The organism is Nonomuraea jabiensis (genome assembly GCF_014204795.1).
Lineage (GTDB): Bacteria > Actinomycetota > Actinomycetes > Streptosporangiales > Streptosporangiaceae > Nonomuraea > Nonomuraea jabiensis.
Map to the genome: position 1 here is coordinate 1,367,109 of NZ_JACHMB010000001.1, position 111,891 is coordinate 1,478,999.

Annotated in this window: 111 protein-coding genes and 3 pseudogenes (1 of these 114 cut by a window edge); 53 read left to right on the forward strand and 61 right to left on the reverse strand. The window is 68.7% G+C overall.

Annotated features, from left to right (window positions below; all coding sequences use genetic code 11):
* Both HD596_RS05700 and HD596_RS05705 read left to right on the forward strand, forming a co-directional pair.
* On the forward strand, positions 1-767 hold the final stretch of the coding sequence (locus HD596_RS05700) for a LamG-like jellyroll fold domain-containing protein (RefSeq protein WP_185068262.1). The gene continues 2,494 nt to the left of window position 1, outside the view; 767 of the gene's 3,261 nt are visible here — the last part of the coding sequence; its start codon lies off the left edge, out of view; the stop codon is at positions 765-767.
* Positions 768-918: 151 nt separating this feature from the next.
* On the forward strand, positions 919-1,446 hold the full coding sequence (locus HD596_RS05705; RefSeq protein WP_185068263.1) for a DinB family protein: 528 nt from the start codon (positions 919-921) through the stop codon (positions 1,444-1,446).
* A gap of 29 nt (positions 1,447-1,475) precedes the next feature.
* On the opposite strand, the gene HD596_RS05710 is transcribed toward HD596_RS05705, so the two are convergent.
* The gene (locus HD596_RS05710; RefSeq protein WP_185068264.1) at positions 1,476-1,916 is read right to left on the reverse strand and encodes a hypothetical protein; all 441 of its coding nucleotides are present in this window, start codon (positions 1,914-1,916) and stop codon (positions 1,476-1,478) included.
* Between the two features lie 110 nt (positions 1,917-2,026).
* Positions 2,027-2,701 carry a hypothetical protein gene (locus HD596_RS05715; protein ID WP_185068265.1) on the reverse strand — a complete coding sequence of 225 codons (675 nt, stop codon included), beginning with the start codon at positions 2,699-2,701 and terminating at the stop codon, positions 2,027-2,029.
* Positions 2,702-3,122: 421 nt separating this feature from the next.
* Between HD596_RS05715 and HD596_RS05720 the strand changes: the two genes are divergently transcribed.
* Entirely contained in the window at positions 3,123-3,566 is a 444-nt protein-coding gene (locus HD596_RS05720) for an Rrf2 family transcriptional regulator (RefSeq protein ID WP_221519194.1), read from the forward strand.
* 94 nt (positions 3,567-3,660) lie between these two features.
* The gene (locus HD596_RS05725; RefSeq protein WP_185068266.1) at positions 3,661-5,097 is read left to right on the forward strand and encodes an MFS transporter; all 1,437 of its coding nucleotides are present in this window, start codon (positions 3,661-3,663) and stop codon (positions 5,095-5,097) included.
* Positions 5,098-5,218: 121 nt separating this feature from the next.
* Here HD596_RS05725 and HD596_RS05730 read toward each other — a convergent pair whose 3' ends face one another.
* A complete protein-coding gene (locus HD596_RS05730; RefSeq protein WP_185068267.1) occupies positions 5,219-5,806 on the reverse strand; it encodes a hypothetical protein in 588 nt (195 codons plus the stop codon).
* A gap of 387 nt (positions 5,807-6,193) precedes the next feature.
* On the opposite strand from HD596_RS05730, the gene HD596_RS05735 reads away from it, so the two are divergent.
* Together HD596_RS05735 and HD596_RS05740 are read left to right on the forward strand one after the other, a co-directional pair.
* Positions 6,194-6,868, forward strand: coding sequence for an RNA polymerase sigma factor (locus tag HD596_RS05735; protein WP_313042903.1), 675 nt, complete (start codon positions 6,194-6,196; stop codon positions 6,866-6,868).
* Complete coding sequence (locus HD596_RS05740; RefSeq protein WP_185068268.1) at positions 6,868-7,794, forward strand: CU044_5270 family protein; 927 nt, start codon at positions 6,868-6,870, stop codon at positions 7,792-7,794. The genes HD596_RS05735 and HD596_RS05740 overlap by 1 nt, the downstream gene beginning before the upstream one ends.
* Before the next feature lie 109 nt (positions 7,795-7,903).
* On the opposite strand, the gene HD596_RS05745 is transcribed toward HD596_RS05740, so the two are convergent.
* Both HD596_RS05745 and HD596_RS05750 read right to left on the reverse strand, forming a co-directional pair.
* A complete protein-coding gene (locus HD596_RS05745; RefSeq protein ID WP_185068269.1) occupies positions 7,904-8,128 on the reverse strand; it encodes a DUF397 domain-containing protein in 225 nt (74 codons plus the stop codon).
* On the reverse strand, positions 8,110-8,946 hold the full coding sequence (locus tag HD596_RS05750) for a helix-turn-helix domain-containing protein (protein WP_185068270.1): 837 nt from the start codon (positions 8,944-8,946) through the stop codon (positions 8,110-8,112). Before HD596_RS05750 ends, HD596_RS05745 begins: the two co-directional genes overlap by 19 nt.
* 710 nt (positions 8,947-9,656) lie before the next feature.
* Between HD596_RS05750 and HD596_RS05760 the strand changes: the two are divergent.
* Positions 9,657-10,795, forward strand: a pseudogene (locus tag HD596_RS05760) (IS3 family transposase).
* 155 nt (positions 10,796-10,950) lie between these two features.
* Here HD596_RS05760 and HD596_RS05765 read toward each other — a convergent pair.
* From HD596_RS05765 to HD596_RS05775, 3 genes are all read right to left on the reverse strand, one after another.
* Positions 10,951-11,346 (reverse strand): VOC family protein, encoded by a 396-nt coding sequence (locus HD596_RS05765; protein WP_185068273.1) that lies wholly within the window; start codon positions 11,344-11,346, stop codon positions 10,951-10,953.
* A 261-nt stretch (positions 11,347-11,607) separates the two neighbouring features.
* Positions 11,608-11,919 carry a hypothetical protein gene (locus HD596_RS05770; protein WP_185068274.1) on the reverse strand — a complete coding sequence of 104 codons (312 nt, stop codon included), beginning with the start codon at positions 11,917-11,919 and terminating at the stop codon, positions 11,608-11,610.
* A gap of 466 nt (positions 11,920-12,385) precedes the next feature.
* The gene (locus tag HD596_RS05775) at positions 12,386-12,778 is read right to left on the reverse strand and encodes a hypothetical protein (protein ID WP_185068275.1); all 393 of its coding nucleotides are present in this window, start codon (positions 12,776-12,778) and stop codon (positions 12,386-12,388) included.
* 67 nt (positions 12,779-12,845) lie between these two features.
* On the opposite strand from HD596_RS05775, the gene HD596_RS05780 reads away from it, so the two are divergent.
* Positions 12,846-14,093: an NsdA family TPR-like regulatory protein gene (locus HD596_RS05780; protein ID WP_185068276.1), complete on the forward strand. Its 1,248-nt coding sequence runs from the start codon at positions 12,846-12,848 to the stop codon at positions 14,091-14,093.
* Positions 14,094-14,314: 221 nt separating this feature from the next.
* Here the strand turns inward: HD596_RS05780 and HD596_RS05785 are convergent, their stop codons facing one another.
* On the reverse strand, positions 14,315-14,887 hold the full coding sequence (locus HD596_RS05785; RefSeq protein ID WP_185068277.1) for a hypothetical protein: 573 nt from the start codon (positions 14,885-14,887) through the stop codon (positions 14,315-14,317).
* A 47-nt stretch (positions 14,888-14,934) separates the two neighbouring features.
* The gene (locus HD596_RS05790; protein ID WP_185068278.1) at positions 14,935-15,522 is read right to left on the reverse strand and encodes a hypothetical protein; all 588 of its coding nucleotides are present in this window, start codon (positions 15,520-15,522) and stop codon (positions 14,935-14,937) included.
* Between the two features lie 15 nt (positions 15,523-15,537).
* Between HD596_RS05790 and HD596_RS05795 the strand changes: the two genes are divergently transcribed.
* Complete coding sequence (locus tag HD596_RS05795) at positions 15,538-16,956, forward strand: hypothetical protein (RefSeq protein ID WP_185068279.1); 1,419 nt, start codon at positions 15,538-15,540, stop codon at positions 16,954-16,956.
* A 979-nt stretch (positions 16,957-17,935) separates the two neighbouring features.
* Here HD596_RS05795 and HD596_RS05800 read toward each other — a convergent pair.
* From HD596_RS05800 to HD596_RS05825, 6 genes are read right to left on the reverse strand one after another with little or no spacing between them, the layout of a single operon-like run.
* Entirely contained in the window at positions 17,936-19,102 is a 1,167-nt protein-coding gene (locus tag HD596_RS05800) for a lipid-transfer protein (protein WP_185068280.1), read from the reverse strand.
* Positions 19,099-19,503, reverse strand: a complete 405-nt coding sequence (locus HD596_RS05805) for a MaoC family dehydratase (RefSeq protein WP_185068281.1) — start codon at positions 19,501-19,503, stop codon at positions 19,099-19,101. The genes HD596_RS05800 and HD596_RS05805 overlap by 4 nt, the downstream gene beginning before the upstream one ends.
* Positions 19,503-20,441, reverse strand: a complete 939-nt coding sequence (locus HD596_RS05810) for a bifunctional MaoC family dehydratase N-terminal/OB-fold nucleic acid binding domain-containing protein (RefSeq protein WP_185068282.1) — start codon at positions 20,439-20,441, stop codon at positions 19,503-19,505. The genes HD596_RS05805 and HD596_RS05810 overlap by 1 nt, the downstream gene beginning before the upstream one ends.
* Positions 20,438-21,592, reverse strand: a complete 1,155-nt coding sequence (locus HD596_RS05815; RefSeq protein WP_185068283.1) for an acyl-CoA dehydrogenase family protein — start codon at positions 21,590-21,592, stop codon at positions 20,438-20,440. Before HD596_RS05815 ends, HD596_RS05810 begins: the two co-directional genes overlap by 4 nt.
* Positions 21,592-22,563 carry an acyl-CoA dehydrogenase family protein gene (locus tag HD596_RS05820; protein WP_185068284.1) on the reverse strand — a complete coding sequence of 324 codons (972 nt, stop codon included), beginning with the start codon at positions 22,561-22,563 and terminating at the stop codon, positions 21,592-21,594. Before HD596_RS05820 ends, HD596_RS05815 begins: the two co-directional genes overlap by 1 nt.
* Positions 22,564-24,168 carry an AMP-binding protein gene (locus tag HD596_RS05825; protein ID WP_185068285.1) on the reverse strand — a complete coding sequence of 535 codons (1,605 nt, stop codon included), beginning with the start codon at positions 24,166-24,168 and terminating at the stop codon, positions 22,564-22,566.
* A 235-nt stretch (positions 24,169-24,403) separates the two neighbouring features.
* Between HD596_RS05825 and HD596_RS05830 the strand changes: the two genes are divergently transcribed.
* Positions 24,404-25,000, forward strand: a complete 597-nt coding sequence (locus tag HD596_RS05830) for a TetR family transcriptional regulator (RefSeq protein ID WP_246555700.1) — start codon at positions 24,404-24,406, stop codon at positions 24,998-25,000.
* Positions 25,001-25,196: 196 nt separating this feature from the next.
* On the opposite strand, the gene HD596_RS05835 is transcribed toward HD596_RS05830, so the two are convergent.
* Positions 25,197-26,156 (reverse strand): GlxA family transcriptional regulator, encoded by a 960-nt coding sequence (locus HD596_RS05835; protein WP_185068287.1) that lies wholly within the window; start codon positions 26,154-26,156, stop codon positions 25,197-25,199.
* A gap of 78 nt (positions 26,157-26,234) precedes the next feature.
* On the opposite strand from HD596_RS05835, the gene HD596_RS05840 reads away from it, so the two are divergent.
* The 5 genes from HD596_RS05840 to HD596_RS05860 all read left to right on the forward strand — a co-directional run bounded on the left by HD596_RS05840 (position 26,235) and on the right by HD596_RS05860 (position 31,180).
* Complete coding sequence (locus HD596_RS05840; protein ID WP_185078307.1) at positions 26,235-27,176, forward strand: NADP-dependent oxidoreductase; 942 nt, start codon at positions 26,235-26,237, stop codon at positions 27,174-27,176.
* 91 nt (positions 27,177-27,267) lie between these two features.
* Entirely contained in the window at positions 27,268-28,257 is a 990-nt protein-coding gene (locus HD596_RS05845; RefSeq protein ID WP_185068288.1) for a sigma-70 family RNA polymerase sigma factor, read from the forward strand.
* A 42-nt stretch (positions 28,258-28,299) separates the two neighbouring features.
* The gene (locus HD596_RS05850) at positions 28,300-29,415 is read left to right on the forward strand and encodes a steroid 3-ketoacyl-CoA thiolase (RefSeq protein ID WP_185068289.1); all 1,116 of its coding nucleotides are present in this window, start codon (positions 28,300-28,302) and stop codon (positions 29,413-29,415) included.
* Between the two features lie 39 nt (positions 29,416-29,454).
* Entirely contained in the window at positions 29,455-30,474 is a 1,020-nt protein-coding gene (locus HD596_RS05855) for an MBL fold metallo-hydrolase (RefSeq protein ID WP_185068290.1), read from the forward strand.
* Positions 30,475-30,499: 25 nt separating this feature from the next.
* Positions 30,500-31,180, forward strand: a complete 681-nt coding sequence (locus tag HD596_RS05860) for a FadR/GntR family transcriptional regulator (RefSeq protein WP_185068291.1) — start codon at positions 30,500-30,502, stop codon at positions 31,178-31,180.
* 5 nt (positions 31,181-31,185) lie between these two features.
* Here the strand turns inward: HD596_RS05860 and HD596_RS05865 are convergent, their stop codons facing one another.
* Positions 31,186-31,908 carry an SDR family oxidoreductase gene (locus tag HD596_RS05865; protein WP_185068292.1) on the reverse strand — a complete coding sequence of 241 codons (723 nt, stop codon included), beginning with the start codon at positions 31,906-31,908 and terminating at the stop codon, positions 31,186-31,188.
* Between the two features lie 138 nt (positions 31,909-32,046).
* Positions 32,047-33,243, reverse strand: a complete 1,197-nt coding sequence (locus HD596_RS05870; protein WP_185068293.1) for an RNA-guided endonuclease InsQ/TnpB family protein — start codon at positions 33,241-33,243, stop codon at positions 32,047-32,049.
* Positions 33,244-33,419: 176 nt separating this feature from the next.
* Between HD596_RS05870 and HD596_RS05875 the strand changes: the two genes are divergently transcribed.
* A complete protein-coding gene (locus tag HD596_RS05875; protein WP_185068294.1) occupies positions 33,420-34,274 on the forward strand; it encodes a helix-turn-helix transcriptional regulator in 855 nt (284 codons plus the stop codon).
* A gap of 10 nt (positions 34,275-34,284) precedes the next feature.
* A complete protein-coding gene (locus HD596_RS05880) occupies positions 34,285-35,232 on the forward strand; it encodes a DNA polymerase ligase N-terminal domain-containing protein (RefSeq protein WP_185068295.1) in 948 nt (315 codons plus the stop codon).
* Positions 35,233-35,241: 9 nt separating this feature from the next.
* Here the strand turns inward: HD596_RS05880 and HD596_RS05885 are convergent, their stop codons facing one another.
* The 7 genes from HD596_RS05885 to HD596_RS05915 are packed head-to-tail and all read right to left on the reverse strand — an operon-like array spanning position 35,242 to position 42,625.
* Positions 35,242-36,249 (reverse strand): aldo/keto reductase, encoded by a 1,008-nt coding sequence (locus HD596_RS05885; protein ID WP_221519196.1) that lies wholly within the window; start codon positions 36,247-36,249, stop codon positions 35,242-35,244.
* Positions 36,246-37,226, reverse strand: a complete 981-nt coding sequence (locus HD596_RS05890) for an ABC transporter permease (RefSeq protein WP_185068296.1) — start codon at positions 37,224-37,226, stop codon at positions 36,246-36,248. The genes HD596_RS05885 and HD596_RS05890 overlap by 4 nt, the downstream gene beginning before the upstream one ends.
* Before the next feature lie 5 nt (positions 37,227-37,231).
* Entirely contained in the window at positions 37,232-38,713 is a 1,482-nt protein-coding gene (locus HD596_RS05895; RefSeq protein WP_185068297.1) for a sugar ABC transporter ATP-binding protein, read from the reverse strand.
* The gene (locus HD596_RS05900; protein ID WP_185068298.1) at positions 38,713-39,738 is read right to left on the reverse strand and encodes a sugar ABC transporter substrate-binding protein; all 1,026 of its coding nucleotides are present in this window, start codon (positions 39,736-39,738) and stop codon (positions 38,713-38,715) included. The genes HD596_RS05895 and HD596_RS05900 overlap by 1 nt, the downstream gene beginning before the upstream one ends.
* 15 nt (positions 39,739-39,753) lie before the next feature.
* Positions 39,754-40,488, reverse strand: a complete 735-nt coding sequence (locus HD596_RS05905; RefSeq protein WP_313042925.1) for an SDR family NAD(P)-dependent oxidoreductase — start codon at positions 40,486-40,488, stop codon at positions 39,754-39,756.
* Positions 40,485-41,783 carry an L-fuconate dehydratase gene (locus tag HD596_RS05910; protein ID WP_185068300.1) on the reverse strand — a complete coding sequence of 433 codons (1,299 nt, stop codon included), beginning with the start codon at positions 41,781-41,783 and terminating at the stop codon, positions 40,485-40,487. Before HD596_RS05910 ends, HD596_RS05905 begins: the two co-directional genes overlap by 4 nt.
* A complete protein-coding gene (locus HD596_RS05915) occupies positions 41,780-42,625 on the reverse strand; it encodes a fumarylacetoacetate hydrolase family protein (protein ID WP_185068301.1) in 846 nt (281 codons plus the stop codon). Before HD596_RS05915 ends, HD596_RS05910 begins: the two co-directional genes overlap by 4 nt.
* Positions 42,626-42,893: 268 nt before the next feature.
* On the opposite strand from HD596_RS05915, the gene HD596_RS05920 reads away from it, so the two are divergent.
* A complete protein-coding gene (locus HD596_RS05920) occupies positions 42,894-43,391 on the forward strand; it encodes a GNAT family N-acetyltransferase (RefSeq protein WP_185068302.1) in 498 nt (165 codons plus the stop codon).
* On the opposite strand, the gene HD596_RS63570 is transcribed toward HD596_RS05920, so the two are convergent.
* Entirely contained in the window at positions 43,385-44,605 is a 1,221-nt protein-coding gene (locus tag HD596_RS63570; RefSeq protein ID WP_185068303.1) for an MFS transporter, read from the reverse strand. The two genes, HD596_RS05920 and HD596_RS63570, sit on opposite strands and share 7 nt — an antisense overlap.
* 82 nt (positions 44,606-44,687) lie before the next feature.
* Between HD596_RS63570 and HD596_RS64650 the strand changes: the two genes are divergently transcribed.
* Positions 44,688-45,233 (forward strand): CGNR zinc finger domain-containing protein, encoded by a 546-nt coding sequence (locus tag HD596_RS64650; RefSeq protein WP_221519198.1) that lies wholly within the window; start codon positions 44,688-44,690, stop codon positions 45,231-45,233.
* Here the strand turns inward: HD596_RS64650 and HD596_RS05935 are convergent, their stop codons facing one another.
* Together HD596_RS05935 and HD596_RS05940 are read right to left on the reverse strand one after the other, a co-directional pair.
* Positions 45,234-45,701, reverse strand: a complete 468-nt coding sequence (locus HD596_RS05935) for an SAM-dependent methyltransferase (protein ID WP_185068305.1) — start codon at positions 45,699-45,701, stop codon at positions 45,234-45,236.
* Positions 45,701-46,345, reverse strand: coding sequence for a TetR/AcrR family transcriptional regulator (locus HD596_RS05940; protein WP_185068306.1), 645 nt, complete (start codon positions 46,343-46,345; stop codon positions 45,701-45,703). The genes HD596_RS05935 and HD596_RS05940 overlap by 1 nt, the downstream gene beginning before the upstream one ends.
* Before the next feature lie 60 nt (positions 46,346-46,405).
* Between HD596_RS05940 and HD596_RS05945 the strand changes: the two genes are divergently transcribed.
* Entirely contained in the window at positions 46,406-46,696 is a 291-nt protein-coding gene (locus HD596_RS05945) for an antibiotic biosynthesis monooxygenase (protein WP_185068307.1), read from the forward strand.
* Positions 46,697-46,906: 210 nt separating this feature from the next.
* A complete protein-coding gene (locus HD596_RS60225) occupies positions 46,907-47,104 on the forward strand; it encodes an ATP-binding cassette domain-containing protein (RefSeq protein WP_221519199.1) in 198 nt (65 codons plus the stop codon).
* A gap of 11 nt (positions 47,105-47,115) precedes the next feature.
* Here HD596_RS60225 and HD596_RS60230 read toward each other — a convergent pair whose 3' ends face one another.
* Positions 47,116-47,388, reverse strand: a complete 273-nt coding sequence (locus HD596_RS60230; RefSeq protein ID WP_221519200.1) for a hypothetical protein — start codon at positions 47,386-47,388, stop codon at positions 47,116-47,118.
* Positions 47,389-47,766: 378 nt separating this feature from the next.
* Here HD596_RS60230 and HD596_RS64655 point away from each other — a divergent pair, with 378 nt between their 5' ends.
* Positions 47,767-48,951 (forward strand): cytochrome P450, encoded by a 1,185-nt coding sequence (locus tag HD596_RS64655; RefSeq protein ID WP_185078309.1) that lies wholly within the window; start codon positions 47,767-47,769, stop codon positions 48,949-48,951.
* A gap of 671 nt (positions 48,952-49,622) precedes the next feature.
* Here HD596_RS64655 and HD596_RS65550 read toward each other — a convergent pair.
* Positions 49,623-49,748: pseudogene (locus HD596_RS65550) on the reverse strand (DUF559 domain-containing protein); the annotation flags it as partial.
* On the opposite strand from HD596_RS65550, the gene HD596_RS05960 reads away from it, so the two are divergent.
* A complete protein-coding gene (locus tag HD596_RS05960) occupies positions 49,698-49,895 on the forward strand; it encodes a hypothetical protein (RefSeq protein ID WP_185079457.1) in 198 nt (65 codons plus the stop codon). The pseudogene HD596_RS65550 and the gene HD596_RS05960 overlap by 51 nt on opposite strands.
* Before the next feature lie 648 nt (positions 49,896-50,543).
* Here the strand turns inward: HD596_RS05960 and HD596_RS05965 are convergent.
* The 4 genes from HD596_RS05965 to HD596_RS05980 form a co-directional block, all read right to left on the reverse strand.
* Positions 50,544-51,284 (reverse strand): class I SAM-dependent methyltransferase, encoded by a 741-nt coding sequence (locus tag HD596_RS05965; RefSeq protein ID WP_185068308.1) that lies wholly within the window; start codon positions 51,282-51,284, stop codon positions 50,544-50,546.
* Positions 51,285-51,408: 124 nt separating this feature from the next.
* Positions 51,409-51,819 carry a DUF2000 domain-containing protein gene (locus HD596_RS05970; RefSeq protein ID WP_185068309.1) on the reverse strand — a complete coding sequence of 137 codons (411 nt, stop codon included), beginning with the start codon at positions 51,817-51,819 and terminating at the stop codon, positions 51,409-51,411.
* 56 nt (positions 51,820-51,875) lie between these two features.
* Positions 51,876-52,709 carry an SRPBCC family protein gene (locus HD596_RS05975; RefSeq protein ID WP_185068310.1) on the reverse strand — a complete coding sequence of 278 codons (834 nt, stop codon included), beginning with the start codon at positions 52,707-52,709 and terminating at the stop codon, positions 51,876-51,878.
* A gap of 29 nt (positions 52,710-52,738) precedes the next feature.
* A complete protein-coding gene (locus HD596_RS05980; protein WP_185068311.1) occupies positions 52,739-53,329 on the reverse strand; it encodes a helix-turn-helix domain-containing protein in 591 nt (196 codons plus the stop codon).
* 61 nt (positions 53,330-53,390) lie between these two features.
* Between HD596_RS05980 and HD596_RS05985 the strand changes: the two genes are divergently transcribed.
* Positions 53,391-54,221 carry an AraC family transcriptional regulator gene (locus HD596_RS05985; protein ID WP_185068312.1) on the forward strand — a complete coding sequence of 277 codons (831 nt, stop codon included), beginning with the start codon at positions 53,391-53,393 and terminating at the stop codon, positions 54,219-54,221.
* A 3-nt stretch (positions 54,222-54,224) separates the two neighbouring features.
* Here the strand turns inward: HD596_RS05985 and HD596_RS05990 are convergent, their stop codons facing one another.
* Entirely contained in the window at positions 54,225-55,247 is a 1,023-nt protein-coding gene (locus HD596_RS05990; RefSeq protein ID WP_185068313.1) for a GDP-mannose 4,6-dehydratase, read from the reverse strand.
* A gap of 254 nt (positions 55,248-55,501) precedes the next feature.
* On the opposite strand from HD596_RS05990, the gene HD596_RS05995 reads away from it, so the two are divergent.
* From HD596_RS05995 to HD596_RS06010, 4 genes are all read left to right on the forward strand, one after another.
* Positions 55,502-56,761 (forward strand): glycosyltransferase family 4 protein, encoded by a 1,260-nt coding sequence (locus tag HD596_RS05995; RefSeq protein WP_313042935.1) that lies wholly within the window; start codon positions 55,502-55,504, stop codon positions 56,759-56,761.
* Between the two features lie 3 nt (positions 56,762-56,764).
* Positions 56,765-57,475, forward strand: coding sequence for a class I SAM-dependent methyltransferase (locus HD596_RS06000; protein ID WP_185068314.1), 711 nt, complete (start codon positions 56,765-56,767; stop codon positions 57,473-57,475).
* Positions 57,472-58,527 (forward strand): glycoside hydrolase family 15 protein, encoded by a 1,056-nt coding sequence (locus tag HD596_RS06005; protein ID WP_185068315.1) that lies wholly within the window; start codon positions 57,472-57,474, stop codon positions 58,525-58,527. Before HD596_RS06000 ends, HD596_RS06005 begins: the two co-directional genes overlap by 4 nt.
* A gap of 123 nt (positions 58,528-58,650) precedes the next feature.
* The gene (locus tag HD596_RS06010) at positions 58,651-59,646 is read left to right on the forward strand and encodes a DUF1702 family protein (protein ID WP_313042937.1); all 996 of its coding nucleotides are present in this window, start codon (positions 58,651-58,653) and stop codon (positions 59,644-59,646) included.
* 16 nt (positions 59,647-59,662) lie between these two features.
* Here the strand turns inward: HD596_RS06010 and HD596_RS06015 are convergent, their stop codons facing one another.
* Entirely contained in the window at positions 59,663-60,292 is a 630-nt protein-coding gene (locus HD596_RS06015) for a class I SAM-dependent methyltransferase (protein WP_185078311.1), read from the reverse strand.
* A gap of 85 nt (positions 60,293-60,377) precedes the next feature.
* Here HD596_RS06015 and HD596_RS06020 point away from each other — a divergent pair, with 85 nt between their 5' ends.
* From HD596_RS06020 to HD596_RS06030, 3 genes are read left to right on the forward strand one after another with little or no spacing between them, the layout of a single operon-like run.
* Positions 60,378-60,830 carry a pyridoxamine 5'-phosphate oxidase family protein gene (locus tag HD596_RS06020; protein WP_185068317.1) on the forward strand — a complete coding sequence of 151 codons (453 nt, stop codon included), beginning with the start codon at positions 60,378-60,380 and terminating at the stop codon, positions 60,828-60,830.
* Entirely contained in the window at positions 60,827-61,018 is a 192-nt protein-coding gene (locus HD596_RS06025) for a ferredoxin (protein ID WP_185068318.1), read from the forward strand. The genes HD596_RS06020 and HD596_RS06025 overlap by 4 nt, the downstream gene beginning before the upstream one ends.
* A gap of 32 nt (positions 61,019-61,050) precedes the next feature.
* Positions 61,051-62,139 carry a Zn-dependent alcohol dehydrogenase gene (locus HD596_RS06030; RefSeq protein WP_185068319.1) on the forward strand — a complete coding sequence of 363 codons (1,089 nt, stop codon included), beginning with the start codon at positions 61,051-61,053 and terminating at the stop codon, positions 62,137-62,139.
* Positions 62,140-62,254: 115 nt separating this feature from the next.
* On the opposite strand, the gene HD596_RS06035 is transcribed toward HD596_RS06030, so the two are convergent.
* The 9 genes from HD596_RS06035 to HD596_RS06075 all read right to left on the reverse strand — a co-directional run bounded on the left by HD596_RS06035 (position 62,255) and on the right by HD596_RS06075 (position 72,663).
* Positions 62,255-62,887 carry a Fic family protein gene (locus HD596_RS06035; protein WP_185068320.1) on the reverse strand — a complete coding sequence of 211 codons (633 nt, stop codon included), beginning with the start codon at positions 62,885-62,887 and terminating at the stop codon, positions 62,255-62,257.
* A gap of 746 nt (positions 62,888-63,633) precedes the next feature.
* Complete coding sequence (locus HD596_RS06040) at positions 63,634-64,635, reverse strand: sugar phosphate isomerase/epimerase family protein (RefSeq protein ID WP_185068321.1); 1,002 nt, start codon at positions 64,633-64,635, stop codon at positions 63,634-63,636.
* A gap of 3 nt (positions 64,636-64,638) precedes the next feature.
* Positions 64,639-65,796 (reverse strand): Gfo/Idh/MocA family protein, encoded by a 1,158-nt coding sequence (locus tag HD596_RS06045; RefSeq protein WP_185068322.1) that lies wholly within the window; start codon positions 65,794-65,796, stop codon positions 64,639-64,641.
* Between the two features lie 11 nt (positions 65,797-65,807).
* On the reverse strand, positions 65,808-66,854 hold the full coding sequence (locus HD596_RS06050; protein ID WP_185068323.1) for an ABC transporter substrate-binding protein: 1,047 nt from the start codon (positions 66,852-66,854) through the stop codon (positions 65,808-65,810).
* The gene (locus HD596_RS06055) at positions 66,851-67,780 is read right to left on the reverse strand and encodes an ABC transporter permease (RefSeq protein WP_246554162.1); all 930 of its coding nucleotides are present in this window, start codon (positions 67,778-67,780) and stop codon (positions 66,851-66,853) included. Before HD596_RS06055 ends, HD596_RS06050 begins: the two co-directional genes overlap by 4 nt.
* Positions 67,781-67,866: 86 nt before the next feature.
* Positions 67,867-69,351, reverse strand: a complete 1,485-nt coding sequence (locus HD596_RS06060; RefSeq protein WP_221519203.1) for a sugar ABC transporter ATP-binding protein — start codon at positions 69,349-69,351, stop codon at positions 67,867-67,869.
* A gap of 15 nt (positions 69,352-69,366) precedes the next feature.
* Positions 69,367-70,524: an ROK family transcriptional regulator gene (locus tag HD596_RS06065; RefSeq protein WP_185068325.1), complete on the reverse strand. Its 1,158-nt coding sequence runs from the start codon at positions 70,522-70,524 to the stop codon at positions 69,367-69,369.
* 154 nt (positions 70,525-70,678) lie between these two features.
* Positions 70,679-71,551 (reverse strand): SDR family oxidoreductase, encoded by an 873-nt coding sequence (locus HD596_RS06070; RefSeq protein ID WP_185068326.1) that lies wholly within the window; start codon positions 71,549-71,551, stop codon positions 70,679-70,681.
* Positions 71,552-71,604: 53 nt separating this feature from the next.
* A complete protein-coding gene (locus HD596_RS06075) occupies positions 71,605-72,663 on the reverse strand; it encodes an MBL fold metallo-hydrolase (RefSeq protein ID WP_313042947.1) in 1,059 nt (352 codons plus the stop codon).
* A 44-nt stretch (positions 72,664-72,707) separates the two neighbouring features.
* Here HD596_RS06075 and HD596_RS06080 point away from each other — a divergent pair, with 44 nt between their 5' ends.
* The gene (locus tag HD596_RS06080; RefSeq protein ID WP_185068328.1) at positions 72,708-73,553 is read left to right on the forward strand and encodes a glutathione S-transferase family protein; all 846 of its coding nucleotides are present in this window, start codon (positions 72,708-72,710) and stop codon (positions 73,551-73,553) included.
* Here HD596_RS06080 and HD596_RS06085 read toward each other — a convergent pair.
* On the reverse strand, positions 73,501-74,784 hold the full coding sequence (locus HD596_RS06085; RefSeq protein WP_185068329.1) for an MFS transporter: 1,284 nt from the start codon (positions 74,782-74,784) through the stop codon (positions 73,501-73,503). The two genes, HD596_RS06080 and HD596_RS06085, sit on opposite strands and share 53 nt — an antisense overlap.
* Positions 74,781-75,344 (reverse strand): winged helix-turn-helix domain-containing protein, encoded by a 564-nt coding sequence (locus tag HD596_RS06090; RefSeq protein WP_185068330.1) that lies wholly within the window; start codon positions 75,342-75,344, stop codon positions 74,781-74,783. Before HD596_RS06090 ends, HD596_RS06085 begins: the two co-directional genes overlap by 4 nt.
* Before the next feature lie 74 nt (positions 75,345-75,418).
* Here HD596_RS06090 and HD596_RS06095 point away from each other — a divergent pair, with 74 nt between their 5' ends.
* The 5 genes from HD596_RS06095 (at position 75,419) to HD596_RS06115 (ending at position 81,897) form a co-directional block, all read left to right on the forward strand.
* Positions 75,419-76,063: a B3/B4 domain-containing protein gene (locus tag HD596_RS06095; RefSeq protein ID WP_185068331.1), complete on the forward strand. Its 645-nt coding sequence runs from the start codon at positions 75,419-75,421 to the stop codon at positions 76,061-76,063.
* Between the two features lie 204 nt (positions 76,064-76,267).
* A complete protein-coding gene (locus HD596_RS06100) occupies positions 76,268-79,909 on the forward strand; it encodes a multifunctional oxoglutarate decarboxylase/oxoglutarate dehydrogenase thiamine pyrophosphate-binding subunit/dihydrolipoyllysine-residue succinyltransferase subunit (protein WP_185068332.1) in 3,642 nt (1,213 codons plus the stop codon).
* A gap of 68 nt (positions 79,910-79,977) precedes the next feature.
* The gene (locus tag HD596_RS06105) at positions 79,978-80,157 is read left to right on the forward strand and encodes a DUF6104 family protein (protein ID WP_185068333.1); all 180 of its coding nucleotides are present in this window, start codon (positions 79,978-79,980) and stop codon (positions 80,155-80,157) included.
* A 199-nt stretch (positions 80,158-80,356) separates the two neighbouring features.
* A complete protein-coding gene (locus tag HD596_RS06110; RefSeq protein WP_185068334.1) occupies positions 80,357-81,160 on the forward strand; it encodes a DUF4097 family beta strand repeat-containing protein in 804 nt (267 codons plus the stop codon).
* A complete protein-coding gene (locus HD596_RS06115; RefSeq protein WP_185068335.1) occupies positions 81,157-81,897 on the forward strand; it encodes a PadR family transcriptional regulator in 741 nt (246 codons plus the stop codon). Before HD596_RS06110 ends, HD596_RS06115 begins: the two co-directional genes overlap by 4 nt.
* Before the next feature lie 7 nt (positions 81,898-81,904).
* Here the strand turns inward: HD596_RS06115 and HD596_RS06120 are convergent, their stop codons facing one another.
* The 6 genes from HD596_RS06120 to HD596_RS06145 all read right to left on the reverse strand — a co-directional run bounded on the left by HD596_RS06120 (position 81,905) and on the right by HD596_RS06145 (position 86,955).
* Complete coding sequence (locus tag HD596_RS06120) at positions 81,905-82,765, reverse strand: oxygenase MpaB family protein (protein WP_246554164.1); 861 nt, start codon at positions 82,763-82,765, stop codon at positions 81,905-81,907.
* 73 nt (positions 82,766-82,838) lie between these two features.
* Positions 82,839-83,795, reverse strand: a complete 957-nt coding sequence (locus HD596_RS06125) for a zinc-binding dehydrogenase (RefSeq protein ID WP_185068336.1) — start codon at positions 83,793-83,795, stop codon at positions 82,839-82,841.
* Between the two features lie 9 nt (positions 83,796-83,804).
* On the reverse strand, positions 83,805-84,683 hold the full coding sequence (locus HD596_RS06130) for a hypothetical protein (RefSeq protein ID WP_185068337.1): 879 nt from the start codon (positions 84,681-84,683) through the stop codon (positions 83,805-83,807).
* A gap of 45 nt (positions 84,684-84,728) precedes the next feature.
* Entirely contained in the window at positions 84,729-85,157 is a 429-nt protein-coding gene (locus HD596_RS06135; RefSeq protein ID WP_185068338.1) for a type II toxin-antitoxin system VapC family toxin, read from the reverse strand.
* Positions 85,144-85,422, reverse strand: coding sequence for a hypothetical protein (locus HD596_RS06140; protein WP_185068339.1), 279 nt, complete (start codon positions 85,420-85,422; stop codon positions 85,144-85,146). The genes HD596_RS06135 and HD596_RS06140 overlap by 14 nt, the downstream gene beginning before the upstream one ends.
* A 96-nt stretch (positions 85,423-85,518) precedes the next feature.
* Positions 85,519-86,955: a TLP1 C-terminal extension domain-containing protein gene (locus HD596_RS06145; protein WP_185068340.1), complete on the reverse strand. Its 1,437-nt coding sequence runs from the start codon at positions 86,953-86,955 to the stop codon at positions 85,519-85,521.
* A 283-nt stretch (positions 86,956-87,238) separates the two neighbouring features.
* Between HD596_RS06145 and HD596_RS06150 the strand changes: the two genes are divergently transcribed.
* The 3 genes from HD596_RS06150 (at position 87,239) to HD596_RS06160 (ending at position 91,105) form a co-directional block, all read left to right on the forward strand.
* Entirely contained in the window at positions 87,239-88,360 is a 1,122-nt protein-coding gene (locus HD596_RS06150; protein WP_185068341.1) for a trypsin-like serine peptidase, read from the forward strand.
* Between the two features lie 280 nt (positions 88,361-88,640).
* A complete protein-coding gene (locus tag HD596_RS06155) occupies positions 88,641-89,744 on the forward strand; it encodes a trypsin-like serine peptidase (RefSeq protein ID WP_185068342.1) in 1,104 nt (367 codons plus the stop codon).
* 197 nt (positions 89,745-89,941) lie between these two features.
* Complete coding sequence (locus HD596_RS06160) at positions 89,942-91,105, forward strand: trypsin-like serine peptidase (protein ID WP_185068343.1); 1,164 nt, start codon at positions 89,942-89,944, stop codon at positions 91,103-91,105.
* Between the two features lie 150 nt (positions 91,106-91,255).
* Here the strand turns inward: HD596_RS06160 and HD596_RS06165 are convergent, their stop codons facing one another.
* Both HD596_RS06165 and HD596_RS65555 read right to left on the reverse strand, forming a co-directional pair.
* Positions 91,256-92,332 (reverse strand): IS4 family transposase, encoded by a 1,077-nt coding sequence (locus tag HD596_RS06165; protein WP_246554167.1) that lies wholly within the window; start codon positions 92,330-92,332, stop codon positions 91,256-91,258.
* 13 nt (positions 92,333-92,345) lie between these two features.
* Positions 92,346-92,654 (reverse strand): annotated as a pseudogene (locus HD596_RS65555) (transposase domain-containing protein); the annotation flags it as partial.
* Between the two features lie 892 nt (positions 92,655-93,546).
* Here HD596_RS65555 and HD596_RS06170 point away from each other — a divergent pair.
* The 4 genes from HD596_RS06170 to HD596_RS06185 all read left to right on the forward strand — a co-directional run bounded on the left by HD596_RS06170 (position 93,547) and on the right by HD596_RS06185 (position 99,672).
* Positions 93,547-93,951 (forward strand): transposase, encoded by a 405-nt coding sequence (locus HD596_RS06170; RefSeq protein WP_185068345.1) that lies wholly within the window; start codon positions 93,547-93,549, stop codon positions 93,949-93,951.
* Positions 93,952-94,536: 585 nt separating this feature from the next.
* Positions 94,537-96,066, forward strand: a complete 1,530-nt coding sequence (locus tag HD596_RS06175) for a trypsin-like serine peptidase (RefSeq protein ID WP_185068346.1) — start codon at positions 94,537-94,539, stop codon at positions 96,064-96,066.
* Positions 96,067-96,501: 435 nt separating this feature from the next.
* Entirely contained in the window at positions 96,502-98,010 is a 1,509-nt protein-coding gene (locus HD596_RS06180; RefSeq protein ID WP_185068347.1) for a trypsin-like serine peptidase, read from the forward strand.
* Between the two features lie 174 nt (positions 98,011-98,184).
* Complete coding sequence (locus HD596_RS06185; RefSeq protein WP_185068348.1) at positions 98,185-99,672, forward strand: trypsin-like serine peptidase; 1,488 nt, start codon at positions 98,185-98,187, stop codon at positions 99,670-99,672.
* A gap of 51 nt (positions 99,673-99,723) precedes the next feature.
* On the opposite strand, the gene HD596_RS06190 is transcribed toward HD596_RS06185, so the two are convergent.
* A complete protein-coding gene (locus tag HD596_RS06190; RefSeq protein WP_185068349.1) occupies positions 99,724-101,082 on the reverse strand; it encodes an NsdA family TPR-like regulatory protein in 1,359 nt (452 codons plus the stop codon).
* A gap of 155 nt (positions 101,083-101,237) precedes the next feature.
* Positions 101,238-102,452: an NAD(P)-dependent malic enzyme gene (locus tag HD596_RS06195; RefSeq protein WP_221519205.1), complete on the reverse strand. Its 1,215-nt coding sequence runs from the start codon at positions 102,450-102,452 to the stop codon at positions 101,238-101,240.
* Between the two features lie 261 nt (positions 102,453-102,713).
* On the opposite strand from HD596_RS06195, the gene HD596_RS06200 reads away from it, so the two are divergent.
* The 4 genes from HD596_RS06200 to HD596_RS06215 all read left to right on the forward strand — a co-directional run bounded on the left by HD596_RS06200 (position 102,714) and on the right by HD596_RS06215 (position 105,900).
* The gene (locus HD596_RS06200) at positions 102,714-103,571 is read left to right on the forward strand and encodes an ABC transporter substrate-binding protein (RefSeq protein ID WP_185068351.1); all 858 of its coding nucleotides are present in this window, start codon (positions 102,714-102,716) and stop codon (positions 103,569-103,571) included.
* 3 nt (positions 103,572-103,574) lie between these two features.
* Positions 103,575-104,402: an amino acid ABC transporter permease gene (locus HD596_RS06205; RefSeq protein ID WP_185068352.1), complete on the forward strand. Its 828-nt coding sequence runs from the start codon at positions 103,575-103,577 to the stop codon at positions 104,400-104,402.
* A complete protein-coding gene (locus tag HD596_RS06210) occupies positions 104,399-105,142 on the forward strand; it encodes an amino acid ABC transporter ATP-binding protein (protein ID WP_185068353.1) in 744 nt (247 codons plus the stop codon). Before HD596_RS06205 ends, HD596_RS06210 begins: the two co-directional genes overlap by 4 nt.
* Before the next feature lie 332 nt (positions 105,143-105,474).
* Positions 105,475-105,900 carry a CGNR zinc finger domain-containing protein gene (locus HD596_RS06215; RefSeq protein WP_185068354.1) on the forward strand — a complete coding sequence of 142 codons (426 nt, stop codon included), beginning with the start codon at positions 105,475-105,477 and terminating at the stop codon, positions 105,898-105,900.
* Here HD596_RS06215 and HD596_RS06220 read toward each other — a convergent pair.
* The gene (locus HD596_RS06220) at positions 105,897-106,193 is read right to left on the reverse strand and encodes a S24 family peptidase (RefSeq protein ID WP_185068355.1); all 297 of its coding nucleotides are present in this window, start codon (positions 106,191-106,193) and stop codon (positions 105,897-105,899) included. The genes HD596_RS06215 and HD596_RS06220 overlap by 4 nt on opposite strands.
* 90 nt (positions 106,194-106,283) lie before the next feature.
* Between HD596_RS06220 and sodN the strand changes: the two genes are divergently transcribed.
* The 3 genes from sodN (at position 106,284) to HD596_RS06235 (ending at position 108,035) form a co-directional block, all read left to right on the forward strand.
* Positions 106,284-106,685: a superoxide dismutase, Ni gene (gene sodN, locus HD596_RS06225; protein ID WP_221519206.1), complete on the forward strand. Its 402-nt coding sequence runs from the start codon at positions 106,284-106,286 to the stop codon at positions 106,683-106,685.
* Between the two features lie 127 nt (positions 106,686-106,812).
* Positions 106,813-107,238 carry an ATP-binding protein gene (locus tag HD596_RS06230; RefSeq protein ID WP_127936220.1) on the forward strand — a complete coding sequence of 142 codons (426 nt, stop codon included), beginning with the start codon at positions 106,813-106,815 and terminating at the stop codon, positions 107,236-107,238.
* A 17-nt stretch (positions 107,239-107,255) separates the two neighbouring features.
* Positions 107,256-108,035 carry an RNA polymerase sigma factor SigF gene (locus tag HD596_RS06235; protein ID WP_176573444.1) on the forward strand — a complete coding sequence of 260 codons (780 nt, stop codon included), beginning with the start codon at positions 107,256-107,258 and terminating at the stop codon, positions 108,033-108,035.
* On the opposite strand, the gene HD596_RS06240 is transcribed toward HD596_RS06235, so the two are convergent.
* Positions 108,032-108,415: a hypothetical protein gene (locus HD596_RS06240; RefSeq protein ID WP_185068356.1), complete on the reverse strand. Its 384-nt coding sequence runs from the start codon at positions 108,413-108,415 to the stop codon at positions 108,032-108,034. The genes HD596_RS06235 and HD596_RS06240 overlap by 4 nt on opposite strands.
* Positions 108,416-108,503: 88 nt before the next feature.
* Between HD596_RS06240 and HD596_RS06245 the strand changes: the two genes are divergently transcribed.
* Complete coding sequence (locus HD596_RS06245; RefSeq protein WP_185068357.1) at positions 108,504-109,460, forward strand: diacylglycerol/lipid kinase family protein; 957 nt, start codon at positions 108,504-108,506, stop codon at positions 109,458-109,460.
* Positions 109,461-109,731: 271 nt separating this feature from the next.
* On the forward strand, positions 109,732-109,986 hold the full coding sequence (locus HD596_RS06250) for a WhiB family transcriptional regulator (RefSeq protein WP_185068358.1): 255 nt from the start codon (positions 109,732-109,734) through the stop codon (positions 109,984-109,986).
* A gap of 248 nt (positions 109,987-110,234) precedes the next feature.
* Here the strand turns inward: HD596_RS06250 and HD596_RS06255 are convergent, their stop codons facing one another.
* Positions 110,235-111,704, reverse strand: coding sequence for a PAS domain-containing sensor histidine kinase (locus HD596_RS06255; RefSeq protein ID WP_185068359.1), 1,470 nt, complete (start codon positions 111,702-111,704; stop codon positions 110,235-110,237).
* Between the last annotated feature and the right edge of the window lie 187 nt (positions 111,705-111,891).

Sequence of the window (111,891 nt, forward strand, 5' to 3'; positions counted from 1 at the left end):
CCATCGGCCGCGGCAAGGTCAACGGCGCGGCGGCGGACCACTGGGCGGGCGACCTCGACGAGGTCCGCGTCTACGGCCGCGCCATGTTCGCCGACGAACTCGCCGACCTGGTCAACAGCGCTGCCACGCTGGTCGGCCACTGGACGTTGGATGAGGAGTCCGGCCTGACGGCCGCCGACTCGTCGGGCAGGGGCACGCCCGCGACCCTGTCGGGCGGGGCCTCGTGGACGGCCGGCTGGCTGGACGGCGCGCTCGCGCTCGACGGCGTCAACGGCCACGCCCAGGCCGGCGGGCCCGCGGTCAACACCAGGACGGGCTTCACCGTGACCGCCTGGACACAGCTCGACTACCTGCCCACCCGCGACACCGCCGCCGTGGCCCAGCCCGGCAACCGGGCCGCCGGCTTCCAGCTCGGCTTCGACAAGGAGCAGGGCCGCTGGACCCTGGGCATGGCCGCCGCCGACAGCGACACCGCCGCGCTCGCCCGCACCCGCTCCGACGCCATCCCGACCCCGCTGGAGTGGACGCACGTGGCCGGCGTGTACGACCCGCTCGCCGGAGAGCTGCGCATCTACGTCAACGGCCAACTCCAGGCCACGACCATCACCGACCACGTCAGCGCATGGAACGCCACCGGCCCGCTCCAGCTCGGCCGGACCAAGGCGGCGGGCGCCTTCACCGGCTACTGGCCGGGGATCGTGGACGACGTCCGCACGTACGACGGCGTGCTGAGCGCCGAGCAGATCGCTCAACTGGCCGCCCAGTAAGTCCTGCTCAACACCGCCGGCCGCCTCGATCAGGGCGGCCGGCGGTCCTCAGCCCCCTGGTCGGGCCCCATCTTCGAGCGATACGCCCGGCGGCGGGCAAGATACGCGCGTACCCCGCACAATCGCTTGCCCAGCTCGTCATGATGGTGACATGACGTGGACAGCACCCGACGTAGAGCGGGGATCTCGGACGGACATGGCCTGCGGCGAACGCGAGATGCTGGATAACTGGTTGAAGCTCCGCCGGGTCTTCCTGCTGCGCAAATGCGCCGGCCTCACCTCCGAGCAACTGAAGACCGCCTCCGCGGAGCCGTCCAACCTGACGCTGCTCGGCCTCCTGCGACACATGACGGAAGTCGAGCGCTATTGGTTCCGGGAGAAGTTCCTGCACGAAAACTTGCCTGAGCTGCACATCACGGAGGAGTACGAAGACGGCGACTTCGACCTGGTGGCCGACGCCGACGCCGAGGCGGACTACGCCGCCTTCCTCGCGGAGACGGCCGCCTGCGACGCCGCGGTTGCGGACATCGACCTCGATGAGCTGGCCGACGACCCCCGGGCGCCGACCGGCAAGGTCAGCCTCCGCTGGATCTACATCCACCTCCTGGAGGAGTACGCGCAGCACACCGGGCACGCCGACCTGATTCGGGAGCGCATCGATGGGACCACGGGAGGGTAGCGGCTCTCCCGTATCTAGGTCGTGGCACCTCACCCGACGTACCCACTGATCAGCTGAGCGGTGGCCAGCCGTAGCCCCAGCACTCCTGGTTGCCGAGTTGCGTAGACAACACCTCGGCTATCAGGATCGAATCTGCGGAGGAATGCCTGCCAGAGCAGGTCGGCTTGGTTCGTGGTCAGGCCGGTGCACGAGGACCACAGCCACACCGGCCTGGGCTCGGCACTGCCGGGCAGGCGCTCGACCTGGAGCCGGATCAGTGTCCCTTCCAGGATCGGCAGGTCACCCTGATGATCCAGCCAGGCCGCGCGGTGGGTGGGTCGGGGATGTAGCCGGTCCCAGCACGTGGCGGTGGCGATGCCGTAGCGGGTGGTCTGAGTGGTCGTGGTGAGGTGTGGCGTGGGCCAGGTGGTGGGATCGCTGAGCGCGAACGGGCCACCGTGCTTGGGCGGACGGCCGTTGGTGCCAGGCACGCTGGTGCGTCAGGGCCGTCTCGCTGTCCCGCGAACGGCCAAAGTCCCCAGCTTGACGAGCCGCTCGAAAGGCACAGACTTGGACCAAGCTCAGCCCAGACCTGCAACGACTACCCCGGGGTCGGCGAAAACCCGGCGGCGTCCAATGCCTGTTCGGCAGCGCGAAGGCTGACGTACTCGGCCGAGTCCGTCTGCCACCACAGGGTCCAGAACGCCTCGATCCTCAGCAGGATGTCGCCGTACTCCTGGCGCCAGACCAAGGCGACCGGTGGTTGCAGGCGATACCCCAAAGCGTCGATCGGCCCGACCGCCCAGCGTTCGCCGTCGAGCACGACCACTGGCACGTGGCGTGATGGCAACTGCTCGATCGTCAGGTCGGTCGCGGATACGCGCGCCGCGGTGACCGTGGCCCGGATCGTCCCAACGTCCCAGTCCGGGTACGGCGGCGTGAGCGCGCGGGCCACCACGTCGGCGGTGAGTTCGTCGACCAACTCGATCTCGGCCGGCTCCGCGTACGCCGACTGGTTGGCGACGCCTGCCGGGATGGCCGGCGTCGCGAGCCTGCGAGTCTCGGTCTCGGGGGACACAGCGAACGTCTCGGGATCGAGCGGGCCGAACGAGATCTCGAGCGCAAGCGGACGGACCACCGGAGAAAGGATTTCCAACGTACGCATCACCGCGGAACGGCGCTCAGCGACTCCGTCGAGCACCCGCGGCGGACCGTAGCGCGTGATAAGGAGCCCGCGGTCGGCGATGGCGAATGTCGACTGGTTGGTTGCTTTCATGGCTAAGGAGAGTAACCAGGGTGGATGTGAGGACTCTCGCGAATGCTCGTGTACTTCGCGGCCGTACGAGTAAGCGCAGGACCTCTCCCACCCTTACAAGTGGCCTCTGACCTGGAGATTCCTGGCCCTCTTACGGCGAGGGGTTCGCATGTCCTCAGTCGCTCTTCGCACTGGCTCCTGATCCGCCGCAACCCGGTCACCGGCGAGTTGGCCTTGTAGCGCTGTTAGGCGCCCGACCTGAAGCCGTCGATGAGCCTGGCCAAACCGATGCGGCTCGACCGGACTCAGCCATGGCCTCGCTCTTGCGGGTGCCCTTGTGTCGCAACCGCGAGATCTCGTGTTCTTATGACCCGGGATTGACGGATACCCATACCGCAACTAGCTTGGTTGCAGTACGGACGTTGACCGAAGGGTGAGAGCAGTGAGCCTCAGCAGCAGGAGTGCTGTCGCGATTCATGCGCTCACGATGTTGGGTCGCTGGGATCGCTCGCTGACCTCGACCGAGATCGCCGACAGCCTGGCAAGCAATCCAGTGCTCGTGCGACGCATCCTCGGCAGCCTGCGGGATGCGGGTCTGGTGTGGTCGACGGAAGGTCGCGGGGGCGGATGGTCGCTCGCTCGTCCCGCTCGCGAGATCACCCTCTACGACGCGCATGTCGCCGTGGAGCCAGGGCCGGTCCTGTCGCGGCACGCCCATCCACCCAGCGACGCGTGCGAGGTCGGCCGCCACATGCAGACCCTCCTTGAGACGGAGTTCCGGGAGGCCGAACGGGCCATGCAGGAGCGACTGGGCCAGACGACCATCGCCCACCTGGTCCATCAGGTGCTGACCAAAGAGCGCAAACCGGCGACACGACAGCAGTAGCCGGATAACGGCGGAGAGGACGTCTCCGCCGTTTCTCTTAACCTTAACTGTAACCAATCTGGTGGCAGTCACGGCCACGCGGAAGGGACGCTGGATGACAACCACATCGAGCAGAAGAGGACGAACCGGTTCTGCGCCGGCACTGCTGGCTGTGTTGATGCCGGCGATGCTCGCCACGGTCATCGCCAGTGACATGGTCAATCTGATGCTCCCGTCGATCGGTGAGGAGTTCGGGGCCTCAGAGGCCGAGCTCGCCTGGGTTGTCACCGGTTTCCTGCTGATGTTCTCGGTCGGCATCCCGTTCTACGGCCGCATCTCCGACCAGGTCAGTCTGCGGCGCCTGTTCTGCTTCGCTCTGGTGACTTACGCCGCGGGGAGCCTGATCTCCGCGCTCGCGCCGGGGCTCCTGGTGCTGGTGCTTGGACGGATCGTGATGGGGGTGGGCGCGGCCGGGTTGCCCGTACTGTCGATCATCGCCGTCACCAGGCTGATGCCTGAGGACAAGCGAGGGATGGGGATCGGCGTCGTGTCCGCGGCCACAGGGATCGGTACCGCAGCAGGACCGGCCCTCGGTGGTGGAATCGGCCAGCTCCTGGGCTGGCCCGCACTGTTCTGGATGATGCTCGTGGTCGCGCTGGCGCTGGTTCCCGCGGCATGGCGCGTGCTACCGGGCGAGCGCCCGGCCGGCGCGGGCCGCTTCGATCTTCCGGGTGGCATCCTGCTCGGGCTCGGCGCCGGGCTGATCTTGTTCGGGATCACCCAGGCACAGGTCGCCGGTGTCGCGGCCCCGTCGTCCTGGGTCAGCCTCGTGGTGGCCGCGGTGGCGTTCGTGCTGTTCGGGTGGCGCACGGTCCGCCTCGCGGATCCGTTCGTCCCGCCCGCACTGTTCGCCGGCCCGGTCTACCGCGCCGCGGTCGTCGTCGCGTTCCTGGCCATGGTCGTCAATCTGGGTGCCATGGTGTTCGTTCCGCTGCTCGTGGTCGACGTCAACGGCCTCGAGCCGGGGGCGGGTGCCCTGGTGATGGTCCCGGCCGGAGTTGCGGTCGCCGCCCTCTCGCCGTTGATCGGTCGCCTCGCCGACCGCATCGCCACCCGGCTGCTCGTGCTGGCGGGGCTGGCCGCCGTGGGGCTGTTCTCCCTGTTCCTCTCGACCTTCGCGGGAGGCAGTTCGGTGATCCCCGCAGGGCTCGGGATCCTCGGGCTCAGTGTCGGCTTCTTCTTCGTGTTGACCCCGATCATCAGCGCGGCTGCGAGTGCGCTTCCGCCCGACCAGGCCGGCGTCGGGCTCGGAATCCTGCAAGGAGCCCAGTTCCTCGGCGCCGGCACCGGCCCTGCTCTCCTCGGCGTGCTGGTGACCGCGCGGCAGCAAACTGGTACTGATGCCTTCAACCCCCTACACGCCGGGCAAGACGGTGCCGCCTATTCCGACGCCTTTCTGGCCATGGCCGTGATCGTCGTCCTCGCAGTAATTGCCGCGTTCAGAATGCGTCCGGCAGCCACCTCGTCCCACCCCGATTCCCCGTCAGTTTGAGGAGGATCGCGTTGAGAACGATCGTCCCGTCAGCAGGCGCCTCAGGTATCGGAGAGAGCTGACCATCCGGGCGCGAGCCGTACCACCTTCACGGCCCGCGCCCCCTCTTTGTGGAGGTTCCCTAAGGGGCTGCCAGGCGGCGGCGCGGCGTCATCTCGTCCAGCAACCCGGGGTTCCACGAGACGCTCTTGTTGCCGGAATACGTCGCCTGGGTGGTGTCGGCGACCTGGATGGTGCCGTCGGGGCACTTGTAGATCAGCTTGACCTGGTACGTCTGCACGATCTCGGAGATCAGCGCCGAACGGTTGGGGCCGGCGGGCATCCAGTACGGGCAGAGGGACTTCAGGTTCCGGGGATACCACTCCCCATGGGACTGCTCAATGACGTGGTCCCTCGCGGCGGAGTTATACTCGCCGCCCAGTCCGTTCGCCCACGGGTTGAACGCCACGCCGCTGCTGGGATAGTTGCACACCTGATAATTGCCCTTGTCGAAGTCGGGGCCCTCCCTACCGGCGGCCACCCCCCAGGTCTCCGTATTGGAGCAGGATTCGTAATAGCGCGTGGAGCCGGTGGGCGTCACCTCCACCGTGATCGACGGCTCGTCTGCCCTGGCAGCGGTGGGCGTGCAGACCAACGCCGCGGTCATCGCCGCTGCCGCGGCGCCCACGCCGGCGCGCGCCGCCGGACTGCGGCCGAAACTGAAGGCCATCTGATCGTCCTTTCCTTTGAGTGTCATCGCTGGGTGTTCGGTCCGGTGAAGGACCAGCGCTGAGTCCGGCTCCCGTGGAAGTGTTGTTCTCAGTGCCTGCGCGACAGCAAGGAATCCGACTTGGACGTGACTTGCCCCTAACTTGGCGAGAGAGTTTCTTGAAATGGCGCCCCGGTTCAAGGTCATGTGGCCACGCCTGTACCCCGTGACGCGCCACCAGAGGTGACCCAGGCGATCAGCCGGCTCGTCGTCGAGTTCCACGAGTGCCGGCGTCCCATAGCGACTGCCTACCGTGTCGTCAGGGTGTTCCGCGCCACTCTGCATGAGGACGTAGCAGGGTTGTCGGTCGTTGATGGTGTTGATCTTTGACCGATGGGTGGGTTGGGCGTGTCCGGTTTCGTGTGCGACGCCACCGTGAGCATGATCTCAATGCGGGACTCGCTGAGCGGCTGTGAAACACACATGGAAGGGTTGGCGGCGACCGGGCAGTCACTAGTGTCCGATATTCCCGGCGAGAGAGACCCATGCATGACCACGTTCCTCGACGGAGCGGTCGCCGATCCCGAGCGATTCTCTGCCGTCTTCGATGCCCACTACGAGGAGATTCGCAGCTACATCGGTCGTCGCCTCGACCTCGACGTCGCCGAGGACCTCGCCGCCGAGACCTTCCTGATCGCCTTCCGCCGGCGTGACGGCTTCGACGCCGCCAAAGGCGGCATCAGGCCTTGGCTGTACGGCGTCGCCACCAAACTCATCGGCCGGCACCGACGTGCCGAGCTGCGGCGATACCGGGCACTGGCCAGGTCGGGGCCGCCTGCCGACGAGGACAGCCATGACCAGCGGGTGGTGGATCGGGTCGCGGCGCGGGTGACCGTACGGCAACTCTCGGCCGCACTGGCCGGGCTGTCGCGCGGTGAGCGCGACGTGGTGCTGCTCATCGCCTACGGCGAGTTGACCTACGACGAGGTGGCGGCGGCGCTCGGCATCGCCTACGGCACCGTCGCCTCCCGGCTCAGCCGGGCCAGAACCAAGCTTCGTGACGCATTGGGAGTTGAGGTGTGATGAAGGAATTCCAGCTCATCGACGAGGTGATGCCGCAGGTGCCGCCCGCCGACCACGCCACGGCGGCGGCCGCACGCGCCCGGATGCTGGGCGCCGACCGGCGGCGGCACCTGCCGGTCTGGCCCAAGGTGATGCTCGCGGCGGTGGCGGTCAGCGCGGTGATGGCCGGGGGCTTCGTGGCGGTGCCTCTCCTGGGCGGGACGGGCGTCCAGACGGCCGCGGTGCCGGAGGCGGACGCGGTGCTTGCCGCAGCGGCCGACCGGCTGGCCGCCCAGCCCCCGGGAACCGGGGCGTGGTGGCGGCGGGAGATGGTGCAGGTGGCGCGGATGAAGACCGCGACCTACACCGTCGAGCAGCGGGTCAGGGACGTGCTGTGGGCGAGCCGGCAACGCGGGTATCGGACACAGCGCGGACTCGTCTCCGCCAAACCGCTCACGCCTACTGACGCACAGGCGTGGAAGGACGCGGGCTCGCCCGACCTGTGCGACGGCTGCCTGTCGGGAAAGACCTACTTCACCCCACTGAAGATGACGACCAAGCCCGTGACGGAACTGCCCACCGAACCCGAGGCGCTCAAGGCCGAGATGCTGCGGGCCAACGACAAGGAGACCCCAGAGGCCTGGCTGTGGGGGGCGAGCAAATGGCTCCTTCTCGACGTCGAGAGCACCCCTGCCACCAGAGCCGCGCTCTACCGCGTGCTCGCCGGCCTGCCGGGTGTGCGGGTGGAGAACGACGTCACCGACATCGACGGCCGCACCGGGGTCGCGCTGACCTACGGCGAAGCGCCCACCTGTCAGCAGATCATCATCGATCGGGACAGCGGGCAACTGCTCGCCATCCAGGAGGGTGACGGGTCCTCGGCTTATGTGATCAAGCGGCTGGGCTGGACCGACGACCCCGCGCCGAAGGAGTCGACCTTCTCATGACGCGTCGGGGTCCCCGTAGTAATGGCGGCAAGTGCTTGTGAGCTAGGTACGGAAATGGCGGTGACCCCTCTGGGGTGATGACGCGCGTCTCACTGCCAGGGGAACCAGACTATTCGTCGAACTCGCCGAGCTTGACGCCGCCAATGAATGCATCCCACCCGGCTTGTGTGAACCTGAGTGCAGGGCCGTTGGGGTTCTTGCTGTCGCGGACGGCGATGACTCCGGGAAGGTTGGTGGCGACCTCGACGCAGTTCCCGCCGTTGTTGCCGCTACGGGAACTCTTCTTCCACACAGCCCCGGCGAGGTCTGTAGCGGTCAGGTCTTTCGGCTCCATTGTTCTGCTGCTTCCTTGATCATTTCGAGAGATTCGCCTGGGCGGTATGCCTCTGCCCGCAGTCTGTCATACCGCCCCCAAATCAGGGCAACAAGTTCATGCTCTGCCGATACTTCACCTTTGCCTGCAGAGTCTACAGACACCGTAGTCGGGGCATCGGAGAGCTCCGCGATGACGAATCCGGACATCAAGCCGTCCGTACAGGGATTGTCTGCGGGAACGATCTGCACCGTTACGTTGTGGCGGATGGCCAAGGTGGCGAGACGAGTGAGCTGGTCGGCCATGACTTGAGCTCCGCCGATGGAACGCCGAAGGCCCCACTCGTCTATGAGCACCCATAGGGCGGGAGGATTATCTCTCGTCAAGATCAGTTGCCGCTGCATGCGAGCGGCAACCTGCTCTTCCACCTCCGACTCAGTGGAAGCGAGATGGCCTCGGAAGACTGCCCGCGCATAATCCTCAGTCTGGAGTAGGCCAGGGATCAAGAGCAGATCCCAGGTGCGAAGCGTCACCGCGTTGGGTTCAATCTCCTCCAGCCAGCGGACATACCAGCCTGGCCCGGACGGGGACTGGTGAATGCGACGATAAAGCCGGACAAAGTATTCCTTATCCGGAAGGTCGAAGAATTCGTCGCACGCCTGCGCGAAGTCGAGTTGGGGATTTCGACTACCGGTTTCGATATGGCCTACTAACGACGGTGAGCAGCGTAGGCGGTCAGCCAGTCGGCGTTGGGACAGCCCTTGCCCTTTTCGGCATCGTGCCAGCTCACGGCCAAAACGTTCGGCGGGTGACATGCGAGGATCGAGATCATTTGCCACGACGGATTTCCAGGGCCTCGGGGGTTGCCGGTGACGTGCGCTCACAATGTAACCACATCTGCGTACTCTCGGTGAGGCCTTCTGTCGTCAGACTGTCCTCCTATCTGACGTGCAATGGAGTGTGTTCACGGGCAGTCTGGTGTTGCCCGCAAACGGCCTGCCAAAACAATAACCCGACATTCCACTCACATGGCTGGGGGCAAAATGACAGTAGCGATCTTGACCGTCTACGGACCTCGGAAAAATACCACCTCAACTGCCTTGAGCAAATTGACAGGTTCCGTCCGGACTGCAAGGGGAACGATGGGTCTTCACTTGCGGCGGGGTCGTGATCGGTGGATGGACGCGCTTGACGAGTAAACGCCCGAACGAGTGTGGGAGGTTGCGCGATGAACGATCAGGCCTTGGCGAAGATAATCCTTCCGGGCATGGCGCGTTCGGTGTCGCTGGCTCGTCGCTGGGTCGTGGACGCCCTGACGACGGCGGGACACCAAGATGTGGAGAGTGCCCGGCTCGTCACGAGCGAGTTGGTGGGAAACGCCATACTGCACACCGGCTCCGGACGATCGGGTGGCCTAGTTACGGTGACCATCTACGAGGTCTGTCATTATCTGGCCAGGATCGAGGTGACTGACGAGGGAGTGGTGTGTCCCGGGTTGAGTAGAGGTGGGTTGCTGGATTCTGGTGCCACTTGATGAGAGGAAAGTGGCATGGGACGACGGGGCTATCCGCCAGAGTTCCGGCGCAAGGTGCTGGATCTGCTCGAGGCGGGGCGTAAGGTCACCGACCTGGCGCACGATCTGGAGATCAGCAGTCAGACGATCTATACCTGGCGGCGGCAAGACCGCATCGATCGCGGCCTGGAGCCCGGCTTGACCAGCAGCGAGAAGGACGAGCTAGCAGTCGCCAAGCGCCGCATCGCCGAGTTGGAGACAGAACTGCAGGCCACTCGACGGGCGATCGAACTGGTGCGAGAGGTGGTGCCCCCAAAAGGCGGTTCGAGGCCATCGCGGTGATGGCTGGCGAAGGTATCCCCGTCGAGGTGGCCTGCCGCGTGCTGCACGTCTCGGTGTCCGGCTACTACGCCTGGCGGGATCGGCCGCCCTCGCCGAGGACCATCCGGCATGTCTGGCTGACCGACCTGATCCAGCAGATCCACCAGCGTTCCCGAGGTACCTACGGCGCCCGGCGGGTGCATGCCGAGCTGCGCCTGGGCCACCAAGTCCCGGTCAGCCATGGAGCGGTGGAGTTACTCATGCAGCGAGCAGGGCTGCAAGGCCTCAGCGGCCGGCCGAAGTGGCGGCGCGCCAAGCCCGACCAGATCGCCGTCGACCTGGTAGACCGAGCCTTCGCCCGGACCGGTCCCAACCAGCTGTGGGTCACTGACATCACCGAACACCCCACCAGAGAGGGCAAGGTGTACTGCTGTGTGGTGCTGGACGCCTACTCCCGCCGGGTGGTCGGGTGGTCGATCGACTCGACCCAGACCGCCACCCTCGTCACCAGCGCCTTAGGCATGGCCATCGACAACCGTACGCCCGCGGGCACGATCATCCACTCCGACCAGGGCGTCCAGTTCGGCTCCTGGGCCTTCACCCAGCGCGCCAAGGACTCCGGCCTGCTGCCCTCGATGGGCAGCGTCGGGGACTGCTTCGACAACGCCATGATGGAGTCGTTCTGGTCGCGGATGCAGGTCGAGCTCCTCGACCGTCAGCGCTGGAACACCCGGATCGAGCTCGCGAACGCGATCTTCGAGTACCTGGAGATCTGGCACAATCGGCAACGACGGCACAGCAGTCTGGGCATGCTCACCCCGATACAGTTCGAGAACGCGTCCACCGTGGCATGACAATCCAGAAACGCGACTCCATCGAACCCAGGGCACACCACCCGCTGATCATTCTGTTAGGACTTCTTAGGGGGTATCTTCGATCCCGGGTGCAAGATCGTGATCTGGCCCGGGGGAGGTAACACCGCCGGAAAGACCCTGTTTGTAGAGGAATATCACCGAGGGCGATGGGCCCGGATATCCACAGGGCGTCCATCGGGATCGCGAGCCGTCATCGTCCATTGCGTGGGCAGTGTCTCGATCTGTCCGACCGGCCGCCCGGCATCCACAATCCGTTCGCGAAGCTCACACAGTTGTGCGTATGTGCCCACGCGCAGTCCCCACCCCGCCCGGTTCAGGGGATCAAGATCGGTGGCGGGGGCGGTGGCGGTTTCGACGATCATCAGATGGTCGGCCCCGCCGACATCGAGGACTGCGATCCGAGGATCAGTAGAGGTAGCAGCGCGCTCGAACGCGAGCGTTGCTCCGAGCAGTCCCGTGTAGTACGCCACGAGCCGGTCGAGTTCGGTCGTGGACAGTGTCAGATGGTTGATTCCGAGCAGATTGGTCATGATCAACCGACCGTAGCTCAGCCACACCACGATCTTGCACTCGGGATCGAAGACACCCTCTTAAGCCCCGGGGTCCGGCAGGACACAGGCCCCCGGCTTTCGGGCCGGGGGCCTGCTCGTCGGTACGTCACCACTGCTGGCTGGTACGGGAAGTTGGAGACGCGCAAATGGCGCTGTCTGGGCCTTGCGGCCTTAGGTATGTGTCTCGCGCCTCCAGGGTCTACGTTCATCAGGGCGGGGGCATCTGGGACGCCGTTTCGCTTACGCCTGAGGCATTGCGACGTCGCGGAGGAATTCCAGCCATATCGCGGTCGCACGCGCGTGCGCCTTGGCGCGCACCTGGGTCGTGGTAGTGCTGTCGTTCACGTCGAATCTTTCGCTGTCCATTGGGAGACCGTCACGCCCAGGGAGCCGATGATGCAGGGTGAGCTTGAACTTTTCGTCGATGATCGAGAACAGCAGCCGCTTGCCGACCCAGCCTTTCTCGCAAGTCGTCGATCCCGGTGACGGTTTCCATTGAATCTGGGGCGCTCCGGTCTTCTGCCCTTCCTTGGGTTCAACCCGGGTGCTCATTGGATCGCCTCCTGTGCGGCCAGGCTGCCCGCGCTCACGACGTTCCCCCGTCGGCCCATCCGTTGATCTGGGTGACTGCGCTCTGGGGATTCTTCACATCGGACAGGGGAACGACAGTCCCCGACTTGGGAAGCGTCATCGCGAAGTGAAGGTGTGCGCTGTCCTGCATCTTGATGATCCTGACGGCTGCCGTGCCTTGCTCCGGAACAAAAACGTCCGGCTCTGCCCCGCGATCTTCATGACCGGCCCCTCCATGTTGAGCTTGATGTGCTGGATGACGCGGGACTGGACGCCGCCGGCCCCCAGGAGATCGCACAGGATCGGCAGGACCCCGATCTGCTTGCCTGTGTTTACTCTGGCTTGCCTCACTTCATGCCCTCCGATGGGCTAGAAGCCCGTGTCCTGGCCGGACTATGGAGCATGTCCGTGATCTTGACGCGACTGCCGACAGTGCTCGCAGCCGTCGTCATGGAAGCTGTCCGGCTGGTGGGGCACCGGCGGCGGATGTCAGGTCACTGATCGTCTGGTTGGCACGTAGATCTGCACACCGGAAGGCGACGCGACGGGCGGCGCGTACGGGTTCGATGGCCGGATGCCAGACGTAGACAGCGCGCTTGTGCTCGGGGTCCCAGCCGCTGCGCCACCAGAAGCGGTAGCCGTCGCACCACACCACCAGCCCCACCCAGACCGACACCAACGCGAGCCCGTAACCAGCATGTACGTCTGCGGTGATGCCCTCCTGCGCGAGAGCCTCTCGCAGCAGCTCGGCGTGGAGGCGTTGCGTGGTGTCCTCCGCTGGATGGGTGTGCGTCGGAACTCGTGAAGGATTCATCACGTCAAGCAAAGCGACACCAGCCATTCCGGGCACGATGACAATGGGAGACAGCCGCGGACACGGTGTATCCGCGAATATCCGGAGGTGAGCGATGAACACCCCAGGAACACCGCCCCCATGGGCCGCTCGGCTCCGGGCCGAGCGCAAGGCCGAGATCGGCACCGTCGCGGACCTGGCCAGACGGCTCAAGGCGGTGGCGGACGGCCCGCTGCCCACTGTGGCGGATCTGACGCGGATGATCCGAGGGTGGGAGCGAGGAGACCACTACCCCAGCGAGCGCTACCGTCTCCTGTACGCTCGCGCGCTGAATACGACGGAGGCCGGCCTGTTCGACCTGGATGAGCGGCCCGCGGTTCCCGTTCCCGCTTTGCCTCTGGAGAGCATCGCCCCTGACCTGGATCTCTATGAGCGCATTACCCGTACGCTCCAAGATCCTCGCCGTATTGACCAGGGCACCGTGGACTGGCTCGCCACCTGCCTTGCCGAACATCGCAAGGTGGAAGACACCATCGGCTCGCATCCTCTCTTGGGCATCGTCCGGCAGCAACTCGGCATCGTGGTCGAGCTGGCTCAGAGCGCGCGAGGCGGCATCGCCGACACCGTGGTGGATCTGGCCGCGCAGTACGCCCAGTTCGTCGCGTGGATGTCACTCGACATCGACGACCAGGCCGCCGCACTTGCCTGGTACGACCGCGCCCACGACTGGGCGCTGGAGATCGGCGACGTCGACATGGCCACCACCACGCTCAGCATGAAAGCCCACCAAGCGTGGAGCGCCGGCAATGCCCGCAGGACCGTCCGACTGGCCGAAGCCGCGCGCTGGCACGACGGACGGGTGACTCCCGGTGTGCGCGGCATGGCCACCCAGATGGCCGCGCGAGGGCACGCGCTGGCAGGGGAAGCCCGTCCGGCCCGTACGCTCCTGGATCAGGCCGAAGCCCTCATTCGCCAAGCGGCAGAGCGGGCCGACGACGAGCCGGCGTGGATGTACTTCTACGACGAGACCTGGTTCCGCCTCCAACGCGGCATGACGGAGCTGCACCTCTCGAACTGGCCCAAAGCCGCCGACTTGCTGGCAGCCGGGCTGGCGAATCTCCCTGCCTCCTACAAACGCGACCGCGCGTGGTACGGCTCATGCCTGGCCAATGCGCACGCGGAGGCGGGGGACGCGCGGGCATCCCTCGATGTAGGGCTCCCGGTCGTGGAAGATGCCGTCAAACTGAACCGCCATGCCCACAAGGAACTCGTCAATGTGCAGGCCCTCCTCCGGGAGCGCCGCTCGCCGCACGCGGACACTCTGGCAGAGGCGCTCACGGCCGGGCGCCAAACGTCGGGCTGAACCGTCATCGAGTACCACGGTGGTCTCGCCGAGGCCGCCCACTGCCGCCACCTCAGGTCCCGGTTGCGAGTTCGGGGTGTCCCGTCGGTCAACGGCATGCCCCGCGGCATGCCGGTCCGGAGTGGGCGTCAGTCGGCCCACCGCTTCGCCGGTCGGCGGGCGGGCCCAAAGCGTCTCGGTCCGGGCGACCACTGCGCGTAGGTAGCGGGCCCGCGTCGCTGTCAGTCCAAGCCACCCGGCGGCAAGGGGTTCGCCACAGGTTCCCGTGGTGGGGAGAAGCACGGCAGGGAGGCCGAGCGGTAAAGCACGGCGATCAGGGCCACAATGGCTGAGAACCAGGCAATGAGCACGACAAGACCCAGGTCGGCGTAGCCGTAACCAGCCAGCGCGCTGAGCGCTCCCAGGACGGCCACCGCCCAGCGCAACACGTCGAGAAGCGCGGCCCTGGACAGGTCCCCGGAGGGACGGATCCGTCTGATGACGGCGTCGACAGAGACCCAGACGGTGATCAAGGCACCGGCCGTGTTGGCGATGCCGATCACGTTCGCAATGAAGGAGACCGCCTGGTCATCGCTCGCTCCGAACGGGATCGTGGCGACCAGCGAGATGCAGGCCATGGCGACGGCAAAGGACCCGGCCCTGCCGAAGGGGTCGTCGGCGGATCGCCGCAGTTCAAGCAGGCCGGACGCGCACAATCCCCATCCGATGGGGTTGAACAGTAGGTCGAAGCCGTTGAAACGGAGGGCGCCGAAGGCGACGACGAAACCGGTGGCGATCTTCGTGACGGGCAGCATGCGGCACTACCTTCCAGGCTTGGCATTGGCCGTGGATGAGCTGGCTGTCAGAGCCATTCCCCGCTCACCACTTCGTTGCAGACGTCGCTGGCGAGAGCTCGCTGCCAGGCGACCGGGAGGCCTCCTTCGGGTCCTTCCAGTCGCCATGAGCCCCATATCACTTCCGCCGACCCTGAACCCATCCAGGTTCTGTAGGTGAAGCGAACCGGCTGGGGCTCGCGTGGCACCGCCGCGCAGTCGGTGATGACGATGCGCCTCACCACGGTCTGCGAGCCACCACGTTCCACGGTGACCGTGGAGCGTTCGTCCTGTGCCTCGTCAGCAGGCAGCAGGCGGAGGCCCGGCATTTCGGCCGAGATACCGGTGAGAGTGAAGGCAGCCAGACCTTCGTTTTCCATTTCGATATACGCCCTGGTGGACAGGACGCCATTTTCATCCACGTCAGCGTCAAGGAAGGAACTGTGGAGCCTCCATCGGACCTGCGGAGGCGCCTCCCTCAACCACCATAAAAACCCTACAACGACAACAAGTGACACCAAAACGGACACCACTCGCCGTAATCGCACCCGCTGCGCACGCCACGTGGTGACGCCGAATTGCTGCCATATGTCATCTGAATTCACGATATAGACCATATAAGCTAGCCTCTCGTGACGACACCTCCGATGATCTGCTGGACGGTTGCCGCCGTAACCGTGCTGGCGGCAGCCGCGCCGATTACACCGGAACGGCTCACCAGGTTCGCCGCGCTAACGGGTCTTTCCGTCACAACGTCCAACGCCCGCCAGATCATCGATCACTTCGCCGGCCTTCGCCGGTGGCGACTCATCGCCGTCGCCCTCGCCGCTCCTTTGGCCTGCTTCACCAACGATCCGTTCTATTTGGTCCTGGGCTGGTGTGCCGTTTCGGTCTTCCGCGATGTACGACTGCCCATCCGGGTGTTCCAGGCTCACGACGAGGCGAAGGTCTATCACCGGGCCTGGCTGCTCGGTTCGGCGGGCGCCATCGTGGCAAGCGGCTATCTGCTGGCGAACCAAGGTGCCACGCCGACGCGTCTGGCTCATACCGTCATCGTGGTTGTCATGGCGGGAGCCGTACCGCTTGCCGCTCGGAAACTGAACACCAGACCGACACCCGAGGCGTCGGACGACAGGGCTCAGGCAGAACTGGCCATCGCCCGATGGTCCGCACGAACTCTTTACCTGGCGGGCACCGCAATCGTGCTGTCGAGCGCATTGCTCACCCCCGGCCAACCGCCACGGCGCGAACTACCCGAATACTCGATGCCCAGGTCATTCTCCGCGCAAATGGCTGAGTTCACGAAGGTGAACACCTACAAGCGGCCCACCTGCGCGTGGACCGACGAGATGGACAACCCCTGCCGGTCATGGCTCGTGAACGGGCAGCCGTTCCCGCAGGCCGCGCCATACGTCGTCAGAAAAGGCGCCGCGCCCCAGCCAGGGCCGTTCGTGCGCAGGCCCGACAAGAAGGCCCTCGTCTATCTGGACAGACGCAGTCGCCGCATGATGTATCAGGACGCCCAGGGTATCCACCCCCTCACCGGCAGCCTGGCTGACACCGCAGTGCCCACACCCACGTTCGTGGGTCAGAACAGGTATGTCGCCCTGGCCAGGGACGGCGCGCAGATCACCGACACCAGGACCTGGACCACGCTCTCGATCCCCGGCGCTCAACAGGTGCACGACCTCAACAGCAGCGGGATCGTGGCCACGACGGCTTCTCGGGTGCTCGTGCTCGACCATCAGGGAAAGATCCGCATGAGTCTCCCCTTCAAAAAGGCCGCCAAGGATGTCCCCGATGACACGTACAACCTCAAGAAGGACGGAAGTCGCCTAGTGATCATCCGAGGCAAGACACGTGTCGAAACCTTCGACGCAGGGACGGGGAAGCGTTTGGCCAGCGTCGCTCCCGTGTTGCCCGGCGATGACTTCCTCGACGTCGGCCTCGGCTGGTCGAAGGAGGGGCCCTTCCTGGTTCGCAGCGTCATAAGCGAGCGCGTCTACTACCTCGACCTGGCGACTGGCAAGCTCTGGAGACGCAAGGGCTGAACCCGGTAAGAGAGCCCACAGCGAATTTAGAGACTTGTTCGTCCGACATTCGCCTTCGAGGTGAGCTTCCGTCGGTTGGGGCGATTTCCGAAAGGGATCTACCTTGTTCCCGAACCGAGGGCCGCGTTCGTGAACCTCACACAAGAAGTTATTGCTGGCTGGCCGGAGACGCTTTGCTGCAATGGAAATCAGAAGAGATCATCTCGTGTCGCTGATCGTGTGTGATGATGGCGAGCGCTGAAGAAACCCGAACGCTTCCCTTCTCCGCGCGCTCACAACTTTCCCGATCTGCCCACTCCCAGGAGCCCTCAATTCGGCTGCGCCCAGCGCAGGGGCACAGAGCACCCTCCAGGCATGCAACGCGCGTGAAAGACCGAACACCGATGAGAGGTGACGTTCCGCACCATCCACGTCTCGGGTGGCTGCGCAGATGCCAGACGTTCCTGCCGCTTTATTCGGATGGAGATGCTGCGGGTCAGCTGCTTTTCCGAGGGCAGGGTCGGCTCAGCGCTCATGATGGCCCGGCGCTGCGGTCGACAACGAATGGTTTGGCATGCCGCAGAAGCGATATTCGCGGCCAGATCCCGCCGCTGAGTCAGGATCGTCGGCATTCGGGACGGTCATCGGTCTTGCTCTCATGTGAAACGAGGACGCCCTGGACAATCGGGCAATCGACATGCTGGACGTGCCGGTCCGGGGTGGGCGTCAGTCGGCCCACCGCTTCGCCGGTCAACGGGTGGGGGCGTTTGGCGAGCGGAGCGAGCGGGGGTTTCGGGGTGGGCTCCAGCAGGCCAGACCGGTAACCAGGTAAGGGGTGGGTGATGGCGCCGAAGGCGCGGGGGGTGCGCCGTCAGGCGCCTCAATAAGAAGCGCCTGAGCCCCGAGCGCGAAGCGCCTCCCAGCGAAGACCTTTTTGCTCGGGGCGGGGTCCAGCAGGCTGACCACCCAGATGGGCAGCGGGTGGGGGAGCCTGGCCCACCTACGCGTCGGAGGAGAGGATGAGGCCGCTGGTTGGTACGCCGGTTCCCGCCGTTACCAGGACGTTTCGGACGGCTGGGAGTTGGTTGGCGGCGGTGCCGCGGATCTGGCGGACGGCTTCCGCTATGCCGTTCATGCCGTGGATGTAGGCCTCCCCCAGCTGGCCTCCGTGGGGGTTCACGGGTAGGCGGCCGTCCAGTTCGATGGTGCCGTCACGGAGGAAGTCGGGGGCCTCGCCGCGGGCGCAGAAGCCGAGTTCTTCCAGTTGGGCCAGGACGAACGGGGTGAAGTGGTCGTACAGGATTGCGGTCTGGATGTCTTTTGGTGATAAGCCGGACATGTCCCAGAGCTGGCGGGCGACCACGGCGATCTCCGGGAGGCCGGTCATGTCGTCGCGGTAGTAGCTGGTCATCATCATCTGGCCCGAGCCCGCGCCCTGGGCGGCGGCGGTGATCAGGGCGGGGGATCTGCGGAGGTCTCGGGCGCGTTCGGCCGAGGTGACCACCAGGGCCACGCCGCCGTCGCTCTCCTGGCAGCAGTCGAGAAGGTGCAGCGGCTCGACGATCCACCTGGACGCCTGGTGCTCCTCCAGCGTGATGGGGCGCCGGTAGAACCAGGCGGCGGGGTTGGTGGCGGCGTGGCGGCGCATGGCCACCGCCACCCGGCCGAAGTCCTCCGAGGTCGCGCCGTACGTGTGCATGTACCGGCGGGCGAACATCGCCACCCACGCCGCCGGCGTCATCAGCCCGTACGGCACGTGCCAGCTCATCTCCAGCCCCTGGGAGGTGGGCTCGCCGGTCAGGCGGCTGTTCGGCTGGCCGAAGCGGCGGCCCGAGCGTTCGTTGAAGGCGCGGTAGCAGACGACCGTCCGCGCCATCCCCGTGGCCACGGCCATGGCCGCGTGCGCCACGGTCCCGCAGGCCGCGCCGCCGCCGTACTCGACCCGCGAGAAGAACGTCAGGTCCCCGATCCCCGCCTCCCTGGCGACGGCGATCTCCTGGTTGGAGTCCTGGGTGTAGGTCACCATGCCGTCCACTTCGCCGGGTGAGAGCCCGGCGTCGTCCAGCGCCGCCAGTACGGCCTCCGCGGCCAGCCGCAGCTCCGAACGCCCCGACTTCTTGCTGAACTCGGTGGCCCCGATGCCCGCGACGGCAGTACGCCCGCTCAACACGGCTTTCCCTCCTCGGCCAGGGCGAAGGTGACGGTCCCTGTGGCGTGGTCGCCCAGGCTCACCTTGCCGCGTACCTCGACCGTGAACCGGCCCTCCTCGCGCGACACGACCGTCCCGTTGAAGCACAGCCGGTCCCCCGCGTACGCCGGGACGCCCAGCTTGACGGCGACCCGCTCGATGACGGCCTCGGGCCCGGCCCAGTCGGTGACGTACCGCTCGACCAGGCCCATGGTCGTCAGGATGTTGAGGAAGATGTCCTTCGACCCCTGCGCCCGGGCCTTGTCGACGTCGTGGTGCACCGGCGTGAAGTCCATGGTGGCCAGGGCCGTCGAGACGACGAAGGTGGGGGTGAGGTCGATGGCCAGCTCCGGCAGCGCGGACCCGATCTCGGTACGCATCACGCCTCCTCCTTCGAAGGCGCCCACATCGGGAGGATGAGCTGGTCGTCCATCGGCCGGTACGTCACGCGCAACGGCATGCCGACGGCCACCTCCTCTATCGGACAGTCCACTACATTGCCGACGATCCGCACCCCCTCCGGCAGCTCCACCACGCCGACGACGAACGGGGTCTCCCGGCCCGGCACCGGCGGGTGGTGGTGCACGACGTAGCTGTAGAGGGTTCCGAGGCCGCTCGCGACCAGGTGGGAGCTGTTGGCCGAGCGGCATTGCGGGCACAGGGGGCCGGGCGGGTGGCGGTGGTGGCCGCAGTCGGCGCAGGTCTGGATGCGCAGCTCCCCTTGCCGTACGCCTTCCCAGAAGAACGCGGTGTCCTGGTTGATCACCGGTTGGAGCGGGTAGGCAGCTGCCCGCTCAACGACAGGCTTCGTGCGTGGGCGAAATTTCAGGACCCGGAAGAGCATGTCGGCGACCGGCTCGTCGTCCTCGCCGTACCAGGTGACCTTCCAGGTGGCGAAGAAGCCCACCCCCAGCGCCGTCCGCTTGGGCCCGGCCAGGTCCGCGAACCGGGTGGCCGGGGTGAGCCGCTCGCCGACCCGCGCGTACCGGTGGTAGGTCTGCTCGCAGTTCGTCGCCACCACGCCCGTGTAGCCGCTCGCGTCGAGCGCGGCGATCACGTCGTCCACCGGTGAACGGTCCTTGGCCGACCGGCGCACCCCCGGCATCGTCCACACCTGGGCCATGGCGGGCGGGGCGACCCCTTTCTCCAGGTACGCCGGGTTCTCGTCGCCCATGGCGTCCAGCCAGTGCCGGATCATGGGCCCGTTCACCGGGTCCTGCGCCGGGGTCCCGCGTACCTCCCCCAGCGCCGCCTGCTTGCCCGCGAGCTCGTGCAGCTCCTCGTCGTTCAGGGGAGGAGCCTTCGGGGGAGCGGTCATCGCGGCGGCCTCGGCAGGTTCAGGCCGAGCATGGCGATCAGCTCCCGCTGCACCTCGTTCACCCCGCCGCCGAACGTCAGCACCACCGCCCCCTTCACCCCGTGATCGGTGCGTTCGAGCAGTTCGGCCGTCTCCGGATCCGACGGGTCCCCGAACCTGGCCAGGATGTCACCGACGATCCTGCCGACCTCCTGCATGCGCTCGGAACCGTAGATCTTGGTGGCCGACGCGTCGGGGGCGCCGAGCCAGCCGAGGTCCATGTTCGCGGCGACCTGCCAGTTCAGGAGCTCGTTGGTGCGGAAGAAGCCCCACACCCTGGCCAGCGCCCGCCGTACGTCCGGATGGTCCGCCACTCCGGTGCGGCGGGCCCAGGCGAGGAAGCGGTCGTAGGTCTGGCCGAGGTTCCCGGCCGGGCCGAGGGTGACGCGTTCGTGGTTGAGCTGGTTGACGATCAGGTCCCAGCCCCGGTCCACCTCGCCGACCACCATGTCCACGGGCACGCGCACGTCGCTGTAGTAGGTCGCGTTCGTGTGGTGGCGACCGTCCATGGTGACGATCGGCGTCCAGGAGAAGCCGGGGTCGTCCGTGGAGGCGATCATCATGGTGATGCCCTTGTGCTTCTTGGCCTCGGGGTTCGTGCGGGCGGCCAGCCAGATGTACTGGGCGTAGTGCGCGCCGCTGGTGAAGACCTTCTGGCCGTTGACGACGTAGTGGTCGCCGTCGAGGACCGCCGTGGTGCGCAGGGAGGCCAGGTCGGTGCCGGCCTCGGGCTCGCTGTAGCCGATGGCGAAGTGGCACTCGCCGGCGAGGATGCGGGGCAGGAACAGGTCCTTCTGCTCCTGCGTGCCGTACTGCATGAGCGTGGGCCCCACGGTCTGCACCGTGATGATCGGGTACGGAACGCCCGCCCGGGCTATCTCGTTGGCGAAGATCTGCTGCTCCAGGGGGCCGTAGCCGCCGCCCCCGTACTCCTTGGGCCAGCCGAGGCCGAGCTTGCCGTCGCGGCCGAGGCGGCGGCAGTGCTCCATGTACGCCCCGCCGAACGGATCTTCGGCGATCTTCCTGCGGTCCTCGTCGGTCAGGCAGCCCTGGAAGTACTCGCGCAGCTCGTCGCGCAGGGCGCGCTGGGCTGGGGTCAGGTCGATCAGCATCAGAGGAGCGCTCCGATCAGGTCGAGCTGGGCGTCGGCGCCGCCGAGCAGGTGGGACAGGTGCTTGGCCTGCGCGAAATAGCGGTGCAGCGGGTAGGTGACGTCCAGCCCGAGGCCGCCGTGCAGGTGCTGGCAGGTGTAGAGGGCCTTCCACGCCTCGCCGACGTGGTACGCGGCCAGCGCCAGGTCCTGGTCGGCCGGCAGTCCCTCGGCCAGGCGCCAGACCGACGACCACATGGCCACGTCCAGGGCCCGCGCGACGATGTAGACGTCGGCGATCTGCATGGTCACGGCCTGGAACTCGGCCAGCGCCCGGCCGAACTGCTTCCTCGTCCTGATGTACTCGGTGGTCAGCTCCAGCGCGCCCGCCAGCACGCCGCTGGCCTGGGCCGCCACCGCCGCCATGAACAGCCGCCGGGCCCCGGTGACCGCGTCGGCCCCCGCGATCCGCTCGGCGGGGGTTGCGTCGAGCACGATCGTGGCGGCGGGCTCGCCGGTGGAGGTGTACTCGGGGGCCGTGGCGGGCGACTCCACCAGGAACAGGCCCTCGTCGGCGGTGACGAGCACCGCAGCGCCGGGGTACGGCACCGAGACCTTGCGCCCGGTCAGCGTCCAGCCGCCGTCCACGGCCCGGGCGGCCGTCGAGGGCGGGTCGGCCAGTGCCCTGCCGGGCTCGCGGAGCGCGAGGGTGCCGCCGTCGTGGCGGCGTTGCTGGTCAAGGGTGCCATAGCGGGCCAAGGTCAGCGTGCTCACCAGCGCGGGCAGCGCGGGCACCGGGGCCGCCCGCGCGCCCACCTCCCGCAGCACCACGGCCAGCTCCACCGGCCCGAGCCCGGCTCCCCCGGCCTCCTCCGGCACGCACACGCTCATGAGCCCGGCCTGCCGCAGCCGCTCCTCATCCCCTTCCCTGGCCAGCACCTCGGCCGCCAGCTTCCGGAGATCCTGCTGAGTTTCGTCCAGGTTGAAGTCCATTCACGCCTCCAAGAGGTGTTGCCTGCCGTGCCGTACGAACTCCTCCTCGATCCCCTTGACGTCCGAGTCGGTCAGCGGCCGGAGCCCGGAGCCGGACCGCACCCAGACGGGGTCGGCGGTGCGCCAGCCCTCGCGGGCGAGGACCCGCTTGATGACCTTGTGGGAGGGCGTCTGGGGCAAGTGATCAGAAAGGCGGATATATCGGGGTAAGGACTTTGTGCCCAGATCGCGCCGAGTCGCCAGGAACGCCGTGAACGCCGCCGGATCGAAGCCCCCCTCCAGCACCAGCGCCGCCATGACCTGGTCGCCCGCCGCCGGGTCGGGCACCGGGTAGACGGCCGCCTCGACCACCCCCGCGAACTCCCTCAGCGCCGCCTCGATGGGCGCGACCGCCAGGTTCTCGCCGTCCACGCGCAGGCGTTCGGTGCCGCGTCCCGCGAAGAACACGTAACCGTCCCCGTCCGCGTACGCCAGGTCGCCCGACCAGAACGCGCCGTCCCTGATCCGCTCGGCGTCCGCCTCGGGGTCGTTGTAGTAGCCGTCGAACAGCCCCAGCCCGCGCACGTTGACCAGCTCGCCGACGGCCTCGTCCGGGTTGAGCAGGCGGCCGTCCTCGATGCGGCCCGGCGGGCAGGGACGGCCGGTGAAGGGGTCGAGGATCAGGACGCCCTCGGGCAGCCGCCCCAGGCATCCCGGCGGCCCGGACGGGTCGGGGCTGAGCGAGATGGCCGTCTCCGTGGAGCCGAAGGCGTCGATCACCCGGCACCCGAACCGCTCCCCGAACCTCCTCGTCGCCACCGCGCTGCCCTCGTTCCCGAACGCGATCCTCAGCGGGTTGTCGGCGTCGTCGGGGCGCTCCGGGGTGGCCAGGACGTAGGAGAGCGCTTTGCCCACGTAGTGCAGGTACGTGCAGCCGTACCGTCTGATGTCGGGCAGCAGGCCAGACGCCGAGAACCGCCTCCGCAGCGCCAGCGCCGCCCCCGACACCACGGCCGGGGCGTAGGCGGCCATCAGCGCGCCGGAGTGGAACAGCGGCATCGAGCAGTACACGACGTCGGACGGGGTGAGCATCGCCCCCAGGCTCAGCCCGGGGACGGCCATCTTGCGCTGCGTGATCCGCACGGCGCGGGGGCGGCCGGAGGTGCCCGAGGTGAAGATCAGCATCACGAGCTCCTCGGGCGCGGCATCCTCGCCGGACGCGGCGTCCCCGGGCGACCACGAGGCGTCCGGCAGGGGCAGCGCCTCCACTCCCAGCGCCTCGGACAGCGGCCCGGCCAGCCCCGCGTACGGGGCGTCCGCCAGCAGCAGGTCCACGTCGGTGGCGCGGGCGTCGCGGATCAGCTCGTCGACCGACCGCGTCGGGTTCAGCGCGACGACCACGTGCCCGGACAGCGCCGCCCCGCCCACGAGGAAGACCAGCTCTGGAACGTTCTCGCTGAGCACCCCCACGTGCAGTCCGGCGCCGCGCCCGGACAGCCAGGCCCCGGCGGCACGGCAGGCCGCCACGTGCTCGCGCCACGACCACGTCGTGTCCTCGAACATCAGCCCAGGTCGATCGTCCTCGGCCCGTGCGTGGAGCAGGGCCGCCAGTGTGTTCGCCGCCATCCGGAGCCTCCACCAAGCGCTCGGTCAGCCGACTCGCAAACTAGAACAGATTCTAATATCTGTCCAGTGCCCACCTATCCCGATAAGTCGCGACATACGGCTGTAACGCCACAGACATGGGGCTATAGGGCTTCTTTGTTGACCCGCGAGTAACAAGCCGCGTCGTGAAGAAATCAGATAACGTGTTCTTATGCGTACCACGCACGCCGCGCCCTCCAGTGACACAGAGGGAACCATGGAGAGCCACCCCACGCCGGGCACGCACAGCGTCCGTACGCGTAGCCAGCACCAACGCCGCAAGCGCATCGTCCAGGCCGCCGCCGCGCTGGCCTCGCGCGGCGGGGTCGAAGCCATGCAGATGCGCACGGTGGCCGAGCGCGCGGGCGTGGCGCTTGGCACGCTCTATCGCTACTTCCCGTCCAAGATGGACCTGGTGGTGGCGGTGGTGGGCGAGGAGATCGACCTCCTGGAGAGCAGCATCGAGCGGCGTCCGCCGGGGGCCACCACCCCGTCGAGCCGCGCGGTGGACGTGCTCATGCGGGCGACCCGCGGGCTGATGCGCGAGCCGGAGCTGGCCGACGCGCTCATCCGCTCGCTGATCATGGCGGAGGTGCAGACGCCGTTCGGGGAGCGCATCACGGGGCTGCTGCTGCGGGTCTCGGCCGGCGGCCTGACCCTCGAGGACGCCACCGAGGAGCAGGCCGACCTCGCGGGGTCGCTGGCCAGCGTGTGGGTGCAGGAACTCCTCGAGATGCTCCGCGGCCGCCGCACCTATGATCAGATCCAGCGTCGTATCGAGACCGCCGCCGGCAGGTTGCTCGCCGATATATAACCCCATATTTTACGGCGGAGCACGGGCAGGCCACCCGCCGCACTCCGGCTGAGGGCCCTCCAGGAAACGGTCGCTGACCCTTCAGTGGCGCGCCGCCGTTACGGCGCGCACAGTGGGCCGCCTAAGTGGTGCCCGGTGGGCCGATCACCTCCCGCGCCCCGGTGGGCCCATCACCTCATGCGTCCCGGTGGGCCGGTCACCCCATGTGGAACGTGCGTCGATACGCGTGCGGCGAGACCCCCACCGCCGCCTGCAGGTGCTGCCTGAACGAGGCTGCCGTCCCGAAGCCGGCGCGGTCCGCGATGCGGTCCACCGGCAGGTCGGTGCTCTCCAGCAGGTGCCTGGCCAGCGCGATCCGCTGCTGCGTCAGCCACTGCCCGGGGCTCAGCCCCACCTCCTGCCGGAAATGCCGGGTGAACGTGCGCCTGCTCATCCCCGCATGATCGGCCAGGTCGTCCAGCCGGAGCGGCGTGCCCAGCCGTTCCATGGCCCAGGCCCTGGTGGGGGCGGTGCCGACGCTGGACTGCTCGGGCACCGGGTGCTCGACGTACTGCGCCTGGCCGCCGTCCCGCCACGGCGGCACCACGCACGCCCTGGCCACCTGGTTGGCGATCCGGCTGCCGTGGTCGCGGCGGACGAGGTGGAGGCAGAGGTCCACCCCGGCCGCGGCGCCGGCCGAGGTGAGCACGTCGCCGTCGTCCACGAACAGCACGTCCGCGTCCAGCCGCACCTTCGGGAACGCGGCGGCGAACCGCTCGGCGTGCCGCCAGTGCGTGGTCGCCGGGCGGCCGTCGAGCAGTCCGGCCGCCGCCAGCACGTACGTGCCGATGCAGATGGAGACGATCCGGGTGCCGGGGCGGATCCCGGCCAGCGCCGCGGCCAGCCCGGCGGGCAGCGAGTCCGGGCCCGTGAGTCCGGCGTACCACTCGGCGGCGGGCACCACCACCGTGTCGGCGCCGGCCAGCACGCTCGCGTCGTGCTCGACGGCGATGGAGTAGTCGGCGGCCGTGGCGACGGGGCGGCCGTCGACCGTGCAGGTGACCACGTCGTAGAGCGGCTCGCCACCTGGCCCCTGAGCGGCGAGGAAGATCCTGGACGGCACGCTCAGCTCGAACGGGATGACCCCGTCGGCGGCGAGTACGGCGACGCGATGCATGGCCCGATTTTTACACATCATGACCTTTGGGCCACTCGCGGGCCCGGCCCCGTAACCAGCAGGCTGGGTCTCATGAAGATGAAAGCGATCAGGCAGGACGTCCTCGGCGGCCCTGAGGTTCTGAAGTTGGTCGAGGTCGAGCGGCCGGTCCCCGGCCCGACCGAGGTGCTGGTGCGGGTGGAGGCGGCCGGGCTGAACCCGACCGACTGGAAGACCCGCGCGGGCGGCGGCTTCCTGCGTGACGAGCTGCCGTTCGTGCTCGGCTACGACGTCTCGGGAGTGGTCGAGGACTCGGGCATCGGGCAGGCGCTCTACAAGCCGGGCGACGAGGTGTTCGGCATGCTCAAGTATCCGGACGCGCACGGCGCCTTCGCCGAGTACGTCACCGCGCCGTCCCGCCACTTCGTGCGCAAGCCCGCCACCGTCGACCACGTCCAGGCGGCCGGGATCCCGCTCGCGGGGCTGACCGCGTACCAGGCTCTGGTGGACGTCGCCGGACTGAAGGGCGGCCAGCGCGTGCTCATTCACGCCGCCGCGGGAGGGGTGGGGCACCTGGCGGTGCAGATCGCCAAGGCGCGCGGCGCGTACGTGATCGGGACGGCCAGCGCGGCCAAGCACGAGTTCCTGCGCGGTCTGGGCGCCGACGAGCTGGTCGACTACCGGAGCGAGGACTTCGCCGAGGTCGTGCGGGACGTGGACGTGGTGCTCGAGACCATCGGCGGCGACTACGGGTTGCGCTCGCTGCGTACCCTGCGCAAGGGCGGCACGATCGTGTCGCTGGTGCTCAGGGATCTCAGCCCGGACCTGCACCGGCAGGCCGCCGAGCTGGGCATCCGCTCGGAGGGCATGCTGGTGGAGCCCGACCACGCCGCGATGCGCGCGCTCGCGGCCCTGGTCGAGGCGGGGAGGCTGCGCGTGGAGATCGCCGCCGCCCTGCCGCTGGCGGAGGCCGCCAAGGCGCACGAGCTCGGCGAGACGAACCGGGTCACCGGCAAGATCGTCCTTACTGTGCCCCATTGATTCATGGTCATTTCTTTGACTCCGTAAAAGGTTCGCCTTAATCGCGGCCAAAACTCGCCGTTATGTCAGTGGCGACGTCTATACAGGAGACATGACCGACAAGCCGACGAACGAGGAGTTCCTCCGACAGGCTGACCCGATGCGGCGCGAGCTGCTGGCGCACTGCTACCGGATGATGGGCTCGGTGCACGACGCCGAGGACCTCGTCCAGGAGACGTACCTGCGCGCGTGGCGGGCCTATGAGGGCTTCGAGGGGCGCTCCTCGTTGCGCACGTGGCTCTACCGCATCGCCACCAGCGCCTGCCTGACCGCGCTCGACAGCCGGAGCAGGCGGCCGCTGCCCACCGGGCTCGGTGCCCCCAGCACCGAGCCGACCGCTCCCCTGGTGTCGGACCACGAGGTGCCGTGGCTGGAGCCCGTGCCCGACGCCCTGGCGGGCGTCGGCGGCGACGACCCCGCCGCGATCGTGGCCGGCCGCGAGAGCATCAGGCTCGCCCTGATCGCCGCGCTGCAGCACCTGCCGCCGCGGCAGCGGGCGGTGCTGGTGCTGCGTGACGTGCTCAAGTGGAAGGCCGCCGAGGTGGCCGAGGCGCTGGAGACGTCCACCGCGGCCGTCAACAGCATCCTCCAGCGGGCCCGCGCCCAGCTCAACGAGGTGCAGCCGAGCCTCGACGACCCGGTCGAGCCGCTCACGGCCGAGCAGCGGGCCCAGCTCGACCGCTATGTGGCGGCGTTCGAGAACTATGACGTCGACAGCCTGGTCCACCTGTTCACCAAGGACGCGGTCTGGGAGATGCCGCCGTTCGTCGGCTGGTACCAGGGGCCCGAGGCGATCATGGAGCTCACCAGGACGCAGTGCCCGGCCGAGGGTCCCGGCGACCTCAAGCTGGTCCCGATCGCCGCCAACGGGCAGCCGGCGTTCGCGGTGTACCACCGCCAGAACGGCGTCTACGGGCAGTTCGCCATCATGGTGCTGACGTTCGCCGGGGAGCAGGTCAGGCACGTCGGCATGTTCTTCGAGGAGAGCCTGTTCGAGACGTTCGGGCTGCCGTCGACGCTGGAGGGTTCCACGACAAAGTAGAACGCGTTACAGTCTCGCCAGAGCATCGTTCTGGAGGCGACTGTGGGCACACCTGTGATCGTCGAGGCCGTACGCACTCCCATCGGCAAGCGAGCGGGCTGGCTGGCCGGGCTCAAACCGCAACAGGTTCTGGCCACCGCGCTGAACGGCCTCGTCGAGCGGTCGGGGCTCGACCCGGCGGCCGTCGAGCAGGTGTTCGCCGGCTGCGTGACGCAGGCGGGCGAGCAGGGCGGGCACGTCGGGCGCTACTCGTGGCTCTATGCCGGGCTGCCGTACCAGGCCGGGGTGACGACGGTGGACGCGCAGTGCGGGTCGTCGCAGCAGGCGGTGCACCTGGCGGCGGCGATGGTGCGCGCGGGCGTGATCGAGGCCGGCGTCGGGTGCGGCGTCGAGGTGATGAGCCGGGCGCCCCTCGGCAGCAACGTGCGGCCCGCCACCGCCAAGCCGGACGACTGGAGCATCGACCTGCCCGACCAGTTCACCGCGGCCGAGCGGATCGCGCGGCGGCGCGGGCTGACGCGGGAGCGGCTCGACTGGCTCGGGGCGCGCTCCCAGCGGCTGGCGGCCAAGGCGTGGGCCGACGGGCGGTTCGAGCGCGAGATCGTGCCGGTCGGCGACGTACGCAGGGATCAGGGCTTACGCGAGACCACGGTCGAGACCCTGGCCACCCTCAAGCCCGTCGCCGAGGGCGCCCTCCACACCGCGGGCACCTCGTCGCAGATCTCCGACGGCGCCGCGGCGGTGCTGGTGATGAGCGAGGAGGCGGCCGCCAGGCACGGGCTGCGGCCCAGGGCGCGGATCCTGGCGCAGGCGCTCGTGGGCGCGGAGCCGTACTATCACCTGGACGGGCCCGTGGAGGCGACGGCCAAGGTGCTGGCGGCGGCCGGGATGACGATCGGCGACATCGACAGGTTCGAGGTGAATGAGGCGTTCGCATCGGTGGTGCTGTCGTGGGCGGGCGTGCACGAGCCCGACTTCGACCGCGTCAACGTCAACGGCGGCGCGATCGCGCTCGGCCATCCGGTCGGCGCCACGGGCGCGCGGCTGATCACCACGGCGCTGCACGAGCTGGAGCGGTCGGACTCGGCGACCGCGCTGGTCACGATGTGCGCCGGCGGGGCGCTGGCCACGGCCACCATTCTGGAACGGGCCGGCTGAGCCGGTGATCGCGATACTCATCACCCGATCGGGGGGCGCATGAAGAGCAGACGCAGGCCGTACGCGGAGCAGCGGCCGCAGGATCTCGGCGGCGGGGTGTGGAGCGTGCCGGTGCCCATCCCGGGCAACCCGCTCGGCTACACGCTCGTCTACGCCATCGAGTCCCCCAAGGGGCCGGTGCTGGTCGACGCCGGGTGGAACCATCCGGACGCCTGGGACGCGCTCAGCGGCGGCCTCGCCGCGCTCGGGATCGACGTGAGCACGGTGAGCGGGGTGGTCGTCACCCATTTCCATCCCGACCACGCCGGGCTCGCTGGGCAGGTCAAGGAGGCGTCCGGCGGCTGGATCGCGATGCACGAGGACGACGCGGCGCTGGTCAGGCTCATGCATGACTACGCGGCCGAGGAGCACGAGAGCTTCCAGTCCGACATGCTCAGGCGGGCCGGGGCCGATCCGGGCGAGGTGCGGCAGGCGGTGAGCCGCCCGACGCCGCCGGCGCTGCCCGACCGCCGGTTACGTGACGGGGACCTGGTGGACCTGCCCGGACGCAAGCTGCGGGCCGTCCACACGCCCGGCCACACGCCGGGTCACATCTGCCTGCATCTGGAGGACGCCGACCGGCTGTTCACCGGCGACCACGTCCTCCCCGACATCACCCCCCACGTCGGGATTTATCCGTATGACCGGGACGATGTCGATCCATTGGGCGATTTCTTGGACTCCTTGGACCGGGTCGCCGAGCTGGGGCCCCTGGACGCCTTGCCCGCACACGAATGGATATTTCCTGATGTGGCCGCGCGAGCCGTCGAGATCCGCCACCATCACGATGAGAAGCTCGTACGGCTGCGCGCCCTCCTGGCCCAGCGGCCGGAACCGCTGACCATCTGGGAGGTCGCCGCGATGATGACGTGGAACAGGCCCTGGGACGACCTGTCCCCGGTGCTGAGAGGCATGGCGGCAGGGGAGGCCGCAGCGCATCTGCGCGCTCTGGAGGCCAGGGGCGAAGTTCGCCGGGTCCCCGGTGTCGATCCGGTCCGCTTCCAGGCTCTAGACTCCTAGACATCCGATGTCTAGGGAGCGAAGCGTGGCGGTCACCGACGCGGCCATCGACAAGATCAAACAGATGATCCTCTCGGGCGAGCTGGCCCCCGGCGACCGGCTGCCCAAGGAGGCCGACCTCGCCGAACGGCTCGGCCTGTCACGCAACTCGTTGCGCGAGGCCGTGCGGGCCCTGTCCCTGATCAACGTGCTCGACGTGCGCCAGGGCGACGGCACGTACGTGACCAGCCTGGAGCCGCGCCTGCTCCTGGACACCATGTCGTTCGTGCTCGACCTGCACCGCGACGACACGGTGATCCAGTTCTTCGAGGTCAGGCGCATCCTGGAGCCGGCCGCGACGGCGATGGCGACGGAGCTGATGACCGACGCCGACGTCGAGGAGCTGCGCGTGATCCTGGAGTCCCTGCCCGCCGAGCCGACGGTCGAGGAGCTGGTGGCCAACGACCTCCAGTTCCACCAGCGGATCGCGCGGGGTTCGGGGAACAGCGTGCTCTGCTCGTTCATCGAGAGCCTGTCAGGTCCGACCACTCGGGCCAGGATCTGGCGCGGGCTCACCCAGGAGGGGGCGATGCAGAAGACGCGGGAGCAGCACACCGCGATCTACGAGGCCATCGCCGCCCGCCAGGCCGACGTGGCCCGGTCCTGGGCGACCGTGCACGTGGCGGGCGTGGAGTCGTGGCTGCGCAAGGCGCTCGACCTCGACTGAGCGCGCTACCAGGGGTTGGTGCCGCCCTGCTCGCTGAGGAAGACGCCGGTCCGGGCGTCGGGCAGGGTGGCCTGGCGGGCCACGTGCTCGCCGCCCTCGCCGGCGGTCAGCGTCCCGATGAAGCCGTTGAGGTCGGTGGCGCAGAAGCCGGGCGCGACCGCGTAGACCTTGATCGGCGTGTCGCGCAGCTCCTCGGCGTAGATCAGGGTGACGGCGTTCAGCGCGGCCTTGGAGGAGTTGTAGCCGAGCAGGGTCGCGTACGGGCGCCACTCGGACTCCTGGTCGGCCAGGAACGCGAACGTGCCCAGGCCGCTGGAGACGTTCACCACGCGGCCGGCCTCCGACCTGCGCAGGAGCGGGAGCATGGCGTTGGTCACGGCGACGACGCCGATCACGTTCGTCTCGTAGACCTCGCGCAGGTCGGCGACCGGGAGCCGGCTCGGCGTGCGCTCCTGGTCGCGGCTGATCGCGGCGTTGTTGATCAGCAGGTCCAGCCGGCCGAACTCGCGCTCGACGTGAGCGGCGGCCGCCTCCACGGTGTCCTGGTCGGTGACGTCCAGGCGGACGAACCGGGCGTCGAGCCCCTCCGCCGCCAGTTCCCCGGCGGCCTTCTTGCCACGCTCGGGGTCGCGGGCACCAACAAAGACGACATATCCGGACTTGGCCAGTACGCGGGCGGTGGCGTACCCGATGCCCTTGTTGGCACCGGTGATGAGTGCGATGTTCATGCCCTCAAGGCTGAGCGGGGCCGCGCACGGACGGGAGAGACCCGCTGAGGCCCGGATCGACGGTCCCTGGTTACGGCGGCGCGGACCAGGCATCCTGAGGCCGTGACTCCTCCGCTCCCTGAAGGGAGCGGCTTCTCGCTAAGCCGCTTGCGTAGCCTCGCGAAGGGCAAGCCCTGCCCTCAAGATGTTGATCGCCGCGTTCACGTCGGCGTGTGCCTCGTGCCCGCACGCCGTACATCGGAAAACGGCCTGGGTGACACGGTTGTCCTTCGCGCAGTGCCCGCAGCGCGAGCACGTACGGGAGGTGTTGGCCGGATTCACGGCGATCAGCTGTCGACCGGCGCTTTCAGCCTTGTGCGACAGGATCGTCAAGAACGCGGACCAGCCCGCGTCGACAATGCTCTTGTTCAGCCCGGATTTAGCCGACTGGCCGTTGGGCAGGTAGCCGCCTTCGCCGTCCGGTTGCGGCGCGGCACGCCGGATCATGCCCGCGACGTTCAGCGCTTCGTGCACGATCACGTCGTAGCCGCGGACCAGCGCGAGCGCGGCCTTGTGCGCCGAGTCGAGGCGTTGCCGCCGCACCTTGGCGTGCAGGGCCGCTACCCGCGTGACGGCCTTCCGGCGCCGCTGGGATCCTCGTTTCCTACGGGCCAGCTCCCGCTGGGCCGCTGCCAGACGGCTCGCGGAGGCGGCGAGGTGGCGCTGGTTGTCGAGGTGGTCGCCGTCGCTGGTCGTGGCCAGCCAGGCGACACCCATGTCAACACCCGCGACCGCGCCGGTCGCGGGAAGGGTGGGTGCGGGCACCTCATCGCACGACAGCACGACGAACCAGCGGGCGCCTTCCCGCTTGACGCTGATCGTCTTGACGATGCCCAGCACCCGGCGGTGCTGGTGGACCCGGACATGCCCGACGCCCTGCAGGCGGACGAAACTCGCTGTCGGGTGCTCGGGCTGGGAGTGCCACCGGCAGCCGTCGCCGTCCTTGGGCCACTCAACCGTGTCGAACCAGCCCCGCCCCTTGAAACGCGGAAACCCTGGCGTGCGGCCCGCTTTGACGCGGTCGAAGAACGCCCGGTACGCCTTGTCCAGCCTGCGCAGCGTGGCCTGCTGAGAGGAGAACGACCACCGGCCCTGACCATCGGGGTCGTCGGCGCGGATGTGCTTCAGCTCCGCCGACTGCTCGCCGTAGCGCACCCTCACCCCGGCTTTGCGGTAGGCCGTACGGCGGTGTTCGAGAGCCGCGTTGTACAGCTGCCGGTGGTCTTCCAGGCACTGCGCGAGCGCGGCGGCCTGTTTGCCGGTGGGGCGCAGCAGGAACGTGAACGACCTGCGCACACCCCATCCCCCACGCTCGGTAACGAGACCACCACGATATCGCCTGGCACCGACAAACCCGGAAGGAAAGCTGTGACCCGCGCACCTGACAGGTCAAGGCACACTCGGCCCTTGGCGGCCCTCCCGCTCCCGATTCCCCCGTCGCCTGAAGACGACGGTTCCCTCGGGAGACTCTGATGGACCGGATCAACAGGGCCGGCCTGGCGGGCTTCCTGCGCAGCCGCCGCGAACTCGTGCGGCCGTCCGACGTGGGCCTGGAGGGCGGCAAGCGCCGCCGCACGCCCGGGCTGCGGCGCGAGGAGGTCGCCCGGCTGGCCGGCATGTCCGTCGACTACTACGCCCGCCTGGAGCAGGCCCGCGGACCGCGGCCGTCGCGGCAGATGCTCGGCGCGATCGCCAGGGCGCTGCGGCTGACGGACGACGAGCGCTCGCACCTGTACTACCTGGCCGGCGAACCGCCCGGACCGCCTCCCGGCCCGGCACAGGACGTCAGGGCCGGGGTCCTGCACCTGCTCGACCGGCTGGACGACACCCCGGCGCTCGTGTCGGACGCCAAGTACGACGTGCTGGCCTGGAACCCCCTCGCCGCCGCGCTGCTCACGGACTTCTCCGTGCTGCCGCCCGGCGAGCGCAACCTCATCTGGCGCTACTTCACCGACCCGCGGGCCCGGGACCGGCACGACCCCGACGGCGCGTGGCGGTTCGCCAGGGAGTCGGTGGCCGACCTGCGTGCCGCCGCCGCCCGCTACCCCGACGACCCCGGCATCCGCCGGCTCGTCGACCGGCTGCTGGCCGGCAGCGCCGAGTTCGCGGAGCTGTGGTCCGGGCACGACGTCACCGTGCGCAGGTCCGCGCGCAAGCGGATCAACCATCCGGCGGTGGGGTGGCTGGAGCTCGACTGCGAGACGCTGCACGTGCCCGAGGGCGACCAGTGGATCGTCCTCTACACCGCGGCGCCGGGGTCACCGTCGTACGAGGCGCTGCGGCTCCTCAAGGTCGTCGGCACCCAGAACCTTGCTGCGGGTGGGTAGTACCCCTGTCGTGGCCGACAAACTGGAGCGATACCGGAGCAAACGCGACGCCAGCCGCACCCCCGAACCCGTCCCCGCCGCGCCGCCCTCCGCCGAGGACGGCAACGCGTTCGTCATCCAGGAGCACCACGCCCGCTCCCTCCACTGGGACCTTCGGCTCGAACGCGACGGCGTCCTCGTGTCCTGGGCCGTCCCCAAGGGCCTGCCCGCCGACCCCGACACCAACCACCTGGCCGTGCACACCGAGGACCACCCGATGGAGTACCTCACGTTCCACGGCGAGATCCCCAAGGGCGAGTACGGCGGCGGCACGATGACCATCTGGGACACCGGCACGTACGAGACGGAGAAGTGGTCGGATCGCGAGGTCAAGTTCGTCCTGCGTGGAGAGCGGGCCTCGGGGCGGTTCGTGCTGTTCCGGACCCGGGGCCAGAACTGGATGATCCACCGCATGGACGCCCGGGCCCGCGACCCGTTCCCGCCGCCCGACCCCATGCTCCCGACCGAGCGCGCCAAACCCCCGAAGGACGTCTCGGCCTACGCCTTCGAGTTCGCGTGGGGTGGCCGCCGCCTGCTCGTCCCCATCGAGGGCGGGCGCACGACGGCCGCGCGGGAGCACCCGTGGCTGCGGGGGCTCGCGGAGTCGTTCGGCAGCCGCACGGCGATGCTGGACGGGGAGGTGGCCACGCTCGGGGGCGCGGAGATCCTGGTCTTCTACGACCTGCTGTACGACGACGGCCGCTCCCTGGTCGACGAGCCCTACAGGGAGCGGCGGGCGGCGCTGGAGGCGCTGGACCTGGCGGGAGCCCGGTGGCAGACGGCTCCGTCATGGCCCGGCGAGGCGGGCCCGGTCCGCCAGGCCGCCCGCGAGCAGGGCCTGCCCGGGATCGTGGCCAAACGCCTCGACTCGGCGTACGAGCCCGGGCCCTCGAAGTCCTGGCTGTTCATCCCCTCCTGAGCCCCGCCATCACTCCTTGGGCAGCAACCCCTCTGAGATCAGCTCGTCCCACACCGCCTCCGGGACCGGGCGGGAGAGCAGGGCGGCGTTCGCGGTGATCTCCTCGGGCGAGCGGGCGCCCAGGACGACCGAGGCGACGGCCGGGTGGCGGAGGGGGAAGGCCATGGCCGCCTGGGGCAGCGTGCTGCCGTGGCGTTCGCAGATCTCCGCGATCCGCGTCGCCCGCTCCACCACCGACGCCGAGGCGGGCTCGTAGTTGTACGTGCCGGTCGGCCGCGGCGTGGCCAGGATGCCGCTGTTGAAGACGCCCGCCGCCAGCACCCTGACCCCGCGGCGCGCGCACTCCTCCAGGAGCGGCAGGCCGGACTGGTCGAGCAGGGTGTAGCGGCCGGCGAGCATCACGACGTCGATGGAGGTCTCCTGGACGAAGCGCAGCGGCGCCTGCCACTGGTTCATCCCGACGCCGATGGCCTTGACCACGCCCTGCGCCCGCAGCTCGGCCAGCGCCGGGTACGCCTCCGCCAGCGCCTGGTCCAGGTGGTCGTCCGGGTCGTGGATGAGCGCGATGTCGACGGCCGGGAGCCCCAGCCGGTCCAGGGACTCCTCCAGGGATCTGCGTACGCCGTCGCCGGAGAAGTCCCACACCCGCTGGAGGTCGGCGGACACGTCGAAGCCCTGCTCGTCGCGGCCGCCCGACGACGCGGCGGGCACCAGCAGGCGGCCGACCTTGGTGGACAGGACGTAACCCGAGCGGTCCTTGAGCGCGGCGCCGAGGCGGCGCTCCGACAGACCGAGCCCGTAGTGGGGCGCGGTGTCGAACAGGCGCACCCCGGCGTCCCAGGCCGCGTCGACCGTGGCCCGCGCCTGCTCCTCCGACACCTCCTGGAACAGGTTGCCGATCGGCGCCCCGCCGAAGCCGTGCCGCGACACCTCGACCCCGCCGCCGTCACGCCCGACCCATGACCCGCCTCCGTCACGCCCGTCCGGTGCGGCTGGGGGTTCGTCGATCCCGTTCAATCCTGTGCCTTTCCGCCGGCGATCCGGCTGATCATCAACGCGATGAGGATGATCCCGCCGTAGATCACCGGCTGCCAGAAGCCGGAGACGCCGATGAGCGTCAAGATGTTCTGCACCAGGCCGATCACCAGCACGCCGGTGAGCGCGCCCAGGATCGTGCCCTTGCCGCCGTCCATGCTCACGCCGCCGATGACCGCCGCCGCGAACACCATGAAGATCCACCCGACGCCCTGGTTGTTGCCGATCGCCCCGAGGCGGCCGGTCTCCAGGATCCCGGCGAGGGCCGCGAGCGTCCCGCCCAGGATGAACACCCCGTACAGCACCCGATCCACCCGGATGCCGGCGGCGCGGGCGGCGTCGGTGTTGCCGCCGATCGCGTAGAGCGCGCGGCCGAGCCGCAGGTAGCCCAGGCCGAAGATGCCCGCCGCGAACAGCGCACCGGCGATCCAGATGGCCGCCGGCAGGCCGAGCCACATGGCGCTGCCCAGGTAGAGGATCGAGTCGGGGAGCTGGAAGAGTGTCTTGCCCTCGGTCGGCCCCTGCAGGAGGCCGTGCACGATGATCAGCATGGCCAGCGTCACGATGAACGCCGACAGCTGGAACCTGATGATCAGGAAACCGTTGAACGCCCCGATGGCCGCGCCGACCAGCAGGGCCAGCGGGATCACCAGCGCGCCCGGGAGCCCGATGCCGAACCCGCCCGCGGCCGCCGGGATGACCAGCATCACGGCGATGGCCGGCGCGGTGCCGACCGTCGACTCCAGCGACAGGTCGAACTTGCCCGCGATGAGGATCATCGCCTCCGCCAGCACCACGAGCGAGATCGCCGCCTGCTGCTGGAGCACGTTCGTGAGGTTGCCCGGGGTCAGGAAGGTCGGGTCGAGGAACGCGCCCACGACGAGCAGGATCACGATCACCGGCACCAGCGTCAGGTCACGGAACCTGGCCAGGCGCACCCGAGGGACCGGCACAGTCATAGTGGTCAATCTTCTATGCCCTCCATCACGGCCACGAGCTCGTGGTCGGTCCAGCCACGCGGCACGTCCTTGACGACCCTGCCGTGGAACATCACCAGCACCCTGTCGCAGATCCGCAGGTCGTCGAGCTCATCGGAGACCACGACGGCCCCCGCGCCCCGTCCGACCGCGTCCTCGACCGCGCCGAGCAGCGCCTGCTTGGCCTTGACGTCGACACCGGCCGTCGGGTTGATCACGACCAGCACCGTCGGGTCGTCCACGAGGGCCCGCGCGAACACGACCTTCTGCGCGTTACCCCCGGACAGGTCGCCGACCGGCTGATCGGGGCCCTCCGTCTTGATGTCGAGGTTCTTGATCATCTCGTTGGCCTTGGCCCGCCGCCGGACGGGCGACACGATCCCGTACCGGCCCAGCTTGCGGGCGATCGGGAACGTGGCGTTCTCCCCCACCGAGAGCAGCGGGACGAAGCCCTCGTGGTGGCGGTCCTCCGGCACGAACCCGAGGCCCGCCTTCATGGCGGCGGGCACGTCGCCCGGTTTGACCCGGGTGCCGTTGACCGTGACCGTGCCGGAGTCGGCCTTGCGGAGCCCGACGAGGGTCTCGGCCAGGCCGACCTTGCCGCTGCTCGCGGAGCCGGCCAGGCCGACGACCTCACCCGATTTAACGGAAATATCGATATCTGCGTAGCGGCCGCCGAGCGAGAGGCCCTCGCCCGACAGCACGACCCGGTCGCCGGGCGTGCGGGAGCGGGACTCGTACGCCGTCGTGGCCTCCCCCGTCATCGCGGCGACCAGCTCGTCGTGGGGCAGGTCGGCGACCGGCCTGGTCACGATGTGCCGCGCGTCGCGGAAGACCGTGACGCTCTGGCAGATCTCGTAGACCTCGTCGAGGTGGTGGGAGATGTACATCATCGTGACGCCCTGCTCGCGCAGCGAGCGCATGCGCGCGAACAGCCGCTCGATGGCCGGGCCGTCGAGCCGGGCGGTCGGCTCGTCGAGGATGATGAACCTCGTCCCGAACGACAGCGCCCGGGCGATCTCGACGAGCTGGCGCTGCTCGACGGTCAGGTCACCGGCCAGCGCCTGCGCGTCGACGTCCACCTCGTACGTGTCCAGCAGCTCGCGCGCCCTGGCCCGCAGCGCGCGCCAGTTGATCCTGGCGCCTTTGGCCGCCTGGCGGTTGAGGAAGAGGTTCTCGGCGACCGTCAGCGCGGGGATGATCGTGGACTTCTGATAGACGCAGGCGACGCGCTGCCGCCAGGCGTCGCGGTCGGCGAGGGCGGGCGCCGCCTCTCCCGAGAACAGCACCTCGCCCTCGTCGGCCGGCTGGAGCCCGGTGAGGATCGACACGAGGGTGGACTTCCCCGCGCCGTTCCTGCCGACGAGAGCGTGGGTCTCGCCCTCGGCGATCGCGATCCCCGCGCCGTTCAGCGCGACGGTGGGGCCGAAGCGCTTGACGACGTTTCGGGCTTCAACGTGATTTTTCATCACTTGATCTGATTACCCCAAAGGCTCTTGTCGTCCACGTTGTCCTTGGTCACGAGCGGCGCGGGGAGCTGGTCCTCCAGGCCGTTCGGGAGCTGGATGATGTTGCTGTCGTGGTCGGTCGCGCCGGGCTTGAACGTCTTGCCCTCCAGCGCGGCCTTGGCGTAGAAGACCGCGTACCTGGCGTACAGGTCCGCCGGCTGCGACACCGTGGCGTCGATGTCGCCCTTGCGGATCGCCTCCAGTTCCTCCGGGATGCCGTCGTTCGACACCACGAAGACGTGCTTGGGGTCGCTCGGCGGGACGAGCAGGCTCTTCTGCTTGAGCACCTGCAGCGTCGGCGCCAGGTGCACGCCGCCCGCGTGCATGTAGATCCCCTTGATGTCGGGGTTCTGCTCCAGGCGGGTCTGCAGCATGGACGCGGCCTTGGTGCCCTCCCACTCCGTGGGCTCGCTGAACACCGTGATGCCGGGGAACTTGGACTTCATGCACTCCAGGAACGCCTCCGACCTGTCACGGCCGTTGATGGAGCTGAGCGCGCCCTGGAGCTGCACGACCTTGCCCTTGCCCCCCAGCTTCTCGCCGAGGAACTCGCAGGCCTTCGTCCCGTACGCGCGGTTGTCGGCGCGTACGACCATGTAGACCTTGCCCTTGTCCGGCCGGGTGTCGACGGTCACGACGGGGATCTTCTTGTTCTCCAGCTGCTGCAGCGTGTTGGCGATGGCGCCGGTGTCCTGCGGCGCCATGATGATCGCCTTGGCACCCTGACCCACCAGCGCCTGCACGTTGTTGACCAGCTTGGAGACGTCGTTCTGCGAGTTCGTGGGTGGCATGAGGTCCACCTTGTACTCGCCGGCCATCTGCGGGACGTACTTGATGTAGGAGTTCCAGAAGTTGGAGTCGGCCCGCGGGTGGTCGATGCCGACCTTCCCGCCGCCGCCCCCTCCTCCGGTTGTTGTCGTGCCCGAGCCACACGCGGTGACGACCGCCAAGAGGGCCGCCGCCGCGACCGCCGATCCGAACTTCATTGGGGGGTACCTTCCTTAGTTGGGCGCCCTCAGCCGGAGACCTTGCATGCCGCCGTCGACCGCGAGCGCGGTCCCGGTGGTGGCGCCGGCTTCAGGACTGGCGAGATAGGCGATCGCCGCGGCGACCTCCTCCGCGCTGACCAGGCGGCCCATCGGCTGCCTGGCGTTCAGTGCGGCCCGCTCCCCCTCGGGGTCGTCGGCCCGGTCGAGCAGCCTCGCGACCCACGGGGTGTCCGCGGTGCCGGGGTTGACGCAGTTGACGCGAATGCCCTCGCGGACGTGGTCCGCGGCCATCGCGAGGGTCAGCGAGAGCACCGCGCCCTTGGTCGCGCTGTAGAGCGCGCGCTGCGGCAGGCCCGCGGTGGCCGCGATCGAGCACGTGTTGACGATGGAGGCGTGCTCCGACTGCCTGAGGTACGGCAGCGCCGCCCGCGCGACCCGGACCATGCCGAACACGTTGACGTCGAACACGCGCTGCCACTCGCTGTCCGGGTTGTCCTCGATGGTGCCCTGAGCTCCGATGCCCGCGTTGTTCACGAGCACGTCGATGCCGCCCAGCCGCTCGGCGGCCTCCGCCACCGCCGCCCGTACCTGCGCGTCGTCCGTGACATCGACCTTGATCCCGATGAACGGCTCGCCGGGCGGGTTGACGTCGAGGCAGGCGACCTTCATGCCGCGCTCGGCGAGCAGGGTGGCCGCGGCCAGCCCGATGCCGGAGCCGCCGCCGGTCACGATCGCTTTCAGGCTCACGCGTCCCTCCATACTTCGCCGCCGGGGAAGGTGTGGGCGGCGATCGACACTGCGTGCATCTCCGCGCTGAAGCCGGGCGCGGACGGTGCGGCGTAACGACCGTTGCGGATGACCACGGGGTCCACGAAGTGCTCGTGGAGGTGGTCGACGTACTCGATCACGCGGTTGTCCATGGAGCCGGTGATCGCGACGTAGTCGAACATCGACAGGTGCTGCACCAGCTCGCACAGCCCGACGCCACCCGCGTGGGGACACACCGGCACGCCGAACTTGGCCGCGAGCAGCAGGATCGCCAGGTTCTCGTTGACGCCGCCGACTCTGGCCGAGTCGATCTGCAGGTAGGAGATGGCGTTGGCCTGCAGGAGCTGCTTGAACACGATGCGGTTCTGAACGTGCTCGCCGGTGGCCACGGGGATGGGGTCGATGCCCCTGGCGATGGCGGCGTGGCCGAGCACGTCGTCGGGGCTGGTCGGCTCCTCGACCCAGTGGGGGTGGAACTCGCCCAGCGCGTTGATCCACTCGATGCCCGATCCGACGTCCCAGCGCTGGTTGGCGTCGATGGCGATCGGGAAGTCGGGGCCGCAGACCTCGCGGGCGACCCTGAACCTGCGCCGGTCGTCCTCGAGGTCGGCGCCGACCTTGAGCTTGATCTGCTTGAAGCCCTGCTCCAGGGCCTCCTTGCAGAGCCTGCGCAGCTTGTCGTCGTCGTAGCCGAGCCATCCGGGGGAGGTGGTGTAGGCGGGGTAGCCGACCTCGATGAGCCGGCTGATCCGCTCCTCCTTGCCCGCCTCCTGGCTCTTCAGGATCTGGAGGGCCTCCTGCGGCGTCAGCGCGTCGCTCAGGTAGCGGAAGTCGATGAGGCCGACGATCTCCTCGGGGGACATCTCGGACAGCAGCCGCCACAACGGCTTGCCCGCCCGCTTGGCCTTGAGGTCCCACAGGGCGTTGACCACGGCGGAGATCGCCATGTGCATGACGCCCTTCTCCGGCCCCAGCCAGCGCAGCTGCGAGTCGTTGACCATGTCCTTGTAGAGCGCGCCGAGGTCCTCGACGTCCTTGCCGATCACGTACGGCTCGAGCGCGCTGATGGCCGTGGTCTGGATGTCGTTGCCACGCCCGATCGTGAAGGCGAACCCGTGCCCCTCGAACCCGTCATCGGTGGTGAGCACGACATAGGCCGCGGAGTAGTCGGGATCCGGATTCATCGCGTCCGAGCCGTCGAGCTCGCGCGAGGTCGGGAACCGCACGTCGTGCGTCTCCATCCCGACGATCCGGTACGCGCCAGGAGTCGTCATGCCTGCCCCACCGTCTGGCGCTGCCGCCCGAGCCCTTCGATCTCCAGCTCCATCACGTCACCTTCACGCAGGTACGGCTGCCCCGGCATGCCCATCGCCACGCCGGCCGGCGTACCCGTATTGATCACGTCACCCGGCTCCAGGACCATGAACTGGCTCAGGTAGCGCACGATCTCGGCCACATCGAAGATCATGTTCTTGGTGTCGCCGTCCTGGCGCAGCTCGCCGTTCACCCAGAGGCGCAGCGGCAGGCTCTGCGGGTCGCCCACCTCGTCCGCCGTCACCAGCCACGGGCCGAGCGGGTTGAACGTCTCGCACGACTTGCCCTTGTCCCACTGCCCACCGCGTTCGAGCTGGAACTCGCGTTCCGAGACGTCGTTGGAGATCGCGTACCCGGCGATCACGCCGAGCGCCTCCTCCCGGCTGCCCAGGTAGCGGGCCTCCTGGCCGATCACGATGGCCAGCTCCACCTCCCAGTCGCTCTTCACGCTGCCCCTGGGCACGAGCACCTGGTCGTACGGGCCGACCATGGTGTTCGCGGCCTTCATGAACACGACCGGCTCGGCCGGCACATCCTGCCCGGACTCGGCGGCGTGGTCACTGTAGTTCAGGCCGATGCACACGATCTTGCCTGGTCGCGCGATCGGGGCGCCGATCCGCAGCCCCTCGGCGTCGACGACGGGCAGGGCACCACGCTCGAGCGCGTCCCGGACGCGCGCCACTCCCCCGGAAGCGAGGAAAGCCCCGTCAATCTCGGGCTCTCCGATGTCGCGCAGGTTACCGGCGTCATCCATGACCACCGGACGCTCCTGGCCGACAGGTCCTACTCGCAGCAGCTTCACACCGCATCCTTCACATATACATCGGATGTCTCGATTCATGATGCTCGTGCGATCGGGCAGAGCGTGTCAAGGGTGACAAGACGGATACATCCGATCCGTGACCTCGAAAGACATCCCCCGGGGGTGGTCGGTGCCTGTGAAGCGACTTTACCGCTCCGATGGCTGCATTCACATACACGAATTGACGCCTCCCCATACATCGGAGGTAAACCCGGCCCCAAGCCCACACCATGACCTGCCATGTCAGTCGGATGACATGCTGACGCCCATGAGTACCGCGTACGAAAGCGTGCAAATCCGACCCGTTCGCGAAGAGGACCGCCACGCCGTCATGGAGCTTGCCGCTCAGCTTGCCGAAGGGGTGGCGGAATGGCGTGACCCCGAAGCCGTTGTGGAGGCGGCCCGGCAGTGGCTCGCCGGCTTCTTCGCTCCCACGCGAGAGCAGCAGGGAGCCGTGTTCGTGGCCACGGCCGAAGGCGAGGTCGTCGGCATGGTCTCCGTCAATACTCACAGGCACTTCACCGGACCGGTCGAGGCTTACATCGGCGAGTTGGCCGTCGCCCCGCACGCCGTCCGCATGGGGTTGGGCCGGCGGCTGTTGAGCACGGCGGAGGACTGGGCGCGCCAGCAGGGCCTGCGCCACTTGACGCTGGAGACGGCGGCAGGCAACACGACCGCTCAGCGGTTCTACGCCGCGCTGGGCTATCGGGAAGAGGCGGTCCGATTCACCCGCGTGCTTGAACAACAACCAGGGACCGGCTACTGATCAGATTCACGGGAAGGACCTTCGGCCGACACCGCGGCGGGTGCCGGCAGGGTCGAGGCGATCCGGCCGGCGACAGCCGCCAGGACCGCGCCTGCCACGGCCGCGGCCGCGGCTGCGCCGAAGGCGGTGGTGCCGGGGTCGTGGGGGCCGGTGAGCCGGCCGGCGACGGCGGTGCCCAGGCCGTAGCCGGCCCACATGAAGGTGTTGAGCCAGGCGAAGACCTCGGTGCGGTAGCGGGCGGGGGTGTGGTCGGCGAGCAGGGCCGGCACGACGGCGTCGCGCGGTCCGGTCACCAGCCCGACCAGGCCGATCAGCACGGCGAGCGTCCCGAAGCCGGGCGCCCATCCTCCGCCGAGCAGGATGGCCGCCTCGGCGAGCGAGAGCAGGACGAGCAGCCGCCCACCGGTGAGGGGCCAGGCCCGCGCGCCGTACCCGAGGGTGCCGAGGAGGGCGCCGGCCGACAGCAGGCCCATCAGCACGCCGGCGGAGGAGGCGGAGCCGAAGGTGGTGGCCGAGGCGACCGTGGCGATGCGCAGGCAGCCGAAGGTGAAAGTGCCGAAGGCGGCGATGGTCAGCAGCAGGAGGGTAGCCCGGTGGGTGAGCGGCCCGGCCAGGCGCAGCCTGCCCGGTGGGGCGGGCGCTGCTCGCCGTACCACGGAGGAGGCCAGGAGAAGCGCGGTGCCGAGCAGGACGGCGGCGCCGGCGACGGTCACCACGCCGTGGGCCGGAACGGCCAGGGTCAGGACCGGCACGAGCAGGGGGCCGGCGATGAACGTCAGCTCGTTGACGGCATTGTCCACCGCGTAGGCGGCGGGCAGGGAGGCGACGGGGACGAGGCGTGGCCAGGCGCCTCTGATGACCGAGCCGGCCGGCGGGGTGGTGGCGCCGAGCAGTACCGCGGCGCCGATCATCAGGGCGGGTGGGGCCAGGAGGAGGAGAGCGTAGGCCAGGGCGTGGGCGGCCAGGTAGCCGGTCAGGGCCGGGCGGGGGCCGTACCGGTCGGCGACGCGCCCGCCGAGCGGCGCGCACAGGGCCAGGGCCAGCGCGTGGCCGGTGAGCACGAGGCCGGCGGTGGCGTAGGAGCCGAGCCGGTCGACGGCGGCCAGCAGCAGGGCGAGGCTGAGCACGGGTGTCCCCAGCTTGACGAGGAGCCCCGTGACGAGCAGGCGAGGGACGCCCGGCTGGGCGAGCAGGCGTCGGTAGGGCGCGAACATGGCGGCTCCGTTACTATCTAACTGGATTACGCCTATGACACAGTAGAGGGGTGTTACCGGTCAAGTGGAAATAGCCTGTAACGTGACCCGGCAGGCTCCCCTGATCGCCGAGCTGGTCAACCTGGCCACGGCGCACTGGCGGGGCGGCGCCTCAGTGCAACCACTGGCAGGCGAGGACCTGGCGGCGACGTTCGCCGCCCAGCTCCGCGACCCCACAAGCGCGGCCCTGCGCGCCGCCCCGGACACGGGGCGGCACCTGACCGAGCTGGCCGCCGAGCTGCGGCAGGCGCTCCTGGCCGAGCATCCGGCGGACCAGGCCGCCCGCATCAACGCCATGATCCGCAGGTACGGCGCGCAACCGTACCTCGTCGAGGACGTCGGCCAGCCGTTCCACCTGCACTTCCACGGTTCGGGCGGCACCCCGGTGGAGGCCCTGGGCGGCGAGTTCGCCACGGCGCTGGCCCTCATCGTGGACGGCTACGGCCCCGACCGCTTCGGACAGTGCGCGGCGCACCAGTGCGAGGCGGTCTACATCGACCTGACCCGCAACGCGTCGCGCCGCTACTGCAGCGCGGCATGTACGGCTCGCGCCAAGACCGCCGCCTACCGCAGCCGCCGCCAACCCTGATCAAGCCCTGTAGTACCCGCGCATGAGCCGGGACGCCCAGGCCGGTTGCCGGACCGGGTCGGTGGGCGCGAATTCGACCAGGTACGGCTTGATGTCCAGCACGGGGGTGCCGTCCAGCGCGTCCAGGTCGGCCACCTGCAGGTCGCGGCCGTTGACGGCCAGCAGCCGGCACACCGACACGCCGAGCCGGTTCGGCCGGTACGGCCCGCGGTGCGCGAACACGCCGACGAGCGGGCCGTCGGGATTCTTGCGCGGCGGACGCGGCCGGATCCGCACGTCCGCCTCGTCGATCCGGTCGAACTGGAAGACGATCTCCAGGTGGGAGAACTCCTGCAGGCCCTGCAGGGCCGACGCGTCGAGGTGGTCGTCCAGCCGGAGGACGGCCTTGGTGTCGTACCAGCCGTCCTCGTACATCTCAGGCCGTCCACCAAGGACGCGGGCGACGGGGGTCAGGATGACGCCGTCCATCACGAACCTCCCCCGGGGGAGCAGAGCTGGGCGCGAAGGGTCTCGCCGACCCACCGCTCCCAGCGCTCGCGCGTCCATCCTCGCTCCTTCACGAACAGGAGGTACAGCTCGGGGCTGAGCAGGCCGTAGAGCACGTCGGCGGCTTCCTCCACCGACACCTCGGCGCGCGCCCCGGGTTTGCCGACAAGAGCCTTGGCGGCACCCTGCTGGACGACATATCGGGGATCGACCTCGTGTGACCACAGCGCGGCCACCTCGGGGTCGCTCGCGACCGCCGCCTCCAGCACCCTGCCGATCGGTGCGACGCGCTCCAGGATCGAGGTCGCGCCCTCGACGTAGGCGCGCAGCATGTCCTGGGCGGTTCCGGCGGCCAGCGCGGCGACGTACCACGGCCGGTCCATCGTGGCCACCGGCTCGTCGTCGCCCGCGATCGTGACGTCGACCAGCTCCTTGAGCAGGGCGCGCTTGTTGCCGAAGACGAAGTAGATCGTCTGCACTGCGACGCCCGCCTTGTCGGCGACGTCCTGCAGATTCGTCGCGCCATATCCGTCCTGCACAAACAGCTCCAGCGCCGCCCCGAGGATACGCCGGCGCGTCTCCTTGGCCTTCTGCGCTCGCTTGTTCGTCCTCTTGACATCGCTCATGGCTAGAGTCTATTTCTAGATTCGTTAACTATAAGTCAACTCTAGAGAGTAGGTCCAGCCATGGCGGTCATCAGCGTCACCCGTTTCCAGGCCGATCCCGCTGATGCCGAGCAGGTTCAGGCTCGGCACGCCGCTCTGGTCACCGCGATCAGAGCCACTCAGCCCGGCCTCACCGAGGCGCGCCTCGGCCGGCTGGACGACGAGACGTGGGTCGGCGTCTGGCGCTGGGATTCGGCCGCCAGCCTGCAGGCGGCCCGCGAGGCAGCGCCCGCCACCCCCGCGGCCGCCGCGGCGTTCGCCCTGGTCCGCGACGTCACGGCCCAGGACATCGAGGTCTTGGCCGAACTCTGACGCCCCGCCGCGGCCCCCCGAACCGGAAGCCGGGGTACCTCCACACGCCACGACCCTGCCCCGGCCCCCGAACCGGAAGCCGGGGCACCTCCACACGCCACGACCCTGCCCCGGCCCCCGAACCGGAAGCCGGGGCACCTCCACACACCACGACCCCACCCCCGCCCCCGAACCGGAAGCTGCGGCACCTCCTCGCATCAAGGAGATGACATGATCGAAATCGACGCGTTGACCAAGGTCTACGGATCGGCGCAGGTGCGGGCGGTCGACGAGGTGTCCTTGCACGTCCCCGCCGGCTCGGTCTTCGGCTTCCTGGGACCCAACGGCGCCGGCAAGACCACCACCATCAAGATGCTGGCCTGCTCACCCCCACCTCCGGCCAGGTCCGGCTGGGCGGATTCGACGTGACGCGGCAGCGCTCAGCCGCGATGGCGCAGTTCGGCGCCGTGCTGGAAGGCTCGCGCAACGTCTAATGGAGCCTGTCGGCCTGGCAGAACTTGATGTACTTCGGCCGGCTCAAGGGCATGCGCAAGGCCCAGGTCTCGGAGCGCGCCCAGGGCGCCGTCGCGGGCGAAAAGGCGCTTACGGAACTTCCGATTGCGGGCGGCGAAGTCGAGCGGCCGGCCCACGGTCGCGTCCGGCGGGAACATCGGCACGCCGCCGTCGCTGACCGCCTCGGCCAGAAAGCCCACAGCACGCATGCAGACAGCCGACGGCTCGCACAGAGGACCCACAGCACGCATACAGACGGCTGATGGCTCGGACAGAGGGCGCACAGCACGCATGCAGACGGCTGATGGCTCGCACAGAGGACCCACAGCAGGCCATGCAGACGACCCGACAGCTCGGCACTTCTCGCCAGGGCACGCGGCGGGGGGCCGAGCGAGGTCGGCGTCGTCGGTGACCCGGGGACCTGGCACAAGCCGCATCACCCGATGAATTTCCGACCTCGGCGGACCCCTTGTGGAGCCGTTTCGCCACTACATTGCCCCTTGACGGTCGTACAGGGACGTAATAGAACACGTTTCAAGTAGTAGTAAACCAAGCGCTTGATCAAGAGGGTGAATGTGGTGCACATCGACCTCGTCGACAGGGACATTTACGCGACCACCGGACCACCACACGAGCAGCTCGCCTGGCTCCGCGCGAACTCCCCCGTCCACTGGCACGAGGGCGAGCCCGGATTCTGGGCCGTCACCCGATACGAGGACGTCGTCCATGTATCGCGGCACTCCGACCGATTCTCCTCGTACAAGAAGCTCGCCCTGTTCGAAGAGCTGACCCAGGACCAGATCGACCTCCAGCGCCACATGATGCTCAACCAGGACCCGCCCGAGCACACGAGACGGCGTTCCCTGGTCAACCGCGGCTTCACTCCGCGCACGATCGGCGCCCTCGAAGACCACATCCGCGACATCTGCGACGACCTCCTGGACAAGTGCACCGGTGAGGTCGACTTCGTCACCGAAGTCGCCGCGCCGCTCCCCCTGTACGTGATCTGTGAATTGATCGGCGCGCCCGTGGCCGACCGCGACAAGCTCTTCACCTGGTCCAACCGCATGATCGGCAGTCAGGACCCCGACTACTCGGAAACTCCCGAGGTGGGCTCGGCCGCCGCCATGGAGGTCTACGCCTACGCCAACGAACTCGCGACACGGCGCAGGGGCACCCCGAAGAACGACATCGTCACCAAGCTCCTCCAGCCCAATGAGCACGGCGAAACGCTCGATCAGGACGAGTTCAACCTGTTCATCCTCCTGCTGGCGGTCGCCGGCAACGAGACGACCCGCAACGCGGCCTCCGGCGGCATGCTCACCCTCTTCGAGCACCCGGACCAGTGGGGCCGCCTGGTCGCCGACCCCACCCTCGCCAAGACCGCAGCCGACGAGATCGTCCGCTGGGTCTCCCCGGTCAACCTCTTCCGCCGCACCTCCACCACCGACCAGGTGCTGGGCGGACAGGAGATCAAGGCCGACGACAAGGTCGTGGTCTTCTACGCCTCCGCCAACCGCGACCCCGCGGTCTTCTCCGACCCCGAAGTCTTCGACATCACCCGCGACCCGAACCCGCACATCGGCTTCGGCGGCGGCGGAGCTCACTTCTGCCTGGGCAACCACCTGGCCAAGCTCGAACTCCGGATCCTCTTCGAACAACTGGCCCGTCGACGCCCCAAACTCCGCCAAACGGGCCCTGCGCGCCGGCTTCGCTCGAACTTCATCAACGGCATCAAGGAACTTCCTGTCACGGTCGGCTGACCGCCTCCACGGCCGCGTCCCGCTCCAGGAACATCCGCAGCGGCTGGGGGCTGCCACCGCAGGCAATCAGCTCCGCCCCTTATCACCACCACTCGCCCCACAACGGCCCGGTGGTGGTCAGCGCAGCACATCACGGCACAGCCCACACGGACGTTCCCCCACGAACGCCCGACCAAGGCTCCAACGTGACGCACGGCCGAGGCCACGGCGCGACACCCCACCCGACGCTGTGGAGTGACGCCCAGCTGGCACTGCAGCGTGACGTGACGCCCAACTGGGGGGCACTGCAGCGTGACGTGACGCCCAGCCGACCCTGCGGTGTGACGCCTGGCCGGCACTGCAGCGTGACAGCCGGCTGGCACTGCGGTGTGCGGCTGATGGTACGGCGTGGCGCCTGGCTGGCATTTTGGTACGGCGTCAGCCGTCAGTCCGGTGCGGGCGTCCGGCTGGCGTTCGGGCATGGACGTCCCGGCAAGGGCGTCCGGCGTGGTGGATTGGAGCGGCGGGTGGCTGATTAATCGGAAGCGGGAGCGGCGGCGGGCGGCTCGGATGCGGCGGAGGATGTGGTTGGTGCGCTCGGGGCCGGGCTGCCAGCCGCATTCGATCAAGGCATTGGCCACGTGATGGAGGAGGTCGGCGATCTGGCCGGGGATGACGTCTCGGCGGACGGCGATCACGCGCCAGCCGCGGCGGCGAAGCTCCTCGCGGCGGTCCGTGTCGCGTTGCTGGTCGGTGGGTGAGGTGTGATGCTCCTGGCCGTCGTACTCGACTGCGACCTTGAACTCCTCCCAGCCCAGGTCGAGGTACGCGAACCGGTCGTCGTCCAGTTCGACCCGGATCTGGGTGGTGGGTCTGGGGAGGCCGCCTTCCACGAGGATGACCCGGAGCCAGCTCTCCCTGGGGGAGGCGGCGCCCCGGTCGGCGAGGCCGAGGGTGTCGCGTAGGCGCCAGGAGTTGAGCGGGCGGTGCCACAGAGCTTCGAGATCCACGCCCCGGCGTGCGAACTGGTCGAGGATCGCCACCGCCTCCGTACGGGGCAGCCAGCGGGCGCAGTCGAGGGCTGTGCGTTCCATGGTGGTAAGGCGGACGCCCTTGTGCATGGTGATGTCTTCGGGTGGGAGCGGTGCCGGGTAGGTGACGCAGCCGGGGAGGGCCAGGTGGGAGGGGGCGGTCAGCTCTATGGGCCAGTCGGCTTCTGGGGTGTGCAGGGCGTTCAGGCCCCAGATGTGGGCGGCTGTCTGGCGGCAGACGACGGCCTGTGGGATCGCTCGGGTGATTCGGGCGGTCCGCTCGGCGAGCGATGGCGAGGTGGGTGGCGTCTCCGTCTTTGGAAGCCCGCGATCGGTTTTTCCTGGATGGGAGATGCGTCTTTCGGGGGCTGCAGCTTCGGGAGGGGGTGCCGGAGGGTCGCTGGGCGTGGCGAGGGGGGTGGGGTCGGCTGCGTGGTGCATGGCGCCCAGGGTGCTACGGCGGGGATGGGTGATGCGTGGCCGAATGGGGTTCTGTGGACGACATCGCGTTTTCCACAATCAGGGGGCTGACCATGGCCGATCGCCAGGATCCTCATAGCAAGCTTTCCGGTCGCGTCGGCGTCACCCTCTGAAACCGGCGGCTTGCAGCTGGAACTGCAGGTCGGAGGCACCCGGCGCCTCCATGCCCGACACCGGGATCAGACCGGCGGCTGCGGCAAGGCTCTCGAATCCTGAGCGGGTATACCAGTGCAGTACCCAGGGGCGCTCCACGATGGTGCGCTCGCCGTCGTGGTACCGCTCGTAACGCAACACCGTCGTCTGCGTCCGCGCGGAATCGCTACGCTCCTCGGACACCACCGAGACACGCAACTCAGCACCGTCTTCCGCCGTGGCGGTGCGCACTCGGCCGATCCGTTCGGCAGGTGTGGGTGACGGGACGAACAGCGGCACCAGGGCGGTGCCGCCCACGGCGAGATGGTTGCGGATGCGGTCGAGGGCAGCCAGAGCGACGGAGTCGTCGGGGAGCAGGTTGAAAGTCGGCCCGGCAAGGAAGATCGCACGGTAGCGGCGTGGCAGATCGAGCGCCTCCATGCGCTGGTGGTGGACGACGACATCGACGCCCTGCTCCCGCGCCCGGCGACGGCACCGCTGCAGCATGTCCGCCGAGGAGTCGACCCCCTCGACGTCCAGGCCGCGCCGACGCAGGTCGAGCAGTGGGTCGCCGTCCCCACACCCCAGCTCCAGAGCCGGGGAACCAGCCTCTTGGACGAACGCCGCGTAGGGCTCTGGATCTTGGGCGACGGACTTCAGCGGCCCATATAACTCGGCGACGATTCCTGTGTAGAAATCAGCAGCATGCACGCCCGCACCTTACGCATTCAGCCGAATGCCGGGCGACATAATTTCCGGCGCCTCGCCACCGGCTCACCGATGGCACCGGATCGTCGAATGAAAGTGCCGTGGGAGTCGCGGTGGAGGTTGCGGATCAGGGGTGCAGGGGGAGGCCCTTCAGGACCTTGTCCACGCCGTTCTTCGGCCCATGGACCACCACCCCCACCAGCCCCAGTTCATCGGCCTCCACCGCCCGCACAGCCGCCCGGTTGTCCGCGTCGTGTCCCGTCTTGAACATCTCCTCGATGTAGACGGCCACGTCCATCTCCCGGCCCACCGCCTTCTCCCGGACGCTCCGGAGGCCCTCCAAGTCGGCCGTGTAGACGAGCACGGGCTGGCGGAGCATCGGCAGGTACGCATTGCCGGACCCGTCCTCGTACGGCTCCCCCATGAGCCCCGGCACCCCGCCCGCCACCGCGCTGGACAGGAAGGCGGTGACGTTGAGCTTCTGCCATGCGGCCAGATCCGCGCGGACCACGATGCCGATCTTGGTGTCAAAACGCATGGTCACGAGTCTCCACGTCCCGCCCCCGCCGTGTCTTGAACGCTGGTGCGGAAACGTCAGGCCACCATGACCGGCTGCCAGTCCGGCACCTCGTGGTAGCGCCGCAGCTCCGCGACGCCCGACAGGATCCCGCCCCACGCCGCGTACGGCGGGCGCTCCGCGTCGAACCCGCTCTGCACCAGCGTCAGCCGCGTCTTCCCGCCGGAGCCCTCCAGCTCCCACGTGCCGACTCCCGGGGCGCCCCAGTCCAGGGAGAACCTGCTGCCGGGCTCAAGCTCCAGCACCTTGGCCGGGCTGGGGTCGTTGGCCAGGCCGCCCATCGCGAAGCGGCCGCCCACGTACGGCTCGATCTCGATCGGGTACCCGAACCACCTCGTCACCACCTCCGAGTCGATCAGCGACTCGAACACCGTGGCCGGCGAGGCGTCGATGGTGACCTGGGCGCGCAGGTCCGCGGAGGTGAAGTCGATCTTGGGGGTGAGCTCGCGCCCCTCGAGGTGCTCGGCCAGGTTGGCGACGGCCAGGGCCCAGTACGTCTGCAGCACGCCCCGGATGCTCTTGCCCGTGATGACGTCCTGGAAGTCGAAGTGCGTCTGCGACAACGTCAGGATCGTCGCGTCCCCGTCCTCCTCCAGCCTGAACTCGGTGGTCGTCTCCTCGCCGTCCAGCACCCACGCGAAGCGCACCGTGCGCTCGTCCGCGTGCAGCAGCCGCTGGTGCGGCGCGTCCCCCTCAGGCGTGGTACGCCCCCAGAACCCGAACCGGTCCGGCAGCTCCACCTCGGCGTGCTCGGCCAGCCAGATCCGCAGGGCGGCCGGGTCGGTGAGCGCGTGGCGCACCTCCTTGAGGGGCGCCTGGATGCGGGCACGAAACGTCATGGGCTCGGTCATCGTCATCTTCTCCTTTGGCGAATCCGGGATCAGTCGGTTGAAGGCTGGTCCGTCCGGGGCTCGGGGGGTTCGGTGGTGACATTCGGGTAGCAGGCGACGGCGAGTTTGAAGGCGTCCCCTTCCGCCCCGCCGTACCGCGTGAACAGCCCCTGCAGCATCGTCTGCAGGTCGTTCAGGAACTCCTGACGCTGTTCGGGACGCACGCGGATCTCCCCCGACAACCCGATCGACGGCAGCTCGGGCGCGCTCCTGTCGAGCGCCGCGATGTCCGACTGGACCTCCTCCATGAGATCCAGCAGGTAACCGAGGCTCAGCTCGTCACGCGCCTTGCGCAGCCCGATCCGGCCCACCAGCCGGGGCGACAGCCAGTACGAGCGCGCACCGGCCTGGTAGATGCCCTCGTGGATCCCGCGCACCTTGCGCTCGGACACGAGGTCCACGAGGCCCGCCTCGACCAGCCGTTTGACGTGGTAGTAGACCCGCTGCGGCGTCTGGCCGAGCCGTTCGGCGACCTCCGAGCACGTACGCGGCTCGGCCAGCTGCCGCAGCACCTCCACGCGCTGCGGCTTGAGCAGGGCCTCGGCCTGCTCGATCTCTTCCAAGTACAGGACGTCTCTCATCGCAAAAACAATCCTTTACGTAAAAATTTGGTTTGTCAATGGTCGTCCGGACAATGGAGGGATGGCACATGACTGGTCCCGATACTGGCGGTCGCCCGACCGGCCGCTGGAGGCCATGCATGCCCACTTCGAGCGGCACGTCTACCACCGACACAGCCACGAGACCTACTCGTTCGGCGTCACCGAGACCGGCGCGCAGTCGTTCACCTGCCGCGGCTCGGCCCACACGAGCTCGGCGGGCATGGTCATGGCGTTCAACCCGGAGGACCCCCACGACGGCCATGCCACGAACGCGCGCGGCTTCACGTACCGGATCGTCCACATCGGCCCCGAGCTCGTGTCGGACGCCCTGGCCGACACGACGGGCCGCCGCCTGGGCCTGCCCCTGTTCACCACGCCCGTGGTGGAGGACCCCGTCCTGGCGGGGGCGCTGCGCTCCCTGCACGCGGAGCTCCTGGGCTCCGGCTCGACGGCCCTGTGGCGCGACGAGCTGCTCACCGCCACGGTCGCGGCGATCGTACGGCGGGCCGCCACGTCCCCGATCCATCCAGAGGGCAGATCCGGACGGTCGGCGAGGGTCGCGCGGCAGGCCAGGCAGCTCCTCCACGACCGCCTCCGGGACGATCTCACGAGCGACGACCTGGCGCTGGCCACGGGCACCAGCCGCTACGCGGTCTACCGGGCCTTCCACGCGGAGTACGGGCTGTCCCCCAGCGACTACCAGCGGCAGCTACGGCTCAGAGAGGCCAGTACGCTGATCACCGGCGGCACGGCCATCAGCGAGGCGGCCACCGCGACGGGCTTCGCCGACCAGAGCCACCTGACCCGCTGGTTCACCCGCTACTTCGGCCTGACCCCGGGCGCCTACCGCCAGGCCATCACCCGGGCATAGGCGTCACGGCCAGGAACTGTCCTGGTCGGGGTCGCCTCCGTCCGAGAGCAACCGCAGGTCCGACTCGACCATCATCGCCACCAGCTCGTCGAACGACACGCTCGGCTCCCACCCCAGCTGCGTCCGCGCCTTCTTCGGGTCCGCGCACAGCAGGTCCACCTCGGCCGGCCGGTGCAGCGTCTGGTCCGTCACCACGTACCGCTCCCAGTCCAGCCCCGCGGCCGTGAACGCCGCCTCCACCAGCTCCCTGACCGACTTCATCCGCCCCGTCCCGATCACGTAGTCCTCGGGATTGGCGGCCTGCAGCATCAGGTGCATGGCCTTGACGTAGTCGCCGGCGAACCCCCAGTCCCGGCGCGCCTCCAGGTTCCCCAGCCGCAGCTCGCCGGCCAGCCCCAGCTTGATCCGGGCCACCCCCAGGGACACCTTCCTGGTGACGAACTCGGCCCCCCGGCGCGGCGACTCGTGGTTGAACAGGATCCCGGACACGGCGAACATCCCGTACGACTCGCGGTAGTTCTGCGTCAGGAAGTGCCCGTACGCCTTGGCCACCCCGTACGGCGAGCGCGGGTGGAAGGCGGTCCGCTCGTTCTGCGGCGTCTCGCTGACCTGCCCGAACATCTCAGAGGATGAAGCCTGATAAAAGCGGATCTGTCGGGAGGCGCCCGAGCCCCGGGACGCCCCCGAGCACACCCGGATCGCCTCCAGCATGCGCAGCACGCCCATCCCGGTCACCTCGGCCGTGAGCTCCGCCTGCTCCCACGACATCGGCACGAACGAGATCGCCCCGAGGTTGTACACCTCGTCAGGCTGAACGCGTTCCACCGCCGAGATCAGGGACCCCTGGTCCAGCAGATCCCCCCGCACCACCTGCACGTCCGACAGCAGCTTGCGCATCCTCGACACGCGCGGGTTCGCCTGCCCCCGGGCCAGGCCCCACACCTCGTACCCCTGCTCGAGCAGGTGCTCCGCCAAGTAAGAACCGTCCTGGCCGGTGATGCCGGTGATCAGAGCTCGCCTGGCCAAGGGTCCTCCAGCTATCGCGTATAGCAATCTGTTTGGGACGGAATGTACAGCTAAGCGCCCAGATAGGGCACCAAGCCACCTAGAACCCGTTCCACCGAACCACGCTCGGTCACGGCAACGTCGCAGTTCGCACGACGTTTAACCGTAATTGTGAACAATTCCACCCGACCTACCGAATGGTAGCCTTCTCGGACTAAGGTCATCTTCACGGTACACGCCCGCCCAAGGGCCCTACCGGCGGAGAAAGGGGTGTCGTGGAAGAGCCAGCCCGGCGGGAGCGAAAGCTGCGAGTCGCGTTGTTGTCCTACCGCAGCAAGCCCACCTGTGGCGGTCAGGGCGTCTACCTTCGCCACCTCAGCCGAGAGCTGGTCGCCTTAGGGCACCACGTCGAGGTGTTCTCCGGCCAGCCCTATCCCGAGCTCGACGAGGGCGTCATCCTGCGCGAGGTGCCCAGCCTCGACCTCTACCGCGACGAGGACCCGTTCAGAACGCCCAAGCTGCACGAATACCGCGACTGGATCGACTTGCTCGAGGTCGGGACGATGTGGACGGCGGGGTTCCCCGAGCCGCTGACGTTCACGCTGCGGGCCTACCGCGAGCTGAAGAAGCGCATCGGCGACTTCGACGTCGTGCAGGACAACCAGACCCTCGGATACGGCCTGCTGGGCATCCAGCGGATGTTCCCCGTGGTCGGCACCATCCACCACCCGATCAGCGTCGACCGCCGCATCGAGCTCGAGGCCGCCACCGGCGGCAAGAGGCTGAGCCTGCGCCGCTGGTACGGGTTCGTGAAGATGCAGTCGCGCGTCGCGCCCCGGCTGAGCCCGATCCTGACCGTCAGCGAGTCGTCGCTGGCCGACATCCACCGCGACTTCAACGTCCCCCAGGCGAACATGCGCCTGATCCCCCTCGGCGTCGACACCCGCTACTTCCACCCGCGCCCGGACAAGCCCCGGCGCAAGGGCTCGATCGTGGCCGTGGCCAGCGCGGACTCGCCCATGAAGGGCGTCGCGACGCTGCTGCGGGCGGTCGCGAAGCTGGCCACCGAGCGCGACGTGCACCTCACCGTCGTCAGCCGCCCCACCCCCGGCGGCCCGACCGAGCAGCTCGTCCAGGAGCTGTCGCTGCAGGACCGGGTGCGTTTCGTCCACGGCATCTCCGACGACGAGCTGGGCGAGCTGATCGCCACCTCGGAGATCTCCGTCGTCCCCTCCCTCTACGAAGGCTTCTCGCTGCCCGCCGTCGAGCACATGGCCTGCGGCACGCCCCTGGTGGCCAGCCGTACGGGCGCGCTGCCCGAGGTCGTGGGCGACGCGGCCATCCAGGTGCCCCCGGGCGACCCCGAGGAGCTGGCCGCGGTGCTGCGCCGCCTGCACGACTCCCCCGAGGAGCGCGAACGCGTGGGCCAGGCCGGATACGACCGCGTCATGGAGCGCTACACCTGGCACGTCGTGGCCAAGAGGACCGTCGAGGCGTACCTCGAGGCCATCGAGAACCACAAGAGGAGAGGCTGACCAGTGCTGACCGTCGACTTCGCCCGGCTTCCCGTCGGCCCCGGCGTGCGCCTGCTCGACCTGGGCTGCGGCGGCGGCAGGCACGCCTTCGAGGCGCTGCGCCGGGGAGCGGACGTGATCGCGTTCGACATGGACCAGGCGGAGCTGGACGGCGTGGCGGCCATGTTCGCGGCGATGGACAAGGCGGGCGAGGTGCCGCCGGGGGCGAGCGGGCAGATTGTCCAGGGTACGGCGCTGGACATGCCGTTCGAGGACGGCAGCTTCGACCGGGTCATCGCGGCCGAGGTGCTGGAGCACATCCCGGACGACATGGCGGCCATGCGCGAGCTCTTCCGCGTGCTCAAGCCGGGCGGCACGGCGGCCGTCACCGTGCCGAGCTTCCTGCCCGAACGGATCTGCTGGGCGCTGGACGAGGCCTACCACACGGCCCCCGGGGGACATGTCCGGATTTATACGTTGGCTGAGCTGTCGGCCAAGCTGAAGTCCATCGGCTTCGAGATCGGCCCCCACCACCACGCCCATGGCCTGCACGCGCCGTACTGGTGGATCAAGTGCGCCGTCGGCGTCAACAACGACGACCACCCGATCGCCAAGGCGTACCACGAGCTGCTGGTCTGGGACATCATGAAGCGCCCGGCCGCCACCAGGATCGCCGAAGCCGTGCTCAACCCGATCATCGGCAAGAGCGTGGTCCTCTACGTCCGGAAGCCATGATCTCCCACGCGGAGGTCGTGCGAACGGCCGAGAGCATCGCGGCGATCCAGCAGGACGACGGCGGCGTGCCGTGGCCGGAAGGCCACGTCGACGCGTGGAACCACGTCGAGTGCCTGATGGCCATGTCCGTCGCGGGACTCGGCGAGCCGGTACGGCGCGGCTACGCGTGGCTGGCCCGCCACCAGCGCCCCGACGGCTCCTGGCCGATGAAGCTGGTCGACGGCGTGGCCACGGAGCAGGGCGGCGAGACCAACCACGCCGCCTACGTCGCCGCCGGGCTCTGGCACCACCACCTCGTGACCGGCGACCAGGCGTTCACCGAGGAGCACTGGCCCATGGTCAAGGCCGCGCTCGACTACGTGGCGGGGCTGCAGACCGAGCGGGGCGAGATCGTCTGGGAGCGCGACGCGCACGGCGTCGCCTCGACGCTCGCGCTGCTCACCGGGTGCTCCTCCATCCACCAGGGGCTGCGCTGCGGCGTGCTGCTGGCGGACCACCTGGGCGACCCGCAGCCGCACTGGGAGCTGGCCGCCGACCGGCTGGCGCACGTGCTGGTGGCGCATCCCGAGGCGTTCGCGGACAAGAGCCGCTTCTCCATGGACTGGTACTACCCGGTGCTCGGCGGCGCGGTGCGCGGGCGGCAGGCGTTCGAGCTGCTGGAGCGCGAGTGGGCCACGTTCGTGGTGCCCGGGCTCGGGATCAGGTGCGTGTCCGACCAGCCGTGGGTGACGGGGGCGGAGACGTGCGAGCTGGTGCTCGCGCTCGACGCGCTGGGAGACCGGGAGCGGGCGGTCACGCTGTTCACGGACGTGCAGCACCTGCGGCACGAGGACGGCGCGTACTGGACGGGCTGGCAGTTCGCCAACCGCAAGCACTTCCCCCACGAACGCTCCGGGTACACGGCCGCCGCCGTCGTGCTCGCTGCCGACGCGCTGCTGGCGCTGACGCCGGGCTCCGGGCTGTTCAGGGACATCGTGGGGACGTCGGTGTCCGATCCGGAGACCTGCGGCTGCGCCGCCGGCACGGGCCTGGTACGCCGCGACGACCTCTGACCTCGTCCCCGCACAAGCGCTTTTGCGGGTTCTTTGCCCCCGAAATCCGGTGCGCCGCCGATGATCGACGCAATGGGCTTACTAGCTTCTGAGTGACTCGTACGAGGCGTCTTCGGGGGAAGCGTGGGCGACACGGGCACAACTTCGTTCTTGGATCAGGTCAGGACCGAGCCGACACTGTCCCGGGCGAGGGGGCTGCGGAGGTTCCTGGTCAAGGATCCTCTGGAGTCCGATCTGGGCCGGCGACGATTCCGGCTCAGAGGGGGAGCTTCCCGAGCGATCTTCACCGATGCCGAAAGTTCATACGTTTTCGGCTTCAACGCGGTGATGTCCCGGGAGATCGAGAAGGTCGAGGAAATATCGGCTGAGCAGCGGCCCTTCGGCTATGAAGGGGCGGCCGCCGCCTGCACAGTGCTCGACCTGCTCACGCTGACGCGGGGCCGGCGCCTTCACGAGCTACTCACCGGCCCCGCCCAGCATCATCGCCACGCCGCCTACGTCGGCGCCGGTCGCGGCTACGCGCTGCTGCGGCTGCGGCCCCTGTGGGGCGCGCGGCGCGCCCATCCGCTGCTGCGCTGGCTGGCCGTGGACGGGTTCGGGTTCCAGTGGAGCCTGGCCAGGGCCGACCGCATGGTGGGCGAGCGCACGATGCCCGACCTGCTGACCAGGGCGCACTGCGCGGTGTTCGACCAGGGGCTGGGGCGGCTGCTCTGGTACCACGACAGCGCCTCGCCCGACGACGTCGCCGCCAGGATCGGTGGATATCCGGCGGGACGTCGGGGCGACCTGTGGAGCGGGATCGGGTTCGCGGCGACGTACACGGGCGGGGCCGACGCCGACGAGCTGTGGTGGCTGACCGAGCACGCCGGGGCCGACGGGTTCCGCGCCCACCTGGCCCAGGGGTGCGCGTTCGCCGTCGCCGCCCGGCTGCGGTCGGGGACGCTGCCGGACCACACGGCGCAGGCCGTGCCGATCCTGGCCGGGGCCGAACCCGAGGAGGCGGCCTCATGGACGGACCAGGCGCTCCTCGCGCTCGGGCACGAGGCGCACACGCACGAGGACTTCCGGCGCTGGCAGTCCCAGAGCCGCCGGTCCTGGTCCCACCGCCACCGCTGCTGACTCTTGCCCGGGCCCCTCAGATCCCGGGGCCGACGCGCTCCAGCACGCGGAGCGAGCCCTCCACCGACACCTCGCTGAAGGCGCCCGACCGCACCGCCCGCTGGTAGACCCGGTACGGCGCCTGCCCGCCGTCGGCGGGATCGGGGTAGATGTCGTGGAAGACCAGCGCCCCGCCCTCCATGACGTGCGGCGCCCAGCCCTCGTAGTCGCGGGTCACCGGCTCCTCGGAGTGCCCGCCGTCGATGAACAGCATCCCCAGGGGCGTCCTCCACAGCGCGGCGACCTGCTCCGACCGGCCGACGATCGCGATCACCTCGTCCTCGAGTCCCGCGGCCGCGATCGTGGCCCTGAACGTCGGCAGCGAGTCCATCTTCCCGAACCGGGGGTCCACCAGCGTCGGGTCGTGATGGGCCCACCCGGGCTGGATCTCCTCGGAGCCCCGGTGGTGGTCCACGGTGACGACCACCGACCCGGCCTGCCTGGCCGCCGCGCCGAGATAGACGGCCGACTTCCCGCAGTACGTGCCGATCTCGCAGACGGGGCCCAGCTTCCCGTACCTGCAGGCGGCCTCGTACAGAGCCAGACCCTCGTTGTGCGGCATGAATCCCTTGGCGTGCTTCGCTGCGTAGAGCAGCTCTGACGGCATCGTCATGGGGATGCAGCCTAGCCGAACCGAACAACATTCCAGGGGACTCTTGCAGGGCCGTTCTGAAACCTGTTCTACTTGCAACGTGAATCAGCGCGCTCGCATCGCCATGTCGGACGACGACGTCACCGCCTTCCTGGAGAGCTCACGCAAGCTGCAGCTGGCCACCATCAACGCGGACGGCACGCCCCACCTGGTGACGATGTTCTATGGACTCGACAAGGGACGCATCACCTTCTGGACCTACGCGAAAGCCCAGAAAGCCCGCAATCTTGCCCGCGACTCCCGGGTGAGCTGCCTGATCGAGACGGGCGACGACTACGCCGAGCTCCAAGGCGTCCTCGTGTACGGGAACGCCGAGCGGGTGGACGACCGTGACCGCGTCCTGGACATCGGGATGATGGTCGCCCGGCGGATGACCCCGGGCGTACCGGACGAACTGCTACGCCCGTACGTGGAGCAGACCGGGCAGAAGCGAGTTGCGTACGTCGTGGAGTACACCAAAGTGGTCTCATGGGATCACAGGAGGCTCGCATGAGAGTCAAGGTGGACGAGCTGGTCTGCGAGGCCAACGCCGTGTGCATGGGGCTCGCGCCGGAGGTGTTCGAGGTGGACGACGACGACCAGCTCCACATCCTGCTGCCAGAACCACCCCCCGAGATGCGGGACCGCGTCCGCCACGCCGTCCGGTCCTGCCCCAAAGCCGCCCTTTCCCTAGAGGAATAGCCCCGCTAGGCACCAGCCGGAGGAGGAACCCCATGCGCGCCGCGATCCTGCACGCCGTAGGCAACGACAAGCTGGACATCCGCGACGACGTCACCCTGGCCCCCGTCGGGCCGGCGGACGTACGCGTACGGATCAAGGCGACGGGCGTCTGCCACTCGGACCTGTCGGCCATGACCGGCGTACTGCCGCAGCCCGTGCCGCTGGTGCTCGGGCACGAGGGCGCGGGTGAGGTGGTCGAGGTGGGCGAGCACGTCACCTCGCTCAAGCCCGGCGACCACGTGGTCATCAACTGGCGTCCCGGCTGCCAGGAGTGCGACCTGTGCCTGGGCGGCCAGCCGTACCTGTGCATCAAGTACGTGGTCGAGGCGTTCAGCAAGGGCAACTTCCGGTTCGGCGGCGACGGGGCGACGGCGTACGGGATGGCCGGGTGCGGCACCTGGGCCGAGGAGATCGTCGTGCCGTGGCAGGGCGCGATCAAGATCGACGAGGACGTGTCGTGGGAGGCGGCGGCCCTGATCGGCTGCGGCATCACGACCGGCGTGGGCGCCGCGATCAACACCGCGAAGGTCCGCCCCGGCTCCACGGTCGCGGTCATCGGCTGCGGCGGCGTCGGCCTGTCGGTCATCCAGGGCGCCCGCCTCTCCGGCGCCCGCACGATCCTCGCGATCGACCCGCTGGAGTCCAAGCACGAGCTCGCCAAGAAGGTCGGCGCCACGCACGCCGTCACCCCGGAGCAGGTCCCCGACGCCCTGAACGAGCTCACCGCCGGCGCTGGCTTCGACTACGGCTTCGAGGTGGTCGGCAAGGCGGCCACGATCCAGAGCGCCTGGCAGATCACCCGGCAGGGCGGCGACGTCGTCGTGGTCGGGGCGGGCGCGGTGGACGACATGGTGTCGATCTCGGCGTTCAGCCTGCTGTTCGAGGGCAAGAACCTGCTGTCCAGCCTGTACGGGGAGGCGGACGTGCGCCACGCCTTCCCCTATTTCGCCAAGCTCCACAAGGCCGGCAAGCTGGACCTGGAGTCGATGATCAGCGCCCGCATCCGCCTGTCGGACCTGAACGACGCGGTGGCGGCGTTGCGGGGCGGCGAGGTCCTCCGCCAGATCGTCGTCATGGACTGACTCCGTTCGGAGTGAGAGGGGCCGCGGCGGCAAGGCGCCTGAACGCGCATCGCCGCGGCCGCCAGCCACCCGCGCCACACCTGGAGCTCACAGGTCCGCCTGCGCGCCCGCGTTCTCACAGGACTCCCGGAGGCTCCTCGAAGTCCGGATGGCAAGAGACAAGGAAGGCGAGCGCAGCGGTGGCGTCCTTGGTCCGGCAGAAATCGACCATTGTGACGTTGAACTCCGCTCGCCGGAGCGCCGGAACGCTGATGGCATCAATTCCATGCGACATCAGGTGGCCGTTCATCATGGTCCGGCCGGTACGCTTGTTGCCATCGAAATAGAATTGCTGCAGGGCGGCGAATAGAAAATAGACGAGTGCCTGCTCGAACGGAGATGATATCTCGGCTTTGATAGCCGCCACTCCGTCGGAGAATATACGGTGCAGGTTCTCGCCACCAGGCTCCGTGGCAGGCGGCATATATCGACCGTGCTCCCCTAGGCTGACACCCGGGGTGAGGGTCAGCGAGCCCTCTCCTTTGAAGTGCCCTACCTCCAGGGCCTCGCCTTCGGCGATCAGATGATGGAAATGATCCGACGTGGGCTTGTCCAGCTTGAAGTGCTGCGACTTCACCACTTTGACCAGCTCTCTGGCCGACTCGGCGAGGTTCAGCACCTGACGCTCGTCGGTGACCTTCCGCCCTCCCACTGTGATGCCGTCCATCAGGGTCTGCACTTCCGGATAGGTAAAGGGATTGCCAGCCATGCGGGTGGCGACGGCCTAGCCCGCAGCCCCAGAGCACCAGAGCCACCTGGAACTCCTGCAGTCGGCCTCCCTCAGAGGCGTCTACCCATGTCCGAGCGGACCCGTCGAGCGGATGCGCATCAGAGACGCCTCCGGTGTGACTCGATAGCGGCGACCGCCAGGGCTCAGCGCGCCGTCGGCGACCAAAAGCCCCAATCGTCAGCATCACCACAGGTCTGGATAACACAGCCTAATTGGCGCTTGATCTGAAGTGCACTGAAAGTGCTGTTCAATCAGGGGTGCGGGCACGGCCGAACTTGCTGTCGCGGGGGCGTGGCTACGCATCGGCCCTCCGCGGGAAGCTGGGCTTATCCTTACACGCTGCCATCTGCGATGAAAGGATAAGCCTTATCCTTTCATCGCGGCGGCGTTGGTGAAAGGATAAGCGGCCTCCCCACACGACATCTGGCGTCAGCGCGACGAGGAAGAAGCCTCCCTCTCGAGGTGAGCCCTTTCGCCTCGTCGATGGCTGCAAGTTGCGACGGTCAATCAAGGAACCACTTCGCCCTCGGCCGACGCCGGGGTGCGCGAGGGGCGGGAGCCCCTCGCCTCGGGGTGGGCTCCAGCAGGCCAAGCCGGTAACCAGGCAACGGGTGGGCGCCGGCGAGCGAAGCGAGCAGGGGGGGTCGAAGGGGGCGTGAGCCCCCTGGGAGGCGCTGGCTGGAATCCCCAGGCGCGCAGCGCCCCCCTTGTGGAAGGCCTTGCTGTTACGTCGTGGAGAAGGCCGCGTCGAAGGCGGTGGCCGGTGGGGTGATGGAGTTGAGGTTGCGGATGTAGGCGAGCGCCTCCCTGGCCCCATCCAGCCGGTCCATCCCCGCGTCCTCCCACTCGATCGAAATGGGCCCGTCGTACCCGATCGAGTTCAGCGCCCGGAAGCAGTCCTCCCACGGCACGTCGCCCCGCCCCGTCGAGACGAAGTCCCAGCCGCGGCGCATGTCGGCCCACGGCAGGTGCGAGGACAGGCGGCCCTTGCGGCCGTCGCCCACGCGCATGCGCGTGTCCTTGCAGTCGACGTGGTAGATCCGGTCCTTGAAGTCCAGGATGAACCCGACCGGGTCCAGGTCCTGCCAGACCATGTGGGACGGGTCCCAGTTCAGGCCGAAGGCGGGGCGGTGGCCGATCGCCTCCAGGGTGCGCACGGTGGTGTAGTAGTCGTACGCGATCTCGCTCGGGTGGACCTCGTGCGCGAAGCGCACCCCGACCTCGTCGAAGACGTCGAGGATCGGGTTCCAGCGGTCGGCGAAGTCCTGGTAGCCGGCCTCCACCATCGACGCCGGCACCGGCGGGAACATGGCGACCGTGTGCCAGATCGACGACCCGGTGAAGCCGACCACCGTGTTCACGCCCAGCAGGGCGGCCGCGCGGGCGGTGTTCTTCATGTCCTCCGCCGCCGCTTGGCGTACCGACTCGGGGTCGCCGGAGCCCCAGATGCGGGCGGGGAGGATGGACTTGTGGCGCTCGTCGATGAGGTCGCACACCGCCTGGCCGACGAGGTGGTTGGAGATGGTCCAGACCTTGAGGCCGTGCTTTTCGAGCTGGGCTTGCTTCTGCTCCACGTACGACGGGTCCGCCACGGCCTGGGCCACGTCGAAGTGGTCGCCCGAGCAGGCGATCTCCAGGCCGTCGTAGCCCCATTCGGCGGCCAGCCTGCACACCTCCTCGAACGGCAGGTCGGCCCACTGCCCCGTGAACAGGGTGACAGGTCGCATGTGTCAGTCCTCCACGTTCATGTAGCGGCTGCCCTCAGCCGCGCTCCGCTCGACCGCCTCCAGCACCCGCTGCACCCGCAGCCCGTCGGCGAACGACGGCGAGGGGTCGGCTCCGGTGGCGATCGCCTCAAGGAAGTCGTTGATCTCGTGGGTGAAGGTGTGCTCGTAGCCGAGCCCGTGCCCGGGCGGCCACCAGGCGCCCACGTAGGGGTGGTCGGGTTCGGTGACGAGGATCCGCTCGAAGCCGCCGCCTCCGGAGCTGAACCACAGCTCGTTCATGGCCTCGAAGTCGAACGCCAGGCTGCCGAGCGAGCCGTTGATCTCGATGCGCATCGCGTTCTTGCGGCCGTAGGCGAAGCGGGTGGCCTCGAACGAGGCCAGCCCTCCGCCCGAGAGCCGGCCGATGAACAGGGCCGCGTCGTCCACGGTCACCGGGCCCATCTCGCCGGTGCCGGTGGCCGCCAGGCCGGCCGACGCCGCGGCGACGGGGCGTTCCTTGATGAACGTCTCCGTCAGCGCGGAGACGCCCACCAGCCGCTGCCCGGTGATGAACTGGGCCGCGTCCACGATGTGCGAGCCGATGTCGCCCAGCGCGCCCGCGCCCGCCTTGTCCTTCTGCAGCCGCCAGACCAGCGGGAACTCCGGGTCGACGATCCAGTCCTGCAGGTACGCGGCGCGTACGTGCCTGACCTCGCCGATCCGTCCCTCCTCGACGTACCGGCGGGCGAGCGCGATCGCGGGCACCCGCCGGTAGTTGAAGGCCACCATGCTCTTGACCGAGGACGGCGCCGCCTGCGCGGCCCGGACCATGGCCTCGGCCTCTTCGACGGTGTTGGCGAGCGGTTTCTCGCAGATCACGTGCTTGCCCGCCTGCAGCGCGGCGACGGCGATCTCGGCGTGCGAGTCACCGGGCGTGCAGATGTCGACGATCTGCACGTCGTCGCGCCTGATCAGCTCTCTCCAGTCCGTCTCGACGTCGGCCCAGCCGAGCTGTGCGGCGGCCGCCTCGGTGCTCTCCTTCGACCTGCCGCCGAGCACCGCCATGCGAGGCACCAAAGGCAGGTCGAAGAAGGCCGAGACGCTGCGCCAGGCCTGGGAGTGGACTCGGCCCATAAAGGCGTAGCCGATCATGCCCACGCCGATGGTGGTCTTGTCTGACATGCAACCCCCGATCAGGATTCGAAGCCGAGCGCCAGGTACTTCTCGACGTTGTCCTTGGTAATGGTCTCGGATGCGAGCGTGATGGACTGCGGAACCTGGTTCTCCACCAGATCAGTCATGCCCTTCCCCTGCGCGATCAGACGTGCGAGTTTGATCGCCGAGGAGGCCATCGTGGGGCTGTAGGTGACCGTGGCCTTCAGCACCGACGTACCGGACTGGATCTCCTTCATCGCGTTCAGCGAGCCGGCGCCGCCGACCATGATGAACTCGTTCCGGTTGGCTTCCTTGATCGCGGCCAGCACGCCGATGCCCTGGTCGTCGTCGTGGTTCCACATGGCGTCGATCTTCTTGTGCGCCTGGAGCAGCGACGTGGCCACCTGGTTGCCGGTCTCGACCGTGAACTTGGCGTCCTGCTTGGCCGTGACGCTGAACCCGTACGTCTTCAGCGCGTCGGCGAAGCCCTTGCTGCGGTCCTGCGTCAGCGGCAGCGTGGCGATGCCCTGGATCTCGACGATGACGGGGTTGGCGACGCCCTTGTCCTTGAGCTGCTTGCCGATGAAGTGCCCGGCCGCGACGCCCATGCCGTAGTTGTCGCCGCCGATCCACGTGCGGTAGGCCAGCTTGTCGGGGAAGACGCGGTCGAGGTTGATGACCGGGATCCCCGCCTGGGTCGCCTGCAGCGCGACCTGGTTCAGCTGCTGGCCGTCGTTGGGCAGGATGACCAGCGCGCTCACCTTGGCCGCGATGAGCGACTCGACCGCGGAGATCTGCTGGTTGATGTCGTTCGTGGGCTCGACGGGCTTGAAGTCGACGTCGGAGTACTGCTTGGCGGCACTCTCGGCGTTCTTGGCGATGGCCGCGATCCAGCCGTGGTCGGCGGCGGGCGCCGAGAACCCGATCGTGACCTTGTCGCCCGGCTGGTCGTTGCCGCTGGCCGCGGGGGCGGGCGCGGGGGCCGAGCTGCTGGGCGCGGCCGCGGGCTGGTTGCTGGTGCAGCCGGTCGCTAAGAGTACGGCTCCGCCGACCAGGAATCCCCTGCGCGCGACGTTCTCACTCATGGTGCTCTCTCCTTCAAGTTCCGCCGCTGGAGAAGGACCGCGACGACGATGATCAGGCCCTTCGCGATCAGCTGGTCGCTGGTGTTGAGGCCGTTGAGAATGAAGAGGTTCGTGATGAGGGTGAAGATCAGCAGGCCCAGGATGGAGCCCACGATCGTGCCCCGGCCCCCGGTGAGCAGCGTCCCGCCGATGATCACCGCGGCGATGGCGTCGAGCTCGTACAGGTCGCCGTGGGTGGACGAGCCCGTCGTCGTACGCGCCATGATGAGGATCGCGGCGATGCCGCAGCAGAGCCCCGACAGGGCGTAGAGCAGCATCGTGTGCCTGCGCACGTCGATCCCGGCGAGCCTGGCCGCCTCGGGGTTGCCCCCGACCGCGTACGTCCGCCGCCCGAACGTCGTGCGGTTGAGCACGATCCACCCGAGCACCACGACCAGGGCGAAGATGTAGACCAGCAGCGGGATGCCGAGCAGGCGCGTGGTCGACAGGTCCACGATGGCGGAGTTGTCGGACTGGATGAGCTGCGTCTTGCGGTCGGACATGCGCTGCGCCAGCCCTCGGGCGGCGACCAGCATGGCCAGCGTCGCGATGAACGGCACCAGTCGCCCGTAGGCGATGAGTAACCCGTTGACCAGCCCCGCCCCGGTGCCGACGAGGATGGCGCAGATCGCCATCACCACCGGCCCGTACGACTGCGTGGCCAGCGTCGTGGCCCAGACCGAGGCCAGCGCCATCACCGCGCCGACCGACAGGTCGATGCCGCCGCCGATGATCACGAACGTGGCCCCGACCGTGATCACGCCGATCGTGGCGGCCAGTGAGAGGATGCTGACGAGGTTAGAGGTGGTGGCGAAGTTCTCGGGCCTGGTGACCAGGCCGACGACGATCAGCAGCGCCAGGGCCGCCAGCAGCCCTAGATGTCGCATTTCTCCGAAACTGGCGCGGAAGCCGCCGCCCGGCGACGGGGGCGACCCCACTCCCGCGAGCGGCCGGTCCGTTGTGGGCTCGCTCATCACGCCGCCCTCCCATTCATGATCATGTCGAGTACGCGGTGCTCGTCCAGGCCCTCGGCGTCGCCCTCGTGGATGACCGTGCCCTCGCGTAACACGAGCACCCGGTCGGCCAGGCCGAGCACCTCGGGCACCTCGCTGGAGACCAGCAGCACGCCGATCCCCTGCTCGGCCAGGTTGCGGATCACCGCGTACAGCTCGGCCCTGGCGCCCACGTCCACGCCTCTGGTCGGCTCGTCGAGCAGGAGCAGCTTGCGGCCGCCGAGCAGCCAGCGGGCGAGCACGGCCTTCTGCTGGTTTCCACCGGACAGGGTCCGGATCGGGCGTTCGGGGTCAGGTGGCCTGATGTCCAGCATTTCCGACAGGCGCTTGGCCTCGGCCCGCTCCCGCTTGCGGTCGATCCAGCCGAACCTGGCGAACCCCGGCAGGGTGCCCAGCGTGATGTTGGCGGTGACGCTCTGGTCGAGGAGGAGGGCCTGGGCCTTGCGTTCCTCCGGGGCCAGGCCCATGCCGCGCTTGACGGTGCCGACGACGCTGCGGCGCACGGGGGTTCCGGCGAGCAGGACGCGGCCCGAGGCGGGGCGGGCGCCGTACACGGCCTCCAGGATCTCCGAGCGGCCCGAGCCGACGAGCCCGGCCAGCCCGACGATCTCGCCCGCCCGCACGGAGAACGACACGTCCGAGAAGACGCCCGGCGAGGACAGGTTCTCGACCTTGAGCACCTCCTCGCCCGGCGAGCGGCCGGCCCGGGGCGGGAAGACGTACTCGACGTTCCTGCCGGTCATGAGCGAGACGATCTCCGCGGTGGGGGTGTCGCGCGCGGGCAGGCCGACGGCGACCGTGCGGCCGTCCTTCAGCACGGTGACCCGGTCGCCGATCTCGCGGATCTCCTCCAGGCGGTGGGAGATGTAGACCACGGCCACGCCCTGGGCGGTCAGCTCGCGGATGATGCGGAAGAGGTTCGCGACCTCGTCGTGGGCGAGGGCGGCGGAGGGCTCGTCCATGATGATCAGGCGGGCGTCGTGGGAGAGCGCCCTGGCCATGGACACGACCTGCTTGGCCGCCGGCGACAGCCGCCCCACCTCGGCCGACGTGCGGATCTCCCCGTGGCCGAGCCGTTCGAGCACCTCGCGGGCGGCGCGCCTGGCGGCCGCCCGGTTGACGAAGCCGAAGCGGGCGTGCTCGTGGCCGAGGAAGATGTTCTCGGCCACGCTGAGCCCGTCGACCAGGTCGAGTTCCTGGTAGATCGTGGCGAACCCGAGCCTGATGGCGTCGATGGGGCTGCTCGGGCGCACTTCCTGGTCGTTGAACCGGATCGTGCCCTCGTCCGGCTGGTGCACTCCGGCCAGCACTTTGATCAGGGTGGACTTGCCGGCGCCGTTCTGGCCGAGCAGGCAGTGCACCTCGCCCGCCCGTACGTCCAGGTCGACCCCGTCCAGCGCGCGCACCCCGGGGAACTGCTTGACGATGCCCTTCATGACCAGCATCGGGGAAGATCCCTTTCAGGCGTTGACGATCCGGTTGATGTTGTCCGGCGACAGGTAGTGCTCGATGGCGAGGATCCCCGCCCCGAGCGCGGCCGCGTTGATGCCCGTACGGCTCGGCGTGATCGACAGGTGGTGCGTGGCCAGCGGGAGCGACCTGCGGTAGACCGTCTCCCTGATCCCGGCCAGCAGGTGCTCGTGCACCCGCGACAGCGCGCCGCCGATGACGATGACCTCGGGGTTGAAGAAGTTGACCAGGCCGGCCAGCACCTCGCCGACGAGCCGGCCGGCCTCTCTGACCAGCCGCAGCGCCTGGGTGTTGCCCGCCTGTACGAGCGCCACGACGTCGGCCCCGGACTCGGCCGGCAGGCCCAGCTCGCTCAGCCGCCGCGCGATGGCGGCGCCGCCGGCCACGGCCTCCAGGCAGGCGCTGTTGCCGCACCGGCAGCCCGCGTCGTCGTGGCCGCTGACCCGGATGTGCCCGATGTCGCCGGCCGAGCCCTGGGCGCCCCTGTGCAGCTTGCCCTCGGCCATGATGCCGCAGCCGATGCCCGTGCCGACCTTGACGAACAGCAGGTGGCCGGCGCCGGGGAAGGAGTGGCGGTGCTCGCCGAGCGCCATCACGTTGACGTCGTTGTCGACCAGCACCGACACGCCGTCGAAGTATTCGGGGATGGGGTAGTCGTTCCAGCCCGGCATGATCGGCGGATTGTTCGGCCGCCCGGTGGCGAACTCCACCGGCCCCGGCACCCCGATCCCGATGGCGCGCAGCGCCGACCGCGGCCGCCCCGCCTCGCCGAGCAGCCGGTCGAGACGCTGGTCCACGTGGGCGAGCACTTTCTCCGGCCCCTCGTCGATCAGCAGCGAGTCCTCGCACTCGGCCAGCAGGTTGCCCGAGATGTCCATCAGCGCGACCCGGCAGTGGGTGGCCCCCAGGTCGACGCCCGCGAAGGCGTGCTCCTCGGTGTGCAGGCGCAGCTGGCGCGGCGGCCGGCCGCCGGTGGACTCACCGCTCTCCGTCTCCTCGACCAGCCCGCGCTCGATCAGCGCGTCCACGCGCTGGGAGATCGTGGACCTGGCCAGGCCGGTGAGCCTCGCTAGATCGGATCGGGTCGTGGCCGAGCCTGCGCTGATCAACGTCAGCACATCTCCGGCTGAGCCCGGCTGGGGGGTCATGCCGCGACAATAAGATCACCGATGCGGCAAATCAAGAGTGCGCATCGACAAAACTCCGGCGACTTCCGCCGAAGATCGAACAAAGCCCGATTTTTCGGGCTTTAGTGGATCCCCGCCGCCGGCGTGCGGTGCCCGGCGGCGGGGATCGCAGGCGTCAGAGCATCGCCTTCATCGAGTCGGCGGCCGTGAGCACGTAGGGCTGCTCGGCCATGACGGCCTCCCAGTTGTCGGCGACGGCCTCCGGCGTGAGGTCGTCGGTCTTCCAGCCCGGCCCCTCGGCCACGAACACCCGAGCCACCCGGCCGCCGCCCACGCTGAACACCTCGCCGCTCGCCTCGCACGTCTCGTGCACGAGGTAGGCCACCAGCGCGCTCACCCGCTCCGGCGTGAACTTGGCCTCGAACTCGGCCGGCAGCAGCGCCTCCGTCATCCGGGTCCAGGCGATGGGCGCGATGGCGTTGGCCTTGATGCCGTTGCGGGCGCCCTCGATGCCGAGCGTCTTGGTCAGCCCGACCAGGCCCATCTTGGCGGTGGAGTAGTTGGCCTGGCCGAAGTTGCCGAACAGGCCGGCCGGGCTGGAGGTGTTGACGATGCGGCCGTAGCCGGCCGCCTTCATCAGCGGGTACGCCGCCTGGCTGACCAGGTACGAGCCGCGTACGTGCACGGCCAGCACCCCGTCGAAGTCCTCGACCGTCATCTTCCCGAACGATTTGTCCCGCAGGATGCCGGCGTTGTTGACGACGATGTCGACCTTGCCGAACGCGTCCACGGCGGCCTGCACGATGGCCCTGGCGCCCTCCGGCGTGGCGACGTTGTCGGCGTTGGCGACGGCCTGGCCGCCGTTCTTCGTGATGAGCTCGACCACGTCGGCGGCGGGCCCCGTGGAGGCGCCCGTGCCGTCGAGCGCGCCCCCGAGGTCGTTGACGACGACCTTGGCGCCGCGCTCGGCCAGCAGGAGCGCGTGCGACCTGCCCAGACCGTGCCCGGCGCCCGTGACGATCGCGACCCTGTCATCGAACCGAAGCATCGAACCTCCCACGCAGGAGAACAACATTCTGTTACGAGCTACGATAGACCGCGTCAGGGCAGGCGCCACAGGTCCGGCTCGCCGGGCTCCCTGCGTACCCGTCCCTTGGCCGCCAGCCACGCCAGGTGGGCCAGCGTCTCGTTGTTGGCCGCGCGCCGCATGAACGGCGGGATCGTCTCCCACGGCCGCGACCACGAAAGGCGGGTGGCCACGTCCCAGCACGTGACGCCGTCCTGGGCGCCGACCACCTGCTCGATCTCCGCCAGCCGCGCGTCGTGGTGGGCCAGCACGTGGTCCACCCGCTCGGCCAGCTCCAGGAACCGGTACTCGTGGGCCGGCAGCACCTCCTCCACCTCCAGCTTGCGCACGGCGGCCAGCGCGTCGAGGTAGTCGGCCAGCGGGTTCGGACCCGACTGGGGGTGGACGGCCACGATCGGCGTGATCTTCGCCAGCACGTGGTCGCCGGAGAACAGCAGCCGGCGCGAGGGCGAGACGAAGCACAGGTGGCCGGGCGAGTGGCCGGGCGTCCAGATCGCCCGCAGGTCCCAGCCGGGCAGGCCGAGCTCGTCGCCGTCCTCGACCAGCCGGTCCGGTTTGGCCATCGAGACCACGTGCCTGATCATCATGGACGCGCCGGCCAGCTCGTCCAGCGTCAGCGGCGGCACGCCGCAGCGGGCCAGCAGCGCGCGTTCCCGATCCACGAGGGAGTCGATGACCTCGTCGTCGTAGCGTTCGCGGATCAGGCGGGCGTCGGCCGGGTGCAGGGCGATCCAGGCGCCCGACGTCTCGCGGATGCGCCCGGCCAGGCCGTAGTGGTCGGGGTGGATGTGGGTGACGAGCACGCCCTTGACGTCGGTGATCGCGTACCCGGCCACGCCGAGACCCGCGACGAGCGCGTCGTACGCCTCGTCGGTGTTCCACCCGGCGTCGACGATCACCACTCCGCCGGGCAGTTCGAGGACATAGACCAGCACGTACCGCAGGGGGTTGACGGGGATCGGCACCGGGACCGACCACAGCCCCGGACGCACCCGCTCGACCTCGGGGATCGCCCCGCCCACCCACGCCTCCCGCTGCGCCTGGCTCGCGGGAGTCACCACAAATTTCGACACATGCCGAATATAGTTCTGTGTCCGAATCATGCTCTACTGGGGTCATGAAGCTGCGCCGCGAGCTCTCCGACGATGGCCGGTTCGTACGGCAGCCGAACCGCTTCACCGACCGCCTCGGCCCGCCCGAACCGGGCCGCTACCGCCTCTACGCCTCCTACGCCTGCCCGTGGGCGCAGCGCGTGCTGATCGTCCGGGCGCTGCTCGGCCTGGAGGACGTGCTGGACGTCACGATCGTCGACCCCATCCGCGACGAGAAGGGCTGGCGCATCCCGGACGGCGACCCCGAGTATCTGTCGGAGCTCTACCACGCGACCGACCCCGACTACACGGGCCGCTACACCGTGCCGTGCATCTGGGACGCCGAGGACAAGCGGATCGTCACCAACGACTTCCCGCAGATCACCCTCGATCTGGAAATGTCATGGGGAACCTCCCCGGACCTCTATCCGGAACGTCTTCGCCCCGACATCGACATCATGAACGACCGCCTCTACCACGGCCTCAACAACGCGGTCTACGAGGCGGGCTTCTCCCGCGACCAGCAGGCGTACGAGGAGGCCGTGGCCCGGGTCTTCTCCACGCTCGACTTCCTCGAGGTCCGCCTGGCCGAGTCGGAGTACCTCTTCGACGTCCTCACCGACAGCGACGTGCGCCTGTACACGACCCTGGCCAGGTTCGACGCCGTCTATTACGGGCACTTCAAGTGCTCGGTCCGGCGGCTGACCGACTATCCGGCGCTATGGGCGTACGCGCGCAGGCTGTACGCGATCCCGGCCTTCCGCGAAACCACCGTCTTCGACCAGATCAAGCGTCACTACTACATCACCCAGACCAACATCAACCCGAGTGGGATCGTGCCCGTGGGGCCGGAGATCGACTGGAGCCTGTAGGCCCGGGCATCCGTACGAACAGCAGGGCCGAGGCCAGCACCACGAGCGCGGCGCCGATCCACGCGACGGCCACGCCCGCCTGCCCGGCCAGCGCGCCGAGCGTCAGGTTGGCCGTGACCCCGCCCGCCTGCAGCGACAGCGAGCTGGTCGAGGTGATGGTGGTGCGCTCGGACGCGCTGACCGCGTTGTGGGTCATCTCCAGGCAGAGCAGGCCCGCCACCGAGAGCCCCACGAAGAGCGTCATGTACGCCAGCCCCGCGCTCACCAGCCCCGCCGGGCCGTCGAGCCCCGCGGTCGCGGCGAGCGCCCCGACGGACAGCGCGGCCAGCACGGAGCCGGCGATGGCGCCCCTGGCCGAACCCCCGGCCAGCCGTGCCACGCGGGGCGCCAGCGCGGCACCCGCCGCGCTGCTCGCGAACCCGAGCGCCGAGACCACGGCGTAGGCCAGGCTGCCCCGCTCGGCCGTGCCGGCCAGCTCGGCCAGCCGCCCGGGGGTGAGCAGCTCGATGCTGCACAGCACCACGCCGGAGGCCGCCGCGGCGGCCGTCATGCGGCGCAGCACGGGTGCGCCCGCCGCCAGCCGGATGCCCGACACGACCGTGGCCGGCACCTCGCGCAGCACGCTCGCCGGCGACCTGCGGACGTGTTCGGGCTCCGGCATCGCGAACACCACCACGACCAGCAGCACGGCCGCCGCCACGGCGCCCACCAGCGGCGGCGCGGCCAGCGGGAAGATCACCTGCGGCGGGACGAGGAGCGGAAGGCCGCCGCCCGCCAGCACGCCCACGCACAGCGCAACGGACTCCATCGCGCCGCCCCTGGCCAGTCCCGGCTTGAGGTCGGCGGCGCGGCCCTCGATCCCGTGGAGCGTGTCGACGTACCAGGAGGTGGCCGGGCCGCTGGACAGCGCCCTGGCCACGCCCTTGAGCACGCCGCCGGCCACGAACATCCAGAACGTGGTGGAGACCGCCATCAGCGCGAGCGCGGCCACGGTGAACGCGGCGGAGACGGCCAGGACCACGCGCCGCCCGAGGACGTCGGCCAGGCCGCCGGTCGGCAGCTCCAAAGTGGCGGTGACGACCGAGAACACCGTCACCGACAGCCCCACCTCCGCCAGACCGAGCCCACGCGCGGTCATGAGCAGCACCATGGTGGCCACCATCAGGCCCAGGGGCAGCCAGGTCAGGAAGCTGACGAGCATGTAGCGGCGTAAGGCCGAGCGAGCGGTCACGACTCCTCCTTCGATCGGGGTACGGCGCCGTGCCAGGCGCTGACCTGCCTGGACTCGGGATCGCCGGCGTATTTGGCGGCGAGGTCGCGCAGCAGCGCCTCGGCCTTGTCGTTGAACTCGCGCACCCCGGCGGGCGGCAGCGAGACGATGTGGTCGCTCGTCCCCGCCACGTCGGCCCACTCGCGCGGCCAGCCCCCGAGGTCGAACTCCTCCATCACCCGCCCGACGAACTCGGCCTGCCGCAGGTGCATGATCCGGACCGCCTCGCGGCCCTCGGCCGTGGCGGACAGCTCGCCGGCGTCCCACGAGGTGTAGTCGTGGCGGGCCCGCCAGCGCCGCTCGCGCCCGTCGCGCCGGTCGTCGTCCTCCTCGATGAAGCCGTACTTGAACAGCTCCCGGAGGTGGTAGCTGGTGGAGCCCGAGCTCTCGCCGACCTTGCGCCCCAGCTCGCTCGCGGTCGCGGGGCCGTCGGAACGCAGCAGCCCGAGCAGGCGCACGCGCAGCGGGTGGGAGACCGCTTTGAGCACCCGCGGGTCACTGATCTTGTACTGCTCCTTCATGCCTTCCACCGTAGACCGCAAAGCTAATTTTGCAAAGAGATTTTTGTGGTCTCGGCCGCTTCTAGACTGTGGGGATGCTTGACGACATCTGGGTGGACGACTCCGTCTTCGCGCTGCGCCCCGACTTCGCGGTGCTGGTCATGACCGCGCACGGCCTGCGCAACGGGCCCACGGACGACCGGTCCCGGGCCTGGCTGGCGGCGGCCTCCGAGCACGAGGTGCAGGCGGACAAGATCGACGCCTGGAAGGACGCCTATCGGGCGTTCGGCGCCAAACCACAGCGGACCAGACCCTCGGTCGACGCCCTGACCCGCAGGATGCCGCTGCCGGAGATCAACCAGGCGGTGGACGCGTACAACTCGATCAGCGTCAAGCACGCGCTGCCGATCGGCGGCGAGGACCTCGACCACTACGTGGGACCGGCCCGGCTGCTGCGGGCGACCGGCGACGAGGCGTCCGAGGAGGCGCTCGGCACGCCGGAGCCGGGCGAGGTGATCTGGCGCGACGACGTCGGCGTCACCTGCCGCAGGTGGAACTGGCGTCAGGTCGCGCGCACCCGGCTCACCGAGGAGACCACCAACGCGATCTTCCTCCTCGAATGCCTCGAGCCGATGTCGCTGGAGGAGCTCAAGGAGGCGGGCGAGGAGCTGGCGGACCTGCTGTCCGAGTTGTCCCCAGAGGTGCGGATTGCTAGCAGATTGGTGTCCAGCGGGAAATAAACCCCCCGTCGTGGTGTTGATACCAAAGAGTAATAATTGCGGCACCACCCGGATTGACTAGGGGGGCGTGACCTCTTTGCACTGTCCTGAGAGGATCGTTCGAGGCGGCACGGCCTCTTCGGCGCGCGCTGCCGGTCCGGGCGAGTAGCCTTGGACAGGTTCTCTAACATCAACGCCGATCTGCGGAAGAGGGCGATTTCCGCCGTGTCGTCTGAGTCGTCGCGGACAAACCCGCTGGCAAGCTTTGGTCAGAACGAGTGGCTTGTCGACGAGCTGTACCAGAAGTACCTCCAAGATCCCGAGTCTGTCGACAAGGCATGGTGGAACTTCTTCGCTGACTACAACCCTGATTCCGGAACGGGCCGGGCAGCGCCGGTCAGGGAGGTGGCGAACGGCACCGTGACCGCTCCCGCTCCCCCCCAGGCGCCACCCAAGGCTCCACCTGCTGCCGAGAAGCCGAAGCAGCCGGCCACCCCGGTGCCCAAGGGCGCCGAGGAGGTCAAGCTGCGCGGCGCCGCCGCCCGCACGGCCGCCAACATGGACCTGTCACTGACGGTCCCGACGGCCACCAGCGTGCGCGCGATCCCGGCCAAGTTGCTGATCGACAACCGCATTGTGATCAACAATCACCTCAAGCGGGGTCGCGGCGGAAAGGTGTCCTTCACGCACCTGATCGGCTTCGCGATCGTCAAGGCCCTGAAGGCCATGCCGGAGATGAACTACTCCTACGCGGAGGTCGACGGCAAGCCGACGCTGATCAAGCCCGAGCACGTGGGCTTCGGTCTGGCGATCGACGTCCAGAAGAGCAACGGCGAGCGCCAGCTCCTCGTGCCCTCGATCAAGGGCGCCGAGGAGATGGACTTCCGCCAGTTCTGGATGGCCTACGAGGACGTCGTCCGCAAGGCCCGCGCGGGCAAGCTGGGCGTCGACGACTTCGCCGGCACCACGATCTCGCTGACCAACCCCGGCACGATCGGCACCGTCCACTCCGTGCCACGCCTGATGCCCGGCCAGGGCACGATCATCGGCGTCGGCGCGATGGAATACCCGGCCGAATACCAGGGGGCCGCGCCCGACACGCTCTCGCGCCTGGCCGTCTCCAAGGTCATGACGCTCACCAGCACCTACGACCACCGGATCATCCAGGGCGCCCAGTCGGGCGACTTCCTGCGCCAGATCCACCGGCTGCTGCTGGGCGAGGACGGCTTCTACGACGAGATCTTCGAGGCGCTGCGGATCCCGTACGAGCCGGTGCGCTGGGTGCAGGACATCTCGGCCTCCCACGACGACGACGTGGCCAAGTCCGCCCGCGTGATCGAGCTGATCCACGCCTACCGCGTGCGCGGCCACCTGATGGCCGAGACCGACCCGCTGGAGTACAAGCAGCGCAAGCACCCCGACCTGGACATCCAGTCCCACGGGCTGACGCTGTGGGACCTGGAGCGCGAGTTCGCCACGGGCGGTTTCGGCGGCCGCGCGCTGATGAAGCTGCGCGAGATCCTCGGCGTGCTGCGCGACTCCTACTGCCGCACGGTCGGCATCGAGTACATGCACATCCAGAACCCCGAGGAGCGGGCCTGGATCCAGGCGCGGGTGGAGAAGCCGCACAAGTCGCCCGAGCGCGACGAGCAGCTCAACATCCTGTCCCGGCTCAACACCGCCGAGGCGTTCGAGACCTTCCTGCAGACGAAGTTCGTCGGCCAGAAGCGCTTCTCCCTGGAGGGCGGCGAGTCCCTGATCCCGCTGCTCGACTCGGTGATCAGCGACGCCGCCGACGAGGGCCTCGACGAGGTCGTCATCGGCATGGCCCACCGCGGCCGCCTCAACGTGCTGGCCAACATCGTGGGCAAGTCGTACGCGCAGATCTTCGGCGAGTTCGAAGGCAACATCGACCCGCGCACGGCGCACGGCTCCGGCGACGTGAAGTACCACCTCGGCGCGACGGGCACGTTCACCTCGCCCAGCGGCAAGACCATCACCGCCTCCGTGGTCGCCAACCCCTCCCACCTGGAGGCGGTCGACCCGGTGCTGGAGGGCGTCGTCCGCGCCAAGCAGGACCTCCTGGAGCGCGGCGAGGAGGGCTTCACCGTCCTGCCCGTGCTCATCCACGGCGACGCGGCCTTCGCCGGCCAGGGCGTCGTGGCCGAGACGCTCAACCTGTCGCAGCTGCGCGGCTACCGCACCGGCGGCACCGTGCACGTGGTGGTCAACAACCAGGTGGGCTTCACCACCTCGCCCGCCTCGTCCAGGTCCTCGGTCTACGCGACCGACGTGGCCCGGATGATCCAGGCCCCGATCTTCCACGTCAACGGCGACGACCCCGAGGCCGTGGTGCGCGTGGGCCAGCTGGCCTACGAATACCGCCAGGCGTTCCGCAAGGACGTCGTCATCGACCTCATCTGCTACCGCCGCCGCGGCCACAACGAGGGCGACAACCCGGCCTTCACCCAGCCGCTGATGTACGACCTGATCGACGCCAAGCGCTCGACCCGCAAGCTCTACACCGAGGCGCTGATCGGCCGGGGCGACATCACGGTCGAGGAGGCCGAGCAGGCGCTGCGCGACTACCAGGCCAAGCTGGAGCAGGCGTTCACCGAGACCCGCGAGGCGGCGAAGAAGCCGGCCGAGGCCGCCGCGATGCGGGTGCCGCCGACCGAGGTCGTCAAGTGGTCGCACGCCGACACGGAGACCGCGATCAGCGACGAGACGCTCAAGCGCATCGTCGACACCCAGCTCAACCTGCCCGAGGGCTTCACGCCGCACCCGCGCCTGGCGCCGGTGCTGCAGCGCCGCGGCCAGATGGTCGAGACGGACACGATCGACTGGGCGATGGGCGAGACGCTCGCGTTCGGCTCGCTGCTGATCGACGGCCACCCGGTGCGCCTGGTCGGCCAGGACTCGCGCCGCGGCACGTTCACGCAGCGCCACGCCGTCCTGGTGGATCGGATGACCGGCGCCGACCACACGCCGCTCAAGACCTTCAACCAGGGCACCACGAAGTTCTACGTCTACGACTCGCTGCTCAGCGAGTTCGCGGCGCTCGGCTTCGAGTACGGCTACAGCGTCGTCCGCCCGGACGCCCTGGTCGCCTGGGAGGCGCAGTTCGGCGACTTCGTCAACGGCGCCCAGACGATCATCGACGAGTTCATCTCGTCGGGCGAGCAGAAGTGGGGCCAGAAGTCCTCCGTCGTGCTGCTGCTGCCGCACGGCTTCGAGGGCCAGGGCCCCGACCACTCCTCGGCCCGCATCGAGCGGTTCCTGCAGGTCTGCGCGCTCGACAACATGACGGTCGCGCAGCCCACGACCCCGGCCAACTACTTCCACCTCCTGCGCTGGCAGGTGGAGTCGCAGCGGCACAAGCCGATGGTGGTCTTCACGCCGAAGTCGCTGCTGCGCCACAAGGCGGCCACGTCCAAGGCGTCCGACTTCACCACGGGCACCTTCCAGCCGGTCCTGGGCGACACGACGGTTGACGCGGCCAAGGTCACCAGGGTCGTGCTCACGTCCGGCAAGCTCTACTACGACCTGGCGGCGGAGCGCGAGAAGAAGGGCCGCGACGACGTCGCGATCGTCCGGCTCGAACGCCTCTACCCGTTCCCGGGTGAGGAGCTGGCCGCCGAGCTGTCCCGCTACGGGGCGCAGGCGGAGCTGGTCTGGGCCCAGGACGAGCCGGTCAACATGGGGCCGTGGCCGTACCTCGCGCTCAAGCTGGCCGAGGACCCGCAGACGCTGGGCGGCCGCCCGGTGCGGCGCGTCTCGCGCCGCCCCAACAGCTCGCCGGCGACGGGCTCGCACAACTCGCACGACACCGAGCTCGAGGAGATCCTCCACGAGCTGTTCGGCTGATCCAACACCAGAGTGAGCCCCCGGCCCCGGCTGGGGGCTCACTGCCGTTTCAGGAGGACTTGAGAAAGATGTACTTCACCGATCGGGGGATCGAGGAGCTGGTCGAGCGTCGGGGCGAGGAGGAGGTCAGCCTGCTCTGGCTCGGCGAGCGGCTGCGCGAGTTCGTCGACCTCAACCCGGAGTTCGAGATCCCGGTCGAGCGGCTGGCCACCTGGCTGGCCCGGCTCGACGACGACGAGGACGACTGACCCCGCCCCACCGCGGCCCCCTTTCCCAGCCACGGCGGCAGGGGGCCCCGCCCCTCCCCTTCCCCTCCCAAGGGACATCAGCCGAAGTGCGGCGGGGAGTACGACACCCCGATACGCCAACGCGATACATCTTGAGTTTCGCGGAAACGCGACATATCGTGTTAGTAGAGAGAACATGTCGCCAGGAGGGCGGGGGAACATGCAGCAGTGGACGATCGAGGGCCCAGAACAGCTGACGTTCGGCCAGGTGGACGCGCTCGACGTGCGCATCGTCGCCGGCCGCCTGGCCGTGCTGGCCAGCGACGGCCCGCCCACAGTCGAGGTGTCCGAGATCGAGTCGGCGTCCCCGCTGCTGGTCACGTACGACGAGGACGCCAAGGAGCTCTCCATCACCTACAAGGACCTGACCTGGGACGGTCTCCTCGGCTGGCTCCGGCGCGACCGGCGCAGGACGGTCCTGACGATCACCGTCCCCAAGCACTGCACCGTCAACGCCGGAGTGGTCTCCGCGCCGGCCGTGGTGGCCGGGTTCGAGAGGATGACGCAGGTCAGGAGCGTGTCCGCGGAGATCGTGCTCGACGGCGTGAGCGGCGACGTGAACGCGACGACCGTCTCGGGCCCGGTGGAGAGCCGGGCGATGGAGGGCGACCTGGCGTTCAAGAGCGTCTCGGGCGACCTGACCGTGGCCGACGGCATCCCGCGCCGGCTCAAGGCGAACACCGTCTCGGGCCGGATCACGGCGGACCTGGCGCTTCGGCCGACCGGCCACGTGACGCTCAACAGCGTCTCCGGTGACATCCTGGTCAGGCTGCCGGAAAACGTGGAGGCGGACGTGAGCGTGCGGTCCACCTCCGGCAGGCTGGTCAGCACGTTCCACGAACTGTTCAACTCGAACGGCCCCGGCACGAAGTCGATGTCGGGCAGGCTGGGCGGCGGTATGGCGTCGCTGTCGGCGACCACGGTCTCCGGCGAGGTCACGCTGCTCAAGGGGGAGAAGGAATGAGCCCTGTCTTCGGTCACGGCCGGCTCCGGCTGTACCTGCTCAAGCTGCTGGACGAGAGCCCGCGTCACGGCTACGAGGTCATCAGGCTGCTCCAGGACCGCTTCCTCGGGGTCTACTCGCCCTCCCCCGGCACGATCTACCCGCGCCTGGCCCGCCTGGAGGAGGAGGGCCTGGTGACGCACGAGGTGGTCGAGGGCAAGAAGGTGTTCTCGATCACCGACAAGGGCCGCGAGGAGCTGAACGCCCGGCTCGACGAGCTCGACGACCTGGAGCAGGAGATCTCCGCCTCCGTGCGCGACATCGCCCGCGAGGTCAAGGAGGACGTCCGCGACACGGTCAAGTCGCTGCGCGACGAGCTCACGCGGATGGCCAAGGACGTTCGCACGGGGGCCAGGGACGACACCCAACGGCTCAAGGAGCAGCAGAAGGCGGACTTCAGGCGGCTCAAGGAGCAGCAGAAGCGGCAGTGGATGGAGCACGCCTACCACTGGCAGGACGAGGGCGAGCGGCTCAGCAGGGAGTGGCGCAGGATCTGGTCCGAGGTCTGGGCCACGCTGGGCGGCTCGCCGACGAGCCGCGCCGACCTCGACGCGGAGCTGGGCGAGCTGCTGGCCGACTTCATCGCCGAGGCCCGCCAGGAGGCGTCCGAGGCCCGGCTGACGCCGGAGAAGCTGGCGGAGCTGCGTACGGCGCTCGACGAGGCCCGCCGCCGCGTCCGCGACATCCTCGAAGGCTGACCCGCGTTCATGCCGAGCGGAGGCGCCGTTCCACGCGGCGCGCGCCGCGGGCGGCCTTGCGGGCGCGGTAGGCGATGGGCATGTACCTCAGGCGTTCGGGCAGGCGCGGCGTCAGCACGGCCACCGCATGCCCGAGATGCCGCAACCGCCGTTCCTCCCGCGCCGTCCACGGCAGCCCCAGCTTCCGCCGTACGGCGGACGGCAGGGTGCCGACCGTCACGAAGTAGTTGAACTCCCCCGATCCGACCCCCACAGGTGTCCACAGCCGCCGCAGCGGCCTCGGCAGCCCGGGCGGCGCCGGCGTGCCGTGCAGGACCGACAGCACGTCGAGCGCCGTCGGGTGCGCCTCCAGCCGGTCGGCCACCATCGCGTCGAAGTACCGCCAGAACGCCTCCAGGTCCGCGGGCAGCTCCCGCTCCGGCACCCGCAGGATCGCGCCGAGCTGCCGCGACTCGGCGTAGAGCCGCCGCTCCTGCTCGACGGTGAACGGGGTGCCGAAATAGCGGTTGAGCACGACGAAGCGCTCGAACAGCGACAGGTGCACCCACGCCCACGCCTCGCCGTTCAGCGCGTGGTAGGGCCTGCCGAGCTCGTCCACCCCGCTGATCGGCCGGTGCAGCCTCCTGAGCCGCTCGCCCTCCGCCGGGCCGTCCGCGCCGCCGTACACCCATGTCTGGATCGAGACGAGCGTGCGGGTGAGCCGCCCCCACGGGTCGTCCTTGTACGTGGAGTGCTCGGCGACGGCCGCGCCCACGGCCGGGTGCATCGTCTGCATGACCAGCGCGCTCCCGGCGACGAGCAGATTGCGGTATTCGCCGGTGGTGTCCCAGTGCATCGAACCTGGACCGAAGGGCTGAACCTCCATCATGACGGCCTCCCGGGTGAGACAAGCCCACTCTGCTTGTATCACCCGGAACGCCGGGAAGTAACCCTTTACTTATTCAGACGGTAAAGACGATCTTTCCGAAGATCTCCCCTTCGGCCATGGCCGCGAACCCGTCGCGCGCCTGCGTCAGCGGCAGCACCCTGTCGACGACGGGCCGTACCCCGGTCTGCTCCAGGAAGACCGCCAGCCGGCCGAGCTGTTCCCGGGTGCCCATCGTGGAGCCGACCACGGACAGCTGCAGGAAGAAGACCCGGTTCAGGTCCGCGGGCGGGACCGCGCCGCTGGTGGCGCCGCTGACGACGATGCGCCCGCCCGGCTTGAGCGACTTGAGCGAATGGTCCCAGGTGGCCTGACCGACGGTCTCCATGACCGCGTCCACCCGCTCGGGCAGCCGCGCGCCCGGCTCGAACACCTGGTCGGCGCCGAGCTCGAGAGCACGCGCGCGCTTGTCCTCGGAGCGGCTGGTCGCCCAGACCCGGTAGCCGCCGGCCCGGCCGAGCGCGATCAGCGCGGTGGCGACGCCGCCGCCCGCCCCCTGCACCAGCACGGTGGAGCCGGGCTCGAGCCCGGCCTTGTCGAACAGCATCCGGTACGCGGTCAGCCAGGCCGTGGGCAGGCAGGCCGCGTGCTCGAAGCCGAGCCCGGCCGGCTTGGGCACGAGGTTGCGCCGCGGCACGGCCACCTGCTCGGCGAACGTACCGTCGTGCACCTCGGACAGCAGCGTGCGCTTGGGATCGAGCGTCTCGTCGGCGCCCGTGCCGATCACGGAGTGCACGATGACCTCGTTGCCGTCCTCATCCACGCCCGCGGCGTCGCAGCCGAGCACGATCGGCAGCCGGTCCTGTCTGATGCCGACGCCTTTGAGCGTCCACAGGTCGTGGTGGTTGAGCGCGGCCGCGCGCACGGAGACGGTCGTCCATCCGTCCGGGACCTTCGGCTCCGGGCGCTCACCGAGCGTCAGCCCGGCGAGTGGGTTGTCGGGATCGGTCTGTGTGGCGGTTACGGCGAACATGGCCGCACCCTACTTCAGCGTGATCCGAATCCCTGCCAAGGCCCGCTTCCTGAACGACTGTGGCCCCGTGACCGCGACCAGCACGTCGCCCCTGCACACCGAGCCGGTCGGCCGCCCGCGCCCCTCGATCACCCTCGGAATCCCGGCCTTCTTCCCGCAACCGGGCGTGGGCACCAGCGCGACCATCTCCCCCGCACCACCGCCGAACCAGAGCTGCGGCCCCAGCGGCTGCCCCTGCACCGTCTCCCCCGGCCCGGCCAGCCGCACGGGCGCCCTGGCCGACAGCACGAGGTAGCCGTCCTTCGTCTCCCGGCCCTGCAGCCCTCGCGCCACGGCCACCCGCTGCTCGAACCTCAGCCCCTGCCCCCGGTCGTACATCGCCAGCCGCCACCGCCCGAACGCGAACAGCAGCACCTGCCCGTAGTAACCGCTGCCCGCCCGAGGGGGCCAGAGGGTGACGTTGGGCGCGTAGTTCCTGATCGGCCGGCCACCCGCGGTCACCTCGAACTCGCCGTTGTACGGGGCGGACAGCTGCCGGTACTGCCCGTCGATCCAGATCCCCTGGAAGGGCCGCGACCCCATGGCGGCGAGCCCGAGCTCGGCCGGGTAGCGCACCTCGGCCCGCACCCCGTGCGGGAACACCACATCCATGACCTCCTCACCCCCCTTGGCCACGGGCCGGACGGTGAGGATGTTGGGGGCGCTGTCTATCTTGGTGAGGGACCTGATGGGCTCAGAGGTCGGCCCCACCGGGGGCGCAGACTCGGGATCGCGGCTGATGAGCAGGCTGACGACAGGGATCAGCAGGAGCGCGACCACCACCGCCGGCCCTACCCACCGGCGGCGACCGCGCTCGCCTACCTCGATGACGTCGAACCGGTCAGCCACGACGTTCCTAGCCGAGTAGTGCGGGCTTGCGCCTTTTCATCAAGTTCAGTTGAGCGGCGACCGCCAGCGCAAGCCCTGGAACCTGGCGAAATCCTTGTCGCAGGTCACAAATTCACAACCGTGCTCGATGGCGAGTGCGGCGAGGTAGGCGTCGGGGATGAGGTTGCCGGTGGCGCCCGCCTGACGGCACAGCTTGACGAAGATCTCCCAGTGTCTCGAGTCGGGGGCGACCACCGACGCCTGCGGCTGGTTGCGGTAGGTGCCGACGAAGGCCAGAGCACGCTCCACGTCGTCGGGATCCTTGTAGACGCGCCGGTTGGTCACCATCCGGACGAAGCCGTTGACGACGAAGTCGCTCACGGCGTAGCTGGAGTCGCCGTTGACCATCCCGTCCACGAAGGCATGGCACTGGTCGTGGTCGGGGGACTCCCCTCGGAAGGCGTTGACGAGGACGTTGATGTCAACGAGCAACATTGCGCAGCTCCGGGAAACGCTCCTCGTCGTCGAGATCCCACGCGATGTGCTCCAGCTTCTCGCCGGCGTCGAGCCGCTCCTGGACCCACGGCTGGAATCCAGGCTTGCTGGTGGAAGTGATCAGCTCCACCCGCGGCCGGTCGGCGGCTTCCGTGGAGCGGTTGAGCAGTTGCCTCAAGGCGTCCTCCATCACTGAGTTGAGACTGCGTCCGTTACGTGCCGCGTACGCCTTCGCCTCGTTGAGGAGCGTCTCGTCGATGCGCACCGTTGTCCTCCGCATGACTCCAGCGTCCGCCGCTGACATAAAAATGTCAACTCCAGATAGTAGCCGCCCGGTCACAATCTTTGCATCAACTTTAGGTCACCACGCCGTTACGTTGACCTTCCCATCGGAAGAGACTCGCACCACCTGCCCCACCAGCTCCCGCGACTCCGCCTCCGCCAGCAGCCCGGCCTCCTCCACCACCGCATAAGCCCGCCCTCCCGGCACCTCCACCACCAGCACCCCCCGCTCGGCGGCACCATCACGCCCGTGCGCCACCGTGTACCCCGCCACCACCCCCTCCCCCGCGCAAGCCCCCACCAGAGGCACCTCCTGGGCCACGAACACCGGCGCGGCACTCCCCAACCGCCCTCCCGGCTCGCTCGACCACACCGCGTACGTGTGCTTGGTCAGATGCATCCCCACCCCGCTCACCAGCCCGTGCCCCGACTGGGCCCGCAGCAGCCCCGCCATGGTCGCCGTGGAGTGCAGGACGTAGTCGCTGGCCGGCCCGCCCGCGTACGGCAGCCCTCCGGTGACCGTGAGCCCGCGCCGGTCCAGGGGATCGAGCCCGATCGCGTCGCACGCCTGCCGCAGCGCCACCGCGAAACAGCTGTACAGGTCGAGCGCGTGCATGTCGCCGAGCCCGAGCCCGGACCGCTGGAAGGCCGCCTCCGCCACGTGCGCGATGGCCTCGGAAGACCCGAGGTCCGGCCGCGCGGCCACCTCCCAGGTGTCCTCCCCGTACGCCCACCCGCGCAGGTAGACCCGCCCTTCGGCGGGCACCCCGAGCCGGTCGGCCAGCCGCGTGCTGGCCAGGACGACGGCCGCCGCCTGGTCCACCTCCAGCACGGCCACCGTGTCCCTGGTGTAGGGCCAGCCGACGAAGCGCTCGCCCTTCGCGAGCTCGTCGGGGGTGCGGGCGGTCCGGCGCCAGGCGTACGGGTTCGCGGCGGCCACCTCGGTCATGGGCGCCATCAGGCGGCCCCTGTCCCGCATCTCCTCCTCGATCGTGAGCCCGCACGCCGCCCGCCGCGCCGTCTCCATGATCGCGTAGGTGTGCACCGGCATGAAGAGCCCGTGGTCCAGCGCGTACGGGTGCGGCGGCCGCTCCCATCCGTACGGGGGCTTGGGCACGGCGGGGTGGCTCCACGGGACGTGCTCGCCCGCCCGCCGGTACGCCCGCCGCGTCGCCAGCGCCTCGGCCCCCGTGACGAGAGCGGAGTCGAGGTCGCCCGCCGCGATCCTGGCCGCCGCCTCGCCGATGAGCAGTTGCGGGGCCGTACCGCTGACCTTGGAGTACGCATGGTGGCGCGGCGTCGCGCCGAGACGCTCGGCGAGGCGGCCGACCGGCGAGTCGTACTGCCACGAGTCGGTGTGGACGATCTGGATCGAGTCCAGCCGCTCGACGGGGAGCCGGGCGTCCTCGGCGGCGGCGCGCGCCGTCTCCTCCCACAGATCGAGCGGTTCCGGGCCGGGCTGCTCGCGAATGGTGCGTTGGGCGATGCCGATGAGGCAGGGGGTGCGAGGATCCATGAAACCATCTAACCAGAACAAGATTCGGTTGATAAGAAGTGGCATTTGATAATGCCTGTTACCGCTGTTGCGCAAGACAAAAAACAAGCGGCGTGACCTGCGAGGATGCCGTTTATGAATACATGCGGTTTCGCTATTTCTATAACGGAACGGAACCGGACCATGCTTTTTCGCGTCGTTTCCTGGCCACCCGCTTGCGCCATTCATTAATGTTCCGATCGTTTTCCTGGCCCACCGGGGCGCAGTACCCCGCTCTGGGCCGCCGAAAGCCGAAAGGAGCTCCATGTTTTCCCGAGCAAGGCGCATCGCGTTCCCGCTCGCCGGTCTGATGGCCGTCGGGCTGGTCGCGGGCATGGTCGGCGGCACCCCGGCCAACGCACAGGCACCCTCCGACGTCGTGTCCCAGAACTCCGCCACCCCCGCCGAGCAGGCGATCCAGTTCTGGACCCCCGACCGCGTCAAGCTGGCCACCGACTACGACGACGGCCTCGGCCTGACCTCCAAGGGCGTCAAGGGCAGCAACGACGCACCCGACGGCCCTCCGGGATCCGTCCCGCCGATCGGTGAGGAGAAGACGAAGGCCAAGAAGAGCAAGCACGTCAATCTGCCCAACACGGTCGGCCGCGTGTTCTTCACGCTCCCCAAGGCCGACCCGCGCGACCCGAGGAGCTGGCGGTACTGCTCGGCCAGCTCGGTCCAGGGCAAGTACCGCAACCTCGTGGCGACCTCGGCGCACTGCGTCTACGACACCAGCAAGAACACCTTCTACGACAACTGGATCTTCATCCCGTCGTACTGGGACGGCAACAGTGTCTGGGAGGGCAAGGCGCCCTACGGCATTTACGCCGCCAAGACGTTCAACGCGCACGACGACTTCGTGGTGAAGGAGGACTACGACTACGACTACGCGTTCGTCAACGTCAACAACGGCATCAAGGTCAACTGGGAGAAGGTCAACAACCGCTGGCAGTGGACAGTCAAGAACGTCGGCCGTCTCGGTGACAACGTCGGCGGCCAGGGCTTCACCTGGAACAGGAGCACGAAGCTGAACGTGTTCTCGTTCGGGTACCCGGCGGGCGAGCACCCCGACGGTGACAAGCCGTACACCGGCCGCACGATGAAGTACTGCTACGGCAAGACCCGGCCGATGCCCGAGGCCAGGAAGTACAACCTGCAGGAGCACATCGGCTTCAAGTGCTCCTTCACCGCCGGCGCGAGCGGCGGGCCGTTCCTCTACAACTACAAGAGCGCGTCGCGCACCGGCTACCTGGTCGGCGTCAACAGCGTCGCGTGGGACACCGACGCCAACGACCGCTACGACTACATCTCGTCCCCGTACTTCAACACCGACACGTACAAGGTCTACAAGGCCGCGGCCAACCGCTGGACCGGCAACTTCCGCTGATCGAGGTGGCACCTGAGGCCCCGGTTCCCCTGGGAACCGGGGCCTTCCACTGAGGCGTACATCACTGGAGCGGGCGCGGAATGAGTGGAATTCAACAAGCGCCTACACCCGCTCTGACCTGTGGAAACGTTCGTTACCAATGATCATTTAGAGATCTGTCTGACGATGTCCTTATAGTGCACAGAGCACTCTTGATCAGGTAACGAATCTCTATCCTGGCTGCAATACCACCAGTACATCTGGAAAAATCCACCCTTACGACCCCAAGAAAGGCTAATTCATGATCCCCCGGGCCAGGCACTTGGTGGCGGCTGCGCTCAGCAGCGCGCTGCTGATGATGCCTGCCTTCACGGGGATCGCGAACGCCGCGCCCGACAGCAGGGTCTTCGCCGTCTCCCTGGCCAAGACCGCGGTGGACGTGAAGCGGGTCGCCGACTACTGGACACCCGACCAGCTCAAGCAGGCCGACAGCTACAGCCCCGCGACGCCCGGCGCCCAGGCCGCCACGCCTGCGCCGTCGGCCTCCGCGCAGGCCTCCAATACCGCCGCGCAGGCCGCGGCCTCCGTCCCGCGAGCCCTCGCCGCCCAGGCCGTGTCGCCCGCGCTGCCGCGCAAGGGCTCGGTCGCCAGGACCATGGGCAAGGTGTTCTTCCGGTTCGGGGACAAGGAGTACTGGTGCTCGGCCAGCGCGGTCGCCGCCAGGAACCGCAGCGTCGTCGCGACGGCCGGGCACTGCGCGTACGACCCGCGGCAGGCCAAGGCGGCCGACTACTGGATCTTCGTCCCCAACCCCGGCCCCAACGGCGAGACGCCCGACGGCATCTACGTGGGCTCCTCGATCAGCATGCACGAGGATTGGTCGGGCAAGGGCGACTACGACTTCGACTACGCGTTCGTGACCGTGCACCGCGGCTTCAAGTGGGAGGCCAAGGACGGCCGCTACGTCATGAAGGACGTGGGCCGGCTCCAGGACAACGTCGGCGGCCAGGGCATCGAGCTGAACAAGAAGCCGACCACGTACACGGTGGCCGCCTTCGGCTACCCGGCGGGCGCGCAGCCCGACGGCAGCCGCCCGTTCGACGGCAAGCGCCTGGAGATGTGCAAGGAAGGTCCCACCCGCTGGACCTCCGCCGTCAGCCTCGACCTGCAGAAGGGCGTGCAGCTGCTCAACTGCGACTTCAGCCCGGGCGCGAGCGGCGGTCCATGGCTGATCGGCTTCAACAAGGACCGCTGGACCGGCTACCTGAACGGCGTCAACAGCCTGACCTGGAACAGGGACGCGAAGGGCTGGTACGACGCGGTGTCGTCCCCGTACTTCGACACCACCGCCGGAGCGGTCTACCGACGCGCCGCCGCGCTGACCACTCCGTCGAATGTGACCTAAATCACTGCAACCGTCCGGTCACTACTCGTGATCAGCGCATCCTTTGTCTCAGCAAGGTCACGGCGCCCCGTTGGAACGCTGACACGATCTACCCGAAATTCACATGTCCATTGTCAAACCGGTAAGTTCCCGGCTGTCCGTTTGCTGAGTTATGGAGGTGCACGAGGCGCCTCATGTCAGCGCAACCTGGAGTTACCTTGAAGCGAATCCTTCTGCCCGCCGGCGGCGCCGTTCTCGCGACTGGCCTGCTCGCCGTAGGTCTGACCGGTACGGCCCAGGCCGACGGCGACGTCTCCCACGACCCGATGGCCAACAACACCGCCGAGGCCGCCTCCGTCGCCTCCTTCTGGCTCGCCTCGAACGGAGCCGCGCTTCGCCAGGCGACCCAGTACACCTGGGACGCGAACGAAGTCCGGAAGGTCGTCTCCAAGGGCGGCTACAGCCCCGACGGCAAGCCCGGCACCACGGCACCGACCGGCGAGTCGAAGTCGACCGCCAAGGCCCAGAACGTGAACATCCCCAAGACCGTCGGCAAGGTCTTCTTCGTCGACGGCTCCGGCAAGTTCCGCTGGTGCTCGGCCACCTCCATCCAGTCGAACTACCGCAACCTGGTCTCCACGGCCGGCCACTGCGTCTACGACACGGACAGCGACAAGGCGCTCCTCGACAACTGGGTCTTCGTCCCCGGCTACTACCAGGGCAAGACCCCGTGGGGCATCTACGTGGGCAAGCAGGCCTTCACCCACTACGACTTCGACACGTACGAGGACTGGGACCGCGACTACGCCTTCGTCACGGTCTACAACGGCATCCAGTTCAACGGCGTGAAGCAGGTGGACCGCAAGGACTACGCCCGCTTCACCGGCCCGAAGCGCTCGTGGGGCGGCCGCTACTACATCCTGCTGTCCAAGGACGCGGGCCGTCTCGGTGACAACGTCGGCGGCCAGGGCTTCGCCTGGAACCAGCCCACCGGCAAGCCCGTCCGCGCCTTCGGCTACCCGGCCGCTCCGCACCCGGACGGCAACAAGCCGTACAGCGGCGTCACGCCGAAGAACTGCTACGGCACCACCACCGCCAAGGCGGTCGGCGCCCCCTGGCTCAAGATCGAAGAGCACATCGGCCTCAAGTGCGCCGTGACCCCCGGTTACGACGGCGGCCCCTGGCTCCTCAACTACAGCAACGGCAAGCGCCTGGGCTACGTGAACGGTGTGACGAGCACCTTCGCCGACCAGGACGGTAACGACCGCGTCGACTACATCACCTCGCCCTACTTCGACGGCGAGACGGCCGCGGTGTACAACGCGGCCAAGAACGTGTGGTCCGGCAAGATCGTCGGCCCGAACGGCGAGCTGTACAAGTAAGCCCTTCCAGGGGAAAGGCGAGGGTCTCGGCATCCCGAGGCCCTCGCCTCAACTGTTTCCGGGCCCAAAAGCACGGCCTTCCACTCGGGGGCGCTTCGCGCCATGAAGTTCCAGCCAGCGCCTCCCAAGGGGGCTTCACCCCAATGCCGCTTAGTTAAGGGCTTTGGTGGTGATTGTGAGGGTGTAGGCGATCTTGCCTGGGGGCGGCGGGTCGCTGGGTTTCTTGCGGGCGTAGCGGCTGGTGCCGATGTGCGTGGCGGTGCGGGGATAGCTGCGGTCTCTGCGAGCAGGTAGCAGGTCGGCCAGGAGGTGGTGGGCGAAGTCGCGCCAGGTGGTGGGCACTGTGGCGGAGCGGCGTGCGGCGCGCAGGGTGATGGTGAAGGAGATGCGGTCGGGGTCGAGGCCGGCGGTGGCGGCGGCGTGGGCTTCTGCGGTGCACAGGGCTTGGTAGACGATCAGGAAGGCGTAGATTTCCTGGCGGATGCCGTCGGGGGTGTGGGAGCGCAGGACGCGGCCGGCGCCGCGGAGGTGGGTTTTGAGTTCGGCGTAGCCGCCTTCGGCTTCCCAGCGTTGGTGGTAGAGGGCGGCGAGTTGGTCGGCGGGGGCCAGGTTCGGGTCGAGCAGGCTAGTGATCAGGCGTAGGTGTTCGGTGCGGACGTGGCCGCCGGCGTTGCCGATGGTGATGCTGTAGTCGATGACGCGGACCTGGTGTCCGTCGCGGGCTGGGCTGAGGGGCTTGGCTGGGTGTCGGTGGGCGTGGCGGGTGCGGCGGCGGATCTCGGCTGGGGTGGGGATGACAGACAGGAACGAGCCGTCGGGTAGGTCGGTCAGGCGGTCCAAGCGGGTGCTGGTGCGGGCGCGCCAGAGCAGGTGGGCGCCGGTGGCGCGGGCGGTCTGCCACATGGCGTGGCCGCGGAAGTTCTGATCGGCCAACAGCAGCATGCCGGGGCCGAGCGCGCCGGTCAGACGGCTGGCCAGGACCTGTTCGCTGGCCGCGTCGATGCCGTCGAAGGTGGCATCGGCGATCGCGTGGGTGCCGCACTCGGTCACGGTCATCAGCCGTATTTGCGGGCAGGACGCGCCGTTACGGGTATCGAAGGCGGCGATGTTGCCGACGCTGCCGGGCAGATCCAAGGTGGTGGCATCCCACGCCATAAGCCGCAGGCCGAAAGCGTGAGCGCCGGGCGTGGACGAGCCGGCCAGCACGCCGCGCACGCGCTGGAACAACGCGGCCCATCGGCTCGGATCCCAGCCGCGCTCGCGCCTGCGTCAACGCCGAACTGGTCGGCAACCGGTAGTCCTGCCCGCGCCGCCCGAGCGCGGCCAGAAGGTCACGCAAGACCGCCCGATAACCCGGAGCAGCTCGACTGTCAGCAGCACTGAACAGGCATAACGCCAAAACGAAGTACACCATCAGCCGGGCGGGAAGCTTGCGTCGACGCTGTTGTATCCGCCCGGTCTCCGCCAGGGCCGCATCGACCACCTGTGGGTTGATCCACCGCGACAACACCCCCAACCTGACCTGATCCGGCACATCCCGCGACGGCATGGCAAACTGAGCGGGCAACGAAGCTCCCCACAACGAGCTGATCTTGGTCGATCGCCCGTTCTACCAGGGGAGCTTCGTTGCCACCAACCCCCTGCCACTCAGCTGCGCCCCACTCGTGATCACACCGAACGCCACTCTTAACTAAGCGGCATTGGGGCTTCACCCCCTTTCGATCCCCCTCGGCCCCCGCTCGCTCCGCTCGCCAGCACCCACCCCTTGCCCGGTTACCGGCTTGGCCTGCTGGAGCCCACCCTGAGCGGTCCTCGCTTCGCTCGGACCATTTCGTCTCCGCCAAACCCTCTGACCCACCGAGAGCCGTCTACAAGGGACCGCGCGTCCGTCGGGCGAAGACGGGGGCCAGCACGCCCATCACCTCATGAGGGCTTTCGCCGATAGCCGTGTTCCACCCGCGATGGCGGCCGCCATGTGATGACAGCCGTCGAGATCGGGGTCCTCCGTTCGATCGGGCGAACCTCGAATCATCGCCCGGCCGCCGGTGCGGAGAGCGGTGCCGCTCGCGCACGATGACGCGGTCCCACTCCTCCAACAGAGCCTCGATGTCGGTACTGTCGGGCCCCCACGACACCAGCGACGCCCTGGCAGGCGGCCGCAGTCGCCTACAGACGCTCAAGTAGCTTGCGGTCACCACTATCCGCTTCGAACGTTCTCGCCGCTGGGGGCATGAGTCGACGGCATGGCCTCGTAGGCCCGTAGGTCGTCTCGCCTCGGAGATGGCCGGCCGGAACCGCAGGCGGTATCCGGTCAGCCCGGATTGATCAATGGCGGCCCCAGGCCGATGACACAGGTACCGGACCGGTCTGAATACCGACCCAAGAATAAGATCTTTTTTGGATCTGCTGACAGAGAGTATTTACCTTGTCACGATGGGCACATGCATCGTGGCGATCTGACGAACGCCGAATGGGAACGGCTGGCATCGCTGCTACCCCCCGGCGACACCCTAGGAGACCGGTGGGACGAGCACCGGATGATGATCAATGGGGTGCTCTACCAAGCCAGGACCGGTCTGCGGTGGCGTCATCTGCCCGGACGATTCGGCTGCTGGGTGACCATCTACCGGCACCACCGCCACTGGGCGGCCGACGGCACCTGGCGGCGGCTGCTGAGAGCGATCGAGACCGCTCAGGACGACGCGACGACCGATGACGGCGCCGCACAGCCACCCCCGCGCCCCGCCCCCGTCCACCACCCCCGGCACGAAGCCCTCGCCCACGATCCGGTGCTGCTGAGCCTGCGGTCCCACCTGGCGGCGGTCGTCCGGCAGAGGGACATCTAGCCCCAGGGCCCTGCCTGCCCGCCCGATCGGTTCACCCTTCCTCCGACGGCCGAGGAGCACCCCTCCAGCTCCTCGCCCGCCATCCCGCACACTGAGGCGCTTCAGAGCACCCCAGTCCATATAGGCCAGGCGCGGGGGTGTCTCCCCCTACGACCGACCCCACGCCCGGCGCTCCACAGCCGTCCTCGCCGACCCTCCTCCCGGCGAGGACGGCCTCTTTTTGAGCGCCTACAACCCGAACCTGAAGATCACCTGTGAGGATTGGAGCGAGTTAGACGGATTAGGCGCCAATCCGGTTCCTGTGATCTGGATCACGTTTCGCCGACTACGGTATGTGGCGAACGGCTAACGACACTCCAGTTCCATCAGCAATAACCCCGCCATACCCAGCGAAAACGTAACTATCCAATCACCGCGCGCAAAGATCTCTGACTGATAACAGCACGGTAACGGCGGTAGGGGTTCCTTCCGGATCACCCAAACCGGGTTCCACCTGCGGAGATCACCACGCTATGTTCCTTGCTATCCCTTTACTGACGCATGGGACGCATGTTGCGACCCACGACAGAGCAAGGAGCAGTTCCCTTGAAGCGCATCCTCATCCCCGCCGGTGGCGCCATCATGGCTACCGGCCTTCTGGCTGCCGGCCTGGCCGGCACCGCTCAGGCCGCCAACGACGTCGCCAGTGACCCGATGGCGGCGAGTGCGGCGAACGCCAAGGCCATTGCCGAGTTCTGGGCCGACAACAACGGTGCTGCCCTCCGGGCCGCCAAGGAGTCCAACGTCTGGGACAAGGGCGACATCTCCAAGCTGCAGAGCAAGGGCGGCTACAGCGCCGACACCAAGCCCGGCTCGACGGCTCCGATCGGCCAGGAAAAGAAGACGACCGTCAAGGTCCAGAACGTCAACATGCCGAAGACCATCGGCAAGGTGTTCTTCGTCAACAGCAAGGGCGAGAAGAAGTGGTGCTCCGCCACTTCGATTCAGTCCCAGTACCGCAACCTGGTCGCCACGGCCGGTCACTGCGTGTACGACACGGCGACCAACTCGGACGTCCTGTCCAAGTGGGTCTTCGTCCCCGGTTACTACCAGGGCAAGGCTCCTTGGGGCATCTACGTGGGTAAGCAGGCCTTCACCCACTACGACTTCGACGTGTACGAGGACTGGGACCGCGACTACGCGTTCGTCACCGTGTACAACGGTGTCCAGCTCGGTGGCGGTACTCCCAAGCAGGTCTCCAAGGCCGACTGGGACAAGTACACCGGCATCAAGGACGCCAAGGACGTCGAGATCAGCCGCGAGGAGTTCCGTAAGGGCAAGCTCGACCCCACCTCGACCGAGGCGTACTGGGTGAAGAGGGGCACGGCGCCTGAGGCGACCGGCCCTGACTACCCGGGTGCCGTGGTCGGCAAGGTCGAGGTCGCCGAGGCCGCCTACAAGGCTGCCAAGGTCGGCAAGGGCAACGGCTTCAAGTTCGGTGAGCCCGTCACGGAGATCGTGACGGACAGCGAGGCCGCCGCCTACCTGGAGAACCAGAAGAAGGACGCGGCGAAGTACCCGGCCAAGGTCGTCAAGGACGCCCGCGGCAACTGGACGATCACGCACTACTACGTCCAGCAGTGGTACAAGGCCGGCTCCGAGACGAAGTTCTACAAGACCGTCTTCTTCATCGTCGAGGGCTTCGCCAAGGACGCGGGCCGTCTCGGTGACAACGTCGGCGGTCAGGGCTTCGCTTGGAACCAGCCCACTGGCAAGCCCGTCCGCGTGTTCGGCTACCCGGCCGCTCCGCACCCCGACGGCAACAAGAACTACACCGGCGTGACTCCGAAGTGGTGCTACGGCCCCACCACGAAGAAGCTGGTCGGTTCGGCCGCCAAGAAGATCGAGGAGCACGTGGCCCTCAAGTGCGCCTTCACCGAGGGCGCCGACGGTGGTCCGTGGCTGTACAAGTACAGCAACTCCAAGCGTCTCGGTTACCTGAACGGTGTCGTGAGCACCTTCAACGACCAGGACGGCAACGGTCGCGTGGACTACATCTCCTCGCCGTACTTCGACGGTGAGACCAACGTGGTCTACAAGGCCGCTGCGGCCTCGTGGTCCGGCAAGATTGTCTAAGGTGACGGATAGCGACCGGCCATAGACCGTTCGTATAACCGTTTCCCGCGAAGGGCCCGGCATCCCGCCGGGCCCTTCTGCGTTCCCGCCGAAAGTGAAGGGCTGTTGGACGCATGGGGCGCTCATACGGTGCCATCAATCTAATGTGATCTGCGTCACATCGCCTCTTCGACCATGATCGAAAGCACACTGGGGCCCCGTGGGCCATACTCACAACGCCCTTATGTTGATCAGGGCAAACGGTCTCGAAGCCAGCCTTACTCGACTCCTGCGCATCAGCCGTTTAAACATCACAGAACGGTCACGCCCGGCTTGTCGCATCTTTTCCTGTCAAAGCGGCTACCCGCGAGCAAGATCCACACTGTATGTTCCTGGCTATCCCTTTACTGACGCATGGGACGCAAGAGGCGTTCCACGACAGCGCAAGGAGTTACCTTGAAGCGCATCCTCCTCCCCGCCAGTGGCGCCATTCTGGCCACTGGTCTGCTGGCTGCTGGTCTGGCCGGCACCGCCCAGGCTCAGGCCGACAACACCGTCGCTAGCGACCCGCTCGCCAAGACGGCGGCCCAGGCGGCCGAGACCCTGGACTTCTGGACCAAGTCCAACAACGCGGCCCTGAAGGGCGCTGTGGCGTTCACGCCCGACGCTCTCGAGGTCTCGAAGATCTCCTCCAAGGGTGGGTATGTAAACGACACCAAGCCTGGTGTGACCAACCCCATCGGCGAGGAGAAGAAGACCACCGTCAAGGTTCAGAACGTGAACCTGCCGAAGACCATCGGTAAGGTTTTCTTCGAGGGCCGCGACGGCAAGCTGTACTGGTGCTCCGGTACCTCGATCCAGTCGCAGTACCGCAACCTGGTCGCCACGGCCGGTCACTGCGTGTACGACCTGGCTGCGAACGACGAGGTCGTGTCCCGCTGGGTCTTCGTCCCCGGTTACTACCAGGGCAAGGCTCCTTGGGGCGTGTACGTGGGTAAGCAGGCCTTCACCCACTACGACTTCGACGTCTACGAGGACCTCGACCGCGACTACGCCTTCGTCACCGTCTACGACGGCATCGGCGGCACGCTGAACAAGCCCAAGGCGGTCGACTGGAAGACCTACGACGACTACAAGGGCGAGAAGTTCGTCAAGGACGTCACGGTCTCCGAGGACGAGTACAAGAAGGGCAAGCTCGACCCCGCGACCACGGACTACTACGACGTGGACCCGGGCAAGGCCGACGAGGCCACTGGTCCGGACTACCCCGGTGCCGTCGTGGACCGCAAGGAAGTCTCGAAGGAGACCTACGACCGCGCCAGGGTCGGCAAGGGCCAGGGCTACAAGTTCGGTGAGCCCGTCACCGAGATCGTGACCGAGGTCCAGTACAACGCGTACCGCGGCCTGGGCACGAAGACCAAGGACGCTGCCGGCAACTACCTCATCACGCACTACTACGTGCAGGCGTGGTACCAGCCCGGCAAGGTCGCTCGCTACGTCCGGCTCACGCCGTACATCGTGGTGCACGAGGTCAAGAGCGTTGGTCGCCTCGGCGACAACGTTGGCGGCCAGGGCTTCGCGTGGAACCAGCCGCGTGGCAAGTACGTCCGCACCTTCGGTTACCCGCAGGGCGCTCACCCCGACGGCAACAAGCCCTTCACCGGTGTCACGCCGAAGTGGATCTACGGCAAGACCGCGACCAACTACGTCGTGGTGCCGAAGTACAAGGTCGAGGAGCAGGTCGGCCTGAAGGGCACCGTGACCGGTGGCTACGACGGCGGCCCGTGGCTGTACAAGTACAGCAACGCCAAGCGTCTCGGCTACGTCAACGGTGTCACCAGCCTCATCGCTGACACCGACGGCAACAACCGGTACGACACGATCACGTCGCCGTACTTCGACGGTGAGACCAACGTCGTCTACAAGGCCGCTGCGGCCTCGTGGAGCGGCAAGCTCATCCCGTAGTTCGCTGCGGATCGGAACGAAGACTTGTTCGTCGTTCTTTAGCAATACCGAAGGGCTCGGCATCCTGCCGGGCCCTTCGGCCTTTTTGCTGAGAAATCTGGGAATTCCCCTTACCAGAGTGACTAATGGGTCGATAGGGTCTTTACACGCCTTTTGACAACTGTGGAGCCTCCCGTGAAGCGCCTGTTCATCCCCCTAGCCGCCGCCTGCCTGAGTGCCGCCGCCCTCGCCGTCCCAGCCACCGCCGCACCGAGCTGGGCCACCGACAATCTCCAGCCCAAGCCGGCCGACGCGTACGGCGACGCCTATTTCTGGCTCGACTCCAACGGAGCCGCCCTGCGCAAGGCCACCCAGTACAACCTGGACGCCAAGAACGTCTCCAAGCTGGTGTCGACGGGCAGCAACGGCGCCCCTGACGGCAAGCCGGGCATGACCGGCCCGACCACCACCCCCAAGGCGGCGGTGTCCAAGAACATCAACCTGCCCAAGACCATCGGCAAGGTGTTCTTCCTCGACAAGTCCGGCAACTACCGCTGGTGCTCGGCGACGTCCATCCAGTCCAGGAACCGCAACCTGGTCGCCACCGCGGGTCACTGCGTCTTCGCGAACGGCAAGGACGACGTCTACGACAAGTGGATCTTCGTACCCGGCTACTACCAGGGCAAGGCCCCCTGGGGCGTTTACGTGGGTGCCTACGCCTTCACGGCGTACGACCTCGACACCTACGACGACTACGACGGCGACTTCGCGTTCGTCGCGGTGCACAACGGCTTCGCGCTGGCGGGCGAGAAGGAGGTCTCCCGCAACGACTTCAAGGCGTGGGCCGGCGACAAGTGGGTCAAGCCGCGCGAGATCAGCTCCGCGGAGTTCCTCAAGTGCCAGCTCACCCTCGGCGACTGCTGGTCGGAGGGCGAGGACAAGCCGGCCGACCTCGTGGGCCCCGACTACCCCGGCGCCGTCCTGGAGAAGGTCGAGGTCAGCGAGGCCGCGTACAAGGCCGCGAAGGTGGGCAAGGGCCAGGGCTTCAAGTTCGGCGAGCCCATCGTGGAGCAGGTCACCAAGCCTCAGCAGGACGCCTACCAGGGCCCCGGCGTCAAGGGCACCGACAAGCTGGGCAACTACACCATCACCCACTACTACACGCAGAAGTGGGTCAAGCCCGGCACGTCACGTAAGTACTTCGAGGCCCACTACATCCTCGGCATCGCCAAGGACATGGGCCGGCTCGGTGACGTGGTCGGCGGGCAGGGTGTGGCCTGGAACCAGCCCCTCGGCCAGCAGGTGACCGCGTTCGGCTACCCCTCCGCCCCGCACCCCGACGGCGACCGCCCGTTCACCGGTGTGACGCCGAAGTGGTGCTCCGGCAAGACCGCGACCAAGAGCTACCAGGTCAACACGTTCAAGGTCGAGACGCACCAGCTGCTCAAGTGCTCCATGACGCCCGGCGCCGACGGCGGCCCCTGGCTCATCAAGTACGACAACAACAAGCGCACCGGCTACGTCAACGGCGTGACCAGCCTGTTCCACGACAACGACGGCAACGGCCGGGTCGACTACATCAGCTCGGCGATCTTCGACGGTGAGGTGGCCGACGTGTACAACAAGGCCAACTACGCGGAGACCAAGAAGATCGTCGGCCCGAACGGCGAGCTTCTCCAGTAGACGGCGGCACGAAAAAGCGGCCCGGGTGCCAGGCACCCGGGCCGTTTCTCGTCATACCGGCGCGAGCTCCCGCGTCCGTTCGCGCAGCGCCAGCACGGCCCGCTCGTTCTTGTACGGCTCCAGCCGCCGCCGCAGGTCGGCCGCGTACGACCGGGACCGGGTCGACTGCAGCTCCCCCGCCAACGCGAAAGCGGTGCCCGCGACCGAGCACGCCTCCTCCAGCTCCCCGCACTGCAGCAGCCCGGCGGACAGCAGGGACAGGTTGAACATCCGCCCGCGGACGTAGCGGGAGTCCATGTCGAGCGAGCGCCGGGCCTGCCGCACGGCCCGCTCCCCCTCCCCCAGGTCACGGAAGCAGTGAGCGAACTTCGCCGCCAGGTAGGCCTCGTCGAAGTAGCTGAGCCAGACCGGCTCGTCGGCGGGCTTGCGGGCGTCGAAGGCGCACTCCGCCTCGTGCAGGGAGACCCCGCAGGAGCGGGCGTCGCCCAGGCCGGCGTGGGCGTGGGCCTCCAGGACGTGCGCGGAGGCCAGCAGCGTGTGCACGCCGGCGCGGCGGGCCGCCAGCTGGGCGGACCGGGCCAGGTCGAGGGCGTGGGAGGGCTGGCCCATGTAGATGGCCTGGTGGGCCATGCCGGCCAGGATCTCGCCGCCCAGGGTGTGGTCGTCGGCGCTCCTGGCCAGGCGGAGCGCCTGGATGAGGTAGCGCTGGGCGAGACCGTGCTGCTCCATGTCGTAGGCCATCCAGCCGGCCAGGCGGGTCAGCTCGGCGGCCGCGGCGGCCAGGCGGCGGCCGGTGGACTCGTCGTACAGGCCGTCCTTGAGCAGCGGCGAGACGCCGGTGTCCAGGTACTTGACCACGGACGAGCGGACCCGGCCGCTGCCGAAACGGTTGTCGAGCTCACCGAACGATCGGGTGACCTCTTGGATGGCGGCGATGTCGGCGCGGCCCACCCGCCGCGCGCCCGTGCCGCTCAGGTGTCCCCCGGGTGGGGACGTCAGCCAGCGGATGGCTCCCACGGAGCCCGCTCCTATCGCGAAGGTCGAGTCGATCAGGAACCTCCGTCTCTCCACGTCGGCCCGCCATAGCGCCGTCACGGTCGCGACCCCCTCCTGCCACGTGTGCGTGAACTCCTGCCCGAGATCGAGGGGTGTGAGGATCGCCGGCATGCCCAGGTCCTCCGAGGTAACCGGTCGGCCCAGCCGCATCGCGAAGATCTCCGCGAGCAGGTAGGGCACGGGGTCACGTGGCCTCTGACCACCGATCCAGCGCAACACGGAGCTGTGGTCGTATTTGAGGCCCGGAGTGCCACGGGCGGCTCCCCAATCGTTCAGGCACCTGGCCAGTCCCTTGTGGGAGAAACCCGCTTCCGCGATGAACTGCCGCAGCAGTCGGTTCGGCTCGCGTTCCATCGCTCTCCTCGTCACAGGAGTTGGGCGCCCACACCTTACAGAGAGCTACTGTTATAGCACCTTGCGTAAAGGTTTTAGGGCAGTTCTCAAAGAGACCCCCAACTCCATGAGAAACGGGGGCCTCCCTGATCCGTGGAGGCCCCCGTACGAGGAGGTCAGACGCGGGCGACGCCGTCCGCGCGGGCCTGGGCCGCGACCGCGGCGGTCACGGCGGGCGCGACGCGCTCGTCGAACGGGCTCGGGATGACGTACGTCGGCGAGAGGTCGTCGCCGACGACGCCGGCCAGTGCGTTGGCGGCGGCCACCTTCATGTTCTCGGTGATGGCCGACGCGCGCACGTCGAGGGCGCCCCTGAAGACGCCGGGGAAGGCCAGCACGTTGTTGATCTGGTTGGGGAAGTCGGAGCGGCCGGTGGCCACGACCCTGGCGTGCCGGGCGGCGGCCTCGGGGTGGACCTCGGGGGTGGGGTTGGACAGGGCGAAGACGATGGCGTCGGGCGCCATGGAGGCGATGGCCGCCTCGGACACGGTGGATCCGGACAGCCCGACGAACACGTCGGCGCCCGCGAGCGCGTCCTCCGTCGAGCCGGTGTGGCCGGCGCGGTTGGTGTCGCGGGCGAGGGCCTCCTTGACGGGGTTGAGCCCTTCGCGGCCCGCGTAGATCATGCCCTTGGAGTCGGCGACCGCGATGTCGCCGATGCCCGCCTCCAGCAGGATGCGGGAGACCGCGACGCCGGAGGCGCCCGCGCCGGCCACGACGGCGCGCAGGTCGCCGAGCGAGCGCCCGGTCAGGCGGGCGGCGTTCTGGAGCGCGGCGAGCACCACGATGGCGGTGCCGTGCTGGTCGTCGTGGAAGACGGGGATGTCGAGCAGCTCGCGGAGCCGGTCCTCGACCTCGAAGCAGCGCGGGGCGCTGATGTCCTCGAGGTTGATGCCGCCGAACGACGGCGCGAGGCGCACGACGGTCTCGACGAGGGCGTCGACGTCGGTGCAGTCGAGGCAGATGGGGACGGCGTCGACGTTCGCGAACTGCTTGAACAGCAGCGCCTTGCCCTCCATGACCGGCATGGCGGCCGCGGGGCCGATGTCGCCCAGGCCGAGCACGGCGGTGCCGTCGGAGACGACGGCGACCACGTTGGAGACCCAGGTGTAGTCGTTGACCAGCGCGGGCGTCTCGGCGATGGCGGTGCAGACCCGGGCGACGCCGGGCGTGTAGGCGAGGGAGAGGTCGTCCGCGTCGCGGACGGGAACCGTGGAGCGGACCTCGAGCTTGCCTCCGCGGTGCAGCGCGAAGGCCGGATCGAGATCGAGTTTCTCGACGGGAACGGAAGCAGAAGCGGGCGTGACAGCCACAGCGACCCCTGTAGTCATCGGGAGCGGAAGAAACCTTCGGCGGGCGAGCGCGAGCGGGCTGGCCTCGGTAGCTGCCAGGATCCCCTCGTCGGTCGTCTCAGAGGGGTACGGGGGTCACCCGTCTCCCTATCGTGCCACATGGTGAGATGGAGTCGGTCTCAGAGCCGACGCCGTTCTGTTGACGCATCGTTAAATGTCTGATGACGGAGCGGTGCGAAACCCCATTTAAACTGCACAAAACGCAAGTTTCCTGGCTTTTCACTTTCGAGGAGGCCGTACATGGCCCTCAGCCCCAAGGGCCGCCGTGGCTATGCCGCCGGCGCGCTCGCGTTGACCGCCGCACTGGCGCTGACCGCGTGCGGGAGCGGCGGCAACAGCTCGAGCTCCGCCACCACCAGCGCGAGCGCCTCCGCGGCCGGCGGCGTCCAGCTGGTGTCGCCTGGCAAGCTCACGGTCTGCACGAACATCCCGTACGAGCCGTTCCAGTTCAAGGACGCGAGCGGCAAGATCGTCGGGTTCGACGTGGACATCGTCGACCTGGTCGCGAAGAAGCTGGGCGTGACCCAGGAGATCGTGGACATCGACTTCGCCGTGATCAAGAGCGGCGCCGCCATGGCGGCCAAGAAGTGCGACCTGGCCGCCGCCGGCATGACGATCACGCCGGAGCGCAAGGCGAACATCGACTTCTCCGACCCGTACTTCGACGCCACCCAGGCGCTGCTCGCCAAGAAGGGCACGGGGGCGACGTCGCTGGCCGACGTCAAGGCCAAGAACCTCAAGCTGGGCGCCCAGGCCAGCACCACGGGCCTCGACTACGTCAAGAAGCAGGGCTTCGACCCGACGGAGTACGCCGACTCCGCCAAGGAGCTGCTGGCCCTGCAGGCCGGCCAGGCCGACGTGATCGTCCAGGACCTGCCCGTGGTCCTCACCTGGCTGAAGAAGCCGGAGGTCGCCGCGAAGTTCGAGCTGATCGGCAGCCTGGACACCGGCGAGCAGTACGGCCTCGGCCTGAAGAAGAACGCCGACCCGGTGCTGCTCAAGACGATCAATGAAGAGATCGCCAAGGCCAAGCAAGACGGCACCTACGAGAAGATCTACGTGAAGTGGTTCGGCAAGAAGCCCGGCGAGCTGGGCTGATCCATGGCCGACCAGCCGAAGACGGCTGAGCCCGCGCGCGCCGGGCTCAGCCCTCGGAAGAAGCAGCAGATCAGCCGCGGCATCCAGTACGCCGTCCTGGTCGTCGTGCTCCTCCTCCTCGTCCTGTACGCGGACTGGGGCAGCCTCGCACAGAACTTCGCCAAGCCCGACGTGGCGAACGAGACGCTGCCGGAGCTGTTCACCATCGCGCTGCGGAACACGGTCATCTACACGGTCACCGGATTCGTCCTCGCCTTCCTCGTGGGACTGCTGCTCGCGCTCATGCGGCTGTCGCCGGTCCGGCCCTACCGCTGGATCGCGATCGTCTACATCGAGATCTTCCGTGGCCTGCCCGCGCTGCTGATCTTCATCATGATCACCTTCTTGCCACTGGCGCTGCCGGGCTTCGAGGTGCCTTTCGGCACATACGGCCAGGTCGCCCTCGGGCTTGGTGCGATCGGCGCGGCCTACCAGGCGGAGGTGTTCCGCGCGGGGCTGCAGGCCGTGCCCAAGGGGCAGGTCGAGGCCGCCAGATCGCTGGGCATGTCCGCCACCCGCGCCCAGTTCACCGTGGTGATCCCGCAGGCCCTCCGCATGGTCATCCCGCCGACCACCAACCAGTTCGTGGCCCTGCTCAAGGACTCCTCGCTGGTGCTGTTCCTCGGCGTGTCCAGCGAGTATGTCGAGCTCGCCAAGTTCGGCAACGACCTGGCCTCCCAGCACTCCAACGCCACGCCCATCATGGTCTCCGGTCTGACGTACCTGATCGTCACGATCCCGCTGGGATATCTGGCGACCCGGCTGGAAGGACGCAAGGGGAGGAACCGATGACGCACGCGATCGAGATCGCGGACCTGCACAAGTACTTCGGCCAGAACGAGGTGCTCAAGGGCATCCGCATGACCGTCGACCCGGGCCAGGTGGTCTGCGTCATCGGCCCGTCGGGCTCCGGCAAGTCCACCCTGCTGCGCTGCGTGAACCTGCTGGAGGTGCCCACCAAGGGCAAGGTGTTCGTGGACGGCGTCGAGCTCACCGACCCCGACGTGGACATCGACGCCGTACGCCGCCGCATCGGCATGGTCTTCCAGCAGTTCAACCTGTTCCCGCACATGACCGCGCTGCAGAACGTGATGATCGCCCAGCAGCGGGTGCTGAAGCGGGGCAAGAAGGAAGCCGAGGTCGTCGCCAGGGAGAACCTGGACAAGGTCGGCGTCGGCGCCAAGTGCGACGCCTACCCGGCGCAACTGTCGGGCGGTCAGCAGCAGCGAGTGGCGATCGCCCGGGCGCTGGCCATGAACCCGGACCTGATGCTGTTCGACGAGCCCACCTCGGCGCTCGACCCCGAGCTGGTGGGTGACGTGCTCACCGTCATGCGGAAGCTGGCGGAGGAGGGCATGACCATGCTCGTCGTTACCCACGAGATGGGGTTCGCGCGGCAGGTGGCCGACCGGGTGGTGTTCATGGACGGCGGCGTGATCGTCGAGGACGGCGAGCCGGCGCAGGTGATCGGCGACCCGCAGCAGGAACGCACGCGCACCTTCCTCCACCGGGTCCTGCACCCCGAGGAGTAGGCCGGACGGCACGGCGGGGCGCCTCCCCTTCGGACCCCTTTTCCGGGCCCGGCACGGAGGAGCGCCCCGCCCGTTTCCGGGCCCGGCACCAGGAACGCCCCGCCCGTTTCCGACCCCAGCACGGAGCAGCGCCCCGCCCCCGGACCCGGCGGCCCGGAACACGCCTTGAAGCGCCGCTCCAGCGCTCCGAAACGCCTCGGAACGCCGCCCCACCCCCTCCATTACCCGGCGGGGCGCCCGGCCCCTCAAACGCCTTCTCAGCCGCGCCGGACCGCACTCCCCGCCGCAAGACCCGGCCCCGGCCGGCGGGACCCGTGATGTAATACACCCGCATGGACCTCACCTCTTACGCCGAGTGGGCCGTCCGGCTGGTCAACGATCCCGACCCGCCGCCGGAGCTGAGGCCGCTGCGCGACGAGCTGGCCGCCGCCTTCGACGAGGCCGCCGACGAACGGGCCGTGGCGGCGCGGCTCAACGCCCTGCTCGTGCGCTATCCCGTACGCCCCCAGCTCACCGACCACGACGGCGGGGGCTGGCACCTCCACCTGGCTGAGGACTCCGCCGCCTCTGCCGTGATGGGCCTGGCCGCGGTCGTGGCGGAGCTGGGCGCGGACCGGCTCGGCCGGTGCCAGGAGCAGCGCTGCGGGAAGGCGTTCCTGGACACCTCGTCCAACCGTTCGCGCCGCTACTGCTCCTCCCGCTGCGCCAGCCGCGCGAACGTCGCCGCCTTCCGCGCCCGCCGGCGCAACGGCCCCTAACGCCGCCGCCGCAGGAGCGGCCAGTAACGCAGCACGACCCGTCCCACGATGTCGTGGACCGGCCCGAAGTCCCAGCTGTCACGCCGCCCGCTGGCCCGCTGGTTGTCGCTCTCCAGCCACCATCCGTCCTGTCCGTGCCACTGCGCCCGTTTCACGATGAGCCGCTCGGGATCATCGGGAAGTCTCGCCACCACGAGATCTCCCGGATGGACGGTGGCGCCCCGGCGTACGAGCAGCCAGTCGCCGGGAACCAGGGCCGGGCGCATCGAATCGCCCTCGACACGCACTCTCATGGGCTTGTGACCCCCTACTCCGCAGGCGTTGGGACCCGAGTAAGGTCGGTTGTGGACCAAGCTGATTCAGCATCAAGGAAGGACTTTCTGATGCTCGCACGACTGCTACGACCCAAGCATGTCGCTTCCGCACACTGCGACCTGCCCTGCGGGGTCTACGACCCCGCTCAGGCCCGCATCGAGGCCGAGTCGGTCAAGGCGATCATGGAAAAGTACGCGGCGAACGAGGACGCGGTCTTCCGCGCCCGCGCGCTGACCATCAAGGAGGAGCGGGCCGAGCTGGTCAAGCACCACCTGTGGGTGCTGTGGACCGACTACTTCAAGCCGCCGCACCTGGAGCAGTACCCTCAGCTCCACCAGCTCTTCTGGGACGCCACCAAGCTCGCGGGCGCCGCCGGCGCCAAGGGCACGGTCGACGTCTCCAAGGCCGAGGACCTGCTGGGCAAGATCGACGAGATCTCCAAGATCTTCTGGGAGACCAAGGCCGCCTAAAACGGCACATAAGGCTCTGTACGGCAGCAGCCGTACAGAGCCTTTTCCGTTGATGGCGAGTCTGAATCGTCCAAGCACCTCCCGGGGGCGGTAAGTTGCAGTTGGCGTCGGAAACGCGAGGAGGAACGTGACCGAGGAAACCGAGACGCGCGCGGAGGGCGTGGCCGGCATCCGCGACGTGGTGAGCATCAGGCTCCCCGCCGCCAGTGCCTACCTGTCTGTGCTGCGTACGGCTACCGCCGGGCTGGCGGCGCGGCTGGACTTCACGCTCGACGAGATCGAGGATCTGCGGATCGCGGTCGACGAGGCGTGCGCCATGCTGCTGAGCGAGGCGGTGCCCGGCACCGACCTCACCGCCGAGTTCGAGCTGACCGGGCATGAGATGCAGGTCAGGGTCGAAGTGGCCACGGTCGGAAGCTCCGCGCCCAAACGCGATGACTTCGCCTGGATGGTGTTGACCGCCTTGGCCGACGACGTCGACGCGGTGACCGACTCCCCAGATCGCATGGCCATCGTCCTGCGTAAGCGCCGAGGCGCAGCGAGGCCGGCGTGACGGAAAGGACTGGAGCCATGGCCACCAGCGAACACGCCGTGCCCGACCGGGTGCGTGCCCGCATGCTCTTCGCCGAGCTGGCCGAGCTGGGCCCCGAGGAGCCGCGCCGCCAGCGCATCAGGGACGAGCTGGTCGAGCTTCACCTTCCCCTGGTCGAATACCTGGCCCGCCGCTTTCGGAACAGGGGCGAGTGGCTCGACGACCTGACCCAGGTCGCCACCATCGGCCTGATCAAGTCCATCGACCGGTTCGACCTCAACCGCGGCGTGGAGTTCTCCACGTACGCCACGCCCACGATCGTCGGCGAGATCAAGCGCCATTTCCGCGACAAGGGCTGGGCGGTCCGCGTCCCGCGCCGGCTGCAGGAGCTGAAGCTCTCGCTGACCAAGGCGATAAGCGATCTCTCGCAGCGCGAGGGCCGCGCGCCGACGGTCGCGGAGCTGGCCTCCTACCTGAAGATGACCGAGGAGGAGGTGCTCGAGGGCCTCGAGTCGGCCAACGCCTACTCGACCGTGTCGCTCGACGCGCCCGACTCCGGCGACGACGACGCCCCCGCGGTGTCCGACTCGCTCGGCATCGTGGACGAGTCGCTCGAGGGCGTCGAATACCGCGAGTCGCTGAAACCGCTGCTCGAACGGCTGCCGCCGCGGGAGAAGCGCATCCTGTTGTTGCGCTTCTTCGGCAACATGACGCAGTCGCAGATCGCCACCGAGCTGGGCATCTCGCAGATGCACGTCTCGCGCCTGCTGGCCCGCACCCTCGCGCAGCTGCGCGAGGGTCTGACCGCCGAAGACTAGCCGTCTCCGTAGAGGGCGTGCGTGGTGGGCGGCGCCAGCAGCGTCGCCAACCCCGCCACCGCGATCACGATCAGCGGGATCCCGAGCTGGGGCTGGCCTGACTGGATGAGCGTGACGGAGATCGGCACCATGAAGATCTGCGTCAGGACGCCGGGCGACCGCCCCCACCGCTCCATCTTGAACAGCCCGCCCCACGCCACCCAGAGCAGCCCCGCTCCGACCAGCACGCCGAAGGCCGACTCGGCGATGGCGGTGGTCAGGTTGGCCGGGGCGCTGACGAGGGTCTCCACGGCCACGTAGATGCCGAGCCCGAGCGCCACCAGGCCTTCCAGGGCGACGATGGCGGCGGCGATGACGAGGGTGACCGGACGACGATTCACGCCCGTACCCTACCCCTCGGGTCACCCGGTCCGAGAAATAGGACGTTCGGCCGATATCGCCCACAAGTCCAGCGGATACGCTGGCGATATGCGCGCCATGCTCTTGGTGAATCCCAAGGCCACCACCACGAACGCCCGTACGCGTGACGTGCTGATCCGCGCGCTCGGCGCGGCCGTGGAGCTGGCGGTGGAGGAGACCCGCTACCGCGGGCACGCCGCCGCGCTGGCCGCCACCGCGCGGGCCAAGGGATACGACGTCGTCGCGGTGCTCGGCGGCGACGGAACGATCAACGAGACCGTGAACGGCCTGCTCAACCCCGTGAACGGCGGCCCCGTCCCGCCCGGCAGCGAGGGCCGGCCGGCGCTGGTCGTCATCCCCGGGGGCAGCGCGAACGTGTTCGCCCGCGCGCTGGGGCTGCCGAACGACCCCGTGGAGTCCACGGGCGCGGTGCTGGAGGCGCTCAGGGACGGCCGGCGCAGGACCGTGGGTTTGGGGCAGGCCCTATGGGAAGGCCAGAGCCGCTACTTCACCTTCTGCTCGGGCATGGGGTACGACGCCGAGGTTGTACGGGCCGTGGAAGGCCTCAGAGGGACCGGCCGTAAAGCAACGCCTACACGGTACGTGAACACCGCTCTACGGCACTATCTGGCCACGGACAAGCGGCATCCGGCGATGACCCTGACCGGTCCCGGGATACCCACGGCCCGCGGGCTGTTCATGGCGATCATCTCCAACACCTCCCCATGGACGTACGTCGGCAGCCGGCCCGTCCACCCGACCCCGTGGGCGAGCTTCGAGACCGGGCTCGACCTGCTCGGGCTGCGCCGAATGGGGCCGATGGCGATGGCGTCAGTGATCCGACAGATTCTCACGGAGAGTGACGCCCTTCCGGGCGGCCGGCACCTCGTACAGCTGCACGACGAGGCCGAGTTCACGCTCACCGCGAGCCGTCCCGTGGCTTTCCAGCTGGACGGGGACTACCTGGGCGAATACGAAACCGTAACATTCCGGTCTACACCGAACGCGTTACAAGTTTTGGTCTAGATGGTTACATTCGGTCATGGTGTGACGCATCCGACAGCCATAACACCCAAAACTTCCCGTCAACCCTCTTGCGTGCACACAGCGTGGCTGACAGTCTCAAGACTGACGTCGGAACGTAGGACCTTTAACAACCCCAAGGTTCTCCGAGTGTCAGCGGGCAATCCTGGTCCTCACAGGTCCGGGTCATTGTTCGCGCGAGTTAGTGAAACTCTTCACAAAGTAGTAGCCGCACGGAGCCGACCAGAGGCTCCATCTACTAAGGAGTGGACGCATGGACTGGCGCCACCGAGCTGCCTGCCGTGACGTGGACCCCGAGCTGTTCTTCCCGATCGGCAACACCGGCCCGGCACTCATGCAGATCGAAGAAGCCAAGCAGGTCTGCCGTTCCTGCTCAGCCGTCGAAGCCTGCCTGAAGTGGGCGCTGGAGTCCGGGCAGGACGCCGGCGTCTGGGGCGGCCTCAGCGAGGACGAGCGCCGCGCTCTCAAGCGCCGCACCGCTCGCCACCGCGCCCGCCTCACCGCCTGACCCGCCACCGTCATCTGATCTCCACCACCATCTGACCCCGCGTCGCCCGAGCCCCGATCGGCTCGCGCGCCGCCGCACCCCCTCCCCGCCCCGATGCGTCGCCGCCGGCCGCCGTGCCACCCCGCCGGACGCGCCACCGCCCAAGCCGTCACCCCGGCCGACGCACCGCCGCAGTTCGACATGCCCGCACCCGACGCGCCGAGCCCCCGTACTCCCGTCGAACCCCGACGGACGCGTACGAACCGGGATCAGGCCGCCGGGAGCGGGATCGACAGCGTGACCTCCGTGCCCCCTTCGAGCCGCGGCTTGATCGAGAGCCGGCCGGAGAGCTCCCCCTCGACCAGCGTGCGCACGATCTGCAGCCCCAGGCTGGTGGACGTGTCGAGGTCGAAGCCGGTCGGCAGCCCGAGGCCGTCGTCCCACACCGTGACGTTCAGCCGGTCGAGCTCGGGTTCGACCACCACTTCGAGCCGCTTGGGCCGCCCGTGCTGCATCGCGTTCTGCAACAGCTCGGTCAGCGCCATGGCCAGCGGTGTGGCGATGAGCGAGGGCAGCACCCCGAAGCCTCCGACGCGCCGCGGCGTGACGGCCACCTCAGCGGCCGACACCTCCCCCGCCATCGCGAACACCCGGTCGGCGATCTCGTCGAAGTCCACGAACTCCTCGGGCGCGTGGGACAGCGTCTCGTGCACGATCGCGATGGACCCGACCCTGCGCACCGCCTCCTCCAGCGCCTCCCTGCCCTCCGGCACCTGCAGCCGCCTGGCCTGCAGGCGGAGCAGCGCGGCCACGGTTTGCAGGTTGTTCTTCACCCGGTGGTGGATCTCGCGGATCGTGGCGTCCTTGGTCATCAGCTCGCGCTCGCGGCGGCGCAGCTCGGTCACGTCCCTGATGAGCACGAGCGCGCCGATGCGGCCGCCGCCGACGATCAGCGGGATGGCCCTGAGCTGCACGATCGTGCCGCCCGACTCGACCTCGGTCTCCTTGGCCGCGCGCCCGCTGGCCACGATCATGAGATCTTCGTTGATCGGCTCGTCGGAGTAGCAGAGCGTCGCGGTGACCCGGCCCAGCTCGGCCCCGACCAGGTCGGCGTGCAGGCCGAGCCGCCGGTAGGCGGACAGGGCGTTCGGCGAGGCGTACGTGACGCGCCCGGCCCGGTCGAGCCGCAGCAGGCCGTCGCCGACGCGCGGCGAGCGCACCAGGATCGGCTCCTCACCCGAGAACGGGAACCGGCCCTCGGCCACCATCTGCGCCAGGTCGGAGGCGCTCTGGAGGTAGGTCAGCTCCAGGCGCGACGGGGTGCGGGCGGAGGAGAGGTTCGTGGAGCGCTGGATCACCGCCAGGAACCGGCCCTCGCCGCCCTCGACGGTCCGGCGCACGGGGATGGTCTCCTCGCGCACCGGGACGCCCGTGGACCAGTCGGGATCGCCCTCGCGGCAGATGCGCCGCTCGTTCCAGGCGGTGTCGATGAGGTGCCGCTCGCCCTTGGCGGCGACGCTGCCGACGATGTCGTCGTGGTAGACGGTGGGGCCGGTGGTCGGGCGCATCTGCGCGATCGCGATCCAGCCGCTCTCGCCCAGCAGCGGCGCCCACAGGATGAGATCGGCGAACGACAGGTCGGCCAGCAGCTGCCAGTCGGAGACCAGCGAGTGCAGCCAGTCGAGATCCGCCCCGTCGAGGGCGGTGTGGCGGGCTACGAGGTCGCTGAGAGTCGGCACAGGTGCATCATGCGTGCTTTTCCCCGCAACAACCAAACCGGCTCCCTGGTTGAATGCGCGCCCGAATACGCGGGCAGGACTCCGCACGGCACGGCCGCACACCCGCTCGTTCGCACAGTGACGACAGATACGGCATCGTCCACCCAACTCGACATATCGGGAATCTCATATTGTGAGAACCGTCACA

What these genes read in the sequence shown, in the direction of transcription:
- HD596_RS05730 (WP_185068267.1), bottom strand. Translation starts at nt 5,806, where the DNA reads ATGGCCTTCAGTTTCGGCCGCAGTCCGGCGGCGCGCGCCGGCGTGGGC.
- HD596_RS06235 (WP_176573444.1), top strand. Translation starts at nt 107,256, where the DNA reads ATGGCCACCAGCGAACACGCCGTGCCCGACCGGGTGCGTGCCCGCATG.
- HD596_RS60225 (WP_221519199.1), top strand. Translation starts at nt 46,907, where the DNA reads ATGATCGAAATCGACGCGTTGACCAAGGTCTACGGATCGGCGCAGGTG.
- HD596_RS05920 (WP_185068302.1), top strand. Translation starts at nt 42,894, where the DNA reads ATGAGTACCGCGTACGAAAGCGTGCAAATCCGACCCGTTCGCGAAGAG.
- HD596_RS05790 (WP_185068278.1), bottom strand. Translation starts at nt 15,522, where the DNA reads ATGGTCTATATCGTGAATTCAGATGACATATGGCAGCAATTCGGCGTC.
- sodN (WP_221519206.1), top strand. Translation starts at nt 106,284, where the DNA reads ATGCTCGCACGACTGCTACGACCCAAGCATGTCGCTTCCGCACACTGC.
- HD596_RS63570 (WP_185068303.1), bottom strand. Translation starts at nt 44,605, where the DNA reads ATGTTCGCGCCCTACCGACGCCTGCTCGCCCAGCCGGGCGTCCCTCGC.
- HD596_RS06170 (WP_185068345.1), top strand. Translation starts at nt 93,547, where the DNA reads ATGCATCGTGGCGATCTGACGAACGCCGAATGGGAACGGCTGGCATCG.
- HD596_RS06215 (WP_185068354.1), top strand. Translation starts at nt 105,475, where the DNA reads ATGGACCTCACCTCTTACGCCGAGTGGGCCGTCCGGCTGGTCAACGAT.
- HD596_RS05830 (WP_246555700.1), top strand. Translation starts at nt 24,404, where the DNA reads ATGGAGAGCCACCCCACGCCGGGCACGCACAGCGTCCGTACGCGTAGC.
- HD596_RS05910 (WP_185068300.1), bottom strand. Translation starts at nt 41,783, where the DNA reads ATGACGACTCCTGGCGCGTACCGGATCGTCGGGATGGAGACGCACGAC.
- HD596_RS05845 (WP_185068288.1), top strand. Translation starts at nt 27,268, where the DNA reads ATGACCGACAAGCCGACGAACGAGGAGTTCCTCCGACAGGCTGACCCG.
- HD596_RS05835 (WP_185068287.1), bottom strand. Translation starts at nt 26,156, where the DNA reads ATGCATCGCGTCGCCGTACTCGCCGCCGACGGGGTCATCCCGTTCGAG.
- HD596_RS06095 (WP_185068331.1), top strand. Translation starts at nt 75,419, where the DNA reads ATGCTTGACGACATCTGGGTGGACGACTCCGTCTTCGCGCTGCGCCCC.
- HD596_RS06105 (WP_185068333.1), top strand. Translation starts at nt 79,978, where the DNA reads ATGTACTTCACCGATCGGGGGATCGAGGAGCTGGTCGAGCGTCGGGGC.
- HD596_RS06200 (WP_185068351.1), top strand. Translation starts at nt 102,714, where the DNA reads ATGGCCCTCAGCCCCAAGGGCCGCCGTGGCTATGCCGCCGGCGCGCTC.
- HD596_RS05940 (WP_185068306.1), bottom strand. Translation starts at nt 46,345, where the DNA reads ATGAGCGATGTCAAGAGGACGAACAAGCGAGCGCAGAAGGCCAAGGAG.
- HD596_RS05975 (WP_185068310.1), bottom strand. Translation starts at nt 52,709, where the DNA reads ATGACCGAGCCCATGACGTTTCGTGCCCGCATCCAGGCGCCCCTCAAG.
- HD596_RS05890 (WP_185068296.1), bottom strand. Translation starts at nt 37,226, where the DNA reads ATGACTGTGCCGGTCCCTCGGGTGCGCCTGGCCAGGTTCCGTGACCTG.
- HD596_RS06135 (WP_185068338.1), bottom strand. Translation starts at nt 85,157, where the DNA reads ATGTTGCTCGTTGACATCAACGTCCTCGTCAACGCCTTCCGAGGGGAG.
- HD596_RS06035 (WP_185068320.1), bottom strand. Translation starts at nt 62,887, where the DNA reads ATGGCTGGCAATCCCTTTACCTATCCGGAAGTGCAGACCCTGATGGAC.
- HD596_RS06070 (WP_185068326.1), bottom strand. Translation starts at nt 71,551, where the DNA reads ATGCTTCGGTTCGATGACAGGGTCGCGATCGTCACGGGCGCCGGGCAC.
- HD596_RS06205 (WP_185068352.1), top strand. Translation starts at nt 103,575, where the DNA reads ATGGCCGACCAGCCGAAGACGGCTGAGCCCGCGCGCGCCGGGCTCAGC.
- HD596_RS05740 (WP_185068268.1), top strand. Translation starts at nt 6,868, where the DNA reads ATGAAGGAATTCCAGCTCATCGACGAGGTGATGCCGCAGGTGCCGCCC.
- HD596_RS06250 (WP_185068358.1), top strand. Translation starts at nt 109,732, where the DNA reads ATGGACTGGCGCCACCGAGCTGCCTGCCGTGACGTGGACCCCGAGCTG.
- HD596_RS05900 (WP_185068298.1), bottom strand. Translation starts at nt 39,738, where the DNA reads ATGAAGTTCGGATCGGCGGTCGCGGCGGCGGCCCTCTTGGCGGTCGTC.
- HD596_RS06120 (WP_246554164.1), bottom strand. Translation starts at nt 82,765, where the DNA reads ATGATGGAGGTTCAGCCCTTCGGTCCAGGTTCGATGCACTGGGACACC.
- HD596_RS06195 (WP_221519205.1), bottom strand. Translation starts at nt 102,452, where the DNA reads ATGACTACAGGGGTCGCTGTGGCTGTCACGCCCGCTTCTGCTTCCGTT.
- HD596_RS06050 (WP_185068323.1), bottom strand. Translation starts at nt 66,854, where the DNA reads ATGAGTGAGAACGTCGCGCGCAGGGGATTCCTGGTCGGCGGAGCCGTA.
- HD596_RS06110 (WP_185068334.1), top strand. Translation starts at nt 80,357, where the DNA reads ATGCAGCAGTGGACGATCGAGGGCCCAGAACAGCTGACGTTCGGCCAG.
- HD596_RS06210 (WP_185068353.1), top strand. Translation starts at nt 104,399, where the DNA reads ATGACGCACGCGATCGAGATCGCGGACCTGCACAAGTACTTCGGCCAG.
- HD596_RS05970 (WP_185068309.1), bottom strand. Translation starts at nt 51,819, where the DNA reads ATGCGTTTTGACACCAAGATCGGCATCGTGGTCCGCGCGGATCTGGCC.
- HD596_RS05865 (WP_185068292.1), bottom strand. Translation starts at nt 31,908, where the DNA reads ATGAACATCGCACTCATCACCGGTGCCAACAAGGGCATCGGGTACGCC.
- HD596_RS06060 (WP_221519203.1), bottom strand. Translation starts at nt 69,351, where the DNA reads ATGCTGGTCATGAAGGGCATCGTCAAGCAGTTCCCCGGGGTGCGCGCG.
- HD596_RS06005 (WP_185068315.1), top strand. Translation starts at nt 57,472, where the DNA reads ATGATCTCCCACGCGGAGGTCGTGCGAACGGCCGAGAGCATCGCGGCG.
- HD596_RS05725 (WP_185068266.1), top strand. Translation starts at nt 3,661, where the DNA reads ATGACAACCACATCGAGCAGAAGAGGACGAACCGGTTCTGCGCCGGCA.
- HD596_RS06145 (WP_185068340.1), bottom strand. Translation starts at nt 86,955, where the DNA reads ATGGATCCTCGCACCCCCTGCCTCATCGGCATCGCCCAACGCACCATT.
- HD596_RS05985 (WP_185068312.1), top strand. Translation starts at nt 53,391, where the DNA reads ATGGCACATGACTGGTCCCGATACTGGCGGTCGCCCGACCGGCCGCTG.
- HD596_RS05805 (WP_185068281.1), bottom strand. Translation starts at nt 19,503, where the DNA reads ATGCGTACCGAGATCGGGTCCGCGCTGCCGGAGCTGGCCATCGACCTC.
- HD596_RS05855 (WP_185068290.1), top strand. Translation starts at nt 29,455, where the DNA reads ATGAAGAGCAGACGCAGGCCGTACGCGGAGCAGCGGCCGCAGGATCTC.
- HD596_RS06125 (WP_185068336.1), bottom strand. Translation starts at nt 83,795, where the DNA reads ATGTTCGCCGTAACCGCCACACAGACCGATCCCGACAACCCACTCGCC.
- HD596_RS05745 (WP_185068269.1), bottom strand. Translation starts at nt 8,128, where the DNA reads ATGGAGCCGAAAGACCTGACCGCTACAGACCTCGCCGGGGCTGTGTGG.
- HD596_RS06245 (WP_185068357.1), top strand. Translation starts at nt 108,504, where the DNA reads ATGCGCGCCATGCTCTTGGTGAATCCCAAGGCCACCACCACGAACGCC.
- HD596_RS05945 (WP_185068307.1), top strand. Translation starts at nt 46,406, where the DNA reads ATGGCGGTCATCAGCGTCACCCGTTTCCAGGCCGATCCCGCTGATGCC.
- HD596_RS05980 (WP_185068311.1), bottom strand. Translation starts at nt 53,329, where the DNA reads ATGAGAGACGTCCTGTACTTGGAAGAGATCGAGCAGGCCGAGGCCCTG.
- HD596_RS05820 (WP_185068284.1), bottom strand. Translation starts at nt 22,563, where the DNA reads ATGGACTTCAACCTGGACGAAACTCAGCAGGATCTCCGGAAGCTGGCG.
- HD596_RS06045 (WP_185068322.1), bottom strand. Translation starts at nt 65,796, where the DNA reads ATGTCAGACAAGACCACCATCGGCGTGGGCATGATCGGCTACGCCTTT.
- HD596_RS05785 (WP_185068277.1), bottom strand. Translation starts at nt 14,887, where the DNA reads ATGCTGCCCGTCACGAAGATCGCCACCGGTTTCGTCGTCGCCTTCGGC.
- HD596_RS05780 (WP_185068276.1), top strand. Translation starts at nt 12,846, where the DNA reads ATGAACACCCCAGGAACACCGCCCCCATGGGCCGCTCGGCTCCGGGCC.
- HD596_RS06065 (WP_185068325.1), bottom strand. Translation starts at nt 70,524, where the DNA reads ATGACCCCCCAGCCGGGCTCAGCCGGAGATGTGCTGACGTTGATCAGC.
- HD596_RS05825 (WP_185068285.1), bottom strand. Translation starts at nt 24,168, where the DNA reads ATGGCGGCGAACACACTGGCGGCCCTGCTCCACGCACGGGCCGAGGAC.
- HD596_RS05775 (WP_185068275.1), bottom strand. Translation starts at nt 12,778, where the DNA reads ATGGCTGGTGTCGCTTTGCTTGACGTGATGAATCCTTCACGAGTTCCG.
- HD596_RS06030 (WP_185068319.1), top strand. Translation starts at nt 61,051, where the DNA reads ATGCGCGCCGCGATCCTGCACGCCGTAGGCAACGACAAGCTGGACATC.
- HD596_RS05770 (WP_185068274.1), bottom strand. Translation starts at nt 11,919, where the DNA reads ATGAGCACCCGGGTTGAACCCAAGGAAGGGCAGAAGACCGGAGCGCCC.
- HD596_RS05840 (WP_185078307.1), top strand. Translation starts at nt 26,235, where the DNA reads ATGAAAGCGATCAGGCAGGACGTCCTCGGCGGCCCTGAGGTTCTGAAG.
- HD596_RS06150 (WP_185068341.1), top strand. Translation starts at nt 87,239, where the DNA reads ATGTTTTCCCGAGCAAGGCGCATCGCGTTCCCGCTCGCCGGTCTGATG.
- HD596_RS05895 (WP_185068297.1), bottom strand. Translation starts at nt 38,713, where the DNA reads ATGAAAAATCACGTTGAAGCCCGAAACGTCGTCAAGCGCTTCGGCCCC.
- HD596_RS06055 (WP_246554162.1), bottom strand. Translation starts at nt 67,780, where the DNA reads ATGCGACATCTAGGGCTGCTGGCGGCCCTGGCGCTGCTGATCGTCGTC.
- HD596_RS05960 (WP_185079457.1), top strand. Translation starts at nt 49,698, where the DNA reads ATGCTCCTGGCCGTCGTACTCGACTGCGACCTTGAACTCCTCCCAGCC.
- HD596_RS05705 (WP_185068263.1), top strand. Translation starts at nt 919, where the DNA reads ATGACGTGGACAGCACCCGACGTAGAGCGGGGATCTCGGACGGACATG.
- HD596_RS06015 (WP_185078311.1), bottom strand. Translation starts at nt 60,292, where the DNA reads ATGCCGTCAGAGCTGCTCTACGCAGCGAAGCACGCCAAGGGATTCATG.
- HD596_RS05810 (WP_185068282.1), bottom strand. Translation starts at nt 20,441, where the DNA reads ATGACCGCTCCCCCGAAGGCTCCTCCCCTGAACGACGAGGAGCTGCAC.
- HD596_RS06040 (WP_185068321.1), bottom strand. Translation starts at nt 64,635, where the DNA reads ATGCGACCTGTCACCCTGTTCACGGGGCAGTGGGCCGACCTGCCGTTC.
- HD596_RS06090 (WP_185068330.1), bottom strand. Translation starts at nt 75,344, where the DNA reads ATGAAGGAGCAGTACAAGATCAGTGACCCGCGGGTGCTCAAAGCGGTC.
- HD596_RS05715 (WP_185068265.1), bottom strand. Translation starts at nt 2,701, where the DNA reads ATGAAAGCAACCAACCAGTCGACATTCGCCATCGCCGACCGCGGGCTC.
- HD596_RS05875 (WP_185068294.1), top strand. Translation starts at nt 33,420, where the DNA reads ATGGACCGGATCAACAGGGCCGGCCTGGCGGGCTTCCTGCGCAGCCGC.
- HD596_RS06220 (WP_185068355.1), bottom strand. Translation starts at nt 106,193, where the DNA reads ATGAGAGTGCGTGTCGAGGGCGATTCGATGCGCCCGGCCCTGGTTCCC.
- HD596_RS05935 (WP_185068305.1), bottom strand. Translation starts at nt 45,701, where the DNA reads ATGGACGGCGTCATCCTGACCCCCGTCGCCCGCGTCCTTGGTGGACGG.
- HD596_RS05765 (WP_185068273.1), bottom strand. Translation starts at nt 11,346, where the DNA reads ATGACCAATCTGCTCGGAATCAACCATCTGACACTGTCCACGACCGAA.
- HD596_RS06080 (WP_185068328.1), top strand. Translation starts at nt 72,708, where the DNA reads ATGAAGCTGCGCCGCGAGCTCTCCGACGATGGCCGGTTCGTACGGCAG.
- HD596_RS05815 (WP_185068283.1), bottom strand. Translation starts at nt 21,592, where the DNA reads ATGCTGATCGACCTGACCCCAGCCCAGCGCGCCCTGCGCGACGAGCTG.
- HD596_RS06025 (WP_185068318.1), top strand. Translation starts at nt 60,827, where the DNA reads ATGAGAGTCAAGGTGGACGAGCTGGTCTGCGAGGCCAACGCCGTGTGC.
- HD596_RS06155 (WP_185068342.1), top strand. Translation starts at nt 88,641, where the DNA reads ATGATCCCCCGGGCCAGGCACTTGGTGGCGGCTGCGCTCAGCAGCGCG.
- HD596_RS06115 (WP_185068335.1), top strand. Translation starts at nt 81,157, where the DNA reads ATGAGCCCTGTCTTCGGTCACGGCCGGCTCCGGCTGTACCTGCTCAAG.
- HD596_RS06190 (WP_185068349.1), bottom strand. Translation starts at nt 101,082, where the DNA reads ATGGAACGCGAGCCGAACCGACTGCTGCGGCAGTTCATCGCGGAAGCG.